The following is a 115343-nucleotide window of genomic DNA, read 5'->3' on the forward strand; positions in this document are numbered from 1 at the left end:
CGCAGGAAGCGTGCCAGCGTTGACGGGACCACCGCCTGCACCGGAGCCGCCCCATTCAGCGTCACCCCATTGTCCACGTGTTCGCAGTCACCGCGCACTGCACCGGAGCACTTCGATTAAGTTCAACGGTAGGGTTCAACGGTAGGGTTCACCTCGGTCCGGCGGATGACGTTGTGATGGCCTAGTTACTAACCACCGGACCTGTGGTGCAACCCGTGGTTCTCCCCTACACGGTGGTTCGAGCATGGAGCAATTCGCCAGGCTTGATCGGGCGAACATCGTGCGCGCCTACGGAAACCAAGGCAACTGTTCGACCTCCACCATCAACAAATTCAACTTCGTAGCCCTTTGCGTCCTTGTAGACATGAACCACCGTACCAACATCACCGCGTGTGAGTTTCTCGTGCGGAGGTTCAGAATCAAGTACAACCAGGGAGTGTTCAGCGATCATTGTTTATCATCCGGGTAGGCAGTGACCAATCGTGGCGGATCATTGTCCTCAACAATCCATACGGTGCGGACCAAGCCTGGATAGTGGTTGGGTCGTCCAACTGAACCAGAAGCCTTGTATTTTACACCAAACCGTGTCGTTTCGGTATCGAATCCGTCGCAGTTCATGGCGATTGCAAGCAAATCCGCAGCAAGATAGTGCCAGTCGTCGCGAGTGTACCCCAGTGAGTGAAACCAGATTGCCTTTGAACCACCGTCTGGGTGGCCGAGATTGAGCAAATAGTCGCGCACCTTTGCGTCGTCAACCACGGCTCGTTCGGCATCAGGTATCGGCATGTAACTAATTTGGGAGAACGCTAACGATCAGCCGGCGGCGACGGTTGATCTTTCACTTCAAAACGTCCGACTTCGCCGCTCGGTTGCATCGGATGGTTCCCCGCCGGTTTCCAGATCGGGCAGCCCGACGCAAGCATCCGAGCATTGGCATCGGCAGCTATTGCGCGGACATCACCGCCAAATCGGTCAGAGATTTCACGTCGCACTGCATGAATTTCGTCAACGATGGGGTCAGTTTTCGGTTTCTGGATCATTGCTAATCAGCTCCTCCGGAGTGCAAATGATGGGAATTGGAACGCCAAGGTCAACCAATACCTGATGGACACGCGGAAGTATCCTGGCGTTCGCGATGTGCTTGCAATTCCACGTCAGGAGGTATTGTATACGGTGATGAGCGACGGAGGCGATGTGAAGCGCATCAACAGCAGCTTTGGGCGGCAAGATTGCACGTGCCATGATTTCATCGGCAATTCGGTCAATTTCAGGATCGCCCGGTAGTCGAGGGATGCCAGCCAACACGCTCAATCGGTCTGCAGCAAGCGTTGAATCGCCAGCGGAAGCCTCGTCGATCACATATTGTGAAACGACGAGAGCGTAGTTCATGCGTTCAGTGTCCCACCACTGGTGGGTCAACAATTGGTGCGCGGCGGTTACAACCTCTTTCGCGGGTTTTTGCCGCAAATAGCTGATGACAGAAGTCTCAATGTAAACAGTGTCCATACCGCCATTGTAGCGATATTGAGTGAAGGTCGCAGCTGAATCCCCTCAGTCGGGGAACGGCGGCGATCAGCGGGCGGCGGAAGTTGACTCACTATTGTCGGAAACGTCTCCACCGCCGCTCCGTTGCATCGCATGGTTCGCCGCAACTCGTCGAGGTGGTAGATCAACATACGAACGTCCCGAAGAAGCCCGCGCGTTGCGTAATTCAGCAAAGATGCGATGAATGTCGTACCCAGCATCGGCCCCGAGTTGGTGGCGAATCGCCTTGATTTCTTCAATTGGGTTAGGTGTCGTCATAGGATTCCAGCAATTGTTCGGGTGTGCAGATGGTCGCAGGAGTAAACCCAGATTCACGGCAGATGTCACCGATCCGCCGTTGAAGGTGTGGATTAAGTATATGCTTGAAGTTCCAGGTGACCAAATAAGTCAATCCATGCACGGCCGCTAAGGCGATGTGGGCGGCGTCACGTGGTTCCGACTCAGGAACGGCCTTGCCGAGCATGAGAGCCTCCGCAAGTGATTCGGCATCTTCTCGTGGCGTGACGAGATCAATCCCGGCAATAATTGCCAAACGTTCGGCAGCGGCCATCGGATCGCCAGCACTGCATTCAGCGATTACGAGATCGGATATCTTTAGATCAAATCGGGCTGGAGCGTCAGCCCACCATTTGCGAGTGGACATCTGGCGAGCCAACATGATCGGGTCCGGATGGTCTCGCGATGCGATCGTGCCGACAACGGTTGTTTCCAAATAAGCAGTTTCCATTGCGGCATTATAAGCGATTCACGCTCCAAGTGCGAATCTCGAATCTCGGTCGGCGAACGGTAGACATCACGGGGGACGGACGAAAGACTTTCCACTTCTGCAAACCGCGCAAGCCGTCCTCCCGTGCACATACTCTTAGGTGGACTTATTAGATTTTGAAACGAAAATGGCTTCTCTCGATGTAATAAACGAGCTGAATCACGAGGATTCGCTCACTTGGTGTTAGTGGTCGTAACCAACAATTTGGACATCGTGGTTCGACAATACATACGAAAGAAGCCTCATGAATTCTACTACAATCTCAATGTCGAAATCAACTCTTTTAGATCAACAAAATCAAAACATCTCTGACGCCGTCAGAATCGTTAATGTCGCCTTCGATGTTGGCAGTGATTCGCTGGATTGGGCCATGGAATTGTCGGGTAAATCAATCAGTGGTCAGTGTGAAAACAACAGTTCCGACATACGCACAACGCTCGAAGATATCCGCAACGAAGTTAAGCAACACGGTGACTGTCAAATTCGTGTCCTCTGTGAGTCAACGGGCATCTATCATCGACGACTCCTGCAGCTGGCTGACGAACTCGGCATGCGAACCGCGTTGGTGCATGGCGAAGCCGTAGCCAAGTTCCGAACCATTCAATTTGCCGATCATGGCAAAACCGACCAACGCGATCCCAAAGCGGCGCTGACGGTTGCCAAATTCGGCAAGCTGATCAAAAACCGTAAGCTTGATAAGCATTACGCGCAGCTACGTGAACTTCATCGGTTGGTCCTCCGCTGTGAAGCCCGCATCAAGATCGCCAAGTGTGAACTGCATGCTGATTTGAGGAATTTGTTTGCTGATCTTCGATTGGACAAGTCGGTGCTGTACGGACCGACCGGCCGGGCGCTGATCGAACAGTTCGCCGGCAACCCGCACGCGATTCTTGCGGTGGGCGAGGAAGCCTTCTACGCACGAATGAAAGCTTGCAGCAAACACACCAAGAAGGCGACACTGAAAAAGCTGTGGCGAGCAGCCAACGATACAGCAAACACCCAAAAGGATGACTTGGCCGCCACACTTGCAGAAATCCGAGCCACCGCCGTGCAGCAACTTTACTCGGAAATCACGGCATTTTTGCTGCAGCAACAACAATTCGAAAGTCAAATGCAAGCGTTTTACCTGGAGCTTCAATCTTCCGATCCGCGGTTGCCTGCCCCACGCAAGGGAGTCGTCACGCTTCGGATGCTTTCGCGTTTGGTCGCCGAGATCGGACCGCCGGACGATTTCCGCACGCTCTCGCAGCTGATGCGTTATGCAGGATTGAACTTGTGCGAACGTCAAAGTGGCAAATGGCGAGGCCGGACGACGATCAGCCGTCGCGGCCGAAGTGAACTACGTTACGTACTGAACTTGATGGCGATTCCGCTGGTCGGTCGGCGGAAGCTTTTTGGCGACTACTACTGGAAGAAGAAGGACACCGACAAGATGCCGGGGCAGAAGGCGAATGTTAGCGTAATGCGAAAGATCTTGAAAATGTTTTACGGTTGGTACAAGAGCGGCGAGCCATTCGATCCGAGTCGCGTCTTTGTGATGGCAAGCGAGCACACCAAAGCGGCCTAGGCGAAACGAGCAGCAGCAATCACCTTTGGGATGACGAAACCTAGGGAGGAACCACTTCGAATCAGACGAATGAACCTTGGCGACCGGTGATGACCACCATGACATTATCAGTTGGCATCCGTCCAACATGATCGGTGCACATTGACCAGGCGAGTGAGCCTGTGTCCTGTCACACCGGTCGCTTTTATCCTTCAACATGGCCAATGAGTAAGATCAAGTGATTGCTCCGAAAGAGAGCCAAAATGCGAACTTTGCCAGTGTGGGATTTTGGTTCGATGTGTGAGCGGAAGCAATGAACCAGCGAAGTGCCAAACAGTACAAAGCAACACAAAGTTGCGCGCAAAAATGGGGGTAGTCAACTCCAAGGGTAAGCATGGTCGAAGCTTCAGCGGCTTAACGCGAGCTCGAAGAATCGGCTCGCTTGCCGCTAGAACGCTTGACAAGCAAGCGTAAAGCGATGTCATGGTTCGAACTGCACGATAACAAGTGAAAATAGCTCCTGCCAGCAATCATGGGACACCGGAGAGATGCCTCGAAAACCTCCTGCGCACGCTTCCGCCGGATGAGCCAAAAAACCTAGGTGCGCAAGAGCCTCAGCAAGCTTACACCTTCGCAAAAATCGGACAAGCGACGCAGACCTTGTGGATCGGAATGCAACGCTGCCACGACCTGTCCAACGCATGGAACACATTCGGACCAGGAGCCAAAAAAATTTCACCGGATTAGGATGTGGGGTACAACGAGCGCTCGCGGGCAGGGGTGGTTGGATACCGAAACACTGTGTTCGTCACAACTTAAAAACCGGACGACCTCATTTTTCGGGGGAGAAGGGAGCAAGAATCCATGAGCGAGACTTGTCTCCATACCAATGCACTCTGGGTGTGTGACGCTAACCTGCACGCCCCGCGAGCGACTGGGGTTTGCTTTTGCAAACCCCTATTGCACCACGATCGGCAAACTCTCGCTGTGACTATTGAACTCGGGAGCATACATGCACTCGATCATGGCGAGCCCGGTTTGATACTCGCCGCGCAGTTGCACTCGCGTGCTGTACTCAAAGACGTACGTTCCCTTCGGTAAGTAGTCGATGAAGAAATGCGTCGCCGTATCGCGAGTGGATTCATAATATCCGAGTCCATCTTGAAACTTATAGCGTGATAAGACGTTGACGGGTTCGGTGCCGCTACCACGATAGTCCTTCATGTGGACGTATTCCATATCACGATCCGTTCGCAACACCACCCGTACGACCAATTCGTCACCGACGTGAACCGGAGCCTCGACGGCCACCAGGGTCGGCCCGTCTGCCGTGTTCTTTTTCACAAACAAGGCCTTTTCGAGCTTGAGCGGTGTACCCTCGTGAGGAGTCACCTTGGCGATGTCTTCCATGTATTGCCAATGCAAACTCCCCCAGGCGACACCGTCATCCATTTTTCGCATCGTGATGTTGCCCATCTCAGGCTCGATCTCGGACTTGGTCAGTCGCCGTTGATAAAAACCGGTTCCCGCCTCTACCGATTCTGGCTCGATGGTTTTACCGCCGAGATCGACCTCCACGAGTTCGTCGGATGCCAACAAGTCGCTGCCGCGAAGCAAAAGCGAATAGACGGCATCGGCGGTCGCCTTGGTGGTCTTCCAATCGCGAGTCTGCTTCTGCTTGAGCAGCCACACCTTGCAATCTTCCACCGCTTCGCGATCGTCCATGACTTCATCAAATGCCTCGATCATCATCGCTTGCGTTTCGATGGGTGCCCGGTACCACCACCATGACAGTTCGTTTTCTCGCCAGTACATCCCCATCTCGTCGTTCGAAACCGATCGCTCCTTGATCGATCGCATGATGGCTTGAGCGGAAGAAAGGTCCCCAAAACGTTTCAGTGCAATCGCCAAGTGAGCTTGAGATTGACGATACGAAAGTTTCAACCCATGCCGCCGAGCCTGATCGACCCAATAGTCGACCGCCTCGCGATGCTCCGCTGCAATCGCCTGATCCTGCAAAAAGAAGCTGCGGCCATAAAGGTACATCGCAATCGTTGTCGAAAGATGATTCTGATCGCGATCTTGCGGCTTGATGTTTGCGTATCGCTCGGTCACCCAAGCATCGAGACGGGCCAGCGAACGAACAGCGGCAGCGGTGTCGATCTCAACACCCAGGTGCCGCATGCGGCCAAAGCCAGTGGTAATGTAAAGCGTGATGTAGTCGTTCCCCCGTCCACCGGGGAACCATGGCCATGCCCCGTCATCCTGTTGCATTTCCGTCAACTTCAATTGTGCACGATTGGTTTCCTCCGCAAGTCGATTCGGATCGAACAGAATCCCCACATTGCGTCTCGCTTGGCTTTCGCTGTCTGCCTCGCGAACCCAGGGGGTTTCCTCAAGCATCACCGACTTGAGTTCCTCGTTCTTTTCCAACGGGCTATCGAGCGCAGGCGTACCACGCCACTGCTCAAACACACGCTCGATCTTGGGGTCGCTGTTGGCGATGTGCTGCGCCAGTGCATTGGCGTACAAGCGGTTGAACGTTTGCTCGCTGCATTGATGCGGGTACTCCATCAAGTATGGCAACGCCATCACCGCATACCACGAAGGGTTCGACGCGACCTGCAACGTCAACGATTCATGGCGAAGCGTGTCGGAGTCAGCCGATTGAATCAGCTTTTCAAATTCAAACTCCTTCACCTGCTTGCCCCGAATCGGCAGCGGCAACGATTCGGTCACCAAGATCCGCTGTGACAGAACAGGCAAGTAGCCCTCTTCGCCATCGGACAATTTCCCCGTCGATCCTACCGCTTTGTAGGTCAAGAATCCGATCTCTTCGGGGACGTTGATCTCCCACGACAACGTTTGCGATTGGCCGCTTGAAAGATCAAACGATTGATCGATTTGAGTGTTGCCAAGTTCCTCGTTGACGGCGTCACCGCTTTTCGCCGCGGCGAACGACAGCCGAACTTGGCCGGTTTGAGCCGTTGCCGATTGGTTGACAACCTTCACCGTAAATTCGATCAAATCGCCTTCACGAACAAAACGCGGCGGGTTGGGTTGGACCATCAAGTCCTTGGCCGTTACGGTGCTTCCCTCGAGCAGTCCGCTGCGCATCTTTCGGTCATGGGCAAAACCAAGGAACTTCCATTGGGTTAATGCCTCGGGCATCGTGAATTCCATTCGCACCTTTCCGTCATCACAGGCGATCAGATGAGGATAGAAAAACGCGGTTTCCTTTAGATTTTTGCGAGCCGAAACGTTGTCGAGATCGACGTCCGGTGGACGGGAACCCCCTACGGATTCGACCTGTGCTTTGACAGACGGGTGCATCGCAAAAACGGCCGCCGGTAAGGCTTCTGCTTCTTCCATGGCAACGTCTTCCATGGCGCCGTCCATCGCGGGTGCCGCGGCGCCAAAAGCCATCCCCTCCATCCCTCCCATGCCACCGCCTCGCATCATCGCCCGACCGCGGAACTGATAGCCCAACAAGTTGTCCTTGATTTGACTCGGATAGTGCCGATACACCCAGGCAACGTCACGCCGTTCCACGTTCCACCGGCCAAAGAAAGGGTGCAACGATTGCTGCGAATTCTGGAAACTCGATCCCATCCGGCTGTGGTCTCGGTAGAAGCCGGAAAAATGCTGTTGCCAGCGGTGAATTTGAAATGCATCGAGTGAAGCGTCGTAAAGGGTTGCGACCATCTCTGCCACTGTCTCGCCAGCGTCCGGACCCGAAACGATCGCGGTCCAAGTTTCTTTCGCCGCGGGGTCCAGCTTCGAAGTAAAGTGCTCCCACTCGACCTTTAAATGCTTGTTGCTCCAAGGCACATCGATGGCTTGCGTGTTGAGATAAGCACGATTCTCACGGACCATGGTCGTGCGAACGGTGAAACCACCGCGCATCGACTCTTCAACCGGTTGCTCGATCATGACTTGTGTCTTGCCGGGATCGGTCCAGTAGCTTTGGAGCAGTTTGCCACGATGTTCAATTTCAACGAACGTTCGAGCAGAGTCGTAGCCACTCCCCCAGACAGCTCGCATCGTTTCTCCTGGCTCAAGTGAATCCTCTTGCACCCGGAACAGTTCTGGGACCTTCGTGTTGAACCGATCCGCCTCGACATCAACGACTTGGATCGGCAGTAGCGCCGTGACCTCCTTGCCATCGCGATCGCGAGTCACTAATTTTGCTCGGTAGATCCCCGGCTCCATCTCGACACTCAGCTTCGCGTTTCCCGCACCGTCCGTTTCAAACGGCTGTTCCAGCACCCGATCACCCAGTTCCCAACCACTCGGGTCCTCGCTCGCCTCGTCGTCCGAAATCCTGGCACGATACCAGTCCTGTCCGATCGATTTGCGAATCACCTCCAGCGGTTGTTTCAGCGAATAGATCGAGACGATTCCCACCGCCGATTGGCCTTCGCCATCGAGGGTCTTGGTCGTGATCGAAATCTCCACCGGGGCATCAGAATGGAGCCAATCGTCGGCCGACATGACCGCAGACAATGACACGTAGCCGGCGTGGACGATGTGTTGATCGGATCGTGTTTCACCGGACGAATCTGTCACGTCGGCATAAACGGTGTACTGAAAGGTTGGATCATTCTTTTCAGGAATCGAGAGATCCGGATTGGCCGGGAACTCAATCGAAAACACACCCTGGGCGTCGGTTCGTGTGGAACAATGAGCGATTTCTTGACTGCCGCCCGTTCGATCGGGCATCCACATTCGCTGCATCCAGAAGGACCACCAAATGGGATACCGCACTTCACGCACCACTCGATAAGTCACCTGAGCGTCGTCGATCGCAGCGCCGGTGTAAGCCGTTGCCTTGCCTTGCAACTTGACGATCTGGCCAAGCTTGGCCCCCTGTTTTGGCGAATCGATTTCAACCTGGAACTTAGGACGTTTGTACTCTTCGACACGAATCGACGTTTGTCCCGACGGTTCACCCTCCACTCGCAACGACATGCGTCCCATCAAACGGTCGCGTGGCGCCGTCACACTGCCGCTAAAGCTTCCGTAGTCGTTGGTGCGATGGACCACGCGTTCGATTTCCTTGTTGTTTGCATCAGCAAACACCACCACGACGTTTTGGCTCTCAAGGGTTTCGTAACGGTTGCTTTGCGAATTGACGCTCAGGCAGATTCCCTTGTAGCGGATCGTCTGTCCTGGGCGATACAGGGCACGATCGGTGAAAAACTGAGTGCTAAGCGTCGTCTTTTGCCGATCTGGCTGTAGATAGATGGACGGGGTTTCCGCTGCTGACAAGCCTTGGCCATTGGCAGACACGTGCAACAGCAAGCCGTTGAGCGGTTCACCACGGATCCGAAACAAACCGTTTGCATCGGTCTGAACCGTCCGCAAGAGCGTTTTGCTTCGATTCTGCATCGTCCATGAACGAACGTTTGCGTTCACAATCGGCTCACCCGTCTTCGCATCAAGCACAAAGCCTTCAAGCTCGCCCGATCCGTGCTCATTTCGCAAGACCAAAGCCAGGGAACTGACCCAAACCTCGGTAAAGCTTACCGAGTTGTCTGCTTCAGCAAAATCTTCTCGATGACTGGAGATTAAGAAATACGATCCCGGCTCCACGTCCTGGGGAACTGGCAATTCTTCAACCGCGGCTTGATAATCCTCGGTTTTTGGCAAATCAACCGACCAACTCTTGACCGGTGTGGATGTGAGCATAGTCTTGGGGTCCGACGGATGCGTCCGCCAGCGATCGGAACGGATGAAGGCTTCGAAATCGAACCGGACCAAACGAAAGTAGATCTTGTCCACGTTTTGGTAACGCACATCGATCGTCGGCCAAGGATCATTCCAAACGCGTTCGGTCAACACCGAAGCCGAAGGCGCCTCGATCTGTTGGATCAAGTTGAAACAATGTCGCCCGCCGATCGATTCGGGGAACCTCGCCAGTCCCTCCGCGGCAATCCTTCGAGCTTCGACGAAATCGTTTTCCCCATGAACCACGAGCGCGATTTCATGCAGGGCGCGAGCCGAGACCTCGTGCTCCGCGTGTTTGTCGGCAAACCGCTTTGCGGCCGCCTTGAAACGAGCCTGCGTTTCCTCGCCGAATGCTTGATTCTTTCCAAACACCAATCGCGAGAGATCCGCGTCGAGGTACGCCGACCTGTCATCATCGGCCGAGTGAAACGCTAGCAATTGTTGGTACAACCCAATGGCTTTCAGCGTTGCGGACTCGGTGTCACCCGAATCGGGTTTCCAACTCACAAACGCTTCCACCCGCGCAAAGATGGGACTGTCGGCTGACAAGTCAAATGCGTCCTGTGATTTTGCTCCAGCCTGTTCAGCCGATTGATAAAACTCCAACGCTTCGTAGACGATGAAATCCCAGAGGGTGGGACGGTATCGGTCCGGGACATTCCCCTTTTCGAGCAAATCGTCATACCGAGCAATCGGCGTGCTTTGGAGCCGTTCGCCATTTTCGAGTGCCTTGTCAAAGTGCCCCGAGACCTCTGCCAAAATCCGGGACAGGTCCCATGTGTTGATGTCGTCACTGACCGCAGCAGCCGTTTGCGTCCGTTGCATGAATCGCCAGCGGTTTTGCTGGAAATAATGCCAGTACCAATCGGCCAAAATGGCTTGCATGATCGGCTGCATCGGCTGTGGAGCCTCTTCGATTTCAGCCTCCAACCTTACGATTTTCTCTTCGGGGCGGTTGCCTTGAATCGTTCCTTCCAAAGCAATCTTCATTGCAATCGCTTTGACAGCTTCCGCGTATTTCTTATGGTCTTTTGCGTTACGAATGATAGGCTCCAATTCTTCAATCGCCGTTTTGGGCAGGCCGTTGCTGATCGCTTCTTGCACCGCGGTCCAGGAGGATTCTTCCGAGCCATTTCCGGGGTCTTCAGCGATCAACCATGGGCCGAGAAGCAGTACCAGGATGCTTGCGAGGCAGAATTTTCGAGTCGACACGTCAAAACCTTCCAGAGCGGACGAAAAGCGGACCACATAGCGCACGGCATTTTAGCATGCCGGCTAAGAAGCAGACGAAGTTCGCGGCGATTTCTTAGTGGGAAACTCGATGCTTTGCTGTGATTTCAATCATCGCGGGGTGAATCCGTCCATTGCTGGCAACCAGACAGGATTTCGAGAGCGGTAGCGGGCTCCCTGCGGAATCGGTGATGGTGCCACCTGCTTCTTCGACAAATAAACGTCCAGCTGCAAAATCCCAAGGGGCCAGGCTGTATTCAAAGAAACCATCAAAGTGGCCACAACCGACATAGCACAGGTCAATCGCCGCCGTACCCACACGCCGAATACCATGAATCTCGTGTTCAAAGAACTCACCAATCGCATCGAGCGTGCTTCGCATCATCGCTCCACGGTCATAATAAAACCCGCATCCAATCATCGATTGACCTAGCGAGGAGGCATCGGACACCGAAACGGGACGGGAATTGTGGAAAGCACCGCCACCTCGTGTCGACGTGAACCAATCGTCGGTCGCGGGGTTGAGCACCACACCCGCTATCGGTTGACCTTGAAAGTAGTAGGCAATCGAAACCGCGAAATGAGGCAATCGATGCGCAAAATTGTTTGTGCCGTCGAGCGGATCGATGACCCAAAGATGCTCGGCATCTGCTCGTCCAGCCGAAAGCGATTCCTCGCCGAGCAGTTCGTGATCCGGGTAGCGTTGACGCAGAAACGCAGCGATTCGATCCTCGCTTTCGACATCCGCATCACTAACCAAATCGTAGGTCTTGCCACTCCGTTCGATCTTATTGCGCATGGCGACGCCATCGCGGAAATATCGCATCAACACATCACCGCCGAGACGTGCCGCTTCCATCGCGGTTTGAAGAAACTCGTTGGGTTGCATCTTCAATGGCACGGTCACCCTCGTCATGGACTGCCTTGGACAGCGAGCCCGGCATCGACGGCGTGCTGTTGCGAGACGAATGCTTCGGTCTGCTTGGCGATCGCCCACTCCTCGTTGGTGGGGACGATCAGCGTGCAGACGGTTGCGTCCGAGGCGGAGAGGTCAATTTGTTCAGCTTTCGGCCGCGCCGACTGATTCGTTTCTGGGTCAATGGCGATGCCGAGAAAGCCGAGCGGCCTTGCCACTAACTCTCGAATAACCGCCGCGTTTTCGCCGACGCCCGCGGTAAAAACCAATGCGTCCAAACCACCGAGCACCGCGGCAAACGCGCCAACATACTTGATCAGCCGATGAACGTAGATGTCGATGGCAAGCGTGGCCAGTGCGTCGCCCTGTTCACGCCTCTGTAGAATGGCCCGCATGTCCGCTTCGCCGCACAACCCGATCAGCCCACTTTCCTTGTTCAACAGCCGATCGACCTGATCAATCGACATGCCAGCTTGCCGCATCAAGTGAAGTGGCACCGATGCATCGATGTCCCCGGTGCGAGTGGCCATGACGAGGCCCTCGAGCGGCGTCATTCCTAACGACACGTCGACCGCGCTGCCACCGAGTGATGCCGCGGCGCTGGCTCCGCCCCCCAAGTGCAAGGTGATGATCCTTTTTGCCGCAGGGTCGCCGCCAAGGTACTCCAGAGCCCTTTGCGCGACATACTGGTGCGAGGTGCCATGGAAACCGTAACGCCGGACATGAAAGTCGCGATAAATCTTTTCCGGAACCGCGTAGCGATAAGCCTTGGCAGGCAAGGTCGCAAAGTAGGCCGTATCAAACACCATCACCTGCGGGATCGGCATTTGTCGATCGGTGATCGCTTGAATTACGGAACGAGCAGGTGGGTTGTGTAGCGGAGCGAGCGAATCAAGCGTCGCCAAATCATCGAGGACTTTCCGAGTGACCAACGTGCAATCGGTAAAGAAATCGCTGCCATGAACCACTCGATGACCAATCGCATCGACATTGATCGCCGCGTGCTTTTCGAGCGTGAGGTTGGCCGCTGACAAATGGTCCGGGGCGTCGCCACCGCTTTGCCCGATGCGGTCGACCAAGCCGTCGCTCAGCCGTTGCCCCGACGTGGTGTCGATACAGGCAAACTTTAACGTGGTGCTACCGACATTGAAGACTAAGACATTCATGTTGCTTGTGCTTGAATCGCGGTAATCGCCACGGTGTTGACAATGTCCGCCACCGTGCATCCGCGTGAGAGGTCGTTGACAGGTTTGCGTAATCCTTGAAGTACCGGGCCGATCGCGACGGCACCGGCCGATCGCTGGACCGCTTTATAGGTATTGTTTCCCGTGTTGAGGTCGGGAAAGACGAATACGGTCGCGCGACCCGCTACCTCGCTATCAGGCAACTTCGTCGCCGCAACCATCGGATCGACCGCCGCGTCGTACTGGACCGGCCCTTCAACAGGCAAATCCGGCCGCTTCGCACGCAACATCGCTGTCGCTTCGCGTACTCGCTGAACATCCTCGCCGGTGCCACTTTCGCCCGTCGAGTAAGACAGCATTGCGACCCGCGGTTCAATACCAAATTGAGCCGCCGTCTCCGCACTGCTGCTGGCGATTTCCGCGAGTTGCTCGGCAGTCGGATTGGGGATCACAGCACAATCGCCGTAGACCAAAACACCATGCTTCAGGCACATCAAAAAGACGCTACTGACACAACTCACTCCGTCACGCGTTCGAATGAACTCAAACGCGGGTCGAATCGTGTTGGCCGTGGTGTGAATGGCGCCAGACACCATGCCGCCGGCAAGTCCTCGCAGCACCATCATGGTGCCAAAGTAACTGACTTCCAGCATTCGGTCGCGAGCCACATCGAGGGTGATGCCTTTGTTTTTCCGAAGCTCGTGGTACTCTTCGGCAAAAGACTCCCGCAGCGGTGAGTTGCGAGGATCGATGATCTCGACGGCGGAACCCGCCCCCGTCTTGGCTGGCAAAGTGACCCCTAACTTGCTTGCCGCGGCACGAATGTGCGCCGGATCGCCGAGTAGAGTAATGTCGGCAACGTCTCGCCGACGTAGCACATCGACCGCTTGCAGGATGCGTGGCTCGCTGCCTTCGGGCAGCACAATCCGTACCCGTTTTTCTCGTGCCCGTTGAATCAAAGAATACTCGAACAGCATCGGCGTGACTCGGTGAGCCATGGGGGCTTGCAGCCGAGCCGCCAAATCTTCGGTATCGATGTACTTTTCAAAAAGTCCGATCGCCGATTCAATCTTACGAGGGGAGTGTTCGCCGATCTCGGCTCGTACCATCGACGCTTGCTTCGCAGCCGTGAAGGTGTCGACCAGCGTCATCAAAACGGGCAAGCCACTGGTTTGTTTGATCAGCCGTTCGACCGATGGTGGCGGCAGCAGGTTACCCGTCAAAACAACGCATGCGGGTGAGGGGCCCTCCGCGTCGAGTCGTGCCAAGGCACACCCGATCAAAATATCGCTGCGGTCGCCAGGAGTGATCACCAAACTTGACGGATAAAGCCGTTCCAAGAAATCGGGAAGCATCATGGCTGCGACTTTAAGTCGCGTCACTTCACGATCAAACGTCGATTCATCACCGTTGTAAACCTCAGCCCCGAGACCCGTCTGGATCTCGCGGACCGTTGGCTGCCGCAACAGCGGTTCTTCGGGCAGCAGATACAGCGGCGACGTTGCCTTCAGCGGCGTGTCCGAGTAAGCCTCGCGAAATGTATCATCATCCTCCGGCTGGATTTGGTTGACGACGGTAGCGATGATTTGACCACCGCGATCGGTCAACGAATCATTGCCGATTCGAATCGACTGGATGCAATCCTCAATGGTTTTGTTGTAAGCCGAATAAATGGGCATCACGGCGCAGCCCAGGTTGACGGCGATATCGGCGTTCAGTTCAAACTCAATCTCTGGCACAAGCCCCTGAAAGCTCGTCCCTTCGACCACTGCAAAATCGGCATCTTGTTGCAGCGTTTTGAAGCGACCTTGGATCTGCTGGATCAATTCGTCGTAGCGATCTTCGGCGAGCATTCTACGAGCTTCGGCGCGTGTCACACCCGCCATCTGCTGGGCCGTTGCAGCCATGGGGTAGCGAGATCGCATCAACCGGATGCTTTGGTCCTCTTCAGCGCTGACGCGGACAACGGGCCGAAAGAAGACAACTCGCTCATACCGCCGCATCGCGAGTTCCATGACCCCCAACGCGATCATGCGTTTGCCGGTCGCGTTTTCATTCGTCGCTAAGTAGAGACTGTCGGACATTGCGATTTCTAAGTGTCAGCCAAGAAAGGAATCGGATCCTCTACAGAGCGACGTTGATATTGGAATTAAACTCTTGCGAAAGGCCTCATTCATGCCATAGGCGACCGTCCGCCTCCAAGAGGGTCAGCCCTCTTTCCCGATCAAGACGCACGGCGGACGCGATGGCGCCTGATCACGATGATACGCCATAAATGCGTCTGTACAAGGACGGCAATTTGTAGCACCTAAGGGGTCGAATAAACCTCAAACGTCTTTTCCGCAACCACGACGCCATCGAGTTCAACGAACATTCGCCATGCGCCAAGCTTGTCGCCAACCGGTTCCCAGACGGTGTCGCCAAGATAGAAATTCCAATCATTCTGTTTGACGTATAGGCTTCCACCAAACGGCGGACGCCGCTTCCCCTCGGAATCCAGAATGCCCGGGTGGTCGATACAGTATTCCAATCGCTGGTTCTTGGCCCCTTTGACGCGAATCACGAATCCGAATTCCACACCCAGCTTCGCTTCGACACGGGTCGTGCAGTGCAGGAAACGGGGCAATTCTTTCGACTCGGCGTCCCAATGAGCGTAGAGGCCGTAGCTGCGCATGCGAATTTCAGGTTTTCGTTTAGCCATTCGCCAAAATTTAGTGAATATCCGGTACGATGCACAGGGAACCCTGGGGCGTTCCACAAGCCCCTCTGCCCCCCCATTCGGAGCGACCAGGAGTTACACGGAATCGATCCTTCCTGAGCTTGATCAAGAAATGGCTAACACTCGCTCGGTCGTGATCAGCTCAACGCCGAGTGCGAACAACTAGCGAGGACGCCACTCGGGCCCTGCTGGAGGCTGAGATCACCGCATCAATCGCTCGGATACCGATTCTGATGCCAGACCAAAGTTTCATCAAGGTACGCTTTCTGTTCCCGCTGCAAACTCTCAAAGCCTTGATTCGACTTGGGCTGCCCCAGAGCGGTTCGCATTGCGTTGTGCATGAGGTATCGCCCCGCACCGTGGGTCATGTGAATCTCGTCGCGATACAGCTCGCTAATGCTGGCGAAGGGGGCGTCGCCTGATTTGATGTCTGCTGCAACCTTTGCCAGCAGCTCCGTAGCATACGTTTGACGAAAGGTTTGCTTCGGATAGCGTTTTTTTAGGCGATCGGTCAGCGCGTTGAGATAGGCGGTGCTGTGCTTCATCAAACCGTCAGCCTCGGTGTTATTGAATTCAAGCTCTCGAGTGCCTTGTTTCGCCCACCCACTGTGGAGGACGACCATCGCATTAGGTTGCATCTTGACCCACTCGCCAATCACTTTTTCGTCCTCATCGAGCGTCGATCCATAGTGCGGTTGAACAACGATGGCGTCATATTGTTTCTTGGCCAAAGCCTCTGGCCATAAGGTCGATTCCTTCACACAGGGGCTTTCGAAATGGTCGCGGATGTAGGGCAAACTCTTGCCACAATCGACATGGAATTGAACGTCGCCATCGAGCAGCGTTGGCCGCGTGTCCCAGGTCAACGAATTGCCAATCAGAAAGTAACTGTTTTGGTTCGCAACACGCTCGATGTCTTGCGGTGCCTTGTACAATTCCATGGTGCTGAGCGTCGGGCAAGCTCGGCTTTGCTTGATCCGGATTCGTACCGCCTCGGCGGTGATGGGAGCCACCCGCAGCACACGCCGAGGCCCAATCGTGGTTCCTGAGGCGATTTCTTGCCAAACATGGTCCAGCTCGGCATCCACGGCGAATTGCTGCACCCGTTGCCCAAGGGGAATGTATTCTTGGATCCGAATTCGATCAAACTCGGTTGGCTTCTCGAAGTGCAGGACCAATTCTGCGGTGGTGACTTGGTCATCGGCGGCCCAGTAGCTATTTCGATCTCCGTCGGTCAGCTTGGCGGCCCCAAAGGCATCGTCTTGGCCACGCACGTTTGTCGCCGTCACCGATGCGCCCAATGCCAAGTCGGCCTTGAAGGTTTGTTCTATCACACGCCCAAACTGCATCAACCGTTCAACGTCCTTCTCATGAAACCGGCCACGGCGGTCCGGTGGGATGTTCAGCAACAGATTTGCTCCGTTGCCGATGCTGCTGTAGTAAATATCGATCAGCCTTTCAAGCGATTTGACTTGATCATCTTCTTCAGCATGATAAAACCACCCCGGTCGGATCGAGACGTCCACCTCAGCGGGAAGCCAATGCGTGCCGTCAATTTGGCCTGTTTGCAACGCGGATCGATCGGCCCGTCCCGGCGAAAATTCGGCACGCCGAAGCATCGCCCAATTCGTTTCGCTGCCGGTTCCTGATTCATTGCCGACCCAACGGATATCGGGCCCCGCGTCACTGAACATCACCGCCATCGGTTGCAGTTCTCGCACGATGGCCCAGGTGTTGTCCCAGTCGTAATAGGTGTCGGAATCGATTTTGCGTTTCTCACGAGCTCCACCGTAGAAACCATCCCCCCCATTGGCTCCGTCAAACCAAACCTCAAACAACGGACCATAGTTTGTCATCAACTCGCGAAGCTGATTCCGATAGTAAGTGATGTATTCGGTCGATCCATACTCGGCGTGGTTCCGATCCCAGGGGGACAAATATAGGCCCATCCGAATTCCCTGCTGCCGGCACGCTTCGGCCAATTCATTGACAACGTCGCCCTGGCCCTGTTGGTAGGGCGATGCTTTGACGCTGTGTTCCGTGAACTGGCTCGGCCAGAGACAGAATCCATCGTGGTGTTTGGCCGTCAGAATCAACCCTTTCATGCCACACCTCTTGGCAACGCTCGCCCATTGGTTGGCGTCCGCATCCGACGGATTAAAAATTTCAGGGCTTTCGTCACCGTATCCCCATTCCAAACCGGTGAAGGTGTTGGTTGTGTAGTGGACGAACCCGTAATACTCCATTTCATGCCATCGCAACTGGCGCTCAGTTGGCACCGGCAGTAGCGGCTCGGGAGGTTCCGTCGCCAAGACGACCGGCGGCATCAAAACGAGGGAAACGAAGGCGAGGAATTCCAGTTTCATTTCGGATGCTCGTGAACGAAGGTGCTCGCAAAAGCGGCGGCAAGAGGGTGGGGGGATGGGAAGGTAGTTTGACACACCTTGACGACCGCAGCAACGACAATCGCTGGACCGATGCGACCGATTTGGTGGAACCAGGGAATTTTCTAGCTCCCTTGATCTCGCTCGGCCTCGTCCTTACCTTCACTCTCTGGCACAATGGATCTCCGAAAACAAACTTGTTTCATTTGATTTGCGTCCCAAACTGAAAGGCACCATGCGTACGATTCTAACGGCTAACCGGCAATCGATGGGCAAGTGGGTTGCCAAGCAGGCCGCCGATTGCATTCGTCAGGCGATCAAAGAGAACGGCAGCGCTTCGATTGTGGTCGCAACGGGATCGAGCCAATTTGAAGTTCTCGCAGCGCTCGTCAAACAACCAAGGATCGATTGGTCGAAAGTCGAAGGCTTCCATTTGGATGAGTATGTCGGCTTGTCGGACGACCACCCAGCGTCATTTTGCCGATACTTGCGAGAACGGTTTGTCACACAAGTTCCACTGGCTGATTTCCACTATTTGCGTGGCGATCAAGACCCGCAAGAAACGATCGAGCAAACGGGCAAGCAAATTCAACAGCGCAGCGTCGACGTTGCCCTGGTCGGTATCGGCGAAAACGCGCACTTGGCCTTCAACGATCCGCCAGCGGATTTCCAGGTCACCGATCCCTACATACTCGTGCAATTGGATCAGGCGTGCCGCCAACAACAGGTCGGCGAAGGTTGGTTTGACACGATCGACGATGTCCCCAACCAAGCGATCAGCATGTCCATCCAGCAAATCCTGAAGGCCAAGCAAATCTTTTGTTCCGTGCCGGATGAACGAAAAGCCAATGCGGTCCAACTCACACTGGAAGGACCCATCGAACCGAAAACGCCCGCAAGTATTCTGCGTTGGCACCACGGCACCACGTTCGTGAGCGATCGTGCCGCCGCCAGCCAACTGTCTCGATCAACGCTCGATTTGATGGAGCGAGTCAAATGACTGGCTGGGTTGACCTGCAAGTCAACGGCTATGCTGGCGTGGATTTCAACAGTGAAACGTTGAACGAAGCGGCAATGATCCGTGCCTGCCAGCGACTGCGGGCCGACGGTGTTGAGCAATGTCTGGTAACCATCATCACCGCACCGATCGCCGCGATGACCAAGCAAGTCGAGCGAATCGTGTCATGGATCGATTCCCAGGCTTTGATCCGTTCCGTTGTCGCAGGTTTGCATCTCGAGGGCCCCTTTCTCAGTCCGCATGATGGGTTTGTCGGAGCGCACCCAAAGGCGGCGGTGATTCCCGCAGATCTCGACACGACCAAGCAGTTGCTGGCATCCGGATGCGGCCACGTTCGATTACTAACCCTTGCACCTGAATGCGATCAGGACGCTGCCGTCACACGATTCTTGACGCGTCAAGGCGTGGTCGTCGCGGCGGGACACAGCGATGCATCCCTCGAACAATTGGATCGTTGCATCGACGCCGGGTTGAAGCTATTCACGCATCTTGGCAATGGTTGTCCCGCAGTCCAAGCACGCCATGACAACATCATCCAACGTGTGCTGAGCCGATCGGATCGATTGTGGATTAGCTTCATTGCCGATGGGCATCATGTCCCCTTGTTCGCATTAAAGAACTACTTGGCTTGCATCCCGAGCGACAAGATCATCATCGTCAGCGATGCGATCAGTGCCGCAGGGTTGGGACCAGGAAGCTATCCGCTCGCTGGGCAAACCGTCCATGTCGACGACGACGGAGCGGCGTGGGCCGAGTGCCGAACCCATTTTGCCGGATGTGCAACCCCCATGAAACGGATGCGACAGATCTTGCGGGACCATGCCGGGGTCAATGAAGCCACTCTTGACACATGGATGCGGACGAATCCGCTACGGTTGATGGATCAGTCGCCCGTTTCCACTCGGACGTAGAATCCGGCATCAAGATGCCGGCCCGCCGAATCGGATAGCGTCGATCGCTCTGCTGTCGTCACCAAGGCATCACGGCGGAACACGCTGCGTAGCCGATCCGATTTGCGCAAGTGATCGATCACGTCGCGCTCCGCGACTTGCGGTGAGTGCCCGGTCACTAAAAGCCGAAAGCACGCCGGGTCAATCAGGTGCAAGCAGTTGTCGATCAATGGCCAAAGGTCGCGTTCCAAACGCCATGTCTTCCCTTTGGGCGTGTGGCCGTAGGCCGGCGGATCGAGAACAAGGGTGTGGTATTGCCGCTGGCGACGAACTTCACGAGCAACCAATGCCCGGGCATCGTCCACCAGGTACCGAATCGGAGCAGCTTGCAATCCATTGAAGCGAGCGGCTTCTTTCGCCGCAGCGACGTTGGGCTTCGCGGCATCGACATGCACGACGTCATAGCGAGCCGACGACAAGGCGATCGTGCTGGCACCGGTATAGGCGAACAAGTTGAGCGCCAAAGGACGTTCCGGACCTTTCCATGAAACCGGCTTGAGCGAAAGCCAACGCCAATTGCCGGATTGCTCCGGAAAAACACCGATATGCCCAAACGGAGTCGGACGAACGGGCATCCGAAAATCGCCACAATCGATGTTGAGACCTTCTTGCCATGGCGATCGGTGAATCCACTGCTTACGAGATGAATCGTAAACCGAGTCGACGTTGTCCCAGCGACGTGGCTGCAGTCGACGAACGTTTTCCGCAGCGGGCGAGGGACGCTCAATCGTGTAGCCCGAGAGCGATTCGAGCTTCCGCCCGGCTCCGAAATCAATCAACTGATACACACGCGGTGCCCTTAGCGAATCGGATGGTCGTCTTCTTCCGACGTCGGCGAGGTCGCGATCGAAGTCGCGCCGTCGACCGGCTCCTCCGGCTCGACGGTCGGCGCGTCGTTGCTTCCGCCTCCGGTATCTTCGACAAAATGAGCCGCCACCGACTGTTTGTCATAGATCGGCCAACCGTCCTGGAAACGAATCTCCGCAGTATAGTCGACCGGTGGACGCTCGAAACTCTCCGAGGGCGAATGGTTGGCGGTCTTGTCGCCAAACCGGACAAATCGACTGCCGGCCAACTTCGTTCCTTCGCGAATCGATCCCGCTTGAAACGGCCCGACCCCCAAGACATACGTGTCGCGCGCGGTTGCCGTGGACTGCCGAACGCCCGATTGCCAAACGGCTTTGCGTGTTTCCCGGTCATAAGCGAAGGCGGCGATCTTTGCAGCCGCTTCGCGTGCATCTCGCCGAGCCACGGCAATCTCAGGGATCGAAGGCAAACTCGGTGAATTGGGAATCAGCGATGCTGCGGACGACAACGAATTGTTCTCGGGAATCCCAAACGTCACACGGTGGTCATCCGAGCCAAGCGTACCACAACGGGCCTCGATGATGATATCCGCATCCTGGCTGGTGTCCTGCAACAAGCACCCAGCACCCGCAATCTGTTGGCGCAGCGCACTCGTGACGTATTCGGAGTTGACGAACCCCAAAGTCTTCACCTGCCGCAGGTAGCTGGTGTCCAGATACACCTTGCGTCCGGTCAAAGGCCGAAAATCAATACTCGAAATGCTCCGATCGACCGCATTGCTGAGCACCAATTGCTCGGTCGCTTCACGTTCGCGTGTCGTCCCGCATCCCACACAAGTTGCCGACACAAGCAGCAAGCCGAGCAAGAGCCGAGTCATTCGAACGGAATGGGAACAGAAACGCAGCATCGATAGTTGGGGCAAGGATCGACCAAGGGCGGGGAAAACAGATTCACACCAGATCGTATAGTCCGATCGCATCTCAGCCAGCAAGCCCAAATCGCATGCTAGCAATCACGGCGACTCACCGGCTAGCTTGTCAATCCTGCCAACTCGGTCGCACGATGAACTCGGGCAATCCCAATCATGAACGCTGCGGTCCGTAGCGAAATATTGTGCTGCTGAGAGGTCTGCCAAACCGTTTCGAAGGCCTCATTCATCGTGTGGTCGAGTTCTTGGCGGACACGGTCGAGCGACCATCGATAGTGTTGTCGGTTCTGTACCCATTCGAAATAACTCACCGTCACGCCTCCCGCGTTGGCAAGAATGTCCGGCAAGATCGTGACCCCGCGATCTTGCAAAATGGAGTCCGCAGCGGGCATGACCGGCCCATTGGCCCCTTCAACGATCACCTTGGCATGAATGCCATCGACGTTCTGCTCGGTGATCACGCCACCGATCGCCGCGGGAATCAAGACGTCGACGTCCTTGAGCGCAAGCAAGGCATCACCGGGTAATCGCTCGCATTGTTCAAATCCCTCGAGCAATCCATTGGGGTGCTTCATCTTGTATCGCAAAACCTCGGGAATGTCCAATCCATCTGGGTGATAGTAGGTTCCCGAAATATCGCTGACCGCAACAACAGGAAATTGCGATTCATGCAGGAATTTGGCGGCATGCGTTCCCACGTTTCCGAATCCTTGAATGGCAAGGTTGGAATTTTCAGGCTTCATTCCGAGTCGGCGAACCAGTTTGAGCGTCAGGATACCGACCCCACGTCCCGTCGCCTCTTCGCGACCTCTCGCGCCATATTCTTCAACCGGTTTTCCGGTGATCACGGCAGGGTTGAAGCCATGGTATTTTTCCCACTGATTGCGAAACCATGCCATGACCTGATGATCCGTCCCCATGTCGGGCGCAGGGATGTCGGTATCAGGCCCCACAATGTCGTGGATTTGGTCCACAAAGGCTCGAGTTAACCGCTCAATCTCGCGTTTGGACAATTTCGACGGATCGACACCGATCCCACCCTTCGCTCCGCCATAGGGCAGATTGACCACAGCGGTTTTCCAGGTCATCAAACATGCGAGCGCTCGGACTTCGTCGAGATCCACTTGGGGATGAAACCTCAACCCACCCTTCATCGGCCCGCGAGCGTTGTCGTGCTGGACACGAAAACCAACGAAGTTTGCTAATTTGCCATCGTCCATCTCAATCGAGACTTGGACCTGTATTTCCCTTCCAGGCATCAGCAGCGCCTCACGCATCGCCGGTTCAATGTTCAGATGCTCTGCCGCCATATCAAAAAAGGTCTGTGTCGCTTCAAAGGCTCGCATCAGCCAACTTCTCCATCATAAGGTTCGAGCACTCGCTGCATTCTAGTGGATTTCAACCTGCTCTGCGGGCGCGTGAGTTGGACCGCTGAGAAGAATGAACTATGTTGATCTTTCGTATCCCGATTCATTCTTTCCCTCGTTTGCAGCTTCAACAAGGCCCCCCATGCTCGCCCCTGCTCGTTCGTCGACGACACCGACACTAACAATCCTTACTGCATTTGCGGTCCTCGCCATCGCGCTCCGTTCTTTTCCTGTCTCAGCCGTCGCCAATGAACTGGCCCCCGTTCCGCTGATCTTTGACACCGACATTGGCAATGATGTCGATGACGTCTTGGCACTCGGAGTGATCCATGCTTTGCAGTCACGTGGCGAATGCGAACTGATGGCGGTCACCATCACCAAGGATCACCCCCTGGCCGCGGCTTTCACCGATGCGGTCAATACATTCTATGGACGAGGCGATGTTCCGATCGGTGTTTGTCGCAGCGGCATGACACCCGAAGCCGGACGGTTTAATCCGCTTGCACAGATCGAGGACAACGACCAGCTTCGCTTTCCGCATGACCTGATGTCAGGCGAACAGGCCCCCGATGCCGTGACGGTGCTGCGTCAAAGCCTCGCAGAGGCAACCGATCATAGCGTGGTGATTGTACAAGTGGGGTTCTCCACCAACATGGCGAGTCTATTGCAGTCGCCTGCGGATGACGTTAGCCCGTTGACGGGAGTCGAATTGGTCAAGCAAAAAGTCCGTTTGTTATCGATGATGGCAGGAGCTTTCCAACAAATCGCTGGCAAGGGCGGAAAGCGTTACGATCACAAAGAATACAACATCATCAAAGACATTCCATCCGCCCAGCGAATTGCCTCCGAGTGGCCGACCCCAATCGTGTGGAGCGGATTTGAAATTGGAATCGCAATTCCCTATCCACACCAAAGCATCGAACAGGATTACCGCTATATCCTTCACCATCCGTTGCCAGAGGCCTACATCGCCTACAACCCACCGCCGCACAACCGTCCAACATGGGATCTGACCAGCGTCTTGGCGGCCATTCGCCCCCGTCGCGATTATTTTGGCTTGTCCAAGCCCGGCCGAGTGACCGTTGCGGACGACGGCCTGACGAGCTTTACCCCTGACCATGATGGGAAACATCAATACCTGAACGTTTCCACGCAGCAGATCACGAGAGTCACCGAGGTACTGGCTGCCTTGGCAAGTGAACCGCCCCACTCGATCCAACCCAGCTACGGAAAGCGATAGGCGGGGTTTTTCGGGTCGAAGTCCTTTTCACTTAGCCCGACATTCGTTTGAATGTCGTGATAGGTGTACGACTCCTGCAACGGTGGAGGCGTTCCCTCGGATGCTGGCCAGCCAAAACTCCGATAGCTGAGGATCAGTTGTCGCTGGGGATCGATCACGATTTCCGCGAGCGAGAAATTGTCCTCGTCAACCGAATTCGATGGCGGTGGCTTTGTTCGCCGAACCTGAATCAATTCCGCGGGGACCTCCTCAAGCAAGTAGTCACTCGTGATCGTGACTTCGATATCGGGATTGTCCAAGTCCTTCTGGCCGCGTTCGATCAATTTTTCAACCAACCGAACCAGCCCAATTTCATAGATCGGATAACGCTGGCCGCGCATCGCCAACATCCCCGTAGGGTCAAGCGACAACGTCAACATGCCGAGCAAGCCAGCTTCATGGACGACCAACAGCCCCTCGTGCATGTCCGCCGCCCAGATGACTTCTCGGCCACGTACCGATTCGGGCGCAGTGAAATTCAAATAGACTCGCATCGGCGCCGAATCGGCCTGATCGCGAAGTCGGGTCTGCACCTTCAACTCGATCTCGGTCATGCCACCAAGAACGCCGGTCGTGTCAACCTCTTGTTTGACAAAACGAGCGGTGTAGTCGTTCAAGTTTTCACTCATCGACTCGCGTGCTGCAACCGCCATTTCCAGCACTTCGGCGAGCGAAGAAGCACGTGTCCTGCTCGGCGCACCAGCGTCCGCTGACCGCAAATCGATCGACGCTGGCGTCGTTGTCTCGCTTGTCGCACGAGACGGCCGACGAAAACTACCAGCCATATAAGCGGCTGCGCCGAGTGCAATGGCGAGCGAAACGATTGTCCAATGTCTATTCAAGAGTCACGCCACGGAAAAGAACACGCCCGACTGAAGAGCCTGACACTCAAAAGTACGAAAGGTCAGCCTCGAAAGGCTGACCTACTTTGACTCGCGATCAACGCTTAGAACTGGTCGTTCTGTTGCATCTTCGCTTGTTGCGTTTGCCGCACCGCTGCGCCGATCGCCTGCAACAACCCCTCGGTCACCGTAATCCGTGAATCCTGTCCATTGGGAATGCTGTTGCTTACGATGCGAACGTTGCCTTGATCCGCCGCCGTCGCCAACGAATCGATCATCGCAGCGATGGTGCCGTTGGTTTCGATGGACTGAGCGTACTTCAAGATCGGCAGCAGTTTGACTGTCATCTGCCCCAGCGGTCGGACGCCACCGTTGTCGCTGGCCCCCGAATCGACCAATTGCTTCATCAAGGATTCACTGTTTTCACCAACCGCCACGTATACGGCCTTGGCACCGGTGCCAACATGAACACGCAGCGTCTCGCCAAACACCTTTCGAGCTTCATCCTCGCCTGCGGGGACATCGGCTTCAATTCGATGCAGGGAAACGCCCTTGTAAGTTTCTTGGTCGAACAAGAACCGTGGAGCCTTCGGTTCATTTTGCAGCTTGGCAGCCAAGTCCTTCACAATCTGAGCGGCTTCGTTGCCATCGGCAACAAAACTGCCAAAGACAAACTGAAAATCATCTTCGTTGGCCAACAAGAGCGTACCAAAATCGGCTTTGCCTTCCTTCACGCTGCTGGTCGCCAAGTCGACAATTCGGCCCACCAGGGCTTGCACTTCGACCTGTTGGTCCTCATTCAAATCATCCGATTCACTGATCGCGTTGTTGATCGCGGCAGTTGCCGTTTCAAGACTTGCGATGTACTGCTCGATCGCTTCGGGACCGATTGACATCGCAGCATGATAAAACGCAGCCGCATCGTCTCGAATCACGGAAGCAAATTGGGAAGGAATCGCTTTTTGACCGCCGTAGATGGCCGCCAATTGGCTGCCGTCAACCGCCGTAAACGCTCCGTCAATGTGAATCCCTTTTGCCGATTGATCGATATTCCATCCAATTTTCAATTCATTCGTATCTTGAATCAACTGCTCGATCTGTTTGATCGAGCTTTCCGCCATCGCCCGAGTTCCCTCGGCATCGGCTTGGTCTTGCTTTGCAATCGCTTGCTCAAACCCTTGCCGCAATTGTGCGATCAACATGTTGCGGGTTTCGGTCGGGACCTGTTGCATGCGAAGTCGAATCGCAAGGTCATAGCTGTTGCCCATGCCCTCCATGACGCTGCTCGGATCGGCCGGAGCCAAATCCAACAACTCACGGTTACGTGCCAACGCGGCCCAATTCCCAAGCTGGCGAATGTAAACCGTATTGGCTCCGACCGCGATCACTAAGGTCCCGTCGGAAAGCTCATCGGCGGGACCCGTTTGAGCTTCGAGTCGCTTCAGCACGGTTTTCACATCCGCAGTGGGAAGCAAGGCAATCGGTTCCGGCGAACCGTTGACAAGTGGAACCACGACCGCGATCGGTTGATTCATGTCGATGCCTTGCGTAAACGTACCGGCCATCATCGCGAACATGCCGCCAACCTGAGGCTGGCCGACCACGCCGGTGATGTAGTTCACGTCTTGCATCAACTTGTTGACCGATCCGATCGTCACAACGACCACGGGATCGGTTGCACTGGCTACCGCCGCACCACCCGATCTCGCTGGCAGTGAATCTTGAGCATCGAGAGGCGGCGTCCCAATGCCTTGAACGAGGCAGGCGAATGTCACCGCGACGCCCAATACAAAGTGACTGGAAACACGGTTGCGATTGAGAAGCATGTTTGAACCATCCTTAGGGAGATACGAGAAAAGCGTGAAGCCAATCGATCGGTAAACGACCTCAAGCTGCAGGCGTGTGTCTAGTTAAATTACCCGACAAAACCGAGAATAGTTTCACCGCGATGCAAGAAACCAACAACCCGTTGGATTTTGCCATCCGAGAGGGTCAGCTGTGGTCGCTGAAAGGCCCTGAGAAAGAAGGGAGTGATCGCACGATCACATCCAAGGGCAATGGTCGCTGTAAGAGTTTAGCGTTCTCGAAAAATGATCCGACCCTTTGTCAGGTCGTAAGGCGACAACTCGACCCGCACCTTATCACCCGGAACGATACGGATAAAGTGCTTCCGCATCCGGCCAGCAACGTGCGCCATCACCTCGCTACCGGTTTCTAATTGAACCCGAAAACGCGTGTTCGCGAGAGCCTGTGTTACCGTGCCTTCGACTTCGAAGGCCTCTTCTTTCTTTCCCAAGTTTCAAACCTGCAGGTGTTAAGTAAGTAAGCAAAAGATTAGAGCAACCCATTGCTGAAAAATCTAGTCCAGCACCGCCAAAATGGCTGCTTTCCCGGACATCCCTACAAGGCAACCGCATGTTTCATGCCACAAAACGCGATGGTTTGGGCTTTCCAACTGCGACCACTCGTCTTGCCCCGTCGCGGTGATTAACATTTGAAGGCATGGAAAAAACAAATGTAGCTATCGTTGGACTCGGGACCGTTGGCACCGGTGTTGCCCGCTTGCTTTTGGACCACGGAGATCGCACGGCGCGTCACGCTGGGCGGACGTTGTGGCTGAAAAAGGCGGTCGTTCGAGACCTGTCCAAACCGCGCGATGTTGATTTGCCATCCGGAATCGTGACCGATTCCATCGATGATGTGATCAACGACCCCGATATCCAGGTGGTCGCCCAGCTGATTGGTGGGCTGGAACCCGCCCGAACGATCATGTTGCGTTTGCTCGAATCGGGCAAGGATATCGTGACCGCCAATAAGGCCTTGTTGGCCGAACACGGCCCCGAGCTTTTTACCCGGGCGAGAGAACTGGGACGCAGTATCGCGTTCGAGGCCGCTGTCGCGGGGGGGATCCCGATCATTGCCAATCTGAGCCAATGTTTGTCGGCCAACCAGATTTGCAAACTCGAAGGGATTTTGAACGGCACCAGCAACTTCATCGTGACCCAGATGGACGAGAAAGGCGCCTCGTATGAAGATGTCGTTCGCCGTGCCCAACAACTGGGTTACGCAGAAGCCGACCCGACGATGGACGTCGATGGCACCGATGCGGCCCAAAAGCTATCGATTCTGGCCCATTTGGCTTTCGGCGCGACGGTGAATTGGGCAGACATCCCGCGAGTCGGCATTGATGGACTTGACCCCGATGACTTGCGTTTCAGCCGCCAACTGGGCTATCGCATCAAGCTGCTGGCCTTGGCCAACTTAGCGGATGACGGGCTGGAATTGTCGGTCGGCCCGACGTTGGTCCGAATTGGCACCCCCTTGGCCGAAGTCCGCGACGCCTACAATGCCATCCGAGTGATTGGGGATGCGGTCGGTCCCGTGTTCTACCATGGACTTGGCGCTGGTCAGATGCCGACCGCTTCGGCTGTGGCCGCGGACCTGATCGATACCGCCGTGGGGCGAACGAAGTTGACCTTCCAAACGCTGGAATATTTCTCGACCGATCAACCTCCACGGGTTAAGCAACGCGAAGCCGACACGCTGGTGGGAAGATGTTATTTCCGGCTCAATGTCGCGAACCATCCCGGCACCTTGGCGGCCATCACGGCGGTCCTAGCCAAGCACAAGATTTCGATCGCGTCGGTGATTCAACACGAACCCGAAAACGGCAACGCGGACGACAGCGGACCGCCATCCGGAACCGTCCCCTTGGTCATCATGACCCATGCGGCGGCAGAAGGTGCCGCGCGAACCGCAACCGAAGAGATCCAGTCGCTGTCGGCCGTTACCGGTCCGGTTGTAAGGCTTAGAGTGAAGGATTAAGGCCCGGTCTCAGATCGTTTGCTGGTTTGTGCGTCGATGGCAGTTTGGCGGTTTCCCCTACAGGATATTCGGGGCTACGATCCTATAGGTTCGGTCTCGCGCCGGACGCGTCCAAGAGATCGACAGCCAGGTCGGTGGCACCGTAGCCGACCGACGCCCATCCCCATTGTCACACCTGAGTCCCCGTTCGGTCGCTCATGATTCAAGTCCAGCATCTGACCAAGCACTACGAGGATCTGCATCGAGGCCTTTTCGCGGCCGTCGATGGAGTCTCCTTCACCGTCGGATCTGGGGAGATTTTTGGTCTGCTTGGCCCCAATGGTGCGGGCAAAACGACGGTCCTACGAATCCTCAGCACCGTGCTCACCCCGACATCCGGTATCGCCAACGTGGCAGGTTACGACGTCGGGATCGACCCAGCGGAAGTTCGACGGCGGATCGGTTTCGTCAGTAACAACACGGCCATGTACGACCGAATGACCGCATGGGAGATGGTGGAGTACTTTGGCCGCTTACACGGGATGCCCCGAGACGTTCTCGCCGAGCGTCTCGAAACACTTTTCTCCCAATTGCGCATGAACGACTTTCGCGACGTTCCCGGCGGCAAAATGTCGACGGGCATGAAACAAAAGGTCTCGATCGCACGCGCGATGGTCCACGATCCGCCCGTGTTGGTGTTCGACGAAGCCACACTTGGACTGGATGTGATGGTTGCGAGGAATCTATTGTCGGTCATCCGTGACCTGAGGGAATGTGGGAAATGCTTGATTTTTTCAACGCACATCATGAGCGAAGTCGAACGATTGTGCGACCGAATCGCGATCATGCACCGCGGAAAAATCCTCGATAGCGGCACGCTCGAAGCACTTCGCCAGCGGCATGGACAAGAAGATTTTGAAGAACTGTTTTTCGGCCTGCTAAGCGACCATGAACGGGGCGACTGCGAACGCGTTGACTGCGAACGGGACAACGATCAAACCTGTGGAGCGTCAGCATGAGCAACCCCCTCTACGACCCGCCGCAAACGGCGAAACAAAAACGACGTGCGGCCAAGCTTGCCGGTCGGCCACGTCTGTCGGCAATCTGGCTGATTTACGCCCGTGAGATGCGAGACCAACTTCGTGATCGCCGAACGTTGTTCACGATCGCGGTCTTACCGATCTTGCTGTATCCGATCGTTGGAACCCTACTGTTACAAATCGCGCAGTTCACTCAGCAGCATCCCACCAGTGTTTGCGTGGTGGGAACCGAGCACTTGCCCGATGTTCCCTCATTGGTATCCGAAGACGCCTTCGCAGCGGATCTCGCTCCGGATGCACAGCAACTGCGCGTGGTGACCTATCGATGGAAGGATGTGATCACCGACCATACGGTCGCCGAGCGCGCCAGCGATTGGGTTCGCAATGGATTGTTTGATTGTGTGGTCATGGTCCCCCCGGCCTTTGCCGAGCCAAAGCATCGACTCAGCGACCAAGACGCATCGATTCGGTTGCTGTACAACGTCGCGTCGGATCAATCGATGGTAGCACGTGACCGTGTGACGGGAGTGCTGAACACATGGCGTGGGGGGTGGATTCGTGATCGTTTAGCCAGCTCCGGCGTCGATCTTGACGCGATTGAACCCTTCCGGTTGTCCGACGTCGATATCGCACCCGAACGAACACGGGAAGCGGCGCTGTGGAGCAAATTGCTGCCGTTCATCATGTTGGTCTGGGCCATGACCGGTGCTTTCTATCCCGCGATCGACTTGGTCGCCGGTGAGAAAGAACGTGGAACACTCGAAACCTTGCTGTGCAGCCCTGCCCTGCGATCCGAAATTGTGATGGGCAAGTTGGCGACCGTCACGACGTTCAGCATGATGACGGCGATCTTGAATGCGAGCAGCATGCTCGTGACCAGCTCGTTTGTCTTTCGACAAATTGGAATCGGCAGCGTCGACAATACGATTGGCGCACCACCCATGGCTCCGATGCTCTGGTTACTCGTCGCCCTCGTCCCATTGTCGGCCCTATTTAGCGCTCTGGCACTCGCCGTTGCCGCGATGGCCCGTAGCAGTAAAGAGGGACAATACTACTTGATGCCGTTGATGATGGTCACGTTACCGCTGGTGATGTTGCCGATGTTGCCGGGCACCTCGTTGACAGCCGGGACCAGCTTGATTCCCGTAACCGGGATGTTCCTGCTGGTGCGCGCCTTGGTGGAAGGCCAATACGTCTTGGCGTTGTGGCATCTGCCGATCGTCGCGGTCGTCACCGGAGTCTGTTTATGGATGGCTGCAAAATGGGCACACAAACAATTTGAAGACGAGTCGGTGCTGTTTGGTGGCAACGACCAGTGGGAGCTACGTCATTGGGTGCGTCATCTATGGCGAGATCGGCAAACGGCGGCAACTCCAGGCCAAGCGATCGCATGTGGTGCGATCATCTTGGTTGCTTTGTTCTTCGGAAAGCTGGCGGTGACCGAGATGCCAACCACCTTTTCTGGTATCGCTCAATTGGTATTGATGCCGCAGATTGGCATGATTTTGGCTCCGACGCTCTTGATGGCAACGGTCTTGACCACGTCATTGAGAAAGAGTCTGCGGATTCGCATGCCTTACTGGCCGACGTTGCCCTTAGCCGTGCTGCTTGGCGCTTCACTACACCCCCTCTATGTCACGCTGGCGTCGTGGATCAACCAGATGTACCCGGTTAGCGAACAGGCGGCGGCCGCAATGAAGCCCTTTGCCGAGCAAATCACCACGGCGCCATGGCTATCGGTGGTCTTCCTGATGGCTTTGGTTCCTGCGGTCTGTGAAGAACTCGCGTTTCGCGGTTTCATTTTCGGTGGGCTGCAACGAGGAAAAAACGCTGTGCGTGCGGTCGTGGTCACCGCGATCCTGTTCGGCATCTCGCATGGAGTGCTGCAACAGTCGATTGCAGCAACGGTGATGGGGCTGCTGCTCGGTTTCATCGCGCTGAGAACCGGCAGTGTGCTGCCCGGAATCTTGCTGCACTTGACCAACAATGCCTTGTCGGTATCGATGGGGCGAATCGCCAACAGCCAATGGGGCGGAGCCTCGATGATGTTTCATACGACCGCCGAAGGCCCCCAGTATCAACCGTTGTGGCTGGTCGCCTGCGTCGCCATTGCGGGAATCTGTTTGTGGTGGTTCATCACGCTGAACACCCATCCCGCCGATGCGGAAGCCGACCATATCGAACTGGACAACACAATCGTTGATCCCGCGACTCGGTTGATGGCATCGACCTAGCGTTTTGTCAATCTTTAATTTTGGCTCCTCGGACGAATTAGTGGGTGAAAACCATCGAAAATGGGGCACAAGGGATCGGTGATTTGGAGTGCCTTTGCCGGTGCTCAAACACTCGCTCGGCGCTCCGCGGAAAGGGCTCATCCAAACCATTTGGCTCTCCCACGCAATGGGTGGGTAGCTTTTTGCCATCTTCATTCCGATCCCCCGGTTTTTTAAGGCATTTCAGGGCAGAAAGAAGGTGTTCAGCGTCATTCCATCTCGAAGCCCAAACAGAAATCCCGGAAAGACACGCTCGTTCGACCCTTTCCCAGCGAGAAACTCTGGCTCATCCGGCGGAAGCGTGCGCAGGAGGTTTTCGAGGCATCTCTCCGGTGTCCCATCATTGCTGGCAGGAGCTATTTTCACTTGTTATCGTGCAGTTGCCGGGAGAAACGGAGTGGAGCTCTGCAGAGGTGCAACTTGACAAGGGATATCCCGGTCGACGGTGCGCCAAGGGTGCTACCGGTTCCCGGCGGACGACCGTCCGTTGGGGACTCTTTTCGAAGAGATCATTGGACACCGGAGCCATACCTCCAAAAAACCTCGAGTCTGGGTTCCGCGTGCTTCCGTCGGATGAGCCGAAACATTTCCCTTCCTGGCCCAGTTATCTCTCGGTAGGTTGCTCCGCAGCAGAGCCTGCCTCCCGTTTGACTGGGCAATCCTCAATAGGAAGGAGAACAGACATCCAATTGTTTGCAGTGACATGTGGCAGGCGTACTTGAAAGTGATTGCCAAGAAGGGCCCTCACGCGATTCGTATCCTGGACCGTTTTCACGTCATGCATCGGCAGGTAAGTTTCTTGATGCTTGGTGTACGCGCGCGATGAGAAGCAAAATCGATCCGATGAAGGATTTAGCCAAGACGCTCCGCAAGAAACGCGAATTGCTGCTGAACTGGTTTCGAGCCGGAGGGACGTTGTCATCCGGCGTTGTAGAAGGCTTTAACAACAAGCTAAAACTGATTACCAGAAAATCCTACGGTTTTCGCACCCAAGAAGCTTACGAAACAGCGCTCTATCACAACCTTGCCGCGCTGCCTGAGCCAAAATTCACCCACAGATTCTTCTAAGGAAGCTTAATTTTAGGGTTCGAGGGACCGGAGGGCTCGCGCCCAATACCGCTAAAACTTGTAGCGGAACGGCGCGAGCCGTCCAGTCTCACCCTAGTTTTTAATCTGGACAACGCACTAGCGTTTAGGTCAGCACGGAGGTAGACGCCCCGGTTTCCGTGGCGGTCCTTTCTGCAGACTCAGGCATCCGGTCGATCGTCGAAGCGGCTTCGCGATTTGCCGTGACGCCCCGTCACCCATCACCCCAGGAAGAAAAGGGGCGCACCACAGAGAACACGCGGTCCAAGGAGAAAGCACGGAGGATCGGCTCGTTGTTCCTCTGTGCCTCTGTGTTTCAAGCGTCCGCGCAACCCGTCGACGGAAGGTGAACGTAGAGTGAAAGAAGTATCCATGTTGGCTCCTTAACATCGATCGACGACGTCCATGATCACGCGGTCGCGGCGGTTGACTTGAAATCGGTACACGCCCGAGCCCGCGACTGGCGCTCATCCGCAGACGAAACAACGCCATGCCCCGGGAAGGAGTGACAGGTGACAAGTTACGCAGCCGTTACACGCGTTTTCCCGCAATCCTGATCACCCCGTCCTGAGGCATGATGCGATCTTGACCGACTCAGGAGACAGCCAAGCGACCTCCTCTTGGTGCAGTTGCATCCGTCAATACGAAGCGTTTCAAGACCCGTCGCGGCAACGCCGCGTTAGCCGATTCGCTCCATTACCTTAGTAAGCGTATTTCGCAGCGCAGTCCCGCTTGCCCGAATGCCCTGAATTTCTTTTGGCCACAAATCGAGTTCAATACGACGCATCACACCAGTGCGTCCGATCACTGTCGGAACCGACAGCGAGACGTCGCGAATGCCGTAGCATCCGTCTTGGACGCTGCTCACCGGCAAAATGCAGCGGCGGTCCAGCGCGATGGCGTCAATGCAGTCGCGGATCGCGATCCCCACGGCAAAGCCAGCTCCACCTTTACGTTTGATCACTTCGGCGCCACTACCGCGTGTCCGAGTGAAAACTTGGTTGGCAACACCATGATTCCAGCCCGAGAACTTATCGAGGGGCAACCCGCCAATGGTTGCACTGCTCCAAATCGGCACCATCGTCTCGCCATGCTCGCCAAGGATCAACGCCTTCGTTTGGGTCGGCGGCGCATTGAGTTGCTGGGCGATCAAGGAACAAAAACGGATCGTGTCCAGCTGAGTCCCCAAACCAATCACTTGATTGACCGGCAAATCGAGCATCTTCGCGGCTACGTAGGTCAGAATGTCGACCGGATTGCTGACGACCAAAACGATTGCCGACGGCTTTGGACCCGCGGCCTTGACGTCTTTGAGAATTTGGACGAACAGGTCGGTGTTGCGGTTGATTAAATCCAACCGCGACTCGTCCGGCTTACGACGCAGTCCCGCAGTGATACAAATGACATCACTGTCGGGAATTTGCTCGTAACCGCCGCCAACGATGGTTTGATCGGCAACGCTCGGGCCACCATGCTGTAGATCGAGTGCTTGGCCAACCGCCAATTCTTGGTTGACATCCAACAACGCGATTTCACGGACTTGGCCGCCGCATTGAAGTGCATACGCAGCACACGAACCAACCAATCCGCCACCGCCAATAATCGCTACCTTCATAAGAAGTTCTTCCTGTTGTGGGCCGGGCCCCTGTATGCCTGAGCGACACCGGACCGACACGAATGACTCGTCCGATGTTTCTACTTCTGCATTTGACGGATGACTTCGTCGGTAATCAACTTCACCAACTTTTCTTCATCCATTCCGCCCGAAGCGGCGCTACCGTTGCTGCTCGTTGCCTTCGCCGGAGGTGCTGGGAATGCTCGGCGGTCCACCTCCGTTTCAGCCCAGGACGAGCGGAAGATATCGTTCGCACAAATGTCGCAGTTCTTATACTCGGGTGTATTGCGTGGATCGCTATATCCCCACTTCTGTTTCAGCTCCAACAATTCCTGTGATTTGTCTTGGCTGAGATACGATACATTTCCAAGCTGTTTGGCCAACATCAACATCCGGCAGTAGGCGTCCAGAATCTCTGTCCACCAATACGCTCGCTCGACCGATTCGCCGTAGCTAACCGTGCCATGGTTGGCCAAAACCATGACGTTTGTCTTGTCAACAAACGGCAGTATCGTATCGGCAAAGGCTTGGCCACCAGGGGTTTCGTATTGGGTGATCGGGACATCACCGAGAAAGACCTCGACCTCGGGTAAAACACATTGTGGGATCGCTTCACGAGCAATCGCGAATGCGGTTGCATGCGGCGGATGGCAATGCACGACGCTCTTGACGTCGGCCCGCTGTTTGTAGATTTCGAGATGCAACAATGCTTCACTGCTGCGCGGTTTGATGCCGGCGATTTGTTTGCCAGTCATGTCGACCAATGAAATGTCTTCGGGTTTCAAAAAACCTTTGCAGTGCATCGTCGGTGTACAAAGGACTTCATTTTCGCTCACGCGAACGGTGATGTTCCCATCATTGGCCGCCGCGAATTGGCGAGTGTAGATACGACGCCCGATGTCACAGATTTCTTGCTTGATTTTATGCAGATTTTGCATGATTCCCTTTCTTGATAATGAAACGAGTTTTATTCTAAGTCAATTTTATCGAGCAGCGCCACAATCGAGGCGTCGACCACCTTTACGTCCGGCACAAAGGGCTGAGCCGCTTCGGGGCCTTCGGCCAATGCGACCAAGTCACCGATCCCTGTACCACACAAATCCCATGCGACGATCGTCTCACCGCCGAGTGGATCGGTGTCAAGTTTGTCAATCGATTCAACCACTTCGACGCAGCGCAGTTGTGACGCGCCCATCGAAGGATGGAAACGCGAAAGCGTGACGGTACCGATCGTGCGAGCAATCTTCATGGTTTTTCCGTTGCCTTTCGAACCAAAATCCGTTGGGCGACATTCACCGCAGCGATCAAATTCAATTGCATCATGTCCAACACCCAAACGGAGGGCGAAAACTCTGCTGCGAATCGATCAACCGAATGGGTATCGGCCACCATCACGGCTCGCTGCTTCTCGCAGCACAACCGATAAACATCGGATGCTGGCGTATCGGTGACGACGATCCTTGCCGAACCGATCACGTTTCGGCGAGCAAGTTGTCCGGCAATCAGATCATCGCGACCGCCGTTCTGGCTGTCTGAAATTTCAAGTCCCGCCACGGTCGGCGAGACAGCTTGTTTGAGTTTGTCGCTACCAGCCACCAATGCGATGCCGAAACGAACCGCTTCGTCACGAGCCGCAGGAGTCACCACGGTCCGCTTTCCAATTCTAATTTCGCTCTTCCCGGCTGCGATGACTTGTTCGATCGAAGCCACGGTAACCAGACGATGATCGGTCAAATCCTCTGCATGTTCCGGTTGTGACTGTTCCGGTTGTGACGGTTCCGTTTGCAACCGCGCAATCACATCCCGTACGATGCTGGCCATCCAGGCGGCGTCGAGTTGCGATTCGTTGTTACGTTGAGTCATGTTTCGGTCAATCTTACTCATCAATGATCCCGACGACGCTCCATCGCGCCGGAGTATTCTGATGCTGGGTGACTTCCCGTGCGTAGGAGCCATCACTGGTTGCAATCACGCGATCGTTCTTTCGACACCCCAGCCCATCGACGGCAATCAGCGGTGGACCATCGGGTGTCCCGTCACTTCCGATTGGCTGAATCACCACCAACCGTTGCCCCGACAAGCTCGCGTGCTTGATCGTGGCGCGAGCGGACCCGAGAACAATCGCTGGTTGCATAGTTTATTTCTTTTCACTGATAGCGACTCGCAAAACGGAGGCATCTCCGTGTTCGCGTCAGCCTCTATACCACTCGCAACTCGCCGATCATGCTGCATCGGCGCTCTCGAGTGAAGGTGGTTGGAGTCGTTACGCCTTCGCCGGTTGGACCAGCGATCGAGAAGGACAGATAGCCTTCGCCACCAAGCCCGAGCCCTGCCATGCAAGGACCGTTCTTGATGTACAGCGTCGTATCGAGTTCGCGTCCCATCTTGGTCATGTTATGAACGTTTCGCGAATGGATGATTGCCGTATGACGGAACCCGTGCTCCGCCTCTTTGGCCATCGCGATCGCGTGATCGACATCCGTAGCGCGAACGAATGGCACGAAGGGCATCATTTGCTCGACCGATACAAAGGGATGATTCTCGTCGGTTTCGCCGAAGATCAGTTCACAATCGTCGGGCACCGAGACGCCGGCTGCCTGGGCCAGTACTTTGGCGTCTTTTCCGATGAAGTCCTTTGCGGCGACATCATGATGATCATCACCCACTTGAGCGATCGCTTTGCTCGTCAACGTTTGAATCTGTTCACGATTGAGCTGAACCGCACCGGCTCGTTTCATCGCCGTCATCATGTCATCAAATACGCTTTCGACGACGAACACTTCCTTTTCCGCGATGCAAAGCAAATTATTGTCGTAGGCTGCGCCTTGAATGATACAACGAGCTGCGTTGTCTAAATCGGCCGTCTCGTCAACAACCACGGGGGGATTTCCCGGTCCTGCAACGATCGCCCGTTTGCCACTGTTGAGTGCCGCACGACCTACGGCGGGTCCACCCGTGACACAGATCAAGGCAACATCGCGATGAGCGAACAACTGGTCCGCGCTTTCGAGTGTCGGCTCGGCAATGACACAAATCAGGTTGTCGATCCCAACCTCTTCGGCAATCGCTTGGTTGTAGCGCCGAACGCCCTCCGCTGCGACCTTTTTGCCCGACGGATGTGGATTCACCACGACCGCGTTTCCACCTGCAATCATGCTGACGGCATTACCGGTGATCGTCGGCAAACTATGAGTCGAAGGGGTGATCGCAGCGATCACGCCAAACGGCGATCGTTCGATGACAGCCAACCCATAGTCACCGCTGAAACACTTCGATTCCAAAAATTCGACACCGGGGGATCGTTCACCGAGGGTTTTCAGTTTTTCAATCTTGTGGACAGGGCGACCAATCTTGGTCTCCTCCATCTCCATCAAGCCGAGCTCTTCGCAATTGTCAATCGCGATCCGCCGAATGATGTCAATGATTCGACGACGGTCTTCCAAGGTTCGACTACGCAATTGCTCAAATGCTTTGCGCGCCGCAGCCACCGCGGAGGCCGCGTCGTAAAAGATGCCGTACTGGCCACCGCTGGCTTGTCCCGCCGTCCCGCTGGCACTGGGTAACGGGCAACCGCAATTGGGGTCCACGCCAGGTTTCGGCGGAATCGGTCCAACTTCAGCCAAGACCTGAGCGACGACACTTCGAATTAGGGATTCATCGAGTTGCATGGTTAATCATTTCGGTTGTAGACACTGTTTTTATCGATGTGAACCGTGTCGATGATGCCAATGATGACCGCATCGATCGGTAATGTTTTCGTTTCGGGCGTCAGTCGAGCACTGCTGCCCTGGGTGATCAAAACGTACTCGCCTTCGCCCGCACCAATCGTGTCGACGGCAACAAACGTGCGTCCGGTGGATTCAAGCGACTGACGTTTGGCATTTTCAAGACGATACGGTTCCACGACGAGCAACTTATGGCCCGTCATCGTTTGCACCTTTTGAGTGCTAACGACCGATCCGGTGACTCGTGCAATAAACATGTTTAGCCTACATCAGTTCTTAGGCAGGTTTCTGTAAACGTACGACAGCTTCTTCCGCGTGTGGCAGGGCGACACTTGCGGCTGCGCCGCCTTACGTTTGTTTTCATGACGGCGTTTGTTGCAGCACCGCAACGGTTTGCCGCGCGACCACAATCTCTTCGTTTGTCGGAATCACCCACAATTGTGTGCGACTGGAATCCGCGTGGAAGGTTGATTCTCCTTCGACCGCTTTGTTGGCGATCGGATCCATAACAATCCCGAACGCCTCGAGCCGAGCACAAACCGCCTCGCGAAGCTCGCTATCGTTTTCGCCAATGCCTGCCGTGAACACGATGGCATCCACGCCACCGAGTGCGACCATCATGCCGCCAAGATGCCGACGAATTTCTTCGACAAACACATCGAGTGCCAATCGCGAATTCGCATCCCCTGCTGCGGCCGCTTCCCGCAAATCACGGATATCACCGCTCCGACCACTCAACCCGAGCAGCCCACCTTGGCTGGCCAAATGTGCAAGCGTCTCGTCAAGCGTCATCCCGGTGCGCTGCATGATCAATGGCAAGGCGAAGGGATCGAAGTCGCCAACGCGATTGTTCTGAGGCAATCCGGTCTGTGGCGTCATCCCCATCGTCGTCATCACGCTTTGACCACTTTCGATCGCGGTCAACGAACTGCTTCCCCCGAGATGACAGGAAATCACCCGGGCGTCGCTACGACCGAGCAGTTCCGCACTTCGCGTGGCAATGTACCGATGGCTTGCGCCATGGAATCCCCATTTGCGTAGATGCAACTCGTCGGCCCATTTTCGCGGGATCGCGTACTCTTTCCTGGCAGCCGGAATCGTTTGATGGAAACTGGTCTCAAAAGCAGCCACCAACGGTAAATCGAAGCGGCTTCGCATCGCTTTCATCGCGGCGATGTAGGGTGGATTGTGTGCTGGCGCAGCAGCATTCATCTCAGCCATCGCGTCCAACACGTCATCGTCGACACGAAAAACGCCCGACAACCGGCCACCGTGGACCGCCTTGAACCCAATGGCCGCCACTTCGGACGCATCCGAAATCGCACCATGATCCGGATCCGTCAATTGCGTCAAACAAGCTTCGACGGCAACCCCGTGATCGGGAACCGACATCGTTCGCTCGTCCGACCAATCACCGATCGATGCCGTGCATTTGCTTTCGGCATCGCCGATCCGCTCGACGGCACCGCGCGCCAAACATCGCTCATCGGCCATGTCGTAGAGCCGATACTTAAAGCTAGTCGAACCGAGATTAGCTACCAGAACGAGCACGTGTGAATCGCTGTCAGTGAGGGTGATGGAATTCGCTACCGTTGTTGGATCCGCAGGAGCCGGGAGGTCCGTTTGCACGGCCGTCCGGTCTAGCCCAAAAAAGCCGGCGACAATCCTTCCGAAGGACGAGCGATGATGTGGCTACCCACAAGCTCGCCTACCTGAGCCGCTGCGTTCGCACCGGCTTCGACTGCGGCTCGAACGCTACCAACGTCTCCGCTGACAATCGTGGTGACGTAAGCGCCACCAATATCGACTCGCTTGACGATTTGTACATTTGCCGCCTTGGCCATCGCATCGGTTGCTTCGACGAGTGCCAACAATCCCTTGGTTTCAATCAAACCAATTGCATCGTTCATTGTATTTTTCTTTTGCTGTATGAAAGGTTTCTGTGTTTGTCTTTGTCGTCAGAAAGTCTGGACTACTTCTTTGCCGCCGCAGCGCCGACTCTCAACACCTTGCCGAGGTCTTCGTGTGGTCGTGGGATTACCTGGACCGACATCACTTCGCCAAGCCGACCTGCTGCTGCCGCACCGGCATCGGTTGCCGCTTTGACTGCTGCAACGTCGCCGGTAACGAACGCGCTGACCAAACCGCTACCAACTTTGTCCCAACCGAGGAACTGAACATTGGCGGCCTTCATCATTGCATCGGAAGCTTCCACGAGAGCGATAAAGCCCTTCGTTTCGATCATGCCGAGTGCTTCACTTACTTTTGCCATAGGAGCTATGCCTTAGGGAAAGAGGAAAAGGGGGGGGATCATCCATCAAGCCTTCGAGCCTGACGTACTTACTTTTTCTGGCATCCGCAGTCGTCCTTGCGAAGAAGAATTTCCATCGCAGCTTCAAGGTTGCATGCGTTGCCTTCGTCGGTGTCAATGTGCACTTCAAGTTTGGCGGCCTCGTCGGCCCGGACCAATACATCATCAAAAATGACGCTGCATTCTTTGCTCTTCACCACCAACTGCATCTTGTCACTGTTCTTGACACCGTAGTGATCCGCGTCCGCAAAATTCATGTGGACATGCCGCGCGGCGCGAATGACACCCTGATCGAGCTTCACCGTTCCCGCAGGACCAACCAAAACACAGCCCGGCGTGTCATGGACATGGCCGCTGTGACGAACCGGCGCGTCAATGCCGAGCGAAATCGAATCGGTCAACGCCAATTCGACTTGGCTAAACGGTCGCGTTGGACCGAGCACACGAACATTCGGTAACATCCGCCGCCGTGGGCCAACCACCATCACCGTTTGTTTGGCGGCGTAGAACCCGTCCTGATAAAGGTCCTTGTCAGGCTCCAATTTGCTGCCAGCGCCGAACAGCATTTCGACGTGTTCGTCGGTTAAATGAACGTGACGTGCCGAAATGCTGACACGCAAGTTTGGTTTGCCGTCCACCCAACCCGGTGGCTGGAACCCGGCAAGCGTCTTCGACGCCGATTGCGGTGCGGAGGAGGCTGCGAGCGAGCCGCGAATCGCACTTCGCACCAACCCTTCGATTTGACTACGTTCAATGGTAAAGGTCATTCTGTTTCTTTGCTCTCGTCTTGTTTGGTGCGACTGAAAGAACTGGGGGTTGATGCCAAGACTAATCCGACACCCTCGTTTTCCAATCGCTGTTTCCACTGAGAATTGATCCCAGAGTCGGTCACCACGGCGTTTACTTCACCCAAACCGCATATCCGACTCAAACTGACTTTCCCGAACTTGCTGCTGTCGGTGACCACAATCACTTGGTCGCCGGCCGTAATCATTGACTTTTCACTTTCCACTAACATCATGTCGCTGTTGAAGTAGCCTCGCTCGGTAATTCCTGCGACCGATAAAAACGCTTTTGCCACGTTCAACGTGTGGAGCACCTGTTCGGCCATCGGCCCGATGGCCACCGCCGTTCGCCCTCGAACGCTTCCGCCAACCATGATCAAATCAATCGACTCGCTCGAACTCAGCAAATGAGCAACCGGCAAGCTGTTGGTCACCACCTGCAACGGTCGCTTGACCAAGTGCCGCGCCAGCTCGTAGGTCGTGCTACCGCCGTCAAGTAAAATGGTGTCGTGGTCCTCCACCAACTCGGCTGCGATCCGTCCAATCGAACTCTTCGCGGCCCACATCGTGTCACGCCGGTCGCCGAACACCCGCATCGTGGACGGATTGCCTGTCCAAAAGACGCCACCGTGTGTCCGCCGCGCATCGCCTGAATGCTCCAATTGCTCCAGGTCCCGCCGGATCGTCGATTCACTCACCTCAAAGGACTCGGCCAATTCCCCCAACGCTGCGAAGCCGCGAGATTGAATAACACTACGAAGGCGATCGCGACGTGATTTCGTCTTCACCATCCAGGATACCCCGCCTCTTACCTAAAGCTCATAAACTCCAATAATGATAGTTTTCTCTCATTTTTGAAAGAAATCAATCACCTTTCTCGATTTTTGAGAGAAAAACTGCATCTATCCTTGCTTTAAAGGGGATTTTCCAGCAATTCACGGTCTCTGTCCTGTGTCATGCACCGACCCCTTCCTGCGTCATCGTGTCGCAGGAGAGGGGTTTGCCGCGATTGAGGCGGCATGCCACGCCTGCTTTGTGTCAGACTGTATTTCACTCGATTTTTTTTCGGGTTCAGATTTTTTTTCGGGTTCAATGGTTCCTAACGACATCCAATAGAACGGTTTCCTCAAATGGCTCGTTTTCATCCCAGGCTGCTATCCATCGCGTCGTTGCTGTTGGGACTTCTGCTCAGCGCATCGTCCGCTTCGTCACAGAATCGGATCAATGTGCTGCTGGTTACCAGCGATGATCTGGGGTTACAGCTTGGGTGTTACGGTGATCCGGTCGCGGTCACGCCCCATTTGGATGCACTCGCAGCGGACTCGACCCGATTCAACGTGGCCTATGTCGCCCAAGCATCCTGCAGCCCATCACGCAGTGCGATGTTCACTGGACTTTATCCGCATACCAACGGGCAATACGCGTTGACCAACAGCGGCTACTCACTGCACCGCCAATTTCGCGATGCAACCCTTCCGAATCGATTGGCCCAAGAGGGATACCGAACCGGCATCATTGGCAAGCTGCACGTTGCACCCGAGTCATCCTTCCACTGGTCGTTCCGAGGGAAAGCCAATACACGCGACGTCGCGAGCGTTGCCAACACAGCGGCCGAGTTCATTGGGGCATCGAGCCAACCGTTCTTTTTGATGATCAATTATTCGGACCCGCATTGGGAGCGGAATCAAGGCAAGGGCCCTTGGTTCTTTCAAGACCAGGTCGAAGGGCAGCCGGTGACAGTTTTGACCGGAAAGGACGTGCGGCCATTTCCCTTTCAAGGTTACCGTGCGCCGCAGCATCTCGACCGAATCGCTGGCTACTACAACGCGGTGCATCGGCTGGATGCGGGAATCGGGATGCTGATGGCGAAGCTCAAATCATCTGGCCACTCCGAAGACACGTTGGTTCTGTTTCTTGGTGATCATGGCCCGCCATTCGCCAGAGGGAAGACAACCTGCTACGAGGCGGGGTTGCGAGTCCCCTTCTTCGTCCGCTGGCCGGGTGTCAGCAAGCCGATCGTGAGCGATGCGATGGTTTCATCCGTCGATATCGTCCCCACCGTTCTCGACGCCGTGGGTGCCCCGCTGCCAACACCGATGCACGGGCATTCGCTTCGAAAACCTGTCGCGGGCGACACATCCGATTGGCGTCCCTACTTGGCAGCGGAGTTTCACTCGCACGGGCTGACGCCGTTTTTTCCCCGGCGGGCGATTCGTGACGACCGATACAAACTGATTCACAACCTACTGCCAGGCAATCCGCTACAGATTCGAATGGATGGTGATCCAGGAATGGACGAACCGCGAGACCCAAAATACATCGAGAGCGAATTCGAACGTGCCTATCAGAACTGGGCAGCCCCCCCACAGTGGGAGCTGTTTGATTTGGAATCCGACCCTTGGGAGCTGCACAATGTGGCTGGCGAGCCTTCGATGGCAGCCGTCCGCACTCGGTTAACCGCGGCGCTAGCCGAGTGGGAAAGCGAAACCGCCGACCCGTTACGGGATCCGCGGTTTGTCGAGGAAATGGCTGCAAGGGCAAAAGCGGGCCCAGCTTCTAAGAAGTAGCTCGCGGGGGCCGATCACTCGGTCGGTTTCAGGTCGTCGCCTTGCATTTGCATCGTGCGTTCCATGATCGCTTGTTGCAATTCGCCCATATTGGCTTGAACCCGTTGCATCCCGATTTGGGCACCTTTCGCAGAAAGAATCGGCAGTTTCTGGACCGCCTTCTTTCCCAACGGAGTGCGATAGAAATCGGTCAATTGCTTGAGCTCTTCTTCGGTGAACTCCGTTTTGTAGAGGTCAATCATTTCACCCTTGAGCGAATCGTAGGACAAGTGCTTATGTAGGAATCCCTTCATCACGTCCTTGAACATTTCAAGCTGAGGTTGTTGCTGGACCTGCATCTCCAGCATCTGATCGATTGTTTCCTGCGTCATTTCCTTCATGTTCATGGCTTCCAAGAACACTTCGGCTGCAGCCGTATGGGAATCCGAAGGCGGTTCTGCCGCAGGCGCCGCATCGGCAGCGACACCGGTTGCTGGCGGCGGAGTGGCAACATCGCCATCTTGTGCTTTGGCCGGCAGCCCGAATGCGACGGCGGCAAAAAAGACGAGGTAGAGGCGGGCTTTCATGGTGGGCTTTCTTGTACGATTGAAAATGGATTGCGTGCTGAGTGCCATCACGCCATCCCGCGATTGTACCGAGCCCGTCTGCTTTTGAAACGCATGCACCCCGATAAAATACAATGGACCGAACGGTCGTGCACGCCGCACCGCAACCCTTTAAGATAGACAAATGAAACACAGGTGCTCCATGGAACACGGGAAGCAACTTACCGAATCAAGTCAGCAGCCATGAGTTTCTCTGATCCTCTTTATCGTGATGAAAAACTGTTCCAGTCGATCTTCGAGGCTTTGCCGGCTGGATTGTTGATCGCCAACCGCAAGGGCCAGATTGTGATGGCCAATGCCGCTGTGGACGCCATGTTTGGCTACGATCCCGGCGAACTTGTCAACAAGCCGATCGAACATTTGATTCCATTGGAGAAACGTGCCTCGCATCAAGCACAGCGTGAACGCTACTTGGCGAGCCCCAAGCCACGTCCTATGGCAGCGAGACGTGATTTGTATGTCAACCGAAAAAATGGAGAGGTCTTTCCGGTCGACATCAGTCTGCATCCCGTCGAACTCGATGGCGAGCTGTTTGTCTTGGCGAACATTTTTGATGCAACGGAGCGACGCCGCCTCGAAGAAGAACGTTTGAATCGGGTGCAACAGGAGCTTCGACTGAGCGAGAGCCGGATGCGATTCTTAGTCGAGAACTTGCCCGCCGGCGCCGTTTATGTGGACCGTCAAACATTGTTCGTGAACCGTGCCGTCGAGTACTTGACAGGATACCAAGCAATCGAGATTGGAACCGTGGGGGATTGGTTTCGAGTGCTCTGTGGGCCAAATCATGCTGCCAGCTTGCAAAAGTACCAAGCGGTCAAAGAGGCTGGCTTTCGTGAGGAGTGCGTCCTTTCCATCGTCCGTAAAGATGGCGTCCAGCGAGAGTTGCGAATTGCCGGACACCGCTACGATCACCACGAAGTATGGCTCGTGACCGATATCACCGAATTGTATGACGCCCAGACCAAGCTGGTCCAAGCCGAACGGCTGGCCGCAATCGGCCAAATGGTAACGGGACTCGCGCACGAAAGCCGCAATGCACTTCAACGCGCACGCGGCTGCTTGGACCTGTTGGAATTGGACCTCGAAGACCAGAGCGAACAATTGGATTTGATTGCTCGAATTCGGCGTTCGCTAGGTGACCTTCAACACAACTACGAGGAAGTGCGTCAGTATGCCGCGCCGATCCTGCTGCGCCGTGATCGTGTTTTGATCTCCAAACTCGTGGAATCCGCTTTTGAGAATTTGCTATGTGAGTACCGAGGTGCCAAGCATCGGCTCCTCTTCGAACAACGTGATCATTCAGAGATGGTCTGTGACTCACATCGAATGAGTCAGGTGTTTCGGAATGTGATGGAAAACGCGATGGCAGCGGCGCCTGCGGGCGTGACCCTGCGCGTTTCCATTTCCGACATGGTCCTTGTGGGCAAATCGGTTCGATCGATTGAATTGTCGGACGATGGACCTGGCATGCCGCCATCGAGTGAAACCCGCTGCTTTGAACCGTTCTTCACCACCAAACAGTCGGGAACCGGTTTGGGGCTACCGATTTGCCAAAGAATTGTCAGCGTCCATGGAGGTACCATTTCGATTCGCAGCGAAGTCGATCGGGGGACCCGGGTGACCGTCGTTTTGCCCTTGCAACCCGTTGCCGTGGCAAGCCAATTGCCAGAAGCATGAGTGTGCGTATTCGCGCGCACTGAGTCTAAATGCGAGACATTTCGCACGCCGGCCGGTCGATCGGTCCTTAAATGCCGCTATTCTGGGTGTTAAGACGCTTTGGCACTCGGTCTGCTTGATCAGGTAGCGGATTTGCGGGTAAACATGCGCATCGAAGTGGAGCAAGGGCGATGGTGATGGAAAGATCAATCTCAATTCTATTGGTGGAAGACGATCACGATTTTCGAGATTCCTGCGCACGTTGGATGCAGCGGAAAGGGCACCACGTTGTTGCCGCCGCCAGTGGTGCGGAGGCCTTGGCGATTTGCCAACGACATGATTTTGACGTGGGGGTGTTTGACATGAACATGCCCGGCATGTCGGGGATCGAGTTGTTACAGCGTATTCGCGATGACAGTATCGACTTGGAGGTCGTGATCTTGACCGGGCAGGGGACCATCGAATCGGCGGTTCAAGCGATGAAGATGGGAGCAAGTGACTACTTGACCAAACCGTGCCCGCTCGGTGATTTAGAGCATCACTGCGAGCTAGCCCGCGAACGAAGCATGTTGCGCCGCGAGAACAAGCAGCTCAAGGCCATTTTGTCTCGCACTCAAACGACCGCGAAGCTGGTCGGTGATTCCGATGCGATGCAACGGGTGGGGAAGTGGATCGAGCGAATTGCGCCGACCGACAAGCCGGTGCTGATCAGTGGTGAGAGTGGTACGGGGAAAGAGGTGGTTGCCAAGGCCATTTGGCGGGCGAGTCATTTGGCCGATCAACCGTTTGTCACGATCAACTGCGCTGCGCTTCCCGAGACGTTGGTCGAGAGCGAGTTGTTCGGGCACCAAAAAGGGGCGTTCACAGGAGCGACCTCGGAGAAGCCTGGTTTGTTTGAAGTCGCCAATGGGGGGACGCTTCTCATCGACGAGCTTGGGGAGATGCCGTTATCGCTACAACCGAAGTTGTTGCGTGTCTTGGAAGACGGATCGATGCGTCGGATCGGCTCCCACAAAGAGCGAAAGGTCAACGTGCGGATCATTGCCGCAACCAACCGTGACTTGTCCGACGACGTCAAGAAGGGGACGTTCCGCGAAGACCTTTTTTATCGTGTCAACGTCTTGCCCGTCCATTTGCCGCCTCTTCGCGAGCGCCGCAGCGATGTGGATCAGTTGATCGATTACTTCTTGCCCGTTGAATGGTCGATCGATGCGGCGGCGCGTCAAGCGATGAATGAACATTCGTGGCCCGGAAATGTTCGTGAGTTGATCAATGTGATTCAGCGGGCAACCATTTTGGCCGACAATGATGAAATCACCCTCGACGATTTGCCTCGCGAACTTCTGCACCACGAGGGGAAAACGCACCCTACCGATTTGCCACACCGCTTGTCGGCCAGTGGCGGAACCAGTGATTGCCTGGACGACGTTGCCAAAGCTCATATCCTGTATATTCTAGAGCGAGAGAACGGAAACAAGGCCAAAAGTGCTCGCGTGTTGGGAATTCATCGGCGGAAATTGTACCGACTGCTGGAACGTTTCCATGTGCTTCACGGCGCGGATTCGCAACAAACCCATGGTGAATCCGTACCGGTTTCGGCCGAAATCCTCGACTGATGCTTCAATTCCAGGCGGACCCCTATGCGTTTGATTTCTCGGCCTCGACCCACGGTGGGTGTGCTCATCGTGGCGATCTTGATGATTGCGGGTGGAGGGGTGTCCTCTGTGGCGTTCGCTCAGTCGACCCATTTTGAAAAACCGCCGATCAGCTACCACGACGCCCCGGTCCATGATCGAGCCAGCCGATTAGCGGAGGGATTGAAGTCGAGCCAGAAATCACTTGTTTGGGACGAGGATCACGGCTACTTGAAATCGTTGTTGAGTGAATTGGAGGTTCCGATCAGCTCACAAACGTTGGTTTTTTCGAAAACCAGCTTACAACTGCAGCGGATTTCTCCGCGAACGCCTCGTGCGTTGTACTTCAATGACGACACCTACGTCGGTTGGTGCCAGCAGGGTGACGTCGTCGAAATCGCGGTGACGGATCCTCAGCAAGGAGCCATCTTCTACACGCTTGAACAGTCCCAGTCGGATGCGCCGAGATTGGTGCGTGATCGAGGGCAATGCTTGACCTGCCACTCCTCCAGCCGCACGCAAGATGTCCCTGGGTACTTGGTCCGCAGCATGTTCATTGACCCGCGCGGCTACCCCAAGTTTGGCAGCGGCACGTTCCTGACCGACTACACCAGCAAGTTCGAAGAAAGGTGGGGCGGGTGGTACGTCACGGGCACGCACGGCGAGATGCGACACATGGGAAACGAAATCGCCAGCGGCAAAGATGCCGACGCGAAAATCGATCGCGAAGCGGGGGCCAATTTGCAGGATTTATCGGACCGTTTCGACACGGATCGCTACTTGTCCCCCCATAGTGACATTGTGGCCTTGATGGTTTTGGAGCATCAGACGCAAATGCACAATGCGATCGCAGCGGCCAACTATGAAACGCGGATGGCGCTCGAACAAGCCAAGCAAATGAACGAACTGTTGGGGCGTCCCAAGGACTATGTCAGCGAATCGACGCAGCGGCGGCTGGACCGGGCGGCGGACAATGTGGTCAAGCATCTGTTGATGAGTGGCGAGTTTCCGTTGTCGAGCCGTGTTTCAGGGAGCAGTTCGTTTGCCGAGGAGTTTTCGAAGCGAGGGAAACGAGACACGCAAGGCCGGTCGTTACGCGATTTCGATTTATCGACCCGTTTGTTCCGATACCCATGCAGCTTCCTCATTGACAGTGAAGCCTTCGATGGACTGCCTTCTGAGGTCCGGTCCCGTGTCGTGCAGAAATTGCTCGATGTGCTGAAGCAGCGGAATCGCGACCAAGATTATGAACATCTGACGGCGGAGCTGCGCCAACAGATTTTGGAAATTCTCCGCGACGTCAAGCCGCAGTTGTTTGCGGCCGAGTCGTCATAATCCCTTTGGGTTGAGGTTTCGACAGCTGCGGACCTGTCGTTTGGCTCCGGCTCTTGGTATCGTGAGTCGCGTTGTTCACTTCTCGCTTCCCTCTGCCAGCGCGCCGTCCTTGTCTGAACCACTGCAAGCCGAATCGATTCTTGGCTGCGATGGCAGCATTGCCCGAAGATTAACTAATTTTCAGCCACGCCCTCAGCAATTGGCCATGGCCCGCGAAGTCGAAACGGCGCTGCGATCGGAGCAGCACCTTGTGGCGGAAGCGGGAACGGGCACGGGAAAGAGCTTTGCGTATTTGGTCCCTGCCATCTTGCATGCCACCGAAAACCAGGGGCTCGAGCCAGAAGAGCTCAACCAAGAGGAGGGTGACGAGGACGGGCGCAAACGGCGAATCGTGATCTCGACCCATACCATCAGCTTGCAAGAACAGCTGATTCACAAGGACATCCCGCTACTGAATAGTGTGATTGCTCGTGAGTTCTCGGCCGTGTTGGTCAAAGGCCGTAGCAATTATTTGTCCCTTCGACGAATGAACCGCGCCTTGACGAAGATGACCACGATGTTGGGGAACGACATTCAGTACCAACAATTGCAATCGATTTCTAAGTGGGCCAACAAGACCCATGATGGATCGTTGGCGACGTTGTCCACCAAACCGGATACGGCCGTTTGGGATGAAGTCAAGAGCGATACGGGAAACTGCTTGGGACGCAAATGCCCGCATTTCAAAAATTGCTTTTACTTCAAGGCCCGGCGCCGAGCCAATCATGCGGAGTTGCTGGTCGTCAATCACGCCATGTTTTTCAGCGACTTGGCACTTCGCCAGCATGACGTCTCGATTTTGCCTGACTACGATGCGGTCATCCTCGACGAGTGCCATACGATGGAAGCGGTCGCTGGCGATCATTTAGGCATTCGGTTGTCCAGTGGCCAGTACGATTATTTGTTCAACAAACTGTACAACGATCAAAACCAGAAGGGCTTACTCGTCGACAAGGATTTGCGAGGGTTGCAGAAGCAGGTGGATCGCTGTCGATTTGCAGCATCCAACTTGTTTGCCGACGTCTTAGATTGGTGGGAAACCTCTGGCACGCGTAATGGCCGCGTGCGACACCCCGACGTGGTCGACAATTCGTTGAGTGAGCCGATGGAAACCCTTGCCAAAGCGCTGCACCTGCAAGCGGAAGGGCAGAAAGATGAATCCGACCAAAAGGATTTCGAATCCGCTCGTGATCGGCTGCTGACACTCTCGGGCGGTCTACGACAATGGCTGAAACAAGAAATCAAGGGAGCCGTCTACTGGATCGAACGAACGGGATCTCGCCGAGGTACGGATCGCGTGACACTGGCAGCGTCACCGATTGACGTCGGCGCTACGCTGCGTGAGCAACTGTTCCAGAACGACCAGATTCGTAGCGTCGTGATGACCAGCGCCACCTTGGCGACCGGGAAGGATGATCGCTTCCAATTCTATCGCTCTCGTATTGGACTGACCGGTGGCTTGTCGATTCGAGTCGGCAGCCCCTTTGATTATGCGAAGCAGGCGAAATTGGTGGTGGTACGCAACCTGCCAGACCCGTCGAAGGAGCGTGCCTCTTTCGAGAAAGCGATCCCCGAACAGATCAAACGTTTCGTTGGGCACTCCGAAGGTCATGCGTTTGTGTTGTTTACCAGCTACGACCTGCTGCGACGGTGCGCATCGGCGTTGGCATCCTGGTTGGCCAAGCACGAATTGCAGTTGTACAGCCAGGCGGGGACGCAAAACCGTACCCAACTGCTGGACGCCTTCCGTCGCAATCCAAACGGGGTTCTGTTCGGGACCGACAGTTTCTGGCAAGGTGTCGATGTTCCGGGCGACGCACTCACCAACGTGATCATCACCAAACTGCCGTTCGCGGTTCCCGATCATCCTCTGCTCGAGGCGAAATTGGAAGCGATTCGCTCCGCTGGCGGCAACCCCTTCAATGATTACCAACTGCCCGAGGCCATCATCAAGTTCCGACAGGGTTTTGGTCGATTGATTCGCACCCGCCAGGACAGCGGAATGGTCGTGGTGTTAGATCCGAGGATCGAGAGCAAGGCCTATGGGCGAGCGTTTTTGCGGGCGTTGCCGGACGTGCCGGTGCAGTACGTGTCACCAATCCCGAAATCCCGATAACGCCCGCTCCTGGTAACGTCTTGCCAGTGGCGAAAGCAGGCGTCACTTGCCCAATCCGCTGCCGGGTCGGTACGATTGGCACATGACCACAATTCACTCCTTGCCAACCACTCGCTACGCGCTCCGTGTTCCCTTCGGCGTGATCTTGCCGATCGTCGCTTGCGTGCTGACTTGCCATTCGCCGCTGTTTTCCCAGGAATTGCAATTGCAATTGGCTGGATCAACGTCCCCCTCAAGCGAAACCGTTGATGCCAAGACGATTGAAGCGGGACTTCAGGAGGTTGCAGAGAACGGGGCTCTCGATGAAACCCTCAAGGCATCGCTCCAGGACCTCTACCATCAGGCTCAGCAAAACCTACAAGCAACGCAGAGCAGCCGGCAAAATGCCGATCGGTTTGAGCTGAACGCCTCGACCGCTGCGGACCGCATTCGCGAGGCAACGGCGGAGATCCAAAAACAGCCAACCGCGGCCAAGGTCGACGTTTCCCCCGAAACAACCGTCGAAACGATCAAACAGGAATTGGCGGCGACCAAGGCAAAAGGGACAGAAGCCTCCGAGCAATTCCAACAACTTTCGACACAAAGCGCGGAACGGCAAAAGCGGCTTGCCGAAATCCCCGCGGAACAAACCAAAGTCGAAAAGGAACTCGAAACGACACGCGACCAATTGGCTCGAGAAGTTCCAGCAAATGAGACTCCAGTGCAAACTCGCGCACGGATGACGCAGCTCCGATCGCGTCGCGAATCGCTCGAAGCGAAGTTGAATGAATTACAAAAGGAGCTGAAAGCCTACGCGGTGACGACCGATCTGCTTCCGCTGCAAACGCAGATCGCCCAACGTCAAGTCCAGAAGCTGAACGCGCAATCCGAACAGCTACAATCGATCCTATCCGAGCGGCAGCGTGACCTTGCGGCCGACCGGGTCGACAACCTCCGCAAAGACCTTGCGCTCGTACCGGCACTCCTCAAACCAATGGCTCGCGAGAACATCGAGATTGCCGAACGGCTGCACTGGCTCGTTACGGAGTCAGCCAAAGCAGCCCAATTGATGAGCGAATCACAGGAATGGTTCGAAGAGGTCAAGAGTGCCAAAGAGAAATCGAAAGAACGGCTTGAAAAAGTCGGATTGACCGATGCACTTGGCTTGATGTTACGGAACAAACGAGACGAATTCGAAAGCTTGAAAACAGAGTTTCGCCCCCACGCCGACCTGCGTCAAAGAATCGAGAAGTATCAAATCAGCGTCTTTGAACTCGAGGACCAACTTCAAGACGTTCAAACGGCAATCAAGCAATGGAATGACACGCCTGACGCTTCGCGTCGTGATGCGGAACAACGGAGACTCCTCGAAGAACGCGAACAACTGCTTTCAGAGGCCTTGCAAGCACAAAAATCGCTATTGCAGACGATGCTTAGCGCAGACACGAATCGACGTGAACTGCGACTGGTGATTGACGAGTACATCGAATTGGTCGATCAGAACGTTTTCTGGATTCGCAGCGCGCCCGCTTTTTCTCTCGGCGAACTCAAGAACGTCTTGCCAGCGACGGTGTGGCTCATGAATGCGAGTCATTGGCAAAGTGTCGGTGACCAACTACCCCGTGGCCTGATGACACGCCCCATCGCGTCGTGGGGTGGCTGCTTGGTTGTGTTGGCTCTTTTTCTGTATCGCCCCCGGCTACGGAAGACGCTGGTCATCCTGGCGAAAGAAGCAACGCGTTTTGATACCACCTTTGTTGTGACGGCAAAGGCGCTGCTGATCACAGCCATGCTCGCCATTGCCTGGCCCGCCCTGTTTGGGCTGATCGGCTGGCTGTTGCTCGCGAATCCAAGTAGTGATCCGTTCGTACTCGGTGTGGGAGAGGCGTTCGTGATTACGGCGATTTACATCGCTTCGCGAGAGCTGATGAAGGAGGTTTGTCGCGTCGATGGACTCGCGGAAATCCACTTTGGTTGGGATGAAGCCATTCGAACCATGCTAAGGTTTCATCTGCGGTGGTACACCGCGGTCGGTGGCATCTTGATTTTCTTAATAGCAACACTGAATGCGTACGGTGATCCGACTGTTCGCGAAACGATGTTGCGATTGATATCGATCGCATTGTTTATCATGAGTGCCCTGTTTCACTCGATCGTTTTTTCGGTTCGTAGCCCGATCTTTGTTCAAACGCGGCGTGACATTCCTGAGTCCAAGAGTTACCGATGGCGGCGCGTGATTTGGGGCGTGACCACGGGGCTGCCGCTGTTGTTTGCCGTGATGTCGTTTAGCGGTTTTTTGGACACAGCCTTTACGCTGGGGAAACTGCTGCAATTCTCGATGCTGCTGTTAGTTTCGCTGCTGTTAGTGATGGCTCTGACCTTTCGCGTCCTCAGTCTGCATTACCGCGACGTTTCCCGCCGCCAGGCGATTCAACGTCGAGACAAGAAACTGTCCGCAGCAAGCTCAGCTCACTCCGATGGTCTTGCTGGCGACGTCAGCATTGAGCTTCAGGAAGAACAAACTGCCGATTTACCCAAACTGGACCGAGACACACGGCAATTGGTTTACGTGATCACCGCTGCGGCAGCGCTGTTTGGGCTTTCTTACCTTTGGAGCGATGTGCTGCCCGCGATCAAGATTTTTGACCGAATCGAGCTGTGGAACATCAGCATCGGCGAGACGGTCGAGCCGGTAACGCTGCGTGACATTCTGTACATCATTGGCACCATCGTCGCCGCACTCTTTGCTGTGCGGAATCTACCGAGCTTATTGGAGCTCTTTATTCTTCGTCGGACGTCGTTCGACAGCGGTGCCCGCTATGCGTTGACCACCATTTTGCGTTACGCGTTGATCGTGACTGCTGCCATCATCGTCTTGAACTTACTCAGTGTTCCCTGGACTCAACTCGGCTGGCTGCTCGCAGCCGCTTCGGTCGGCCTGGGGTTCGGACTCCAAGAGATTGTGGCCAACTTTGTTTCGGGAATCATTTTGCTTCTGGAACGGCCAGTCCGCGTGGGGGACGTCGTCACGATCGACGGCACCACCGGGATTGTGTCTCGGATCCAAATGCGAGCCACCACCGTCACCAGTTGGGATCGCAAAGAGTTGGTTGTCCCGAACAAGGATTTGATCACGGAAAAACTACTCAATTGGTCGCTGTCGAATGTGGTCAATCGACTGACCCTTCAGATTGGCGTCGACTACGACAGCGATCTCGAACAGGTCCAGGCGATCTTGCAACGCGTCGTCACCGAACATCCCGATGTCATGGATGACCCTCCACCGCTGATCAACTTTGATACGTTTGGCGACAGTTCGCTGAATTTCACGATTCGATTTTTCTTGGCGAATTTGGATCGCCGTATCGGAGTCACTCATGAAATCAACATCGCAATCATGCGGGCATTCCGCGAAGCGGGGATTAGCATCCCGTTCCCACAACACGATGTCCATATGAAACCGTAAAGCGGCGATTGGACCCCAGAAGTGTCAAAATCTCTGGCATTTCCTGCTGTGAAACCCAATCGGGGTAGAGCCGGTCGGGCAAGATAGCGTATTTCAAACTTCGCCGCTTTGCGCATTGGCGTGGTTTCGAGTCTCCACGCAGTCCCTGCGGCACGATTGGTCCATTCATCAGCCGTAGGCAAGTGGTCGCAGATGCTACATCGAAACAACCTCCATTGCAGACTTACCCGTTGTGGTGGTCGTTTGACGTCCGCCTCGATCGTTTCTCTCGCTCGGTTGCTTGCGGCCGTGCTTCTTGTGGCCTTGGTTTTCGGCATGGTCGACTCGAATCGATCTGTGGCCCAAAACGCCTTTGAATCGCGATCGTATCCCACGAGGGTCTATCCCTCCTCCCAATCCGCGACGTCGCAACCCGCCGTTTCCTACGCGCCGGATTACCGCCCCTCTACCACCTACCCATCTCCCCCCCGCCAGGCGGTAACGCAACCGGCGTACTATCCGATCGAACGATCTCGAGATGCAACCTACCCTCCACGTGATCGCGTCAGCGAAGTCGGTTCAGGTGACGACCGTCGGTTCACGCAAGTTGCAACCCTCGCCGATCCTCGCGGGGATTGGACAACGACCACAGCGATAGGCGAGGCCCCACCCTCACCCTATCGTTCGACACAGATTGCTGCGGCTCGTCAAAATGCGGCCTACCTGCGGAAGATGGCCCAATCCACTTCACCGGTCGCCGCCAAATTCGCTACCGAGAACGCGGACTTTGCGGACCAATGGGCAGAACTTGCGGAGACCTATCAGCAACTCGCGATTCGTATTGACGAAACCGATGCAACCCGAGTCACCACCGCTCGCGACTATGAAGACGTCCAGTCCAAACTGCGTCTCTATGGCCTGACTCCAACCGTGGGACTGCTGCTGCAACACAAAAAGGAGCAGCTCGATCAATGGCAAGCCCACCATTCTTCGTCGCTTTTTGCTAGCCAAGAGCTTGCCGAGTCGCGTCAGCATCAATTGGAACTCGAAATGGTTCCATACGACGGATCGGACGCCATTGGCCAAGCCAACGAAATCCTCGTGAATGCGGCAGTCGACTCCACCCTGGCGAATACGACTTCGCTGGTGACACAGCTTCAGGATCTGCTTCGCCAGCGCGCGTACTGGCTAGGCTTGCTGACTCAGGGGTACAGCGACTATCGACTCAAGCTAGGAGAGCTGGATTCGGCAACCACCGCGTTTACAAGTCTGTCGAACGACTATCGAAAACTGATCGATCGCCATGTTACATGGATCCGCAGCGATGACCCGTTGAGCCTACGAGATGTACGCCATTTAAAAGGAGGTATGTCTGCCCTCTTTCATTCCGATCGCAGCTCAGACTTTGGCTACTCGATCCAACGCAACTGGAAGTCGGATCCGCTCAGCGGAATCGGTTTGATCGCCCTCATCATCACCATTGGGCTAGCGCGGTGGCGATGCAAATCATGGCTGGTCGGTATTGGAAATCGGAAGACCTTGCGAGACACCACGACGAACCTGCGCAAGGTGGCCGCAGGTCTATTGACCGTATCGGTCGCCACGGCGCTACCAGGCATGCTGTATGCGATCGCAAGGTGGTTGGGAAACGGTGTTGTTTCCGAGTCGACCCTACATGCTTCAAGCAGTCTCTATGCGGCCAGCCTCGTCACCCTCTTGGTTGAATTGCCCCGGCAACTCCTGCGTAACCACGGTTTCATCGACAAGCACGTCGACATTGAATTGCCACGCCGCACCAACGCGGTACGGTACATGACGGTGATTGGTTTTGGCTTGGCTTTAGCTGCCTACCTGATCACGCTATCGGGCTTGATCGACCATGGGATGTGGCGAGCGTCGGTATCCCGTTTTGGCTTCCTCGCTGCCATGCTGCTGGTCGTGTGGACCGCTCACCTTTCGCTACGACCTTCCGGTGGTTTCTTGGAACCCCTGGTTGCCAAGCTTGGTGGACGTGTGATCTATCGTATCCGGTTGGTGATCTACTTGGTGGGGATTGGTTTTCCATTCGCGTTGATGACCCTCTCCGCACTGGGCTACACCTTCACGGCCAACGAACTCGTGAATCGGGCGATCATCACGCTTGCGAGCGTAGGGATCGCCTTGACATTGTGGGAGCCCGTCAAGATTCTGTCCTCGTCCGCTTGGCAGCTGCTGACCGGATCACAACCCATTCGGCAGTTCGATGAATACGGGGAGATTCAATCCGAATCGGTATCGGGCACACTTGCCGAACACTCCTTAGAGCTCAAGCATCACTTAGCGTTTCTCTGCCAATGTACGCTCGTGGTCGGTGCGATGGTCTGTTTTGGTTGGCTGTGGATCGATGTCTTTCCGAACGTCCGCATGGGCAACCCCGTCGTTTGGACGGTTCAGGACACGGTCATGGTGTCTGCGGTTGACGCAACCGGACATTCGATCACACGTAGCGTAGTGGAAACCACACCGATCACGGCAATGCATCTGCTGCTGGCGGCAGCGACCCTGTTTGTAGCGTTCCAACTCGCCAAGCTGTTGCCGGCGATGTTTGACGCATTGGTCTTACAACGAGTTTCCTTTGACGAGGGAATGGAGCACTTTACGCTTGTGCTCGGACGCTGTCTGTTGTTCGGCGTAGGATGTTTGGTGGCTTGCAAGTGGATCGGAATCCAATGGAAATCGATCGAATGGTTGGCGGTAGGATTGACGGTGGGATTAGGATTTGGCTTGCAAGACATGGTGCGAAATCTATTTGGAGGTTTTATAGTCCTGTTTGAAAAACCAGCACGTCTTGGCGATTTGATCACGGTTGGAAAAGTGACGGGACGCGTCGCATCCCAGAAGTTTCGGACGACGGTATTGTCGGACGAAAATGGACGTGAAGTGATTGTTCCCAACAAAAATTTTGTCAATGAGGATGTGGTCCATTGGATGGGCGCGGGACGGTTGAACGTCATCCCGATCGAAGTCGCCATCAATCGCAGCGTCCGACCCGCGGACATTTGCCGAACCCTCCAAGAATTGGTCATCGAGCAACCCGATGTGTTACTGACGCCGTCGCCTCATGCCACCTTGGTTTGTGTCGGAAAACGTTCTCAGCGAATCGAAGTCCGAGCGTGGATCGAAGAGGGACAGGATCCATCAAGGTTTCGCGATGCGTTGCTGAGACTTGTCAAAGACTTCCTGAGGGAGAAAGAGCTGTTGGTCGCCAACCAGCCTTCGCAGCCAGCCATGGAAGAAAAGACAAGTGGCTTGTATCCATCGAAACACCAAACCGTCCGCCGGCGTTCCGCTTAAGAACCTTTCCGAAAAGGGGTCTGACCCTCTCTTGGTCTGAGCGTATCGGTAGCGAATCCATTCGAAAACAACGAGTTCTTGAGCAATCGAAACGTCGGACGACAAAGGGTCAGACCCCTTTTCGGATAGGTTCTAAGACAGCGGGTCGGTTCCTTAGCCGACGGCAATCACCGCGAAGATCCAGGCGACAGCGATGATGCCAAATGCCGCAAAGCCGGCGGCGAACTGAACGTCGTCTCTTGCGAGGTAACGATCGGGCAACCGACAACCGATCCAGCCAATCATCACTCCGGCAACGAAGCCGCTGACATGGGCCATCACATCGGTCCGCTCTCCTCCGGTGCCCAACATCGCGAGCATCAACACACCTCCAACCAATGGGCTCCATCGTTTCATAGCCTTTTCGCGTAGCAGCGTCCGTGGCCGCAGCGCGTGGGCGACCATGATGCCCAGTGCCGCAAAGACGGCCGTTGACGCACCGATCGATACATGGTCTGCATCTCGGACAAACGCGTTGATCAGATTGCCGAGTGCTCCGGCGACAACGATGGTCAACCATGCAACTCCGCCACCTAGAATTCGGCCAGCTAGCAATCCGAAGACGCAGCCAAATACCAAGTTGGATCCCAGATGGACGCCGTCGACGTGCAAGGTCAGTGCGGTAAGGGTTCGCCACCATTGGCCGGCGACAACGTCGCCAGCGCGCATTTCACCGACCGCAGACCAATCGATTCCGTACGCCGAGACGTCCGCTAGGATGAAGACCGAGACGATTCCCAGAGAGTAACCGAGCAGGCCAAGGAGCGAACCTGAGAAGAGGGGAATCCGCCCCAGACTCGGTGACCGATCTGCCATCTCTTCTTGGCGGTACGCCTGCAACTCGGCAACGACGCGATCGTAGTCTTCCGCTCGCACGGCAATTTGCCAATGCCCATCCTGGTGAAAGGTGCGCGCGGGTATTCCTGCCGAATCGAGCACCAAACGTGATTCCATGCACGACCGACGGTCACGAAAACGAAGGAAGGTCGCATGCGGCGGCAAAGACGGATTCATGTCAAAGGGGTGGTTAACCGTTTAGGGAAGCGATTCGCCTAGCAGCTTGGGCCAAGAAAGTCGCAAATCATCACGATGCTTGTCGATTGCATGGTTAAGTTTAGCAACGATTCGATCATTTTGAGCTTCGATGAATCGCTCAACGATCAATTCCTGCATCACCTCGCCCCACGCCTCTGCCGCATCCCCCCCGATGTGACTGACTCGTTCGACTTCAAAACTCGCCATTTTCAGCTCCGCCGTGTCGACGCGTGGATCGATGACCAGCGCCGGCGGCACTTCAAGGTAGTCCGCATGGAATCCGATGGTCGCCCCCAACCGCAACCGGACTCGCATCTTCCCCGACACCGTAACGCTGTACCATTTGACGCCATAATTCCAACGCTGGATACGAGCGTTGAACGTCATCAAGACTTCACTCGTCGACTCAATGTGCCAGAGTTCCTGTTGGGTTCGTGTAACCGAATGGACTGTCGTTTTTGCCGCGTGAGGGGAACCGGACGGTGGTAACATGATTTCGTATCGGACCCAACGGCCATGCTCTTGTTCTCGATAGCGGCGATGCGTCTTGATTTTGAACCCGTCGAGCCGAGTGTGGACACCCGCCCATACTTTTCGGGTCTCGCCCCAGCCTTTGTCACCTTCATACTTCGGCGGGAGCTCACGCATCGCCATCGTCGCCAGCCATTGAACCGAATCACGAGCTTGAGACTCACGAATCAACAGAGGGTTGTCCGCTGCTTTCGAGACGACCACCATGAGGAGTGACCCCAACAGAGAAGCCGACAAGACAACACGCGGGCCCTGCGATCGGGTTCGCTGGGCACACTTCCCAACGACGATCGACAGACGACGCAGAAGGAAACACCCTCTTGCCCCGTCACCATCACGGCTCCGGCAGGGGGCTTCTATGAATCGTTCGTGAAGCAAGCCAAAACCCCAAGGGTGAATGGGAAATCGCTGGTGTTACAGCAGAGGTTGAAGACGCCCCTATCGTAACCGAGTAGGGCTGGGCGGGCACAGACGAAAAGCGGCTTGCCGCCGGACAGCTGCGTCATCGCAGAGAAGAAATCGTGCAATGTACCGCGAGCAGGGACCTTGCCACATTTCGAACCAAGGGAGGCATTTGCTCCCAAAACGATGTGCTGGGCCGTAGTTTCGCCGCCAAGCATCCTACCGCGGCCTCGGGCAGTCGAGCCACTCGAACCCTCGTTCTAGGTGGCCCCTTGCCGATCGCGGTAACATTCCGTAACGATTGGGGGCAGCGAGTTTGCCCTGGCGATTCGACTTTCGCGGTTTTTGGGGCGGAGACGCACGATCAGTTTGAACCCATTCTCTTGAAAGAGCAGGATCATGAACAAAGAAATCGAAGCTGCATTCAACGATCATTTGAACGCAGAACTCTATTCGTCTTACCTTTACCTATCGATGAGCAACTATTTTGCGGATCAGAACCTAGAGGGTATGTCGAACTGGATGACGATTCAGGCCGACGAAGAACGCTTGCATGGCATGAAGTTCGTGGACTTCATCAATGAGCGAAGTGGCCGGGTCATTTTGCAACAAATCGATGCACCGAAGATTGAGTGGGCATGCCCGCTGGAGGCTTTTCAGGATTCTTATGACCATGAATGTCTGATCAGTCGCAAGATCAACGCATTGGTCGACTTGGCAGTCAAACACAGCGACCACGCCGCCATCGCCTTTCTACAGTGGTTCGTGACCGAGCAGGTTGAAGAAGAAGCCGCTGCTATCTCGATCGTTGAGAAGCTGAAAAAGATTGGCGACCAGCCGATGGGGTTGTTTATGATCGACGAACAATTGAGCGGCCGAACCCTCGAGGCTCCCGAAGCAACCTAGCCACCAAAAACGGGACGCGTTGGGACGGGATGAAATCGCGGCCAAGGAACTTCAGGGGGCTTCGCGGTCCCTTGTTCGTCGACCGAGGCATCAAACGGATCGACGGTCAATGCTCCTCCTCCGAATGTGTCACAGCCCCAAGGCGTGTCGGAACTTGATGGGCGGAGGAATTCGCCGGAATAAGAATCGTCATGGACCAGCATCTCCGTCTCTCCGCCCTGGACGGATGACAGCAATCCCGGTGGTGAGACGTGATGCGGACCGCCGCCACGTCGCCAATGCCCCAAGGGCCCGCCGCGGTCGGTCGGGTCAGCAATTCGCTCGCTGGGAATGTTGAGCGCTACGCAGCCAGCCTGGCCGGCGATCAGACCGACAACGGCGACAAGAAAACAGGTGCGGAGATGGGTTCGACCCAGCATGACGGGACCGCTGCGTTCGTTCGAGGAATGCCCCCCTCGAAATGCGAACGATGGTTCGCTTTGTCCTTCATCGGCCAGAAAAAAAGGCATCTTTAGAAAAAGATGCCCAATCCTCAAACTCGCAACGAAGCGGAAGCGAAAACTCCAGCGGTTCGCCTAGCTGGCTTTGGCCTTGGTTCGGGCTTCACGGAGGCCCCGACTTAGAATATCGCGAAGCATAGGAGAGTAATCCTCGTACTTCGCTTCGTCCGGCGCTCCGCTGCTGAATTGATAGATCGCATCGCGAGGCTTTACACCTAGAGCGATCAGCGTGCTACAAACCGTGCCGTAATCGTGGTTGCGCACCACCATGCTCGGACGCCCTGGACCGACCGGCGCCCGTGCGAATACCTTGCTAGCAACCGCCAAGAACTTAACAGGCGAATCCAGGGTTTGAAGGGTCAACAACCGCCGTGCCATCCGAACCCGCTGATCCTCGGGATCGTTTAAGTTGCGAGCCCCAATGATATTGAGCCCATCACGAAGTTCGACCACTTCTTGACGTTCGTCCGCGTGGATCGCATAGCCGTTCGCAGCATCTGCGATCAGGATGTTGCATCCTTCATACCGCGTTTTTGCAAATTCAGCATGTGCCTTGTCGAGTGCTTTGTTCGCCGAGGTGCATCGCAGCAAGTCCATTGCGAGCAATCCGCGAGAACGTTGGCCAAAAAGCGGCATCGTCGTCGCTCGGTTACACAAGCCGACAAAAACCCCGTTCTGGTTGACGCCCAGCCAGGTTCCGCCTGCTTTTTGATCGATACCACACAACACCCGGGGCTTGCCAGATTGGATGGAGGGCGACAGACTTGAGCGGCTGTAGTATTCTTCGCGATTGGCAGCAACCAAAATAGGACTTTCAGGCACCAAGCGATACTGAACGGCCAATAAGCACATTTCGCAGCTTTCTTTTCAAAGATCGGTTGAGTGAATTTTCTCCGGCTCAGGCGGGTCGGTAGGCCGCTTGACATCAAGTCATTGGCCCGCTTTGACCGCCTCAACATGCAACAATGTATCTACGCGACGCCTCCCTCTACACCCCCCGGTAGGGTGTAAGGTTCAAAAATCGGGCAATTACCGAGCTTTCACGCCACTTGAGGCAACTCTGGGCAATCTTTGGCAATTGATTTGGACGATAAAACGTCAAGATCGATTCCCTTAGCACCAAGACACTGAAAGCATGAACACACCCGGTATGGATGCACCGCAGAAGAGTCCCTATTCGAAAGCGGTGCTTGCAATTCAAGCAACCGTCAGCGTGACGCTCGCACGTCAACGGGTACCGCTGAGCCGAATTGTCGACCTTGTCCCCGGGTCCATGCTCACTTTCGATTCCCATTGCGACGAACCGTTGATTTTGGAAGTTGGCGGTCAAGGGATCGCCAAAGGGGAGACCGTGAAGATTGGCGACAAGTTCGGACTGAGAATTCGAGAGATCCTCGCCCAACCGTCCGAACACTAGCCAGCGTCGCTCCAACGGCGGCGACGCTCGTACTTGCCCGTCCCGCCTGTCCGAACCGCTGGGAGCGATACAAGGCCTACGCTACACGCGCCCCGCTCACCGTCTGCCGTCGGGTTGGCCCCACTCAGTTGTCTTTGTACCAACTCGAGTAAAAGACATAGTTTTTGGCGATTTTCTCAATCATCTCTTTCGCCTGCTCGGGATCGACGTCTTTGATTCGTTTTGCGGGGGTCCCCGCGTAAAGACTTCCCGGTTCGATTCTGGTTCCTTGCAGCACCACGGACCCCGCACCGATGATCGATCCTTCCCCGACATGCACATGATCGAGAACCACCGATCCGATGCCGATCAAGCAGTTCTTTTCGATTTTCGCACCATGCACACAAACGTTGTGACCGATGGAAACGTTGTCGTCGATTTCGATGACCGATTTCTGATACAGCGTATGCAGCACCGAGCCGTCTTGAATGTTGACGCGATTCCCGATCCGAATCGAGTTCACATCGCCTCGGACGACGGAGCCAAACCAAACCGAGCACTCGTCGCCCATGACAACGTCACCCACCACGACGGCGGTATCGGCAACAAAGCAATTGTTGCCAAATTGGGGCGTGATGCCACGGACTGTTTTAATGATACCCATTGCTTTGAATGAAATTCGAGAGTGATTGGTGTTAGACAACAGATTATAGCAACCAAAGCAGCGGGTTGTCGCTACAGCGTCGCTTGGATCGGTTCACGACGGCACAACGGTTTCGTCAGCAGCAGTTGAGAGACGCCGATTTGGCGTTCTTGAAAACCGGCTTCGCAGTAGCACAAATAGTAGTGCCACATCCGCAGGAATCGCTCGTCGAATCCAAGCTGTTTGACCTGCTCGATGTTATTCCAAAAGTTGCTTCGCCACTGCGCTAGCGTCGCGGCATAGTGGGGGCCAAAATCCTCTGCATGAAAGAATCGAAAATCGGTTGTTTTGCCCAAGCAGGCAGCGATGGCGCTGATGCTCGGCAAGAAACCCCCCGGAAAAATATATCGCTGGATAAAGTCAACCGATTTGCGATACCGACCGTAGCGATGATCGGGAAGCGTGATCGCTTGCAGCAGCATCATGCCGTCCGGTTTAAGTCGTTGCGAACATTGCTCGAAGTAGCTAGGCAAATACTTCTCACCAACGGCCTCGATCATCTCAATCGAAACCAGCTTGTCGTATTGGCCGGTCAATTCCCGATAGTCTTGCTTCAGCAGGGTGATCCGGTCGAGCAGCGAAGCCGCGCGGAATCGCTTTTCGGCGTAGGCATGTTGTTGGTCTGAAATCGTCGTCGTCGTGATCCGACACCCATATTGTCTTGCGGCGTACTCGGCAAACCCGCCCCACCCAGTACCGATTTCTAAGACGTGATCGTTCGGTTTGAGTTGCAGTTTCCGACAAACGATATCGTACTTTTCGATCGACGCCTCGAGCAAAGTGGAACGGGGCGTCGGGAAGATCCCACTGCTGTAGGTCATCGTCGGATCGAGCATCAAGGCGAAGAATTCGTTGCTCAAATCGTAATGCGCTGCGATGTTCCGTTTGCTGCCCGACCGCGTGTTGCGACGCAATCCGTTGCCAAGGGCACGAAACGGACGAAGCACCCGGGAGATGCCCTTTTCGAGATTCGAAACCGTATCGGCATTGCGAGCCATGACCCTCATGACCGTGGTCAAATCGGGCGAATCCCAATCGCCGCGCAAATAGGATTCTGCCGCTCCCAACGCACCGCCCAGTACGGCAGAACGATAGAACCGCCGATCGGAAACGGTGATCGTCCCCGCCAAATGAGTGTCAGCAATGTGCCCAAACTCAAATCCGCCACTGCGATCTTCGATGGTCAATTGGCCTTCCTGGATTCTTGCCATTCGACGAAGCACCGCTCGTCGAAACAAACAACTGGCATCGATCAACTGTTGTGGTTTGGTTGCGGTCAGCCGATCTCGCTTGGAGGCATGTCGGAGGCATTCCTCGTTTTGGAAACGGGGGAAGTCGGCGACGTCAGTTTGTCGGGATGAGGATAAAACGGGCATTTTTTCCACCACAGGATTAAAGCTTGATAGTAAATCGCCGCACCAATGCGGGCAGTCATCAGAAAATAACGCCATGTCATGCGACGCAATTCGGTTTGGGTCAAATCTCGCCGACGCAGCGTCATCACGGCCTCAAACACGCTTCGCGATTTTTCATGATTCGTCAAGGCGATGGTCGATGTCTCGCCCGGCGCAGTCAACCGCCATTGGTACTGCATGTCCATCGCCATGAAAGGCGACACGTGAAACTCTTTGCGATGAGAAAAACGCAGTTCGGCCCCCGAAGAACACCGATTGCCATCCCACAGCACATAGCAATGGCGTTCTTTCCACGGCGTGTTACTCACCTCGGCCACGATCGATTCGAGTTGAGTACCGGACTCGTCAAAAACGTAGAACAAGTTTAAGGGACTAAAGTAATAGCCAAAGTATCGCAGTTGCGTCAGCATCCGAATCGGGCCGCTTGGTCGCGCCCCTGTCTCTGCTTCGACAATCTGACGCACCTCAGATTCAAGGGACTGCAACGAGTCGAAAAGATGATCCCCTCGCCACAGCGACCGAATCGCGTACTTCGACTGGCGAATCAATCGATCACGGCCCACCAACGACGGCAACTCGCTCAAATCCAAATAGACCATAAACAGCCGATACTCGAATCGATGGCTTACTGGACTGTGTCGGCAATGGGTGACCTTTCCTTCGTAGATGCAGCTCTGCATGACTCAAGTTCCAATCCAAAATATTTTGCGACGGCCAAGGCACTGTTGACTCCGTCTTCATGAAAACCATAACCCCAATAGGCACCGCAGAAGTGGGTTCGGTGATTGCCGCTGACTTCAGCAAACCGCTGTTGAGCTCGAATCGAGGAAGCCGCATAAGCGGGATGCGAGTATTCAAACGTCCGTAGGATCTTCTGCTCGGCGATCGGTTCGGTTGGATTCAGCGTCAACAGAATTGGCAGCGGCGAGTGGTGTCGTTGCAGCCGGCTGAGATCATAGGTTACCGACGCTCCGCGGGCAGGGCCGATGGGAATGTGGTAGTTCCAGCTTGCCCAGGCACGTTTTCGATCCGGCATCAAGCGATCGTCGGTATGCAGTACCGCTTGGTTGCTCTGATAAGGAAACTCCCGCAATATTTCCTGCTCGGCGGCAGTCGGATTCGAAATCAGCTTGAGCGTTTGATCGGCGTGGGTTGCAAAAACAACTTGATCAAACGATTCGGCCTGACCTTGCTGTGTGGTCACCACAACACGGTCTGGCTGGCGTTCCACCGCCGTGACAGGACAACTTAACTTTAGTCGGTCACGAAGCGGGTCAAGCAAGGCATCGACATAGACCCTCGCCCCGCCAGCAATCGTTCGCCACTGCGGTCGATCACGGATCTGCATCAGCCCATGGTTCGCGAAGAATCCGACCATAAAATCAGCGGGAAAGCTCCGAATCGAGTCCGGTGGACAAGACCAGATCGCCGCGGCCATCGGGAGCAAGTATCGGTCGACAAAATCGTTCCCCACACCGCACTGTTCCAGGAACGCACCCACGCTTCGGCCGTCTTTCAATTCACCGCTTGCCGCCGCTGCATTCCCCCGCTGGTTAAAACGGCGAATGTCCCATAGCAACCTTAAGAACGACGGACGAAACAAATTGGTTCGTTGTGCAAAGAGCCCGTTCAGCGAACTGCCTTGATACTCAGTTTGAGTGTTTGAACAACGTACGCTGAAGCTCATGTCGCTCGCCTGAGACGATACACCGAGGATTCGAAGCAACTGGCAGAAATTCGGATAGGTCCGTTCATTAAAGACCATGAACCCCGTATCTACCGAAAAAGGACGGCCTTGAACGGAGACATCCACGGTATTGGAGTGCCCTCCAGCGTAGCCATTTGCTTCAAAGACCGTCACGTCGTGCCGACTCGACAAGATTCTCGCCGTCAAGCTGCCACTAATCCCAGTTCCAATGATTGCGATATGCATCGGCTGATCCCTGGCGTGTGTCACGCCAGCTCCGATGCAACGTGTTTAGGTGGCCGAGGGAAAAATGCACTCGTGATCTTCACGTATTGTTCGTAGCCTTCAACTCGGCTTCGCAGCGAACTCTCCAGCAAACGAACTCCGGACACACGGATCAAAAGCACCGACATGATTATCGGGCTAAGAATCGTCCACCACCACGAGTCAGGTTCGACAGCCACAAAATAAAAACCCCACCAAACGAGAAAATCGCCAAAGTAGTTCGGGTGACGCGTGTATCGCCACAAGCCAAGATTCATCACTTTCCCTCGATTGAGAGCATCTGCCTTGAACCGAGCAAGTTGCAGATCGCCTACCGCTTCAAAGAAAATTCCCACACCCCAGAGAGCGAAGCCGAGAATCACAAGGGGACTCCAAGCAACGTTTTTTCCGATCGCGACTTGAATCGGAAGCGAAATGAACCACATCAAAAGTGCCTGGAGCCCAAACACCGTCACCAGACTAACCCAGCCAAACTGGTTGCCATGCTTTTCCCGCATCGCGGCGTACCGATGGTCCTCCGGTTTGCCCCAATTCCTCCAGGCCAAGTAGCTTGCCAACCGAAAGCCCCAAACGGTCACCATCGCGGCTAAACAGGTCACCCGCATCGAAGCAGGGCCTGTCTGCGACAGCGAGAGCCAGGCGATGACCACAAACCCGAGTCCCCAGAACACATCGACGACATTCACGTTGCGTCGCAGTAAGCTGAACACCCACAAAGCGATCGCAATAACGGCTACCGCCCCAAAGTTCGTTAAAAAGTAGTTCATCGCAATGGCTAGCGGTTCGGATTCACTCAGAAGGGGTTTTCAACTTCATATGATCTTACAGCCCAGGAAAGTGGTGGTCTTCCTTCAAACAAAGAATTTCAGGTTTCTGAGTGAGAAGCTGGCCTCCCCCGCATGGTCGCCTGACGAATCGATGGGGGTTTGGAGACCGATAGAAAGGATCAACAATTCGAAAGTGGTCGTAGGGCTGTAGTCCAACCACGCAGTTGCAACCAAAGAGTAGACGAAATGAGTCTCATTGATCTGGCGGAATCAGGCATCCTTCCCGACGTACTCGTTCGTGCGGGCATTCGACATTTACTGGGAAAACGGCTGAATTCGAATGCCCCACCGCTCTCACCAAACTTGTCCGATTTCTGCGAGATGCTTCGTGAAAGCCCACTCGCCGTTGCAACGGATCAAGCAAATGAACAGCATTACGAGGTGCCCGCTGATTTCTACCTGAAGGTTCTTGGGCCTCGTTTGAAGTACAGTTCCTGCTTTTTTGAAAGCGATTCGACGACGCTTGCGGAAGCGGAAGAAGCGATGTTGAGCCTGACCTGCGAACGAGCGGAGCTTGAGGATGGCATGCGCATCTTAGAACTCGGGTGTGGTTGGGGATCCTTGACACTTTGGATGGCGGAAAAGTACCCTCAGGCGCAGATCACCGCAGTTTCCAATTCAGCAAGCCAGCGCCGATTCATCGAGCAGCGTGCTGCCGAAGCGGGTTGGAATCACGTGCGAGTGATCACCGCAGACATGCGAGATTTTCGGTTGCAGGAGGCCTTTGATCGTGTCGTCTCGGTCGAGATGTTTGAGCACATGCGAAACTATGAGTTGCTCTTTCAACGCGTCGCAAATTGGCTCAGCCCAAAGGGCAAAGCACTCGTTCATGTCTTCTGCCACTGCGAAACGCCCTATTTGTTCGAGACCGAGGGGGCCTCGAATTGGATGGGGCGACACTTCTTTACCGGAGGTATGATGCCGTCGGAGAACCTCTTCGAACAATTCGACGACGCCCTCACCATTGAGCAGCAGTGGCGAGTCAGCGGAATGCACTACTACCGAACCTGCGAAGCGTGGCTCTCCAATCTGGATCAAAACCGCGCTGAACTGTTGAGACGGTTGGGCGAGGAGATGACGCCTGTCGCAGCCAAACGTAACCTGCAGCGGTGGCGAATGTTCTTCATGGCCTGCGCCGAGCTGTTTCGCTATCACGGAGGCAACGAGTGGTTCGTAGCCCACTATCGATTCACCCCAACGGCTGCAGCTCTCCTCGATCAACGGATCCCTGAATTGCATCATTCGAAGCCATCATGACCCGGGCATTCCTCCTCTCACTTTTTGGCGCGATTTTGGTCGTAATGATCGCGGTCACTTTCTATGCTTCGCTTGACCGCAGCGTTTTCAAGGCCGGCTCGGAACTCTTGTCTGACCGCTGGTTCGTCGCGACCTTGTTTGACGCCTACTGCGGTTTCCTTACATTCTACGTTTGGGTGGCGTACAAGGAACGAACCCTGCTCGGAAAGGGCCTCTGGTTCATTCTGATCTTGATGTTGGGCAACATCGCGATGTCGATCTACTTGCTGATTCAACTAGCGAAACTCGACCGCAATGCCGGAATCACCTCGATTTTGCTGCGAAACGATGAGACGACTCGGCCTATTGGAGCCGATCGAGCCGCACATCCGTGAAAAACGCATAGGGTGGATCGACCGCATCGTTATCCGCATCGTGCACCACCAAGCGAATCGATGTGCCCGTCCCAATACGGCTCAGTGGAATGGAGCCGATAAACTTCGTTTCAAGAAAGACATACCAATCAGAGAGTTGCCGCTCGAGGTAAACGACGTGGGAGCGTTCGCTGAATCCTCTCGGCAATTGAAGCTGTGAAACGCTGGAAAGCGGATCAAAATCCCCGGATTTCACCCCCAACTCCAGCGTCTTGTCTGTCACTCGCAGAGTGCCACGTGGGTCAGCTTGGATCGTTGGGTCAAAGGCGAAATCGATATCGACCGTTCCACCACCGCGTTGCTTCAGCACGAACAGACTGATCCTCGGATGATCCGACGGAGGAACTCGACGCGTTAATCCACTGCGCCGCGACGTCGATGCGATCGCAGTCGCTGAATCGGGGGAAACGACCGTATTCCAGGCGCCGACCATCGAGCCGTCCGTATCCCAACCGCTTAGCGATTCGCCGTCGAAAAGCGGTTCACTGTCAACCACTCGCAGGTAGTCCCGCGGCCCACGCGTTGGAGCGGACCACCAAGCATAGCCAATGATCGTACCGAGCATCGCAAGGATCGCCACCGCGACGATCCAAAGAGTTCGTATCGCTCGCTTCCTGTTGGCAGGAACCGCAGCCGAATCCGATCGCATCAGTTCAACCGTTTGAGTGACCGAATCCGCAATCGAATCTGCGTCGGAACGAGAAACCGGACTGAATCCATGCGTGGACACGTCGGCGCCCGACGCGATCGGCGGTGCGGATACCGTAGTTTGAGGCGAAGTGACGGACTCCGCTTCAACGAGCTGATCAATCCACCGAATCAACGCTTCATAGCTTTGAGGACGCTGATTCGGATCGGGATCCATCATCGCTTGCAGCAATTGCAGTTGAGCATCCGGCAGCAGGACCGGAAGTGCCGAAGCATCAATGACCAACGGCTCTTGTTTCTCGCGGCTCAGCGCAGCGACACTTCGTCCGCTAAAAGGCGCCGACCCAAAAAGCAGATGCCAAGCCGTTGCTCCGAGAGCATAGATGTCGGTGCGAAAATCAACCCCCTCGCCACCAAATTGCTCCGGCGACATGTAGGCAGGGCTGCCCATGATTTTGTCGACGGTTGTCAGCTTCAAGTCGTCGGCTTGAGGGGTGGCAAATAAAGCCAATCCAAAATCGGTTATTTTAACCATCTCGCTGCCCTGCGGCAGCGTCGAGCCTTCGGGGGGCGTGACCAAAATCAGATTGGCCGGCTTGATGTCGCGATGGATCAAGTCATGCCTCCGGGCGTGCAGCAGGCCTGACGCGACTTGCCGCACAATCAGCCACACGTTTTCTGGTGGCATGATCCCATCCTCGCGAAGTGCCTGCTCGCAACTTCGGCCTTCGACAAACTCCATCGCAAAGTGATAGCGGCCTTGATGTTTGCCGAAGTTCAAGGCTTGCACGATGTTGGGGTGTTGCAGTCGGGCTAACGCTCTTGCTTCACGTTCGAACCGAGCTGCAGCGGTAGGGTTGCTGACATTGCTGACCAGAATCGTTTTCAAGGCAACCTGGCGGTCCAAGTCGATCTGTCGGGCCCGATAAACCACCCCCATTCCGCCACGGCCGACAAGGTCGAGGATCTCGTAGCTGGGAACGACTCGCGTCGGAAACTGCAGTGATTCCACAATGTCTACGTCGGTCGGCGAAAGTAAACCTCGCCTCAAGGCAATCTGAGCAATCAGGGCATATTGATCCACCGCGACGCTTCGAAGCGCCTCGACATCGGTGACCGACAACAATTGCAGCTCGAGACAGAGATCGAGAAACCGATTCGCTTCGTCCTGTTTGCTCGTCATGTGGGGGCGTCAATGGCTGATTATTCTTCCAGCAGGTCGAGTTGGCGCAAGACGGAATCAACCGTAGGCCGGTCAGCGATCGATTCGCCCACGTAGGCGAACCGGACTCGGCCTTCACGATCCACAATGTACGTTGATGGCTTGGCTAATTGGGCGCGGATCCCCAATTGGTCCACCCCCGACAAATTGATGTCCAGCAGCAACGGATAAGGAACCTGTTCATTCTCGATCGGCCCTTTCTTGATGCTTTGGTCCAGGTCGGTCAGGTGGGTTGCCTCGTCGTCGGATTCAACTGGAAACACAGCAACAAGCTGAGCGTCGTAGGCCTCCAACTCATCGTAACGGCGTGCCCAACGGGAAGTTTGCGACGCACAGTAAAAACAAACGCCGTTATTCCATCCACGCGTGATTACAAGTACCAAGTATTTTCGCGTCATCAAATCGGATAACGTGACCTCGGCGCCTTCCGGGTCGGTAAACCGAAGCGAGGAGAAATCGTCGATCGTGATCGGCTGCGACTGCGTGACCTCGGTGAACTCAATCCCATCATCGGGGACGCGGCTACAACCGGTTCCGAGAGAAAACAAACACAAAATCACCAATAAACGAACATTTAGCACGATCAAGGACTCCGTAGCGTTAAAGCTAGATTGTAGCGACCTAGCCAGTGCTGTGTTGGCAGCCGCGGGCCACGGACCTGCCCGGGGGGTGGGCCCGTTCGGGAGACGCTCGGTCGGCGAACGACGCAAAACACGCTGGGACCGCGTTCGACCGTCACTGCTTGTCCGTTTCTTGAATCGAGGGTTCCTCCGTTGGTTCTTCTGCGGCTTCCGCGGCGTTGCCCGATTCAATGCGTCCGCCGATACTCAGCACGCTTAGTTCGTCATTCAACCGCTTCCTTAACTCGTCTTCGCCAGGAAATCCGAGGTGGACCGACTCGATGATTCCAGTCTTTCCCACCACGACCGTTTGCGGAATGGCATCGGCTCGATACGCATCCGAGATTTTTCCTTTGGGGTCAAACACAACATTGATATCCCATTCTTGCTCTTCTAAAAAACCCTTGACCAAGGATTCATCCTCGCCGACGTTCACTGCCAAGAAGACAACATCCTTGTCTGCATACTCGTCGCTGACCTGCTTGAGGATCGGCATCGCAGCTGCGCAGGGAACACACCATGTCGCCCAGAAATCGAGCACGACCACTTTGTTCTTCAGTGCATCCAAGCTGACCACGTCACCCGCAAGAGTGGATGCTTCGAAATCGGGCGCCATTTCTCCAAGCAGCGGGTGCGAGTTGACCGCCCCGGCAATCGATTGCATGTAGTCTTCGAGCGACTCATACTCCACCGCATCCTTGCCAGCATGAAAGGAGAACAGGCTTTCTTCGACTTCGCCCGTGACGCGCCAGGACAGAAAATCAAATTGCAACTGGTAGGCGAAGCCTTGCGGCACACGAACTTGGTTCGTCGCTCGTAACATGGCTGTCAAATCAACCAACAAACGAATTGGCTTTGGAACCTTCTCTTCACTGACCCAGAAATCCCAAGTCACCGCATCGTTCTGTTCACCACGGAGGTGGATCGCCGGCACGCGACCACGGAATTTTTCACGGTCGACAATCGACACCGACTTCATTCCGCCGAGAAAGCTCAATGACGGATCGACCCCAGCAAAGGTCAATGCCATCACCGGTTCGGGATAAGGCCCCATTGGAAGCGGCAAGTTCAGGACAGCGTCTTGCAGATCAAGTGGTTCGGAGATTTGGTAGTAAGCTTTGGGCGAAAGGGCGACGACCATCTTCTTGCCGTCACAATAGATTCGCGTCCTTTGTTCCGGTTCTTTCAAGTAAATCGTGAACTGATCGGGGTGCTTTGATGCAATTTGGTAGGTCGATTTCTTCGTTTCGACAATTTGCCCGGCTAGCACGGAATCGGTCGACAACTCGACCGTCGCTCGCGAAACATCGGCATCGGCAATCGATGCAAAAAGCGGTTGCAGCACATCACGAACGTCGTCGGAAAGGACGAAACGTTCTTTCTCCGCCCCCTGAGCCGGTGGCTTGCTCGCTTCTTCTCGCTCTGCAGTTACCGCTTCGGGCTTCGCCGATTGCTCCTCGGCAGCCCTCACCACAAAACCGCTACTGACAACCAACAGAAACAACACACGAAATAACATGCTAAAACCGAGCTCCGAGTTTTCACGAAAAGGCGAGTCATTGCAACCGTCGGCCAGGACCGGTGTTGGCCTTCCCCCATAGCCAGGCGGCGTTGAAAGACCAGACGAGGACTAGACCATGAACACCGCTGCGGCCCCGAGGCCAAGACCGAGCAGGAATCCGAATGCATCGGGAACCAACATGTGTGGCCATTTGGCCTCCGTCGTCCCAAAGAACAGACGGGGCTCTTGCTGATGCAGATAAAACCAGAAATAGAAGCCCACCAACAGCCCGACGCTGGATCGGACAAGGATCTTGACGTCCAACTCCTCTTGGAAATCGCCGACCAGTCCCATGATGCGATCGCCAAAGCCATACGCATAGCTGAACAAGACGATGTACCAGCAAGCTGGTTTTGCAATAAAGCAGGCAACACAGGTTGCGATCGACAAAACGGTCATCGCAACCACGACCGCCGCAGCGATTCCTAAGCCGCCCGCCGCTTCCTCGGGCATTTCTTCGCCAAGTGCGGGAATGATCGCCATCAATCCAAAAAGGGCCAACGTCAAAATAGCGAACAGTGCGGCCCACAGCCCGTTGATCACTCCCAAGAACGTGAGCGTGCCGGGCCGTTTACCGGGTCTTGCCGCTTGGGCCGAGTCGCCTGCATCGGTCGACCCGTACTGCTGCAGCAGTTTGCCACCGGTCGAAGGAGCCGAGGGCGCCGCGGATCCGGGCCGAGACACGGCCGCGACCGGTTGCAAATCACTCTCGGTCAATTCGTCGAACATACCAGCGTCAAAGCCACCAAATCCGCCGGCACCCGGCTGCGCTGCCGCGGTCCTCGTCACCCGAGGCCGAGTGGTGGCTACTGCCGAAGGGGGGGGTGCTGCGGAACCGGTCAACGCTGCCGACGCAGCGTCGCCCCCCGGAGCACGAAGTTGTTTCCCACAAGGGCATTTGACGATTTTGCCAGCCGCAGCGTCGGGAACATTCAGGACCGTCGAACAGCCGGGACACTTGATCTTCATGGGGCCAGGTCAGGTTCAGAAACGCAAAACAGAATAGGGATAAAGGGGGAGGCCGCCATCCTACACGAATCGCCGCTTCGATGCCCATCGAATTCAATACAAACAGCCACCTTTTCTCGCCAATCATGGCATTCATGACGATCTTACCGCTTTGTCGAAGACTGCTACCGCAATCTACCCCTTGGTGGGTATTCTAGGAGCATGTTCGCCCAAACTAGCCCATGGACGCTTTCGCCAGCAACGCTGCTCTGGTTGGTGTTCTCGTTTTTTGCCGCCGTTTTATTGTTTTCGACGCTGAATCACCGACGGACCGCCTTGACCAGCGCCTTGAAGGCGTTTGTGCGCCGTCACGACGAATCGGCCGTCCCGGAGGTCCGGGGCAGTTCCAAGGTTGCGGAAGAAGCGGTCGCCGATGACGATCGTGACGTGACCGGCGGCGACGCGGTCCCAACCGAATGATCCCCTAATCAAACGATTCATGAGTAAACGAGTTTTCATTCACACCGTCGGCTGCCAGATGAACGTACTGGACAGCGAAATGGTGATTGCCGACCTAAAACGCCACGGCTACACCGTCGTCGATTCGCCCAAACAGGCCGATTGTGTACTCTACAACACGTGCAGTGTTCGCGAACACGCCGAGGAAAAGGTCTACAGCGCGCTGGGCAAGTTGCGGCAAATGAAGGAGCTGGACCCCGGAAAGACGATTGGCGTGATGGGCTGTATGGCTCAGAAGGATCAGGAGATCGTTTTCAAGCGGGCCCCCTACGTCGATTTGGTGGTTGGCCCAGGCCAATTGCACACCCTGCCTGACTTGCTGGCAAAGATTGAAGCGGGTGAGGGACGTCAAATGGCAGTCTCACTCTCTCGCACCGATGGGTCTCAAGCATCGATCGCTCGCAGCCACGAAACCTTTGACCCCTTGCGTGATCCGTCGATGCGGCCAACGCCCTTCCAAGCTTACCTGCGAATTCAAATCGGTTGCGACAAGTTTTGCACTTACTGCGTCGTCCCCAACACGCGCGGTCCTGAGCAAGGTCGTCCACCTTCCCAGATCCTCTCCGAGGCTCGCGTGCTTGCCGAGCAAGGATGTCGCGAGATCACGTTGCTAGGGCAAACGGTCAATAGCTATCGTTTCAAAGACGATGAGCAGGCGACCGACTTGGCATCACTGCTCGAGGAACTGCATGAAGTCGATGGGATCGATCGAATCAAGTTTGTGACGAACTATCCCAAAGACATGACCGAGCGGTTGTTGACCACGGTGCGTGATCTGCCAAAGTGTGCACCTTATCTGCATGTGCCTGCACAAAGCGGCAGCGATGAAGTCCTCAAACGGATGAAACGGGGCTACACGGTCAGCGACTACATGGAGATGTTCGAGCGGATCGAGCGGATCTTGCCCGAAGCATCGGTGAGCAGCGACTTTATTGTGGGTTTCTGTGGCGAAACGGAGGAAGACTTCCAAAAGTCCGTTCGCTTGATCGAGCGTTGCCGGTTCAAAAACAGCTTCATTTTTCAGTACAGTGTTCGACCCGGCACGACGGCATCCAAGCGACTCGAGGACGACGTGCCTCGCGAAGTCAAACTGCGCCGCAACAACGATTTGCTTGAGGTTCAAGATCGGCTTGCCAAAGAAGACAACTTGAAACGGGTCAACAGTGTGGTCGAGGTTCTGGTCGAAGGGCCGAGCAAGGTAGGGTTCAAAGCCGACGCCGAGGCTCAAGTGGTTCAGATGATCGGCCGAACCGATTGCGACCGGATTGTGGTCTTCGACGGCAACCGTCGACAAGCGGGTCAGTTTGTCAATGTCAAGGTTGACGACGCCAGCTGTCACACACTGATTGGACGCATTCAAACGGTCGATGTCGTTTCCATCGCTGCGCCAGCGTTTAGTTCCTAGCGAAGCACCCATGGGGGTTTGCCTTCATGGCATTTCTACCTCACGTTCGCACATTCCTTGCAAAGGTCGCTCCACTGACTACAACAACGTCCTCTACCGAAGACATCCGGATCCAGACGCTTGACAATGGAATTGTCGTCGCCGTCCAGTCCATGCCATGGTTACGCACCGCCGCGTTCTCACTCTGTTTGCGAGCTGGCGTGAATGCCGAATCCCTCTCCAACTCGGGCTTGGCATCGATGGTTTGCGAGATGGTCGAACGAGGCGCGGGGCCGTATAGCAGCCGCGACCTTGTTGCCGCAGCCGACAACCTCGGCATGGATCGATCCTCCAACGTGGCGACATCGTCGGTGTCGTTTGGAGCCGCGATGCCGGCAGAATCACTGAAAGAGGCGATCAAGATTTACGCCGACATTGTCCGCCGCCCCCACTTGCCAAGCGACCAACTTGACGACGCTCGGATGATGGCAATGCACGAGCTTCGCGCCATCGAAGACGAACCGACACAACGTGTGATGCTGAGGCTTCGTGAATTGCAATACGGCCAACGTTTGGGCCGCAGCCAACATGGCAAGCAGGAAAGCTTGATGGCGATCACCGCCGAGGATGTTCGTGAATTCTACACGCGACACTATCACGCTGGGGGCGCCATTCTAACGGTCGCTGGCAAGCTTGACCCTGAAACGGTCTTTGAATGGGCAGCGGAATGCTTCGGTGATTGGAAGGTGGACGAGGTTGTCCCCTCCGCTGAGATGTCCGGTGCAGCCGCGTACGAGCACATCGCGTCTCCATCGAGCCAAACGCACATCGGGTTTTCCTTTGATTCGATTCCGTTTGGCCACGAAGATTACTTCAAGATGCGTGCGGCAATCGGCATCCTTAGCGACGGGATGAGCAGCCGCTTGTTCGATCGTGTTCGTGAGCAACGCGGATTGTGCTACACCGTTTCGGCAGGCTGCCAATCGCTGCAAAAGGTTGGTGCGGTGTTCGGCTACGCGGGCACCACTCCCGAACGAGCCCAGCAAACACTTGACGTCACGCTGGGGGAATTCACCCGGCTTACCGATGACCTGTCCGTCGATGAACTCGACCGTTGGAAGGTTCGCATCGAAAGCAACTTGATCATGGAACAAGAATCGAGTGCATCACGGTCCGCTTCGATGGCATCGGATTACTTCCAGGTGGGGCGGGTCCTCAGCACCGTTGAGCTCGAGCAGGTTATCGAGTCGTTGACGCTGGACCAGATCGCAGACTACTGGAAGGCTCATCCACCGTCCGATTATCGGATCGTCACGCTTGGCCCCGAACCGTTGAATCCGAACCGTTGAATCCGAACCGTTAACACTCAACCTTGAAGCCCTGCTTTCCATGACCCACTTCCAAACTTACACGTTGTCCAATGGACTACGCGTTGCCGCAGAGATCGATCATCGTTGTTACTCTGCGGCGATGGGCTACTTTGTCCGCGCCGGTGCGAAAGACGAAACCGATCGCGAATCGGGTCTCAGCCATTTCCTTGAACACATGATGTTCAAAGGAACGGATCGCCGAACGGCCGCAGATGTGAATCGCGAACTCGATGAACTCGGTGGAAACAGCAACGCCTACACCAGCGAAGAGCAAACGGTCTATTACGCCACGGTGCTTCCCAAATTCCAAGATCGGCTCGTCGACTTGCTAACCGACATGCTGAGCCCGAAATTGGATGAACATGAATTTGAAACCGAGCGGAAAGTAATCTTGGAAGAGATTGCCAAGTACGAGGATCAACCTCCTTTCGGTGCGTTCGAACGCGTGATGGAGATTTACTATGGGCCGCGAGGCTTGGGGAGACGCGTCCTCGGGACCAAAGAATCGATCGAAGCGACGGACGCGACTTCGATGAGAAACTACTTCCATCGCCGTTATCGCCCCGAGCAAATGGTCTTTGCCGCGACGGGGAACGTCGATTTTGAGCGATTGATTGAGACCCTCGAACGTCAAACCGCTTCGTGGCATCAACGGCCCCTGCCCGAGCCGCCAACCGCAGACGATATGCAATCCCTGCCTGCGGGAATTGCACTCGATTCGCACTTGGAAATCGAAGATGCAGCTCAAGCCTACTGCGTTCGAATCAGTCGCGGTCCAAGCATGGCGAGCGAAGATCGTTACGCGACTCGCATTCTCGCATCGATTTTGGGTGACGAAGGAGGCAGCCGCTTGTTTTGGGAATTGATCGATACCGGTCGAGCGGAAACCGCAACGGTTTGGCCACAAGAGTTCGCTGACAGTGGTGCGTGGTTCAGTTACTTGGTTTGCGAACGCTCCGAATTGGAATCGAACAGCAAGCTGATGCAGGAACTGCTGATGCGGACCGCCGACGAAGGGGTCACGGCCGAAGAGCTCCAGCAAGCGACCAATAAGGCCACCGCGGCCTGCATCATGCAGAGCGAGCGGCCGAGCAACCGGCTGTTTAGTGTTGGCAGCCGCTGGCTAACCTATGGCCAATACGTCAGCACGGATGACTTGCTCAACCAATTCCGCGCCATCGACTTGACCGCCGTCTCCAAGGCCGCCAATGCGTATTTGAATGAATCGTCAACCGAAGTGGTTGCAGCGGCTTCGCAGGTCCAGCAACTTTCCTAAGTCCGAGCATCGGTGGTCAGGAAAATGTCTTCTTTTCCTGAATTTGTTGTCACGCACCCCCGGATCGTATCGACTTATTGGCAAACAGCCCCGCTTCACTTGCCTTTCCTCGAGTCTGCCATGCTTTCCTCGACCTCTGACGATGACCACCTTCGACTCGTTCAACAAGCGATTGCCGGCGACCAGGAAGCGTTTGGCCGTTTGGTTCAGGATTACGCCGGGATGGTCACCGGCATAGCCTACAGCGTGTTGGGGGATTTTGACCGTAGCGAGGATGCTGGCCAAGAAGCCTTCTTGGAAGCTTGGAAAAAACTAGATTCGCTGAAAGACCCAAATCGTTTTGGAAGTTGGGTTTGCGCGATCGCGCGGCACCGTGCGCTCGACTTAGCCCGCACGCTCGGTCGACGTGACGCGCGGACGCAGTCGGTTGGATACGATGTTTCCGTGGATCGTCACGCCGGGGCTGAAGAAATCGCAGCGAGCGAAGAGGAAAAGGCCTTGGTATGGAGCAGTCTTGATTCGCTGCCCGAAAAATACCGCGAAGTCATGGTGCTCTATTACCGTGGTGATTCCTCGGTGGCGAGAGTAGCCGAGACACTGGGCGAGAACGAACCCACGATTCGCCAGCGTCTTGTTCGGGGCCGAGAAATGCTCAAGAGCGAGGTGGAGCGGATTGTCGAGCGGACGCTATCGGGAACGGCACCCAAAGCAATCTTCACCGCCGCGGTGCTGGGAAGTTTACCGGGCAACGCGCATGCCGCCGTTGCGGGGATGGCTGCAGCAACGGCAAAGACGGCTTCGAGTTCGCTGGGCGGCGCAGCAGCAACGTCGAGCGGCGTTGCCATCGGCGGCGCCGCACTCGGCACGATGGGCGGACTTCTCGGTGGCTTACTTGGTGGTGGCATCGGAGCCTGGATGGGATATCGCAATTCGCCCTACGCAAGCCAAAAACGACTCATCACCCGTTATGTGTTTGCTTTCGCGGCGGTGATGCTTTGCTTTCTCGTTTCGCTATCGTTGCTGATACGAAAGCAAACGTCGGATGCACCGTTTCAGGGGAGCACCTACGCGATTGCCTTGATGAGCTTGATTTTTGGTTTCCAATTTCTGATGCTTGGCAGCGCGCTGTGGATGGGGCGGAGGTACAAGCAACTGGCGCAATCAGCCAAGCAGGCGGGGGACGCGGTGGATCCATCGGTGGCTGTGAAGCGAGGTCGATTCATCCATCAAGAGGTCCGCTGGACAAGCCAAGCGAGGTTCTTGGGACGCCCCTGGGTCGACGTTCAACGTGCAAAAACCGATTGTGACGGAAGCGTTGAAACGCCGCTCACCGCGACCGGCTGGATCGCGATCGGTGATCGGGCCAACGGAGTGCTTCTTGGTGTCGGCAATCTCGCCCGAGGGATGATCGCCGTTGGGGCCGTCAGCTTTGGTGGAATTGCAATCGGTGGCGTCGGAGTCGGCTTAATCAGCGTTGCAGGTTTATCCATCGGCGTGATTGGAATTGGCGGTCTTGCATTGTCCGTGATTGCGATTGCAGGCGTTGCGATTGGATTGTATGCCTACGGTGGACTGGCGGTTGGCAAGATTGCTCTTGGCGGAGCTGCATTCGGTCTCGACGGCGCACGCGGCGGCTTTGCCTGGTCGCGAGTTTACGCCGAGGGGGGTGAGGTGATTGGTGGTGCTGGCGCGGACAAGGAAATGCTGGCGGCTGCGTTCCAGCAACACGGGTTCGTCCAACTCGCCGAGGGAGGCATCAGCGGTGGGGTCATGCAATTTGGATTCGTGCTGATCGCAATCGTTTTTCTTAGCTTCATCGTCAGCGTGGTTGCTTCGAAACGACTCGGCTATCGCCATGAGATGGACGACAAGGCGATGCGCCGCAACGACGCAGGAGCATTTTTCGGATCGTTGCTGGGGTGTACCGTGTGGGTCACGACGCTCGGCTATTCCCAGGGGCACTGGGCGACGTTCGCGTTGTCGGTCACTGTCTACGTGATCGCCGCCGGGGTATGTGCTGCCAGCTATTTCGAGACGCGTAACACCCATCGTTACTGGCTAGCTTACGGGGTCAGCTTGATCGCGATGGAAGTCGCGACGAGTTTGTGCTTGCTGTTCGCCTGGCGATTCCTAGGGATGAGGACTTGGGAATCCCTTCATTTGGTTACCCTCTTCATCGTGCTGCAACTCGTCTTCCTCGCCCACGCAGCCATTGCTGCGATGACCACCCAATCAACTCTGCTGAAGCGCGGCAGCTAATTGTTCGTAGGTGCGTTTGGCATCGATCTTGCTGCCGCGATTGTCCAAGGCGATTTGATAGAGGTGTTGTCCGCATTCGGTCGGGTAGTTGCCGGTCACACACGCTCGGCAGAGACTGCTTTCCTCCAAACCAATCGCTCGGGCAATCGCGCTGACGGGCAAATACCTCAACGTATCGGCGCCCAGGTCGTCCGCCAATTTTTGTTGAGCTTCATCCGTCAAATTGCCGCTGACACCAAAGTATTTTGGCGCGATCAACTGGTCGATCGTACTCATGTCGATCCCGTAGAAGCATGGCGCGACGATGGGCGGACAGGCGACACGAACGTGAATCTCCTTCGCCCCACCGACTTCACGGATCCGATCCAACAACACATTCATGGTCGTGCTGCGGACAATCGAATCTTCGACCAAGATCACGCGTTTGCCTTCGAGCACTTCTCGAAGCGGCGTGTACTTGGTCGCCGCTTTCGCTTTCCTCGCTCGCCCCCCTTCGATGAAGGTTCGGCCAGCGTAGCGATTTCGAATCAATCCTTCGCGACAAGGGATCGACAATTTGTACGCCATCGCGTCGGCTGCCGCTTTGCTGGTGTCGGGAACCGGAACGATGATCGTATCTTCATCATCAAGCGGGACACGACCAAGCTCTCGTTCCGCACGAGCGAGCTCTTCACCCAAGTGAGTGCGGCTAAGGTAAACGCTGCGGTCATCGAGCGTGCTGGCGACGTTCGCGAAGTAAATCCATTCAAAGAAGCAATGGGCTGGCGATTTTGTTTGGGCAAACTGTTCCAGCCGAAAACCATCTTCCGGATCAATGATGATGGCATGTCCGGGCGGCAACGATTTGATTTGGTCGTCCGAAAAACCGAGATTCAACAAGGCGACGCTTTCGCTCGCAGCGGCGAACAGTGGACCGTCGTTGACATAGCACATCGGCTTGATCCCCAAGGGGTCTCGGGCAACGATCATTTCGCCTTCGGCGGTCAGCAGCGCGATGCTGTACGCTCCGTCGAACCCAGCCGTGGTTTGACGCAGCACATCGATCCAATCAATTCGACCAGGTGATTGACTGAGCAACCGACCGAACTCATGAAGAATGATCTCGGTATCGGTGTCGAGCGTCAGATGGTGGTCCCCATCGGCCAACAGCCGTTCTTTGAGCAGTCCGTAGTTAGCCAATTGGCCATTAAAACCAAAGCTAAACCACTTTCGTTTGTGTATGTGTTTTCGTTCGAAGGGTTGAGCGTAACTACGGTCGTCTTGGCCGCAGGTGGCGTAGCGAACATGGCCAATCGCAGCTCGACCGGCCAATTGCCGCATCAACGATTCACATTTGGCGCGGTGGTTGAGCCGGAAAACTTCGGTGACGGTCCCCACATCTTTGAGCGTCCGCAGCAGTGAGGGTCGGTCGGGGTCAAAAGTAGTCATGCCGGCGGCCAATTGACCGCGATTTTGGATATCCAACAACATCCGTGGCAGCAGCCGCGAAATGTGCCGAGGTCCGTCAGACGTACACATTTGGCTTCGGCCGCGACCAGAAAGATGGTAAATCGCAGCAACACCACATTCGTGATGCAATTCGCTCATATCGGGGGATTCGCGTTTTTTGGTTGCAAAAAGATCAAGAAAGCTGCCTGAAATGTACGCGGGGCTTCCAAGGTCGTCGATTCCCCACCACAATTCGCTGTTGACCCTTTCGACTCCGTTTCCCCGCAAATACGCTGCCAGAGCTCGTCTGAAAAACTGCAAAATTTGGCTCGACAAGCAGCATGATGGACCCCTTCACGATGCCTTCATCCGACCCCAGCTTGATTCAACATCGCAAAGCCGCCATCGATCGCGCCCGCAGCGTCGTGGTCAAAGTCGGCACCAGCGTTCTGACCGCCCAAGACGGCAGCCTCGACCGAGAACGCATCGATTTGCTCTCCGCGCAGCTTTGCCGTATCGCGGATTCGGGACGCCAAGTGGTAATGGTCAGTAGCGGAGCGGTCGGCGCCGGTATTGGCAAATTAGGGCTTTCTCATCGACCGACGGGATTGGCTCAATTACAAGCCTGCGCGGCGATTGGTCAAACCCACTTGATCCAGGCCTATGAATCTGGGTTGACGCCGCGAGGTCGGCATGCGGCACAGGTCTTGTTGACCGCCACCGACCTGCGTCGTCGGAGTGGCTATTTGCACGTTCGCAACGCGCTAACTCAAATCCACGAATTCGGGGCCATCGCGGTGATCAACGAAAACGATTCGGTCGCCGTCGCGGAATTGATGACGACGTTTGGCGACAACGACCGACTCGCCGCTCACGTCGCGGGACTGCTCAGCGACACGTTGATGATCATCTTGTCAGACGTGGACGGATTGTACGACGGTCCGCCCGACGACCCCAACAGCCAGCGCATCGAGTTGGTGGAATCACTGAGCGAATCGATTTTGGCCTTGGCGGAAGACCATCGCGGCGGCATGAGCAAAGGAGGGATGGCCAGCAAATTGGAGGCGGTCACCATCGCAACGTCGCATGGGCACACCGCCATCATCGGACCGGGCCGGGACGATGCGGTGCTCGATAAGATTTTTGCGTGCAAGCCCATCGGAACACTGTTCTTGCCCACCGAGAAATCCATCCGCGGCCGCCGTCGCTGGATCGGCAGCTCCGCCCCGGTTGCCGGAACCTTGCATCTCGACCGCGGAGCCGCCACGGCGGTACGCGAAAATGGCAGCAGTTTGTTGGCGGTCGGGATTACCTCCGTCACGGGCTCGTTTCAACAAGGCGCGGTCGTGTCGCTCGTCGATCCGGCGAATGTTGAAATCGCTCGTGGCCTATGCAACTACACTTCGACCGAGGTCAGCCGGATCCTAGGCCAAACCAGTGACCACATTGAGGAAGTCCTGGGAAAATGCCCCTACGAGAATGTGGTGCATCGCAACAACTTGGTCTTAAGCGGAATGGGTGACTAGCGGTTGTTCGGCTCTCGGAGCAATCCTCGAATGTACTCCGGAAAACCTCGCATCTCGCTCGGCGACTCGCCAGGGCCGATCACGAGCGGACCGTGTTGGACTTTGGGGCACAAGCCGTGGCTACCGCGAACGAGCGAGGGATCGAGCGGAATCACATCCATCGCATAGCGCAATCCCAACTTCTTTCGTACCAACTTGCGCATCGCGCGTAGCTTGCTCGTCATGAACAATTCACACGGGTCGTAACCCGGCTTGCGATGAATGTCGACCGTACGCGCAAAATCGGGGGCAAGCGAATCGTCAAACCAATAATAGTATGCAAACCAAGCATTCGGTTTGGCTAATGCAATCAATTCACCACTTCGCGGATGATCCAATTCGATCTGCTCAGGCCGAACGACTTGATCGACTCCATCGATCGACTTCAACATCGCCTCCACTTCGAAGACCTTCTCCGGCTGGCGAACGTAAACGTGAGCAAGTTGGTGGTCGCAGACGGCAAAAGCCTCGCACTCACCGGGCATCAGCATTTCTCCAAACGGCCCGTTCCGAACGGTCAGCCATCCGGCTTCCCGAAGGCTGCGATTGATCAGGATCGGCTGATCGACCGGAACAAGCCCATATTCGGAAACCACCACCACGCGTGCGTCGATCGCATGGGCAGCATCAATCACCTTCTTGGCGCAGTCGTCCACTTCACGTACTCGATCGAGACTGGGCTTCGCCAATCGCTGGAAGTCGTAATCGAGGTGAGGCAGATAGACGAACGAAAGCGTTGGTTGCTTCTCACGCAGCACGATTGCTGCGGCGTCGGCAATCCACTGGGAACAGGCCAGCCCTGCGCCCGGCCCCCAAAACGAAAAGAAAGGAAATTTGCCAAGCCGGGCAGTCAAGTTGCAATCGGTATGATCGAGAATGTCGAACACTTTTGATCCATCACAACCGTAATGCGGCTTCGGCGTCGCGCTGTATTGAACGCCCGAGGATTGATTGAACCACCAAAACAATTTTGCAGTCTCAATACCCTCGTAAAGTTTTGTACCTTGAATCAAGGAATTGGCTTGTTGCCAAAAACGCACTTCTTGGGTGTCGCGATAATACCAACCGTTCCCAACGATCCCGTGATCACGAGGCGACAAACCGGTCAGCATGGTTGCTTGACACGTCGCCGTCACCGCGGGCAACGGGCTTTTCCAAGGCGAAGCCTTCCCCACGGCCGCCAGGTTCGGAGCTGCGTGAAGCAGCGAGGGAGTCATCCCGACGACGTTGATCACGCAAACCCGATTCACCGCTACTTCACCCGTACTAACTTGCCGCTTTGGTACTTCTTCCAATACGAATCAAGCTGCCGCTTGACGATCCCGCTGAGCAGGAAAACACCGAGCAAGTTCGGAAAGCTCATGCCCAGAATCATCAGGTCACTGAAAGCCAAAATGTTGCCTCGCGTGACAATCGACCCAAGCACCGTGAACGCCAAGAACAACCCTTTGTAGATCAGCGAGGTGCGAACACCGAATAATTCGACCCAGCACCGCTCGCCATAATACGACCAACTGATGCACGTCGAGTAGGCAAACAAAACCACGGCAACATAAAGGATATAGCGAAACCAATCATGGCCACCATTCACGAAGGCAAACAAGGTCACTTTGGCTCCTTGGTCGTTCGCGATCGCGTCGGCCATTTCGGGCGCCTCGTAGGCTCCCGTGACAACGACCACAAGCGATGTGATGGTGCAGACAACAACGGTATCGATAAAGGGCTCCAAGAGCGCGACGATCCCCTCGCTGACCGGCTCATCGGTTTTGGCAGCCGAGTGGGCGATCGCGGCGGACCCAACACCCGCTTCGTTACTGAACACGGCACGCTTGATTCCGATCACAAGGACGCCGAGAAAGCCACCATACATTGCCCGAGGTGAAAAGGCCTCGCTGACAATCGTCGCAACCGCGGTGGGGATTTCTGTCACATTGTGCAGCAAGATATAGAGGGCTGCGAGGACATAAGCGACACACATGAACGGAACAATTTTCCCCGCGACGGCACCAATGCTCTTGATCCCGCCGATGATCACGACCCCGACGCCAACCGCCATCGCCAAACCGTAGATCCATGGCATGGTTTGCAGAAAGGAAACGTCGTCACGAATCGCTTCAAGCGATTGGCCGACCTGAAAAGCATTCCCACCGCCGAAACTGGCTCCAATGCACAGCACCATAAACAACGCGGCCAGCACACGTCCGAGGGGTTCAAGCCCAATGTCTTTGAGCCCGCTGCGCAAGTAACGCATGGGACCGCCGAGCACATGGCCGTCCTTATCGCTCACCCGGTAAAGCTGTCCAAGCGTGCATTCGGTGAATTTGGCGGTCATCCCCAACAAACCCACCATGATGATCCAAAGCGTGGCGCCGGGGCCGCCGGTCCCGATGGCAATCGCGACACCCGCAATGTTGCCGAGCCCGACGGTTGCCGAAAGTGCGGCTGCCAGGGCCTGGAAATGGGTCACTTCGCCGGGCTCGTCAGGCGAGTCGTAGACACCGCGAGTCAGGTCAATGGCGTGCCGAAATCCACGAAAATTGATAAATCCCATTCGCAGCGTCAAAAACAGGCCACCTGCCAACAGCCAAACCACCACAAAGGGAATACTGGTCCCCAGCCATTGACTTGTTCCAAAATCAAAAAACAGAACCGCTGCGACATTGTCGACGATGTACTTACCGAACGCCGCATCGATGTGCTGCATCCAATTCATCTCGGCGGCCGCAGACGAACCCTCGTCCGAAACAACCTCGTCCGAAACAACCTCGTCCGAAACAACCTCGTCCGAAACAACCTCGTCCGAAACAACCTCGTCCGAAACAACCTCGTCCAGCGACGGTTCCGCCGGCAACTCAAACACCTCGGACGATTCATCCGGCGAATCGACTTGACCGTAGGCCGTTGTTGGGGCCAAGAGCGTCGACAAGCCAATCAAGAAACCGGCAACCACCAGCAAGACGCTGCCGCTGGACGGATACCGACTTGAAAACGCGGGTTTTTCAGGCTCTTTCATGTCAATCTTTAGATGGGGCGGAGGATTTTCGCATACAACGACACCGACAAGAGCGTCCAAACGATCGTTGGTTGACAGACCAGACGACCTGTTTCACAGGAAGCTGACCGATATCGTAGCAGATTCGCGCTCCATTGGCCCAGAACCGCCGCACTGAGCATCAAAAGAATGTCCGACGAACTCCCACCACGACGAGAAAACGACGCTTAGCATCGCGTGAACAACAAGTGACGACTTTGGTAGATGGGGATGAAATGCTCGCTGCAGAGTAAAACCAAGTGATATCTAACTTCCCCTGATTTCACTCGGAGCAACGAGCAATGTCGAAAATAACCTATCACGTCGGACTGGACTATCACCAACACAGCTCGTTTCTGGCCTTCGCCGAGAAGGGGCTACCTACCGCTCAAAGTCAGGGTCCCCGGCAGCCATCGCGTCCGCCTCGGCGAGCGCAGCTTCGTAATCGTCAAGCGCTTGTTGGTCTGCGTCACCGACAACGTTCGTTGGGCCAGAGCCACCGCAACCGACGAAGAAAAGGCAACCAACGAGTATCCAGTATTTCATTATTCTGTCCTTGTCGTATCCATTGTTGTTGAAGTTGAAATCACGCTGGGCGAAAGCCGCTCCAGCGTTTGATAGAGGGTCACTAGCAAAGTAGCGACTAGAAAGAAGCCTCGACCGTTTCCTTGGCCGCTCGAGATCCCAGCGAGCCCCACAAACCATAGGGACTTTTGCTGCCCGGCGTAGGCGAACCGGCACGGTGCGATACCTGTGGCGCTTGACTGTTCCCAGCTTCAATGGAATCGGTAATGAACTTGACCGCACCGTCACCCATCAAAACGTGAACCCCGCCTTGGTGCCGACTCGACGGTGGTGCAACGACGTCACGGTGATCTCGACCGTCGGAGCAAAGCTCTCGGTTTGGCGCAAGAACCGTGTGCATCTGGGAGTAGGGTGGCATGTAGTCATGCCAGCGGAAACCGCGTCCCCAACCCGCATTCTTGGTCAAACCGTTTGGGTCCCAATACAGTGGGCGGGTCGAGTCGACATAGGGCTCTGCGTAGGACGGGTTCAATCGGCATTGGTTCTTTTCGTTCGGTGCCGCGTGGGCTCCCGTGTTCGTCGGAACCGTGGTCCGTTTATCATTTTCGCCGAGGTCGGTGGCAATCTCACCACACATGATCGTGTTCGACAATCCATCAAAGACATCGCGAAATCTCATCTGGCGCCCGTTGACAAACATCCCACGCTGAGACCCGTTGGATGCGGTGGCATGTGCGTTGTCGACCGAGTACGGGAACGTCACACTCGGGTCGGATCCGAACTCGTCGACGTTGAGGTACATGTCGCGCGAGTGGACTGCTGAATCACCCTCGCATGCGGCGTAGTTGGTTCGGCCAAGAGCAGGCAGCCCGACGCCGGGGTCACTGGGGCATCGCAGCGTGGGCATCTCGGTTCCCCATGGCGGATACTGAACTCGGTCGGGATGAGGCCCCATCGACTGCCAGGGTGGTGTTTTGGTGCTGCCGTTCGCATTGTAGCCGAGCGGGTTGGAGATTTGCTCCCACAATGCTTGTTGCTCGAAGAAAGGTGTCAGCCCGACGAGAAACGAAAGACGCATGTTGCTCGAAATTTCACGTCCAGGGTTCGTATCCCAGGGGTCTCGGCCCTCGGGGATGTACGTGCCTGTAGCCTGCATGGGCAACGCACTGAATGCAGAGTGGTAATTATGGATTGCCAACCCAATTTGCTTGACGTTATTGCTGCAACTCATGCGGCGAGCGGCCTCGCGAGCCGCCTGCACCGCTGGCAGTAGCAACCCAACCAAGACACCGATGATCGCGATGACCACCAGCAATTCGACCAGCGTAAACGCGCTGCGTCTATTGCCAATCTTGTTTGTACACATGTGAGAAATCTCCGGAAGGAAGAAGGAATTGGCCTTTGCAAAGATGCAAAGTCTATACGACTCCTTTTTTACCTGATATCCAGGCGTCGAGGGGCGTTTTCTTTAAGCGTCGTTGGACAATATTTAGAAAAACACTTCGATCTCGATCGAAAACCTAATGAGGTGCACAGGTGTCGACACTCCAGCTGAGTGGATCCCGCCTGGACTGATCTGGGGCAACCTGCGGAGACTGCTCCAGCAGTCTCCTTCGGGGGCGAAGGTTGGTTTGCGTTTCCAACCCCAGATGCACTCGCACCATCCGCGGCTAAACGGCGAAATCCACTACCCTAAAATGTAATGCTGACGGTCTACTAGGGCATGAAACGTCCAACGGCTACTCACTGCATCGGTTAACCTCCGCAGACGGTCGGCCGCCGGGCATGTCGAGTCGAGGGTGCGCTTCCAACATCGCGTTGACGTCAGCAAACGTTTTTAGAATTTCGCAATAGTCAGGGTCGGCTGTCGATTTGAAAATGGCTTTCCCACATCGCTCGGTTCCGCCAGCGGATTGGGCCAACGGCGCGAGCAGGAAATCGTTCAACTCGGGGTGGGTGATTCGTGTCCATGAATGGCGGGGGACGGCCATGGGGCGATGCCAACCAACGTTGGCCTGCTGCTGTTGCGGACCTTGGTACTTTGGGGCAACGGTGTCGTGACACGGTGTGCAACGTCGCTTGCCCACATCGGCCAGCACGGCATCCAAATCCTCCGGATAGATGTGTCGACAACCGATCGCATCTGGGTATGCCGTTTCGCTCGTCCCGTAGTAGGGTACATTCAGATCGATCCAGGCGTAGACACGGCGTCGCTCCCGGTCGCTCATCTCGAACTTTGCCTTGGTAGTGGTCGTCGACTTGTTGGAAAAACCAGGGTTGGTACACACATGATTGGTGCGGACGATTTCTGCCAGTCGGCTGCGATAGCTCCCCCAGCGTCGTGGCGTTACTTCGCGAATATTCCATTCTTGACCGTTGTACGTCGGAATCCAGTTGACATAGGGGGTACCTTCCCGCCCCTGATGCTCACGGGCGAGCATTTCATACGACACATTGAAGAAGTCCGTTTGATCGCCCGTCAAGTCCAAGCCGCCCTCGCTATCGATCGGGTTGTGACATTGGATGCAATGTTCATTCCAGATCGGCTGAACAAACCGAGCGTAGTCGAAACCAGGCGAATCTGGATCGGCGGTGTCCCACTCGGGCGGATACAATTCAAGTGGCACTGATTCGAGGTTCGACATCCCGATCTGCGGCACCGACGCGCTAAGTCGATCCGCGTGACAACCCACGCATCCCTGACGCTCACCTGGCATCAGGTGCGTGAAGCTACGCATCCGCTGCACCGCACGACCCTCTGCATCCAACGCGATGAAGTAAAGCGGAACCCCCGAGGGTACCTTAAACAGGGCACTGCCATCCTCGCCAATCGGGACATCGCCGAGTACATCCTTGCCCGCATAGGTTGCCCCACACGAGATGACCGGGAACTGAAACCCGAATGCTCGCCGGTCCGGATCGATCCGCAGCGGCTTCGACATTTCGCGGACCACGCGGACCTGTTTGATTTCGCCCCGTTTTACATCCGCTGACAAACCATGGTAAACGTCCTGCATGCCGATAATCGCTGCGTTGCCAAGCGCCGGGTCACGCAGTTGGGGTGGAATGATCGGTGGGCGAACGCGCGGAGACAATGGTTGTGCGAAAAAGTACTGGAGCTCTGAGTCCGGCATTGCGATCGCTGTCGATTGGCATCGTCCGTTGAGGGTGCGTACCAGCAATGGGCCGCGCGCGGATACCAAGAACCGATCCGAATCCAACGGCATGGGGCAGCTGTACGGTTTTGAACCGCTGGTGTTGCCGTTCCCTTGGTCAACGTTTGCGATCGGAGTATCGGGCGTCAAGTTGACGATCGCATCTTGTGCGTTAGCCCCCTTGCGGTTGTCGATAAGACCAATCGCGCCACGTGTCGGACCATTGTGACCGGTCATCGTGCAAAGGATCTGTTGGCTTCCCGGGACCGAACGAGCGTCCATGAAGCTGCCGGGCGAAAGTACCCGATTGCCAAAGTAACCAGCCATTCCGGTACCGTCGGGCGATATCGTCCAGAGGCTCTGAATGGGAATTGCGGGACGATCGACGTATTCCCAGCGACTGTAAATGATTCGACCGTCGTTGAGCACGTAGGGAGTGAAGTCATTCAGATAGTTGGCCGACAGCTTCACGACGTTCGAACCGTCGGCTTCCATCCGGTGCAGAATTCCGACCGGTGCATGCCAGCAGTAGGCGAATTGAGGTTCGCGACTCGACAAGAAGGCGATCCCCCCATCAGGCAGCCAGCAAGCGTTGTAGTCGTGCCACGGTCCATCGGTGAGTTGGACGAGGCCGCTTCCATCAACATTGATGACATAGACATGGTAGCCCGGGCGATCTCCTCGACGCATGCTGAACAGCACGCGAGTGGCGTCATAGGAAAGATCGCAGTCGAGGATCTGGCCGTCGGGTGTTCCCAAAACCTCAACGGAAGCGTCGTCCGCGCGCCCGTCCGGGTGGTGCGGGTCGATGAGGTAGAGTCCGCCGCCGTTGCGTTGTGCTTCGTAGTGGTACGTGTAGACGTGCGAAGCGGCGATTTCGTGGCGTCTGATGACCAGCAGTTTCTCGACATCAAACAACAGCACCGAACGTTGCAGATCGACTAGCGCTTGCAGCTTTGGATTCGGATGGAGCACGCGTCCAAGGGCGGAGTCGCCGTTCGTGAAATTCTCCTTTTCAAGTCGCTCCAGTTGTGCGAGGTGCTGCTCTGCTAGCAGGTAACGATCACCGTGCAGATGCCTCAATCGCTCAATGAGCGCCCGCAGGTCTGCGACGTTGGGTTGGTCGATTCCCAAACCAGCCAGAAACGCGGGAAGTGAACGAGGCAAGTCCATGCTTTGCATGCCAAAGAGTTTGACGAGCTCCTCGTCGCTGGGAAGAGTGTCGAAAACCGCGATCTCAGCCGCACCGGCGTTGCCAGGACGCTGAGCACTGGTGAATTCCAGTCGGACCGAACGCAGTCGTCTGGGACGATCCAACGTGATCCGCTGCGGACCGTGCTTCATCTCAAACTGCCCCACAACGCTGGGAGTACTTTCGTCGTCAAGATACAGCTCGTAACCTTTCCAGCACTCATGCATTAGGAACGAGGTGCGTCCGAAATAGATGATCTCGGCGACCGTTTGTGGTTGATCCCAGCGAAGTGTGAACCAACCCTTGCCACCCGAGTCGCCTTGCCGCACTGCCCAACTGCGACCTCGATCATCGGCCCCCAATTTGCTTGGGACATCACCATCGACCGCAAATTTCGCAAGGTAGGCCTCGCTGTATTCGTTCGATGCTGACACCGAAGCCAATCGTGCGAGATTGGTCGGCTTGGCACAAACCGCGGTCGTCATCGTGACCACCATGCTGACTGTGCAACAACGAATCCAACACCTTCGATTGACCATCATGCCCTCTCATTGCAAGGGTGCTCAGCACCGCCGTTGCCTGGAACTCTGCCTTCTGTGATACTTGTTCACCGACTGAATAGTGTAACCTGAATTGACGGCCTGGGCGATGCGTGGACAAGTTGAATCAATCGGAGAGATCGAATCGTGAATAACTATCAAAAGTTGCAGAATGGAAGTGATGTGCGTGGTGTGGCGATCGAAGGTGTCGAGGGCGAGCCGGTCACTTTGAACGAACAGATTGCACGCACGATCGGGTATGCCTTTGCCCAGTGGTTAGAAACCCGGCTAGGAAAATCGGAACTCCGTGTTGCGGTCGGTCACGACTCGCGTCTTTCCTCTGACGTGCTCAAGACAGCAGTCTTCCAAGGTTTAGAAAAAGGCGGCTGCTTCGTATTCGATTGCGGGCTGGCCTCGACGCCGGCCATGTACATGTCGACGGTATTTGAGCACCATGGCTACGACGGCTCGATCATGTTGACGGCCAGCCACCTGCCGTTCAACCGAAACGGAATGAAGTTCTTCGTTCGAGAAGGCGGACTTGATAAGCCGAGCATCAAAGAAATCCTGACCCTTGCAGCCGAGGCGGGAACACTTCCAGGAGTCGAGCTTTCGAATACGACGAAGACTTCGCTGATCGACGACTATGCGGCCCATCTCGTAAGAATCATCCGCGCGGGAGCGGGAGCGGACCAGCCGCTGACTGGGCTGAAAATCGTGGTTGATGCAGGAAACGGTGCCGGAGGATTTTTCGTTGAAAAGGTGCTTCGACCTCTCGGCGCGGATACCACGGGAAGCCGGTTTCTTGAGCCCGACGGCTCGTTCCCCAACCATATTCCAAACCCGGAAGACAAAGTTGCGATGGACGCGATTATCGATGCCGTCAAAAAGAACCAAGCCGACTTCGGTATCATTTTCGATACCGACGTTGATCGCGCCGGTGCGGTCGATCGGAATGGCAAACCGATTAACCGAAACCGCTTCATTGCGCTGATGGCTACAATCGTCCTCGAACAGCATCCTGGTTCGACCATCGTCACCGACTCGGTCACATCGACAGGGTTGAAATGGTGGATTGAGGAAAAGCTCGGCGGCATTCATCATCGCTTCCAACGCGGTTACAAGAACGTGATCAACGAAGCGATTCGGCTGAACGCATCCGGTTCGCCAGCTTTCCTGGCTTTGGAAACCTCCGGCCACGGCGCACTGAAGGAAAACTACTTCCTCGATGATGGCGCCTACCAAATTGCCAAAATCCTGATCAAGATCGCCCAGCTCAGGGCTTCCGGCGAAGGAACGGTGGATGAGTTGATTTCCGAACTCCCGGAACCGGTCGAAACACTCGAGTTTCGTCCGATGATTCTGGTCGACGATTTCTCGGCCTATGCGGATAAAGTACTCGACGCGTTCAAGCGGTTCGTGGAACAAGAAGCGGGATGGTCGTTTACTCCGAATAGCTATGAAGGCGTCCACGTCACTTCTGAGGATGGCTGGATTTTGATGCGTAAATCACTCCACGATCCGCAGATCCCGATCAACATTGAAAGCGATGTCTCGGGTGGCGTTGCTGTTATGGCCAAACGTGTTTGCAGCTTCCTTGCCGATTTCGCTGATCTTCAGCTGCCCGCACGAACACCTTGAGCCGATGAAGTCTGGGCCTGGATGATCGTTAAGTCGTACGAACGATCGCGAACGCGTCGCGATTCAATGCGGCAGCGCGCAATGGGTTGCTGGGCAAGGGAAGATTCCCTACAACGCTTCGCGTTCTGCTGCAACGATCGCCAAATAGTTGGCCAACTCTTTTGGCTGATCAAGTCGCCTCAAGTTTTCGGCCAACAGGACGTTGTCTGCAACCCTCAATAATCGCTCGTGCTTGACACGCAAATACTGCTCATCGGGCGAGGATTCCTCACGAGATTTCAGTTCTAAGTACCGCGAGTATTCGGGGTGCTGTTCGATGGCGCCGACAAATCGGTCTTGCAGGGTCGTGACCAATTCAATCGACTTTGGATTCATGACGTTGGCAAGCTCAGGCCAACGTGTTCTCACGCCACTCGCAATTCGTTTTCGTATTTGTTCGGCTTCACTTTCTGGTCGCCCACGCCCACGACGCCGTTGCGGACGACTCGCGCGCCACGCATCGACCAGTCGATTGTCACCTTCTAAGCCCAATTGCTTTGATAGATCGTCCAGCACCCGCCGCTGTACGGGCGAAGCATATTGAAGTACGACACGATACGGTTCATCATTTTTCAGCAGTGAGGTGTTGTCGTCGTCATCAGCAGCGAAACGGCTAACCACGGCAAGGTATTCACCTGAGGTTTTGACGGGTAAATCAATCGTGTCGGCCATCAGGATCGTATAAGCATGCGCTTCCTCAAAGGACACCTTGCCGTCATCGTCGTAGTCGGGACGTTCGATCGGCTGATTCGCACGATCCACACCCGACATCGCAGCCCAAAAGTAGGTACTGTATTCGGCGTAGTTCGTCTCGTCGGCCTCGGCGGTGCAACCAGCGGCGGGGCGATCATGCACAGTCGCATAGAAGCCAACTCGCCGCTGAGGCGAGAGCCCCTTTTCGGGGTCACCCCCGCGAAACATCACGTGCGAAAAGCCGCCGGTGTAACACTGAACCATCACCATCACAACGCTGATTTCGTCAGGCAAGTCATCTAATAGCGTTGCAAACTCTTGCATTTGCAGAGATGAATTGTCCCACATCGCAATCGACGTGTTGTAGCTGCGTTCACGTTGTCGACTCCGCTGACCGTGTGCGGTCACATAAATCATCAGCCGGTCACCTGGGCCTATTTGACCTTTTATCGCGTTGAACCAGCGTCGAATGGGATCCGGTTTCGACGGACCGCGGACATTGGCAAGTTCGTGATTTCGATAGCTCAACCCGAGGTCTTGCTGAGAACCAAAAAACTCTGCCATCAAACGGTTGGATCTCGGTATCGATTCCGCGTCGATGACTTGAAGATCAGGCTGCGGGTTGTCTCCGTCGGAAAAAAACGTGTCATCGCGAAAGGGCTCCATCTGTTGCTTCTCCATCGTCCGTCGAAACAGCAGCACATTCTTTTCCAACGAAGCCTGATTGCCTGATGGCGAGAAGCCGCCGCCAATCGTCAGGAAAAAGTCTCGCGCATCCAGATTGGAGGGGCCAGCGAAAACGAGGATCCAGACCAGTAGGAAGAAAGGAAAGAGAAGTCTTGCCATGGTTCGATTCCTTGTTCGCTTCATTGGTGCCGGCTTTTGTGTTTAACATGAATAATGCAATGCGCGGAATGACCCTGGTGGGTCGAACCCCGGAAACACCAAAAGAGACCGCGTGATTTGGCTCCAGTTCCGCAAATTCTCACGGACGCAGCATGGCAGGATTAGTCATCCTGGTTAGAGAACGATTCCGCATCCTTGAACGGATTTCGTTCGGGCGGCTCGTCGTGGTTGACATTCTTCAACACGTGCTGGACGACGACGTTGAGTAGCGGAACCCGGTGTCTGATCCAGACATGGGTGGCTTCGGGTTTGCATCCCAGTCGACTCTTGGCGTCTAACGCGGTTCGCCCAAACGAGATCGCTTTGCATCGCCACTGGATCGCTTGTTCGATCACCGCTAACAACAAGCGGTGATAGACAGGCAGTCGAGCGTTGGCTTCGTAGTCGAGACCAAGGTAGAATCCAATCGCTGTTTCTCGGTCGCGAACAATCGTCACGAATCCGATCAACGATGCATCTTCACGAATTCCAATCGTAACGAAATCTTCGGCCAGAGATTCAGCCATCCGCGGGAGCGTTGTGACGCTCAATTCAAACAAGCAGACGGCAGCCCTCGATGCGACGGCTTTGTACAGTTCCAAAATCCGGTCGGCTTCGCCGCGAACGTTTTCGATCGGCGACACGGTTAGGGAGCCGCAATCAAAGGGTTTTCTAACTTTTTTGGCTGCAGCACGGTAACGCTTGGTCAAGCTACCGAGATAATCGTCCATCGACTGCCATCGCGGATCAACCGTAAGAACCATGTTGGGCTCGGTTTCGAGCGATCGATAGCGAAACGGTTTTAAGGCAACCGCATTCAACGGGTCCGTATCAAACAGATCTTTGACGATCACGTAGTCGACTTGCCCGTGTAACCGATCGGCGCGTCTAATGCGATACAGACACTCTGCTATACCTTGCCAAACCCGCTCCTGATCCTGGCCGGGTGCGATCGCAACGCCGTGCGGCCCCCATGTATGGACATTGCCGCACATCATGATTCTGCGTTTGAGGAGCGAAAGCGATTTCCGCTTCCATTCGTCTGGCAATCCCTTCTTGTTTGCGAGCTTCACACCTAGGAATTGGTCGCCAGCCACGTCAAACGACTGAGTCGCGATCACGGCGACCGGTTCGTCGCGGTCATAGACAAGGGCAAAGTCACGAAGGATCTTCGCAGCAAATTCTTCCTGAGCTGATTGCAAGTATCGGCGACTCAAAAAGAGGGATGCCTCCGCCACCACCGAGTCCCAGTCCGCTGCGTTCAAGAATTCGATCCTGCCGGCGATTGCAAAATGAAAGCCCGAGGGGCGCCGCGTGACACGAGAATCGAATGCTTCCATCTGCATAAGGCGAACCGAAATCTTGGTGAGTGCAAGCGAACAGTAGCAAGGGGCCTGCGGAAACAGACGACCAACAGTCTAGAGCATTTTCCGAAGGGATGTGCCATTCGAAAACGTCACTTGAAACGGGTCCATGACCGTAGCGACGGATCGGAGAATGGGGAATCGGTCTGACGAGGAGCGCGTCAAAGTGCTACGATCGGTTTCCTCGCCGCTGGACGACCGCAGCACTCAGGTCTTGCAAGATCGCAACCGTTTCGTCCCAGCCGATGCAAGCGTCCGTGACGCTTTTGCCTCGGACAAGGTTCCCGTCACTCAAATCCTGGCGACCCTCGACCAAATTGCTTTCGATCATCACCCCGATGATCCGTTCGTCGCCGTCGCTCACTTGGCTACAGATGTCACGACAGACGTATCGTTGTCGGGTATGCTTTTTGCGACTATTCGCGTGACTGGTGTCAATCATGAACTGGGGGGGAAGGTTTGCTTTTTGCAGCAACTCGGAAGCCGTGTCGATGCTGGCTGCATCGTAATTCGGGTGTGCTCCGCCCCGCATGATGACGTGACAATCACGGTTGCCTGTGGTCGCAAAGATCGCAGATCGGCCCTCTTTGGTTACGGATAAAAAATGATGGGGATGCTGTGCGGAGCAGATTGCATCGACCGCAATTTGTACATTCCCACTCGTTCCGTTCTTGAACCCAACGGGACAGGACAATCCGGATGCCAATTCACGGTGGCCTTGGCTTTCGGTGGTTCGTGCACCGATCGCCCCCCAACCGACAAGGTCAGCGATGTATTGCGGGCTGATCAAGTCGAGAAATTCGGTGCCGGTAGGCAAACCCATCGCGTTGATGTCACGAAGCAATCCGCGAGCCGTACGAAGCCCTCGGTTGATTTCAAAGCTGTCATTGAGCCCTGGGTCGTTGATCAGGCCCTTCCAACCCACGGTCGTGCGAGGTTTTTCGAAGTAAACTCGCATGATGACGAGCAATTGACCCTGGTGCTTTTGCTGCTCTGCAGCGAGCAAGGCGGCATATTCCATGGCTGCGCCGGGGTCATGGATGGAGCAAGGACCGACGACGACCACGAGCCGGTCGTCTGCTCCGCGAAGCACACGCTTGATCCCTTCACGAGCGTTAAAAACGGTCCTGGCCACCTTGGGTTCGACCGGAATCTCCGCCATCAGATCTTGCGGCGGCATCAGCGTCGTCATCGCATCGATTCGAAGATCGTCGGTCGCTGGAATCTGGGCTTCTTGAGTCATCAAATCGTCTCGGTGGCATCGGAATCAATTCTTCTCTCATGACTATCGTTGATCGACGCAAAAGATCAATCGGGCATCCCGATCCAATTTCGGCAAGAGGGGCATTTCTTGCAATGATTCACGGCATGTTAGGTGCAATCCCCCTGATTTCGCCAAGCGCCTCGAACATGGCGATCACGTTTTGCGGGGGAACTTCAGGCAAAATATTGTGAACCGTGTTGAAGACAAAGCCGCCGCCCGGGGCGAAGATCTCTACTTGCTCTCGTACGTGGGACTTGACCTGCTCGGGGGTGGCATTGTTCAGAACTTGTCGCGTATCACAACCGCCGCCCCAAAAGGTGATTTCTCGACCAAACTCTCGCTTCAATTCGGTTGGATCCATGTCGGCGCACGCGGTTTGCACCGGATTTAACACCTCGAATCCAGCATCGATCAGATCGCCTATCAGTGGACGAATCCCCCCGCAGCAGTGCAGGAAGGTGTGCATGGAGCTGTGTTGTTTCACATAATCGCACAGCAACTTATGCCGAGGCTTGAAGAGCGTGCGATAGGTTTCCGGCCGCATAAACGGGCCCGAGTCCATCCCCAAATCGTCACCGAAGCGACAGATGTCGGCAACGTCACCCAGGTAGTGGCACACTTTCTCTAAGAATGCCAGATGCCGCGGAATCAGTTCGTCCAACAGCCGCGCCACGTTGTCGGGTTCAGCAACAAGATCCATCAAAAAGTTGTCCATTCGGCGTAGAAAGGTCCCCCATTCGAACAGGTTGCAGCCAACGACGATCATCAACGCGCGGTCACTCGTGCTTCGAAGCTCGATCGCACGACCTCGCAGCGTCTGCCAAAATCCCTCGTCGTTAAGGTGATCCCAAGGGCTGTGTGCGAAGGCGGCCCACAAAACCTTGCCCATTGCATCGTCCAAGCCACTCAAATCGTCTGGGTATTGATCGGGGAACGGAAAAAACGTTTGATCAAAAAAGGTACCGCCCTCTGGCATTTTTGCGATCGGCATCCCGTCCTTGGATTTTGCGATCCATGAACCGTCCTCCTGTCGCTCAGGTCGGAACCAAGTGGGATAATGAGCGGTGCTACCATCCGCCAAGGTGTAGGGATACCAATCGGATGGAGCGGTATTGAACACTCGGCCAATATCCAGCACATCGACGCCAAAATGGTCGAGCACCTGCGGGTCAGGCTGAGCCAGTTGTTGGACGACGTCATAGACTTTCGCTGGGCCGACATCCAAATCGAGATGCCCAACCAGGGCGTTGTAAGCGATCGCCGAAATTCCACTCGATGGAGTGCTCCCCAAATCGACGGGAACCTGATCCGGTTCCTGATGTCGAATTGCCGATAGTACGCGTTGACGTGAATTCATCATGAGTTTCTCTTCATCCTATTCGTTGCTGACACCGTTTTCGTTTCCCAGACGCATCCAGGCAATCGGTTCGGTCTGACCGTAAGCTGACGAGGCGAAAAGCGAGAGCGTTGCTAGAGGGAATACTACGTGTTGAATTTTCGCCAGCAAGCAGACCGCGCCGAGAATGCTGATAATGAGAATGATGATCCGTCTCATGAAACAGGTCTTCTTTGCATGAAAAATGCGTTCGTGATGCAACGGCGTTCGACTTCCAATCAGATCGTATCAGAATCACTTGCTCGAGGACGCCACGTCGGAAAGAACACGCAGGTATTTCGTGAGATTTGAATTCGATCTCCCCGTTAAAATTAGAAAATGCGAAAAAATACTTTGGTCAGCAACGCGGGATGAAGCTCGAGTCGTGCTACAATCAATGGCGTTTCTAGCTTGGATCGGTTCTAAGCGCACCCCCAATCATGCATCATCGACTCGTGCTTCGGCACACCTTGTCGAGGCAATCGACTCGAAGGGTGGAAGAAGCCATAGCAGGCGGACCAGAGCTAATGCGAATCATTTGGATCACTGCGGTTATTTCCTTTCTTATCCTTTCGTTGGCGCCCGCTGACGAGCCTCTCTTCTCAGGACCTCAGGTCGGTGAAGCCTTTGTCCCCTTCGAGGCCCCAGCTGCGTTTGGTTCCGACGAGGACGTCGAGGTGCTCGCCGACGTTGAGGACTCGCCGCTGTTGTTGGTGTTTGTGCATCAAGTGACTCGACCGTCGATTGCCACCGTTCGGTTAGTGATGAACTACGCTGCTACGAAAAAAGAGCAAGGATTGAAATCACGGCTTGTCTTCCTCGGGGAAGACCCGACCGAGACCGAAGCGTTTTTGCGGCGAGCACGTAGCGCACTTCCTCAGGGTGTGACCCCACGAATCTCGCTCGAAGGCATTGAGGGTCCGGGATCCTATGGGCTCAATCGCAAAATGACCTTAACCGTGCTTGTGGGCACAAAGGGGAACGTGACCGCAAACTTTCCGCTTGTGCAGCCAAGTCTCCAGACGGACGCACCCAAAATTGGCCATGCGATCGTGAAAGTGCTCGGTGGACAGAACGCACCGACGCTTGCGGAAATGGGATTCCAAGAACGGTCCGTTGCGATGCGAGCCGCGGACCGGCAACCCGATCGAGAACAAACGTATCGTCGCATGATGTCGCCTGTGATACAGAAAAACGCGACCCCGGAGGAAGTTGCCGCCGCTGCGAAAATCGTGGAAGATTTCGCTGCGAATAACGCTTGGTTCAAGGAACGCGTCCATCAAGCGTCGAGCACCATCGTAGGCAGCGGCAAACTCTCGAACTACGGAACGACCGAGGCGCAGGCGTTGCTCAGGAAATGGTCGAAGGCATTCGCTTCCTCAAGCGTCGAATCAACCGATAGAAGCCAATCGACCGATGCGTCTAACGATCCGCCTGGCGACTCCAAAACGAAAGTCGAGTCGAAATGAGAGGGTTCCTCTATTGCATAACCATCCTGCTTTGCGGCTACATGGCCAGCGCGGCGGAGGTTGATTTCGGTACAGCCGTTGATTTCGATACTGAAATCGTACCGATCCTCTCCAAGGCGGGGTGCAACACGGCCAGTTGCCATGGTAGTGCAGCAGGCCAGGGGGGATTCCGTCTTTCGCTGTTTGGCGGTGATCCCGATTTCGATTATCGCACGATCGTGAATGAATTGGAGGGACGTCGGGTCAACCCGGTTGAACCGACCGAGAGTCTCGTGCTTGCGAAACCGAGTGGGCGATTGGAGCACGGAGGGGGGGAAGTGTTACAACTTGATGGTGCAGCAGCGCATACCCTCGCCGACTGGATCGCGTCAGGCACACCTCGACTGCGACTGCGGCAAGTGGTTCAGTTATTGGTGACACCGAATGCCTTTGTCGCCGAAAAGGTCCCTGCCAGCTTTCCACTAAACGTGACGGCCGTATTCAGCGATGGCGTGGAACGAGACGTCACCCGCGAATCGGCCTATGTCAGCCAGAACGAGTCCGCGCTGCAGGTTGACCCCGTCGGAAATGCAACCATCACGCTACCCGGTCGGCACGGGGCCGTCATTCGGTTCGCCAGCTTCGTCAAGACCGTCTCCGTCACGACACCGCTCGGTACGGAGCTCCCTTCTTTTCCCAGCTGGGCACAAAGAAACTGGGTTGACGAAGAGATCAACTCAACACTGCTTTCCTTACGGCTCTCACCCGCAATGCCGTCCGACGATGCTACTTTTTTGCGTCGTCTGTCACTCGATCTTACCGGTCGGTTGCCGCTGCCGGCGGAAGTGGAACCGTTTGTCGCCGACGAGAACGATTCGAAACGATCTGCGTTGGTTGATCGCCTGCTTCAATCGGAAGCGTTCACCGATTACTGGACCCATCGACTTGCGATCCAACTTCGTTTTCGAAAGCCAGCCACTGACGATGTGGCGGCAAAGGTCTTCTACCGTTGGTTGAAGGATCAAGTCGCCAACGATGTGGGGTGGAACGAGATCGCTGTCTCGTTGATCCTTGCCGAAGGAGACACTCACAGCCATGGCGCGGCCACGGTACACCGTCTCGTCGCGAACGCTCGTGACGAAGCCGAATACATGAGTGAAGTCTTGATGGGGGTTCGTCTTCAATGCGCCAATTGCCACAATCACCCACTCGATCAATGGACGCAGGATGACTTTCACGGGCTGGCGGCAATTTTCGCAGGGTTGGAACGCGGGCAAGTGGTTCGCTTCACTGGCCGCGGCGAAGTCATGCATCCTCGCACCGGTCACGCCGCGGTCCCCCGGATTCCTGGCGAGCGGTTCCTGCAGGGCGAACTCGATCAACGACCGCAATTCGCCGAATGGCTGACTCAGCAAAACAACCCCTACTTTGCCAAAGCGATGGTTGGTCGAATCTGGGAAGCCCTGATGGGCCGGGGATTGGTGAGTCCTGTTGACGATCTTCGATCGACCAATCCGGCTTCACACCCCCAACTGCTTCATCGGCTCACTGATTTTTTCATCAAAAACGGCTACAGAATCCGGCCACTGATCCGACGGATCTGCCATTCTGCCGCTTATGAGCGATCGTCAAGACGCCCCGCCGACAGCCCGCCGGACGACCGGTTCTATTCCTACGCCATGACGAAACAACTCACCGCCGAAGTGCTGGCGGATGCCATCAGCGACGTGACAGGTGTCGCCGATGATTTTGATGGTGTGAGTCGCGCGATCAATGTGGTCGATCGAACGCATTCCTCATCGAAACTGGTGTTTCTAGGTCAATGCTTGCCCGGTGAAGGATGTTCCACCGCCGTCAGCGGCGGTCGTGGGATCGCATCAAAGTTACACTTGATGAATGGCGAACTGCTCAATGAAAAGATCCAACACGACGATGGACGATTGAGTCGCTTGTGGACCGAGGCGACGGAGACAAACGAGATGGTCAGCGAGTTTTACCTGCGAGCTCTCGGCCGACCGCCCTCCTCGGACGAGTTGGCTCAGTGGTGCGAACGCCTTGACGCAACCGAAGACGCATACGAGAAGGCAGCACGCTTAGAGGATTTCCTTTGGGCACTATTGAATTGCCATGAATTCACAACCAACCAATAGGCGGACGATGGTCAGAGCGAAAGCGAGCCTTGGACGGCGAGATGTTTTGCACGTTGGCGGGCTGTCCGCTTTGGGCCTCGGTTTGAATCGCTACTTCAACCGAGCCGCGGCGGCCGTGGCGTCTGCAAAAGCTAAATCCTGCATTTTGATTTGGCTCGATGGTGGCCCCAGTCATCTCGAAACACTTGATCCCAAGCCGAACGCCAGCAAGGAAGTTCGTGGACCTTTCGGGGCGATTGCCTCGTCGATCGCTGGTATTCAGCTTAGCGAACTGATGCCGCAAACAGCGGCCTTGATGCAACACGCCGCAATCATCCGATCCATGACCTCACCACTGGGCGAACATAACTTTGGTACTCACTATCTGCTGACGGGCTACAAGCCGACACCCGCACTGAATTATCCTGCCATGGGTTCGGTCGTATCCCACCTCAATCAAAATCCAGGTGACATCCCCTCCCACGTCGCCATTCCGAATATGCGAGTGGGGGGTGGAAATTTCAGTGCGCCGGGATACCTTCCACCGAGTGTCGCTCCGTTTGAAGTCGGAGGGGATCCGGCAAAGCCCGATTTTCGTGTCCAAGATCTCGATCCGTTTCCCGGCATCGTCGACGAACGAATTCATCGTCGGCGAGCCTATCTGCATTCACTCGATGGGATTCAAAGCTCGACCGATGCCAAGGGGCCAAGCGATCCCGCGTTCGAGCAAGCCTATCGGCTGATGACGTCGACTGCTGCAAAGCATGCCTTCGATTTGTCAGCCGAGTCGGCCGAGACGCAGCGCCGTTATGGCGGGAAGTCGATTGGACAATGTTGTCTCCTTGCACGCCGACTCGTTGAAGCGGGCGTGCCATTCGTCACGGTCAACAATCGAGGCTGGGATACACACGAGGATTTGGTGACCCGGCTGAAGGAGGGTTATACGGGGGCCAAAGTTCCCGTGGGACTGATCCCATCACTCGATAGCGCCTTTGCCTCTCTGATCACCGATCTGCATGACCGAGGCATGCTAGCGGAAACCTTGGTCGTGGTCATGGGTGAATTCGGCCGCACGCCGAAGTTGAACACGCGCGGCGGACGTGACCACTGGCCTCGAGTGTTCAGCGTGATGTTGGCGGGTGGTGGTGTTCCAGGTGGACAAATCATCGGGGCAAGTGACGAGCGAGGCGAAAGTCCTCGCGACCGGGCGATTACGCCAGCCGATTTGGCAGCATCGATCTATCTGCTGCTGGGGATCGATCCTGAAACGACGTTACTCACTCCTGACGGGCGACCCGTGAAAGTGAGTCTGGATGGAAAGCCTATAAACGAGATTGTCGGATGAGATGTTCTCCGATCAAGCAACGCGCACTTCGGCGAGCATCGCGTTACGTCTCCCTTCTTATCACGCTGATCACGTCATCGCTTTCACAAGCTCAGCCCCCCATCACTGCATTGGAGTTCGCGCCGTCTGATGACGCGGTCGTCGTTGGATCTCAAGCGGGGCTTGAAGTCCGCCAATGGCCCTCCTTGGCAGAGAGCCAGAAAAACGCGATGGGGATCACGCAGATTCATGACTTGAAGTTCTCACCCAATGGTCAGTATCTATTGATCGTTGGTGGCTCACCCAGCGAGTTTGGAGAATGGCAAATCGTTTTGTGGCCGGAGCTCACCAAGGTTGCCTCGAGTACCGCTCATGACGACGTGATTTATTCTGCGGTTTGGATCAGGCAAGATCGGTTCGTGACGGGAGCCGCTGACAACCAACTCATCGAGTGGCAGTGGTCCGATGGGGCAGTCACACAACGGCGCCGACTCATCGGTCATTCCAGACGCGTATTGAGTGTTGAGTATCTTGCAGACAGCAAAGGGATTGTATCGGCAGGCGTGGATCAAAGCCTGCGACTTTGGACCGTTTTCGAAACGGCTGCGATTGACGCTGCGCGGAACAACGAAGCACCGCCCATCACGCTTCCCATCAGGACTCTCGACAACCACACTGGAATCGTTCGTGACCTTGCCACGCGACCGGGCGACCATGCGATTCCCTACTTGGCATCCGCCAGCGTCGACAAAACCGTGCGGCTGTGGCAACCGTCGATCGGTCGGCTTGTACGCTTTGCTCGCCTACCCGCCGAGCCGCTTTCGATTGCCTGGTCTCACGATGGCGAACGACTGGCGGTCGCTTGTGTCGATGGGAAACTTCGTCTGCTCAACCCAAATACGGTTGAAATCGAACAAGAGTTGGAGGCGATCAACGGCTGGGCCTACGAGGTGCTTGCGGCCCCGGATGGCAGCTTTCTTGTCGGCGGCACGGCTGGTGAGTTGATTCGAGTGCTCCCCAAATCAGAGCGATAGAGGACTCGACCCAGGCAGCGAGCGGAGGACAACGAAAAAACCTCGACGCAGAATCAAGAGCATTCCGCGTCGAGGTCCAGGGGCAAAGAATTCATCAGGGACAGAATTACAACTGCTCTCCCGCATCCTCCGGTTCATCCAGTCGATCCATTTCCCACTGCTGAGTTGTTCCATCGGCAAAGTGCAACAACGCACCTGCCTCATTTTCACTCAGGTTGTATATTCCGGTTTCCATAATGGGCCAATCCTTATCCGTTGGGCCCCAAGCAGCGCGTTGACTGTCGCGATCGATCGTTCCCTGAACTTCAAACGACGTGTCCGTGGCGGTGTTTTGGAAAGTTCCCGCAATGATTCCTTCTTTGCTGATCGCCAACTGAAGGAAAAGCGTCGCGTCTTCCACTGAACCTTCTTTCTGAGTCAACGCAAAGACTCCGAGCGGCAACCACTCGACGTCATCCGGCTGGACATCAGGCACAGCCGCAGCAATCGTCTGTGCCTGCTCGGCATATTCCTCCGTCGTGGCGACGACCTCGTTGTTGTAATAGACGTTGTCTCCTTCGTAGTACAGCGTGTCCCCATAGTCGTAGTAGATTGGTGGCTGATTGAAGCTTCCCACCAACCAACCGGTCACGGCGCCCGCCGTTGCCCATCCCCACCAATTGCAATTGTGGTTGTGCCAGCCCCAGTGATAGTGCGGATACCGCCCCCAGTAGCCTCCGCCGTAGTGCGGTAAGTGGACAGGTCGTGGGGGACGATAGCCGGGAGGACGATAGCCCGGTGGTCGCTGCCCTGGAGGACGATAGCCCGGTGGACGGGCGCCCGGTGGGCGATGAATCGGCCGATTGCCAGCCAACGGTGGACGGACAGCAGGCCGGTCGACGGGAAGGGTGGTCGGTCGATCACCGATTCCAGGTCGATCACCGATTCCAGGTCGATTGCCAGGACTTGCTCCAGGACGAGTCGCGGGGAGCGTTGCGGGACGATCGCCAAGGTCGGTGCCTGGGCGAGTTCCGGGACGTGTACCAGGGGCCGGTTGAGTCGAGGGGCGATTCTGCAGGAAGTCGCCTGCGGCGCCCCCGCCACCCGGACGCGTCGTGGGAAGGGTCGACGGTCGGTCGAGATTGAGGAAGTCATTCAACTGCCCCTGAGACGGTCGCGACGGAAACCCGCTCGAGGGCCGACTCGGCAATCCCGTCGAGGGTCTACCCGTGGAGGGCAGCCCGGTGGAGGGCCGCGATGGAAGTCCGGTCGAAGGTCTTCCGGTCGAGGGAAGCCCCGTCGAAGGTCGATTCGGTAATCCCGTCGAGGGTCTCCCCGTGGAGGGCAGCCCGGTGGAGGGCAGCCCGGTGGAGGGCCGCGAGGGAAGTCCGGTCGAAGGTCTTCCGGTCGAGGGAAGCCCCGTGGAGGGCCGCGAGGGAAGTCCGGTCGAAGGTCTTCCGGTCGAGGGAAGTCCCGTCGAAGGTCGACTGATTGAAGGCGAGGGCCGACTCATGGAAGGGGATGGCCGACTGATGGAAGGGGATGGCCGACTCATGGAAGGAGAGCGTCCAGTTGAGGGTCGGCTCATGCCTCCGCCTCCACGACTGACGCCTCCTCCTCCGCGACCTCGCGCGTCGGATTCGTTGCAAACCCACATGCCAGTACTCAGCATACAAACAAGGCCAAAACTTATTTTCGTAAAGCGTTTCATTTTTTTAACTCAGTCAGCGTCAGATTGTGCGGAAGTGGATCTATTTGCGTCGAACGATAACTTCGTCGAGATTAGGAAGAATCTCCCCGGCGACCACCTGGTTGATCTTCTGCCAGGAATAGTTCCCATCTTCGGTCGGCCGAAAAACGCTCGTGAAGGACCCCGTCGCGCCATCCGCTAGCGTTGCCACCGATTGAACGATCCAGCGGTCGCCCCGCTGGTTCCATGTGCCGCGAATGAAACCGCCGTTGGAATCAAACAGCCAACTCCGAACCTCCTTCTCCTTTGGATCCCAACCGATGATCTGTAGACCGGTCGACTCGACTTCCTGCTGATTGACGACCGTATACGTACGACTGAGATAGTTTTGGTTTTTCGTCCACTGGCAATTCAATTCGATCGTCACGCCATCGTCCCCTGCATCCACCCAGGACCCAACGAGCCACTCTAGATTCTTGAGCTGCTCGTAATGGGACGACTGTACCAAGATCTCGTCTTCGGTGACACGATCGATCAGCCAGACACCGTCTCGTTTGACGTACACAATGCTGTAGTTTGTTTCAATGAGATCGCCTTCGCTGCGTGTGACCGTTGCCGTTCCGTGTTCTACTGCGACGTTTGGCGAAACAAAGTCGATCGACTCAGTGGTCGCGGTCAACTTCGGAGCGTTCCCGTCTGCAAAAACGGACGTAAACTCTTCCGTCATCGCTTCACGCCCTACGACTTGGTCGCCACTGGTTCGGCTGATGTAAACACCGTCCGGCGACCAATGAGACACCAACTTTGCAACATCACGCGAATTATAGGCGGACAGGTAAGATTGAGCGGCTGCGGCAATCTCTGCCCTCGCGTTATCCGCTCCGTCCTCCGGTTTCGCTGTGACATCTTGGCTCGTCGCGACGAGGCCTGCTACAGCAAGCCAAACAAAGGCAACGGCTCTGACAGTAGTGTGCTTCATGGAATTTCCCCGGGTTGAATGGCGTGCGAGTAGCGATCCCCACATTATAGCCAAGAGATTGTGACGACGGACTGCTCCAGTTGTCACGCTGGCAAAAATTGACAGCGAGCTACGTTTGAAAGTGCAATACCGAGTCCGGCCATATCAATCCAGCGTTGGGCTACTACCAAGATGTCCTGACATCGCTGAGCAATAATTCCCCGATGACCGTCTGGAGCTTTACTTCTTCGATCACCGCATACGGAGGTGATTTCACACTGGGTGGACCTGGTGGCTCCGGAAATAGCCTACTCGTCTACATCGACGACTCGCCTACCGTGACCGGATCCATTTCCAATAGCTACAATGGCGGATTTTGGGGGTTCATCTCGGACACCACCATTCCCATCGACAACCCGGCCGTCGCCATCGGCAGCAGCACCAGAGCGGCGAGGGTCGCCGTCACCGCCACCCCGCCTGCGAACGACAGGCACATCAGCATGCTGACCCATGCAAAGCGTCTGAAACGTGTTCCCGGAGTGGGGGCTTATGCGATCATCGCCATTGGATTCGTCTCAGGGCGTTCCACAGGACAAGTCAAAACCCGCCACAGCGTGAGTGGCGGGAAATGCTCAACAACTCGGCGGACCGACACGCCGGGCATTGCCGCGAGAATCGATTCTACCGCGAATTCCACCGCAGGGGTAGGTTGGCCTGCCCCACGCAGTACGGCCTGTTGCGGCCAACGTTCACTTTCCGGGGGACGTTCGGCCTAATCCGTCGCCTGCGTCGCGGGTTGCCGCTTCGGGGCGAACCAGGGATAAATCGCAGGAATGACGAGCCCCGTAAGCAGCGTGCTGGTGACAAGACCACCGATGACAACCGTTGCAAGCGGCCTTTGAAGCTCCGCTCCGTCGCTTGTCGATAGCGCCATGGGAACAAACCCCAAACTGGCAACTAACGCCGTCATCAATACTGGACGCATCCGGTTTAAAGCGGTTCGCTCGGTCACCTCCTTCATGGACAACCCAGCGGAACGTGCTTGCTCGGCCGCGCTGACCCAAACCAACCCATTGAGGACCGCGACGCCGAATAGCGCGATGAAGCCAACGCCCGCAGAAATACTGAACGGCATGCCTCGAATGGCCAGCGCAAAGATCCCACCACTTGCGGCCATCGGGACCGCTAAGAAGATCAACATCGCCAACGAAACGCTCCGGAAGGTCGTGTGCAGCAACAAGAAGATCAACAGCAGCACCAACGGCGTGATCAACATCAAACGGCGACTGGCCGATTGAAGGTTCTCAAAGTCGCCGCCCCAGCGAATCTCGTAGGCTGGCGGCAGCTTCACTTTTTTGGCCACCACGCGTTTGGCTTCACTGACAAAGCTGGCCACGTCGCGACCTCGAACATTAGCGGCAATAAAGGTTCGCCGGCGGACATTATCATGTTCCACCGAAGGGGGGGTTTCTTCGAGCGAAAGATCCGCCAATTCCCCCAACGGGACGATCCGACCGCCCGCTTCATCGACAGGCAATTGCTTTAACAGCGACATGTCCTTTCGCCAACTTTCCGGGATGCGAACAAGGATCGGATAGCGAGCTCGTCCGTCGATGATCGTACCCACCGGTCGCCCACCCAGCGCCTCGATCGCGCCAAGCACTTTGGAAGCATCGATGCCGTACTGTGCGAGTGCTTCGCGGCGTGGGCGAATCGACAGCATTTGCAGGTTGGCTTGATAGTCAGCACGCACGTCGGCCGAGCCATCGATTGATTGCAAAACACCTTCGATCTCTTTGGACTTTCTCGCCAGCACCTCCAAATCGTCGCCATACAGTAATACCGCCACATCACTTTTGACGCCAGCCACCAGCTCGTCGACCCGCATCTCGATGGGCTGGGTGAATCCAAACGCCACCCCGGCCACGCGGCGATTCAATTGCGTATCCATTTCCGCAATCAAGTCATCACGTGTCACGCCTATTCGCCATTGGTCTTGCGATTCCAAAATCACCCAAACATCGGTTTGGTGCACGCCCATCACATCGTTGGCGATTTCCGGCCGTCCCGTTTTGCAGAAAACCGTTTTGACTTCCGGAAACTCCATCAGGGTTTTTTCAATCTCCGTGCTCATTTCCGTTGCGCCTTCGATCGTCGCACTCGGCAAACGCTGCGCTTCGACCAGCAGGTCGCCTTCCTCCAATCGCGGCATGAACTCGGCCCCGAGTTGCATCGAAACGGGAATGCTGATTGCAAACACGGTCACGGCCAACAGCGCGATCATCGCTGGCGCGGCAATCGCACGATGGACCAACGGTCTGTAGATCCATTTGATCCAACGAACAAAGAAAACATCCTTGTCGGTCAAATTTCGTGGTAGCGCGAGGGACGCCAAAGCGGGCATGAGCGTCATCGACAAAATCAACGAACCGAACAGTGCAAACAATACCGTCAACGCCATCGGGCGGAACAGTTTGCCTTCGGTTCCTTCGAGCAGCAGCACCGGAATGTAAACGACCGCGATAATCAATTCACCGAACAAGGTAGGCTTGCGTACTTCAATGCAGGCATCACGAATGACATCGATTCGTGGTTTTCCTTCTGAGTTATGCGACAACCGATGCATGCAGTTCTCGACCATGATCACCGACGAATCGACAATCAACCCAAAGTCGATCGCACCAAGGCTCATCAAACTGGCCGAAATCGCGGTCGCATACATTAAGTTTGCTGCGAACAACATGGATAACGGGATGGCCAATGCAACAATCACTCCGGCACGGACGCTACCGAGCATCAACAGCAGCACGATCACGACCAAAACGCCACCTTCGATCAAATTTTTCATGACCGTGTGCAGCGTACGGCCGATCAGCGCCGACCGGTCATAGGTGATTTCCAGCCAAACCCCGGGAGCGAGCGTTCCTTGGATTTCGTCGATTCGCTCTTTCACCCGACCGACGACCTCACGAGAATTCTCGCCAATCAGCATCATCACCAATCCGGTGACGGCCTCGCCACGTCCATCGCGGGTGACGGCGCCCTGGCGGGTGAGGGGTGCGGTCACCACTTCGGCGATGTCCGCCAACAGGATCGGTGCGGCCCGCTCATCACGCCGAATCACGATGTTTTGAATATCTTCGATCCCCTTCAGCAAGGCTTCACCACGGATGAAACGCTGCTCGTCGTGGTGGACCACATAACCGCCCCCCGTGGAACCGTTATTTTCCTGGACGCGATCAAACAGATCGCTCAACGTGACGTTGTTACTGGCCAACTGATCGGGATCGGGGCGAATTTCGAAGGACTTGTAGAATCCGCCATGGGTGTTGATCTCTGTCACACCCCGTACTTCACGAAGCTTCGGCGCGATCTCCCACTCCAGCATCGTACGCAGTTGCATCGGTGTGTAGTCATCACCACGAACCTCAAATTGCAGGATCTCACCGAGCGCGGTGGTGAGCGGCCCGAGTTCAGGCGTTCCGTAACCCGGCGGTATCGCGGCTGCGGCCGTTGGCAACCGTTCGGTCACCACTTGCCGCGCAAAGTAGACGTCCGTTCCTTCGTTAAAGACGATCGTTACGACCGAGATGCCAAACTTCGAAACACTGCGAACTTCTTCCACGTTGGGCAATCCGCCCATCGTCGATTCCACCGGATAGGTGATGTACTGTTCGACTTCGACCGGCGACAAGGAACCGGCGTCCGTGATCACGGCGACTTGCACATTGGTCATGTCGGGAACCGCATCGATCGGCAGCTCCATGGCGCTGCGAATCCCGGCAACCGCCATCAGAAAGGTGCAGGCGAGAACGATAAAGCGGTTTTCGAGGCAAAATTCAATTAGTTTTTGAAGCACAACTATTCCCCTTCGCTCGCGAGCAACAGTTCGCTTTTCAGTGTAAAGACGCCTGACACCACAATCGAATCACCCACCTCCAAGCCGCGGACGATTTCGGTCATGCCGTCTTCCTTGGCTCCGATCGTGACGTCCACACGGTGAAATTGATGTTCGTTGTCGGCCAGGAACACAAACGACTGGTTTTCATGCACGACGACGGCTTGTTCAGGCACGGCGATGCATGGACGCGGCGGCCCCGTAGGGACTTTCATCCGAAGAAACAGCCCAGGCCGAAGTCGACCGTCCGTTGAACGGACTCGGGCAACAAGAGGAGCCGCACCGGTCGCCGTGTCAACACGTCGTCCAACAATGACGATTTCTCCATCGAGCGTTTCATCCTCGATCGCAGGCATCGTGACTCGAACCTGTTGTCCAGGCGATACACGGATCGCGTCCCAGTCTCGCTGTCGTATGTCGGCGATCGCCCACAGCGTGGAGGTGTCCGCAATGGTAAAGATTGAATCGCCAGCTCGAACGCGTTCGGTGGCAGCGGACAAACGCTCTTCCACGGTACCATCGATCGGGGAGACCAAATCGACATTGGAAATCGTGTCGCTATGGATCTGGTCGAACGTCTGCTCCGTGGCGCGCGGGGCAGCGGGTCCAAGCAGGGCGTTGAGTCGCTGAAGGCTGATGTCCACTTCCCGTTTTGCCGAGGCAAAGTCGGCCTCGGAGCGTTTGCATTTCTGCTGCACGTCAAACAACGCGGAATCGGCGATCGAAGCCAAGGCTGCTTCAGCCGCTTGCTGTTCGCCTTCACGCTCGCTTTGAATTCGGCCCGCAATCGCGCCGCGGACCGCCGCTTCCCGCGAACTCTTGGCGACCTCTTTCGCCAAAAGTTGTCGTGTGTAGGCAGCAACCAGCGTGCGGCGATACTCGCCTAATGACGCATCTTGCAATTCCGATTCAATCTGTTCCGGCGACTTCTGGTTGCGGATCATTTCCACCAACTGCTCGACCCCTTCTCGAATGGCCTCGTTTCGTCCCAATTCCGTTTGGGCCAAGCTCAGATCGGCAAGCCTTGATTGCACTTGGCTGCGAGCCTGCCCGACTTCGGGACTGACCACGGTCGCGACGACTTGCCCTCGCGTCACGCTGGTACCTGGGTGAGCTAGGATTTCCGTCAAGATGCCGTCGCATGCTGTTTTGATCGCCACGTGCCGATCTTGGTCATAATCCAGTCTTCCCGGCAAGGTGCGGGTAGGTTGCATCGCGTGCAGCGTGACTGGCTGGACCTCGATCCCAGCGGAAGCTAATTTTTCGGCTGTCAGTTCCAGCAGATCGGTTTGTGGTTGCTCGGCGGGTCCAAGCACTTTTTGCGAAACCGTTTCGTCGACCGGCAGAATTGACCAGAAATACCATGCCGCGGCAGCGACGATCGCGCACAGGCCGAATGCGTATTGAGTTCGTTTCATCATGAGAGAAATCACTGCGAGAAACCGACCGTGTGCCAAGCGTGGCGCAGCAGGCGATTGCGTTTGTGTTGGTTAAGAAGGCGACAAAAAACGACAAAGCGTGTTGCAAACGCCTAACACAAAGAGACGCAAACCAACGTCGAGAGAGGGACGCTTGGGAAGGAGTGCGAAAAAGTTCGCGGGCGAAGCGGATCCCAGCAAACCGAATCGTCCACAGACGTGTCCATGACGAAATGGGATCGGTTTGCGGCACAGTCCAACGCAACTCGGTCACAGGCATCGGGGGCAACCACCGCACCGTCCCTTAATCCCCAAGAACCCAACGCCGAAATCGCCACGCGGCTATCTTGGCCACGGTCGCCATGATCGGATTCATGCGAAGGCAGGTCCCATGGCATCAACCAATGCCAATGGATCGAATCCGCGGAACTGGGCTGACCGACATGTTGGTCCGCCAAATGCTGCTGCAAGGACGATAAGGGTAATCCTTGGTGATGATGGGCCACCGGCGTGGGAAATTGACACACGCCAAGCCATACCAACAACAGCCATCGCAAGGAGCGACCCATCCGCCGGCTGTGGTATCGGTTCATGTGGCTTTTTGATTCAGGAGGCGAATGTGTCAAGGCTCGTCACCCATGCGGTGTCTCAGCATCGAACGAGTACTGCCGCGAGATTGCACATCATCCGTTTGGGTGCAGTGACAGCCCAGCCGGCAACACCAATGAAGGCAGCCTTAGCATGCTAACTCGCAGTCGGGAGTGCGTCAATTCGTCGCGGTTTTCAAGTGGCTGTGGCTTCCAGCCGCAGCAAGGCAGTGCCGACTGCGGCTGGAAGCCACAGCCACGACCCAATCACACCGCGTAATAAACAGGTGAGTTGCGCTGGGCTCGTAACCGCCGAGACATTCGGATGCGGAACGGAGCGTTGGGTGGAACACCGTAGCCCACCTCCTTGCTAGAATGACGGTACGTAAGGGAGAACCGCCATTTTGGCCTGCAGTTCTC

At 55.7% G+C, this 115343-nt stretch carries 91 protein-coding genes and 1 pseudogene; 32 read left to right on the plus strand and 60 right to left on the minus strand.

The genetic code is table 11. The features are described from left to right. Nucleotides 1-226: 226 nt before the first annotated feature. The 6 genes from Poly41_RS08035 to Poly41_RS08060 all read right to left on the minus strand — a co-directional run bounded on the left by Poly41_RS08035 (nucleotide 227) and on the right by Poly41_RS08060 (nucleotide 2272). Nucleotides 227-451 (minus strand): DUF4926 domain-containing protein, encoded by a 225-nt coding sequence (locus tag Poly41_RS08035; RefSeq protein ID WP_146525386.1) that lies wholly within the window; start codon nucleotides 449-451, stop codon nucleotides 227-229. Continuing rightward, nucleotides 448-786 (minus strand): DUF6883 domain-containing protein, encoded by a 339-nt coding sequence (locus Poly41_RS08040; protein WP_146525387.1) that lies wholly within the window; start codon nucleotides 784-786, stop codon nucleotides 448-450. Before Poly41_RS08040 ends, Poly41_RS08035 begins: the two co-directional genes overlap by 4 nt. Nucleotides 787-806: 20 nt before the next feature. Beyond that, complete coding sequence (locus tag Poly41_RS08045) at nucleotides 807-1040, minus strand: hypothetical protein (RefSeq protein ID WP_146525388.1); 234 nt, start codon at nucleotides 1038-1040, stop codon at nucleotides 807-809. Beyond that, nucleotides 1018-1506 (minus strand): type II toxin-antitoxin system VapC family toxin, encoded by a 489-nt coding sequence (locus tag Poly41_RS08050; protein WP_146525389.1) that lies wholly within the window; start codon nucleotides 1504-1506, stop codon nucleotides 1018-1020. The genes Poly41_RS08045 and Poly41_RS08050 overlap by 23 nt, the downstream gene beginning before the upstream one ends. Nucleotides 1507-1572: 66 nt before the next feature. Then, nucleotides 1573-1803, minus strand: coding sequence for a hypothetical protein (locus Poly41_RS08055; protein ID WP_146525390.1), 231 nt, complete (start codon nucleotides 1801-1803; stop codon nucleotides 1573-1575). Next, nucleotides 1790-2272 carry a type II toxin-antitoxin system VapC family toxin gene (locus Poly41_RS08060; RefSeq protein WP_146525391.1) on the minus strand — a complete coding sequence of 161 codons (483 nt, stop codon included), beginning with the start codon at nucleotides 2270-2272 and terminating at the stop codon, nucleotides 1790-1792. The genes Poly41_RS08055 and Poly41_RS08060 overlap by 14 nt, the downstream gene beginning before the upstream one ends. Before the next feature lie 304 nt (nucleotides 2273-2576). On the opposite strand from Poly41_RS08060, the gene Poly41_RS08065 reads away from it, so the two are divergent. Beyond that, a complete protein-coding gene (locus Poly41_RS08065) occupies nucleotides 2577-3878 on the plus strand; it encodes a transposase (RefSeq protein WP_197231149.1) in 1302 nt (433 codons plus the stop codon). 936 nt (nucleotides 3879-4814) lie between these two features. Here Poly41_RS08065 and Poly41_RS08070 read toward each other — a convergent pair. The 6 genes from Poly41_RS08070 to Poly41_RS08095 all read right to left on the minus strand — a co-directional run bounded on the left by Poly41_RS08070 (nucleotide 4815) and on the right by Poly41_RS08095 (nucleotide 18002). Then, the gene (locus Poly41_RS08070) at nucleotides 4815-10799 is read right to left on the minus strand and encodes an alpha-2-macroglobulin family protein (protein ID WP_231615509.1); all 5985 of its coding nucleotides are present in this window, start codon (nucleotides 10797-10799) and stop codon (nucleotides 4815-4817) included. Between the two features lie 94 nt (nucleotides 10800-10893). Next, nucleotides 10894-11706 carry an inositol monophosphatase family protein gene (locus Poly41_RS08075; RefSeq protein ID WP_146525770.1) on the minus strand — a complete coding sequence of 271 codons (813 nt, stop codon included), beginning with the start codon at nucleotides 11704-11706 and terminating at the stop codon, nucleotides 10894-10896. Between the two features lie 23 nt (nucleotides 11707-11729). After that, the gene (locus Poly41_RS08080) at nucleotides 11730-12899 is read right to left on the minus strand and encodes an acetate/propionate family kinase (RefSeq protein WP_146525393.1); all 1170 of its coding nucleotides are present in this window, start codon (nucleotides 12897-12899) and stop codon (nucleotides 11730-11732) included. Continuing rightward, the gene (gene pta, locus Poly41_RS08085) at nucleotides 12896-15001 is read right to left on the minus strand and encodes a phosphate acetyltransferase (RefSeq protein WP_146525394.1); all 2106 of its coding nucleotides are present in this window, start codon (nucleotides 14999-15001) and stop codon (nucleotides 12896-12898) included. The genes Poly41_RS08080 and pta overlap by 4 nt, the downstream gene beginning before the upstream one ends. A gap of 224 nt (nucleotides 15002-15225) precedes the next feature. Beyond that, nucleotides 15226-15618 carry a DUF3859 domain-containing protein gene (locus tag Poly41_RS08090; RefSeq protein WP_146525395.1) on the minus strand — a complete coding sequence of 131 codons (393 nt, stop codon included), beginning with the start codon at nucleotides 15616-15618 and terminating at the stop codon, nucleotides 15226-15228. Between the two features lie 227 nt (nucleotides 15619-15845). Continuing rightward, nucleotides 15846-18002, minus strand: coding sequence for an alpha-L-fucosidase (locus tag Poly41_RS08095; RefSeq protein ID WP_146525396.1), 2157 nt, complete (start codon nucleotides 18000-18002; stop codon nucleotides 15846-15848). A 253-nt stretch (nucleotides 18003-18255) separates the two neighbouring features. Between Poly41_RS08095 and Poly41_RS08100 the strand changes: the two genes are divergently transcribed. Both Poly41_RS08100 and Poly41_RS08105 read left to right on the plus strand, forming a co-directional pair. Then, a complete protein-coding gene (locus Poly41_RS08100) occupies nucleotides 18256-19020 on the plus strand; it encodes a glucosamine-6-phosphate deaminase (protein WP_231615510.1) in 765 nt (254 codons plus the stop codon). Further along, the gene (locus Poly41_RS08105; RefSeq protein ID WP_146525397.1) at nucleotides 19017-19949 is read left to right on the plus strand and encodes an N-acetylglucosamine-6-phosphate deacetylase; all 933 of its coding nucleotides are present in this window, start codon (nucleotides 19017-19019) and stop codon (nucleotides 19947-19949) included. The genes Poly41_RS08100 and Poly41_RS08105 overlap by 4 nt, the downstream gene beginning before the upstream one ends. Here the strand turns inward: Poly41_RS08105 and Poly41_RS08110 are convergent. From Poly41_RS08110 to Poly41_RS08120, 3 genes are all read right to left on the minus strand, one after another. Then, the gene (locus tag Poly41_RS08110; protein WP_146525398.1) at nucleotides 19922-20776 is read right to left on the minus strand and encodes a class I SAM-dependent methyltransferase; all 855 of its coding nucleotides are present in this window, start codon (nucleotides 20774-20776) and stop codon (nucleotides 19922-19924) included. The two genes, Poly41_RS08105 and Poly41_RS08110, sit on opposite strands and share 28 nt — an antisense overlap. Before the next feature lie 11 nt (nucleotides 20777-20787). Beyond that, on the minus strand, nucleotides 20788-21672 hold the full coding sequence (locus tag Poly41_RS08115) for a DUF6655 family protein (protein ID WP_197231150.1): 885 nt from the start codon (nucleotides 21670-21672) through the stop codon (nucleotides 20788-20790). A 152-nt stretch (nucleotides 21673-21824) separates the two neighbouring features. Then, on the minus strand, nucleotides 21825-23069 hold the full coding sequence (locus Poly41_RS08120; protein ID WP_146525399.1) for a Glu/Leu/Phe/Val family dehydrogenase: 1245 nt from the start codon (nucleotides 23067-23069) through the stop codon (nucleotides 21825-21827). Between the two features lie 163 nt (nucleotides 23070-23232). Here Poly41_RS08120 and Poly41_RS08125 point away from each other — a divergent pair, with 163 nt between their 5' ends. Next, nucleotides 23233-24330 (plus strand): nucleoside hydrolase, encoded by a 1098-nt coding sequence (locus Poly41_RS08125; protein ID WP_146525400.1) that lies wholly within the window; start codon nucleotides 23233-23235, stop codon nucleotides 24328-24330. Here Poly41_RS08125 and Poly41_RS08130 read toward each other — a convergent pair. The 3 genes from Poly41_RS08130 to infA form a co-directional block, all read right to left on the minus strand. Then, nucleotides 24315-25211 carry a DUF1571 domain-containing protein gene (locus tag Poly41_RS08130; protein WP_146525401.1) on the minus strand — a complete coding sequence of 299 codons (897 nt, stop codon included), beginning with the start codon at nucleotides 25209-25211 and terminating at the stop codon, nucleotides 24315-24317. The genes Poly41_RS08125 and Poly41_RS08130 overlap by 16 nt on opposite strands. A gap of 104 nt (nucleotides 25212-25315) precedes the next feature. Next, entirely contained in the window at nucleotides 25316-27037 is a 1722-nt protein-coding gene (locus Poly41_RS08135) for a hypothetical protein (RefSeq protein ID WP_231615511.1), read from the minus strand. A 248-nt stretch (nucleotides 27038-27285) separates the two neighbouring features. Further along, nucleotides 27286-27507 carry a translation initiation factor IF-1 gene (infA, locus tag Poly41_RS08140; RefSeq protein WP_146525402.1) on the minus strand — a complete coding sequence of 74 codons (222 nt, stop codon included), beginning with the start codon at nucleotides 27505-27507 and terminating at the stop codon, nucleotides 27286-27288. A 206-nt stretch (nucleotides 27508-27713) separates the two neighbouring features. Here infA and Poly41_RS08145 point away from each other — a divergent pair, with 206 nt between their 5' ends. The 5 genes and pseudogenes from Poly41_RS08145 to Poly41_RS08165 all read left to right on the plus strand — a co-directional run bounded on the left by Poly41_RS08145 (nucleotide 27714) and on the right by Poly41_RS08165 (nucleotide 33396). Further along, on the plus strand, nucleotides 27714-29036 hold the full coding sequence (locus Poly41_RS08145) for a homoserine dehydrogenase (RefSeq protein ID WP_146525403.1): 1323 nt from the start codon (nucleotides 27714-27716) through the stop codon (nucleotides 29034-29036). Nucleotides 29037-29233: 197 nt separating this feature from the next. Continuing rightward, complete coding sequence (locus Poly41_RS08150) at nucleotides 29234-30034, plus strand: ATP-binding cassette domain-containing protein (RefSeq protein WP_146525404.1); 801 nt, start codon at nucleotides 29234-29236, stop codon at nucleotides 30032-30034. Then, nucleotides 30031-32289 carry an ABC transporter permease subunit/CPBP intramembrane protease gene (locus Poly41_RS08155; RefSeq protein ID WP_146525405.1) on the plus strand — a complete coding sequence of 753 codons (2259 nt, stop codon included), beginning with the start codon at nucleotides 30031-30033 and terminating at the stop codon, nucleotides 32287-32289. Before Poly41_RS08150 ends, Poly41_RS08155 begins: the two co-directional genes overlap by 4 nt. A gap of 658 nt (nucleotides 32290-32947) precedes the next feature. Beyond that, nucleotides 32948-33090 (plus strand): annotated as a pseudogene (locus tag Poly41_RS35630) (ISL3 family transposase); the annotation flags it as partial. Beyond that, nucleotides 33034-33396: a transposase gene (locus Poly41_RS08165; RefSeq protein ID WP_390621408.1), complete on the plus strand. Its 363-nt coding sequence runs from the start codon at nucleotides 33034-33036 to the stop codon at nucleotides 33394-33396. The pseudogene Poly41_RS35630 and the gene Poly41_RS08165, both read left to right, overlap by 57 nt. A 697-nt stretch (nucleotides 33397-34093) precedes the next feature. Here Poly41_RS08165 and Poly41_RS08170 read toward each other — a convergent pair. The 12 genes from Poly41_RS08170 to Poly41_RS08225 all read right to left on the minus strand — a co-directional run bounded on the left by Poly41_RS08170 (nucleotide 34094) and on the right by Poly41_RS08225 (nucleotide 42638). Continuing rightward, the gene (locus Poly41_RS08170) at nucleotides 34094-35029 is read right to left on the minus strand and encodes a lactate/malate dehydrogenase family protein (RefSeq protein WP_146525408.1); all 936 of its coding nucleotides are present in this window, start codon (nucleotides 35027-35029) and stop codon (nucleotides 34094-34096) included. Nucleotides 35030-35109: 80 nt separating this feature from the next. Then, nucleotides 35110-35967 (minus strand): class II aldolase/adducin family protein, encoded by an 858-nt coding sequence (locus tag Poly41_RS08175; RefSeq protein WP_146525409.1) that lies wholly within the window; start codon nucleotides 35965-35967, stop codon nucleotides 35110-35112. 29 nt (nucleotides 35968-35996) lie between these two features. Next, nucleotides 35997-36278, minus strand: coding sequence for a EutN/CcmL family microcompartment protein (locus Poly41_RS08180; protein ID WP_146525410.1), 282 nt, complete (start codon nucleotides 36276-36278; stop codon nucleotides 35997-35999). Further along, entirely contained in the window at nucleotides 36275-36913 is a 639-nt protein-coding gene (locus tag Poly41_RS08185; protein WP_146525411.1) for a hypothetical protein, read from the minus strand. The genes Poly41_RS08180 and Poly41_RS08185 overlap by 4 nt, the downstream gene beginning before the upstream one ends. Then, nucleotides 36906-37163, minus strand: a complete 258-nt coding sequence (locus tag Poly41_RS08190; RefSeq protein ID WP_146525412.1) for a EutN/CcmL family microcompartment protein — start codon at nucleotides 37161-37163, stop codon at nucleotides 36906-36908. The genes Poly41_RS08185 and Poly41_RS08190 overlap by 8 nt, the downstream gene beginning before the upstream one ends. Nucleotides 37164-37227: 64 nt before the next feature. After that, on the minus strand, nucleotides 37228-38697 hold the full coding sequence (locus Poly41_RS08195; protein ID WP_146525413.1) for an aldehyde dehydrogenase family protein: 1470 nt from the start codon (nucleotides 38695-38697) through the stop codon (nucleotides 37228-37230). Nucleotides 38698-38699: 2 nt separating this feature from the next. Then, a complete protein-coding gene (locus Poly41_RS08200) occupies nucleotides 38700-39011 on the minus strand; it encodes a EutN/CcmL family microcompartment protein (RefSeq protein ID WP_146525414.1) in 312 nt (103 codons plus the stop codon). 103 nt (nucleotides 39012-39114) lie between these two features. Beyond that, entirely contained in the window at nucleotides 39115-40305 is a 1191-nt protein-coding gene (locus Poly41_RS08205; protein ID WP_146525777.1) for an acetate/propionate family kinase, read from the minus strand. A gap of 89 nt (nucleotides 40306-40394) precedes the next feature. Continuing rightward, nucleotides 40395-40664: a BMC domain-containing protein gene (locus Poly41_RS08210; RefSeq protein ID WP_146525415.1), complete on the minus strand. Its 270-nt coding sequence runs from the start codon at nucleotides 40662-40664 to the stop codon at nucleotides 40395-40397. A gap of 62 nt (nucleotides 40665-40726) precedes the next feature. Continuing rightward, complete coding sequence (locus tag Poly41_RS08215; RefSeq protein WP_146525416.1) at nucleotides 40727-41026, minus strand: BMC domain-containing protein; 300 nt, start codon at nucleotides 41024-41026, stop codon at nucleotides 40727-40729. A 68-nt stretch (nucleotides 41027-41094) separates the two neighbouring features. Beyond that, entirely contained in the window at nucleotides 41095-41832 is a 738-nt protein-coding gene (pduL, locus tag Poly41_RS08220; RefSeq protein ID WP_146525417.1) for a phosphate propanoyltransferase, read from the minus strand. Beyond that, nucleotides 41829-42638: a DeoR/GlpR family DNA-binding transcription regulator gene (locus Poly41_RS08225; RefSeq protein WP_146525778.1), complete on the minus strand. Its 810-nt coding sequence runs from the start codon at nucleotides 42636-42638 to the stop codon at nucleotides 41829-41831. Before Poly41_RS08225 ends, pduL begins: the two co-directional genes overlap by 4 nt. 342 nt (nucleotides 42639-42980) lie before the next feature. Between Poly41_RS08225 and Poly41_RS08230 the strand changes: the two genes are divergently transcribed. Further along, the gene (locus tag Poly41_RS08230) at nucleotides 42981-44417 is read left to right on the plus strand and encodes a sulfatase family protein (RefSeq protein WP_146525418.1); all 1437 of its coding nucleotides are present in this window, start codon (nucleotides 42981-42983) and stop codon (nucleotides 44415-44417) included. A 14-nt stretch (nucleotides 44418-44431) separates the two neighbouring features. Here Poly41_RS08230 and Poly41_RS08235 read toward each other — a convergent pair whose 3' ends face one another. Further along, nucleotides 44432-44983 (minus strand): DUF2059 domain-containing protein, encoded by a 552-nt coding sequence (locus Poly41_RS08235; RefSeq protein ID WP_197231151.1) that lies wholly within the window; start codon nucleotides 44981-44983, stop codon nucleotides 44432-44434. A 222-nt stretch (nucleotides 44984-45205) separates the two neighbouring features. Here Poly41_RS08235 and Poly41_RS08240 point away from each other — a divergent pair, with 222 nt between their 5' ends. The 6 genes from Poly41_RS08240 (at nucleotide 45206) to Poly41_RS08265 (ending at nucleotide 58559) form a co-directional block, all read left to right on the plus strand. Further along, complete coding sequence (locus Poly41_RS08240; RefSeq protein ID WP_146525420.1) at nucleotides 45206-46699, plus strand: PAS domain S-box protein; 1494 nt, start codon at nucleotides 45206-45208, stop codon at nucleotides 46697-46699. Between the two features lie 170 nt (nucleotides 46700-46869). Further along, on the plus strand, nucleotides 46870-48294 hold the full coding sequence (locus tag Poly41_RS08245; RefSeq protein WP_231615512.1) for a sigma-54-dependent transcriptional regulator: 1425 nt from the start codon (nucleotides 46870-46872) through the stop codon (nucleotides 48292-48294). Between the two features lie 24 nt (nucleotides 48295-48318). Next, nucleotides 48319-49647: a hypothetical protein gene (locus tag Poly41_RS08250; protein ID WP_231615513.1), complete on the plus strand. Its 1329-nt coding sequence runs from the start codon at nucleotides 48319-48321 to the stop codon at nucleotides 49645-49647. A 109-nt stretch (nucleotides 49648-49756) separates the two neighbouring features. After that, entirely contained in the window at nucleotides 49757-51802 is a 2046-nt protein-coding gene (locus Poly41_RS08255) for an ATP-dependent DNA helicase (RefSeq protein ID WP_146525421.1), read from the plus strand. A gap of 82 nt (nucleotides 51803-51884) precedes the next feature. Continuing rightward, nucleotides 51885-55247, plus strand: coding sequence for a mechanosensitive ion channel domain-containing protein (locus tag Poly41_RS08260; RefSeq protein ID WP_146525422.1), 3363 nt, complete (start codon nucleotides 51885-51887; stop codon nucleotides 55245-55247). 192 nt (nucleotides 55248-55439) lie between these two features. Continuing rightward, nucleotides 55440-58559 carry a mechanosensitive ion channel domain-containing protein gene (locus Poly41_RS08265; RefSeq protein ID WP_231615514.1) on the plus strand — a complete coding sequence of 1040 codons (3120 nt, stop codon included), beginning with the start codon at nucleotides 55440-55442 and terminating at the stop codon, nucleotides 58557-58559. 153 nt (nucleotides 58560-58712) lie between these two features. Here the strand turns inward: Poly41_RS08265 and Poly41_RS08270 are convergent, their stop codons facing one another. Both Poly41_RS08270 and Poly41_RS08275 read right to left on the minus strand, forming a co-directional pair. After that, nucleotides 58713-59612 carry a rhomboid family intramembrane serine protease gene (locus Poly41_RS08270; protein ID WP_146525423.1) on the minus strand — a complete coding sequence of 300 codons (900 nt, stop codon included), beginning with the start codon at nucleotides 59610-59612 and terminating at the stop codon, nucleotides 58713-58715. A gap of 21 nt (nucleotides 59613-59633) precedes the next feature. Further along, nucleotides 59634-60371, minus strand: coding sequence for a hypothetical protein (locus Poly41_RS08275; protein ID WP_146525424.1), 738 nt, complete (start codon nucleotides 60369-60371; stop codon nucleotides 59634-59636). 594 nt (nucleotides 60372-60965) lie between these two features. Here Poly41_RS08275 and Poly41_RS08280 point away from each other — a divergent pair. Beyond that, entirely contained in the window at nucleotides 60966-61472 is a 507-nt protein-coding gene (locus Poly41_RS08280) for a ferritin (protein WP_197231153.1), read from the plus strand. Here the strand turns inward: Poly41_RS08280 and Poly41_RS08285 are convergent. Continuing rightward, entirely contained in the window at nucleotides 61469-61981 is a 513-nt protein-coding gene (locus Poly41_RS08285) for a hypothetical protein (RefSeq protein WP_146525426.1), read from the minus strand. The genes Poly41_RS08280 and Poly41_RS08285 overlap by 4 nt on opposite strands. 66 nt (nucleotides 61982-62047) lie before the next feature. Beyond that, nucleotides 62048-62824, minus strand: coding sequence for an NRDE family protein (locus tag Poly41_RS08290; protein WP_146525427.1), 777 nt, complete (start codon nucleotides 62822-62824; stop codon nucleotides 62048-62050). A gap of 283 nt (nucleotides 62825-63107) precedes the next feature. On the opposite strand from Poly41_RS08290, the gene Poly41_RS08295 reads away from it, so the two are divergent. Continuing rightward, nucleotides 63108-63389 carry a FliM/FliN family flagellar motor switch protein gene (locus Poly41_RS08295; RefSeq protein WP_146525428.1) on the plus strand — a complete coding sequence of 94 codons (282 nt, stop codon included), beginning with the start codon at nucleotides 63108-63110 and terminating at the stop codon, nucleotides 63387-63389. A gap of 124 nt (nucleotides 63390-63513) precedes the next feature. On the opposite strand, the gene Poly41_RS08300 is transcribed toward Poly41_RS08295, so the two are convergent. The 5 genes from Poly41_RS08300 to Poly41_RS08320 form a co-directional block, all read right to left on the minus strand. Next, the gene (locus Poly41_RS08300; RefSeq protein ID WP_146525429.1) at nucleotides 63514-64032 is read right to left on the minus strand and encodes a gamma carbonic anhydrase family protein; all 519 of its coding nucleotides are present in this window, start codon (nucleotides 64030-64032) and stop codon (nucleotides 63514-63516) included. Between the two features lie 71 nt (nucleotides 64033-64103). Further along, complete coding sequence (locus Poly41_RS08305) at nucleotides 64104-65282, minus strand: SAM-dependent methyltransferase (protein ID WP_197231154.1); 1179 nt, start codon at nucleotides 65280-65282, stop codon at nucleotides 64104-64106. 65 nt (nucleotides 65283-65347) lie between these two features. Next, on the minus strand, nucleotides 65348-66166 hold the full coding sequence (locus tag Poly41_RS08310; RefSeq protein WP_146525431.1) for a DUF1365 domain-containing protein: 819 nt from the start codon (nucleotides 66164-66166) through the stop codon (nucleotides 65348-65350). Then, nucleotides 66112-67419, minus strand: a complete 1308-nt coding sequence (locus Poly41_RS08315) for an NAD(P)/FAD-dependent oxidoreductase (protein ID WP_146525432.1) — start codon at nucleotides 67417-67419, stop codon at nucleotides 66112-66114. Before Poly41_RS08315 ends, Poly41_RS08310 begins: the two co-directional genes overlap by 55 nt. A 20-nt stretch (nucleotides 67420-67439) precedes the next feature. After that, nucleotides 67440-68225, minus strand: coding sequence for a DUF1295 domain-containing protein (locus Poly41_RS08320; RefSeq protein WP_146525433.1), 786 nt, complete (start codon nucleotides 68223-68225; stop codon nucleotides 67440-67442). 246 nt (nucleotides 68226-68471) lie between these two features. Here Poly41_RS08320 and Poly41_RS08325 point away from each other — a divergent pair, with 246 nt between their 5' ends. Continuing rightward, on the plus strand, nucleotides 68472-69542 hold the full coding sequence (locus tag Poly41_RS08325) for an SAM-dependent methyltransferase (RefSeq protein WP_146525434.1): 1071 nt from the start codon (nucleotides 68472-68474) through the stop codon (nucleotides 69540-69542). Continuing rightward, nucleotides 69539-69916 (plus strand): DUF1475 family protein, encoded by a 378-nt coding sequence (locus Poly41_RS08330; protein ID WP_146525435.1) that lies wholly within the window; start codon nucleotides 69539-69541, stop codon nucleotides 69914-69916. The genes Poly41_RS08325 and Poly41_RS08330 overlap by 4 nt, the downstream gene beginning before the upstream one ends. Here Poly41_RS08330 and Poly41_RS08335 read toward each other — a convergent pair. The 4 genes from Poly41_RS08335 to Poly41_RS08350 form a co-directional block, all read right to left on the minus strand. After that, complete coding sequence (locus Poly41_RS08335) at nucleotides 69885-71786, minus strand: serine/threonine-protein kinase (RefSeq protein WP_146525436.1); 1902 nt, start codon at nucleotides 71784-71786, stop codon at nucleotides 69885-69887. The two genes, Poly41_RS08330 and Poly41_RS08335, sit on opposite strands and share 32 nt — an antisense overlap. A 20-nt stretch (nucleotides 71787-71806) precedes the next feature. After that, the gene (locus tag Poly41_RS08340; RefSeq protein ID WP_146525437.1) at nucleotides 71807-72406 is read right to left on the minus strand and encodes a peroxiredoxin family protein; all 600 of its coding nucleotides are present in this window, start codon (nucleotides 72404-72406) and stop codon (nucleotides 71807-71809) included. A 154-nt stretch (nucleotides 72407-72560) separates the two neighbouring features. Further along, a complete protein-coding gene (locus tag Poly41_RS08345) occupies nucleotides 72561-73964 on the minus strand; it encodes a redoxin domain-containing protein (RefSeq protein WP_146525438.1) in 1404 nt (467 codons plus the stop codon). 111 nt (nucleotides 73965-74075) lie between these two features. Continuing rightward, entirely contained in the window at nucleotides 74076-74975 is a 900-nt protein-coding gene (locus tag Poly41_RS08350) for a zinc ribbon domain-containing protein (protein ID WP_146525439.1), read from the minus strand. A gap of 201 nt (nucleotides 74976-75176) precedes the next feature. On the opposite strand from Poly41_RS08350, the gene Poly41_RS08355 reads away from it, so the two are divergent. From Poly41_RS08355 to Poly41_RS08375, 5 genes are all read left to right on the plus strand, one after another. Continuing rightward, nucleotides 75177-75434, plus strand: coding sequence for a hypothetical protein (locus Poly41_RS08355; RefSeq protein WP_146525440.1), 258 nt, complete (start codon nucleotides 75177-75179; stop codon nucleotides 75432-75434). 19 nt (nucleotides 75435-75453) lie between these two features. After that, nucleotides 75454-76878 carry a tRNA (N6-isopentenyl adenosine(37)-C2)-methylthiotransferase MiaB gene (miaB, locus tag Poly41_RS08360; RefSeq protein ID WP_146525441.1) on the plus strand — a complete coding sequence of 475 codons (1425 nt, stop codon included), beginning with the start codon at nucleotides 75454-75456 and terminating at the stop codon, nucleotides 76876-76878. Between the two features lie 26 nt (nucleotides 76879-76904). Beyond that, nucleotides 76905-78206: a M16 family metallopeptidase gene (locus tag Poly41_RS08365; protein WP_146525442.1), complete on the plus strand. Its 1302-nt coding sequence runs from the start codon at nucleotides 76905-76907 to the stop codon at nucleotides 78204-78206. Between the two features lie 40 nt (nucleotides 78207-78246). Beyond that, nucleotides 78247-79503 carry a M16 family metallopeptidase gene (locus Poly41_RS08370; protein WP_146525443.1) on the plus strand — a complete coding sequence of 419 codons (1257 nt, stop codon included), beginning with the start codon at nucleotides 78247-78249 and terminating at the stop codon, nucleotides 79501-79503. A 120-nt stretch (nucleotides 79504-79623) separates the two neighbouring features. Continuing rightward, nucleotides 79624-81762 carry an RNA polymerase sigma factor gene (locus Poly41_RS08375; protein WP_197231155.1) on the plus strand — a complete coding sequence of 713 codons (2139 nt, stop codon included), beginning with the start codon at nucleotides 79624-79626 and terminating at the stop codon, nucleotides 81760-81762. On the opposite strand, the gene Poly41_RS08380 is transcribed toward Poly41_RS08375, so the two are convergent. Next, nucleotides 81736-83349, minus strand: a complete 1614-nt coding sequence (locus tag Poly41_RS08380) for an amidophosphoribosyltransferase (protein WP_146525786.1) — start codon at nucleotides 83347-83349, stop codon at nucleotides 81736-81738. The two genes, Poly41_RS08375 and Poly41_RS08380, sit on opposite strands and share 27 nt — an antisense overlap. 200 nt (nucleotides 83350-83549) lie before the next feature. On the opposite strand from Poly41_RS08380, the gene proB reads away from it, so the two are divergent. Beyond that, nucleotides 83550-84716: a glutamate 5-kinase gene (gene proB / locus Poly41_RS08385; protein WP_146525445.1), complete on the plus strand. Its 1167-nt coding sequence runs from the start codon at nucleotides 83550-83552 to the stop codon at nucleotides 84714-84716. On the opposite strand, the gene Poly41_RS08390 is transcribed toward proB, so the two are convergent. From Poly41_RS08390 to Poly41_RS08405, 5 genes are all read right to left on the minus strand, one after another. Next, on the minus strand, nucleotides 84713-86005 hold the full coding sequence (locus tag Poly41_RS08390; RefSeq protein ID WP_146525446.1) for an alkaline phosphatase family protein: 1293 nt from the start codon (nucleotides 86003-86005) through the stop codon (nucleotides 84713-84715). The two genes, proB and Poly41_RS08390, sit on opposite strands and share 4 nt — an antisense overlap. A gap of 2 nt (nucleotides 86006-86007) precedes the next feature. Further along, nucleotides 86008-87768: an alanine/glycine:cation symporter family protein gene (locus Poly41_RS08395; protein WP_231615515.1), complete on the minus strand. Its 1761-nt coding sequence runs from the start codon at nucleotides 87766-87768 to the stop codon at nucleotides 86008-86010. Between the two features lie 399 nt (nucleotides 87769-88167). Beyond that, the gene (locus Poly41_RS33880) at nucleotides 88168-88332 is read right to left on the minus strand and encodes a hypothetical protein (RefSeq protein ID WP_197231156.1); all 165 of its coding nucleotides are present in this window, start codon (nucleotides 88330-88332) and stop codon (nucleotides 88168-88170) included. A 97-nt stretch (nucleotides 88333-88429) separates the two neighbouring features. Beyond that, the gene (locus Poly41_RS08400) at nucleotides 88430-89677 is read right to left on the minus strand and encodes a DUF1559 family PulG-like putative transporter (RefSeq protein WP_146525447.1); all 1248 of its coding nucleotides are present in this window, start codon (nucleotides 89675-89677) and stop codon (nucleotides 88430-88432) included. Nucleotides 89678-90050: 373 nt separating this feature from the next. Beyond that, complete coding sequence (locus Poly41_RS08405; protein WP_146525448.1) at nucleotides 90051-93200, minus strand: HzsA-related protein; 3150 nt, start codon at nucleotides 93198-93200, stop codon at nucleotides 90051-90053. A 144-nt stretch (nucleotides 93201-93344) separates the two neighbouring features. On the opposite strand from Poly41_RS08405, the gene Poly41_RS08410 reads away from it, so the two are divergent. Further along, complete coding sequence (locus Poly41_RS08410) at nucleotides 93345-94838, plus strand: phosphohexomutase domain-containing protein (protein WP_197231158.1); 1494 nt, start codon at nucleotides 93345-93347, stop codon at nucleotides 94836-94838. 108 nt (nucleotides 94839-94946) lie between these two features. Here the strand turns inward: Poly41_RS08410 and Poly41_RS08415 are convergent, their stop codons facing one another. From Poly41_RS08415 to Poly41_RS08435, 5 genes are all read right to left on the minus strand, one after another. Beyond that, the gene (locus Poly41_RS08415; protein WP_146525450.1) at nucleotides 94947-96416 is read right to left on the minus strand and encodes a caspase family protein; all 1470 of its coding nucleotides are present in this window, start codon (nucleotides 96414-96416) and stop codon (nucleotides 94947-94949) included. A 161-nt stretch (nucleotides 96417-96577) separates the two neighbouring features. Next, a complete protein-coding gene (locus Poly41_RS08420; RefSeq protein WP_146525451.1) occupies nucleotides 96578-97801 on the minus strand; it encodes a GNAT family N-acetyltransferase in 1224 nt (407 codons plus the stop codon). A 187-nt stretch (nucleotides 97802-97988) separates the two neighbouring features. After that, nucleotides 97989-99044, minus strand: a complete 1056-nt coding sequence (locus Poly41_RS08425; protein ID WP_315853731.1) for a 3-deoxy-7-phosphoheptulonate synthase — start codon at nucleotides 99042-99044, stop codon at nucleotides 97989-97991. Nucleotides 99045-99180: 136 nt separating this feature from the next. Next, on the minus strand, nucleotides 99181-100443 hold the full coding sequence (locus Poly41_RS08430) for a uroporphyrinogen decarboxylase family protein (RefSeq protein WP_197231159.1): 1263 nt from the start codon (nucleotides 100441-100443) through the stop codon (nucleotides 99181-99183). Nucleotides 100444-100458: 15 nt separating this feature from the next. After that, nucleotides 100459-100638 carry a hypothetical protein gene (locus Poly41_RS08435; protein ID WP_146525453.1) on the minus strand — a complete coding sequence of 60 codons (180 nt, stop codon included), beginning with the start codon at nucleotides 100636-100638 and terminating at the stop codon, nucleotides 100459-100461. A gap of 260 nt (nucleotides 100639-100898) precedes the next feature. Here Poly41_RS08435 and Poly41_RS08440 point away from each other — a divergent pair, with 260 nt between their 5' ends. From Poly41_RS08440 to Poly41_RS08455, 4 genes are read left to right on the plus strand one after another with little or no spacing between them, the layout of a single operon-like run. After that, nucleotides 100899-101927, plus strand: a complete 1029-nt coding sequence (locus Poly41_RS08440; protein WP_146525454.1) for a hypothetical protein — start codon at nucleotides 100899-100901, stop codon at nucleotides 101925-101927. Beyond that, nucleotides 101924-104056, plus strand: coding sequence for a DUF1549 domain-containing protein (locus Poly41_RS08445; RefSeq protein WP_146525455.1), 2133 nt, complete (start codon nucleotides 101924-101926; stop codon nucleotides 104054-104056). Before Poly41_RS08440 ends, Poly41_RS08445 begins: the two co-directional genes overlap by 4 nt. Then, nucleotides 104034-105380 carry a DUF1501 domain-containing protein gene (locus Poly41_RS08450; protein ID WP_146525456.1) on the plus strand — a complete coding sequence of 449 codons (1347 nt, stop codon included), beginning with the start codon at nucleotides 104034-104036 and terminating at the stop codon, nucleotides 105378-105380. The genes Poly41_RS08445 and Poly41_RS08450 overlap by 23 nt, the downstream gene beginning before the upstream one ends. Next, nucleotides 105377-106393, plus strand: a complete 1017-nt coding sequence (locus tag Poly41_RS08455; protein WP_146525457.1) for a WD40 repeat domain-containing protein — start codon at nucleotides 105377-105379, stop codon at nucleotides 106391-106393. The genes Poly41_RS08450 and Poly41_RS08455 overlap by 4 nt, the downstream gene beginning before the upstream one ends. 106 nt (nucleotides 106394-106499) lie before the next feature. Here the strand turns inward: Poly41_RS08455 and Poly41_RS08460 are convergent, their stop codons facing one another. Together Poly41_RS08460 and Poly41_RS08465 are read right to left on the minus strand one after the other, a co-directional pair. Beyond that, entirely contained in the window at nucleotides 106500-107531 is a 1032-nt protein-coding gene (locus tag Poly41_RS08460; protein WP_146525458.1) for a hypothetical protein, read from the minus strand. A gap of 592 nt (nucleotides 107532-108123) precedes the next feature. Continuing rightward, a complete protein-coding gene (locus tag Poly41_RS08465) occupies nucleotides 108124-109041 on the minus strand; it encodes a YybH family protein (RefSeq protein WP_197231160.1) in 918 nt (305 codons plus the stop codon). Nucleotides 109042-109244: 203 nt separating this feature from the next. Here Poly41_RS08465 and Poly41_RS08470 point away from each other — a divergent pair, with 203 nt between their 5' ends. After that, complete coding sequence (locus Poly41_RS08470; protein ID WP_146525460.1) at nucleotides 109245-109796, plus strand: hypothetical protein; 552 nt, start codon at nucleotides 109245-109247, stop codon at nucleotides 109794-109796. On the opposite strand, the gene Poly41_RS08475 is transcribed toward Poly41_RS08470, so the two are convergent. The 3 genes from Poly41_RS08475 to Poly41_RS08485 form a co-directional block, all read right to left on the minus strand. Further along, nucleotides 109793-112885, minus strand: a complete 3093-nt coding sequence (locus tag Poly41_RS08475; protein WP_146525461.1) for an efflux RND transporter permease subunit — start codon at nucleotides 112883-112885, stop codon at nucleotides 109793-109795. The genes Poly41_RS08470 and Poly41_RS08475 overlap by 4 nt on opposite strands. After that, nucleotides 112882-114339, minus strand: a complete 1458-nt coding sequence (locus Poly41_RS08480) for an efflux RND transporter periplasmic adaptor subunit (protein WP_146525462.1) — start codon at nucleotides 114337-114339, stop codon at nucleotides 112882-112884. The genes Poly41_RS08475 and Poly41_RS08480 overlap by 4 nt, the downstream gene beginning before the upstream one ends. Before the next feature lie 110 nt (nucleotides 114340-114449). After that, nucleotides 114450-114929 carry a hypothetical protein gene (locus tag Poly41_RS08485; protein ID WP_146525463.1) on the minus strand — a complete coding sequence of 160 codons (480 nt, stop codon included), beginning with the start codon at nucleotides 114927-114929 and terminating at the stop codon, nucleotides 114450-114452. Nucleotides 114930-115343 lie beyond the last annotated feature (414 nt).

The organism is Novipirellula artificiosorum, from assembly GCF_007860135.1.
Taxonomy (GTDB): domain Bacteria; phylum Planctomycetota; class Planctomycetia; order Pirellulales; family Pirellulaceae; genus Novipirellula_A; species Novipirellula_A artificiosorum.

Coding starts and splice junctions, on each gene's coding strand:
- Poly41_RS08485 (WP_146525463.1), bottom strand. CDS start 114,929: ATGAACCGATACCACAGCCGGCGGATGGGTCGCTCCTTGCGATGGCTG.
- Poly41_RS08080 (WP_146525393.1), bottom strand. CDS start 12,899: ATGAATGTCTTAGTCTTCAATGTCGGTAGCACCACGTTAAAGTTTGCC.
- Poly41_RS08145 (WP_146525403.1), top strand. CDS start 27,714: ATGGAAAAAACAAATGTAGCTATCGTTGGACTCGGGACCGTTGGCACC.
- Poly41_RS08275 (WP_146525424.1), bottom strand. CDS start 60,371: ATGGTGGTCGTCTCGAAAGCAGCGGACAACCCTCTGTTGATTCGTGAG.
- Poly41_RS08380 (WP_146525786.1), bottom strand. CDS start 83,349: ATGAGCGAATTGCATCACGAATGTGGTGTTGCTGCGATTTACCATCTT.
- Poly41_RS08135 (WP_231615511.1), bottom strand. CDS start 27,037: ATGCTTCTCAATCGCAACCGTGTTTCCAGTCACTTTGTATTGGGCGTC.
- Poly41_RS08065 (WP_197231149.1), top strand. CDS start 2,577: ATGTCGAAATCAACTCTTTTAGATCAACAAAATCAAAACATCTCTGAC.
- Poly41_RS08450 (WP_146525456.1), top strand. CDS start 104,034: ATGAATTCACAACCAACCAATAGGCGGACGATGGTCAGAGCGAAAGCG.
- Poly41_RS08170 (WP_146525408.1), bottom strand. CDS start 35,029: ATGAAGGTAGCGATTATTGGCGGTGGCGGATTGGTTGGTTCGTGTGCT.
- Poly41_RS08400 (WP_146525447.1), bottom strand. CDS start 89,677: ATGTGTACAAACAAGATTGGCAATAGACGCAGCGCGTTTACGCTGGTC.
- Poly41_RS08200 (WP_146525414.1), bottom strand. CDS start 39,011: ATGTTTATTGCACGAGTCACCGGATCGGTCGTTAGCACTCAAAAGGTG.
- Poly41_RS08315 (WP_146525432.1), bottom strand. CDS start 67,419: ATGCATATCGCAATCATTGGAACTGGGATTAGTGGCAGCTTGACGGCG.
- Poly41_RS08375 (WP_197231155.1), top strand. CDS start 79,624: ATGCTTTCCTCGACCTCTGACGATGACCACCTTCGACTCGTTCAACAA.
- Poly41_RS08265 (WP_231615514.1), top strand. CDS start 55,440: ATGCTACATCGAAACAACCTCCATTGCAGACTTACCCGTTGTGGTGGT.
- proB (WP_146525445.1), top strand. CDS start 83,550: ATGCCTTCATCCGACCCCAGCTTGATTCAACATCGCAAAGCCGCCATC.
- Poly41_RS08075 (WP_146525770.1), bottom strand. CDS start 11,706: ATGCAACCCAACGAGTTTCTTCAAACCGCGATGGAAGCGGCACGTCTC.
- Poly41_RS08470 (WP_146525460.1), top strand. CDS start 109,245: ATGACCGTCTGGAGCTTTACTTCTTCGATCACCGCATACGGAGGTGAT.
- Poly41_RS08175 (WP_146525409.1), bottom strand. CDS start 35,967: ATGCAAAATCTGCATAAAATCAAGCAAGAAATCTGTGACATCGGGCGT.
- Poly41_RS08335 (WP_146525436.1), bottom strand. CDS start 71,786: ATGACGAGCAAACAGGACGAAGCGAATCGGTTTCTCGATCTCTGTCTC.
- Poly41_RS33880 (WP_197231156.1), bottom strand. CDS start 88,332: ATGAAATACTGGATACTCGTTGGTTGCCTTTTCTTCGTCGGTTGCGGT.
- Poly41_RS08430 (WP_197231159.1), bottom strand. CDS start 100,443: ATGATGAATTCACGTCAACGCGTACTATCGGCAATTCGACATCAGGAA.
- pta (WP_146525394.1), bottom strand. CDS start 15,001: ATGTCCGACAGTCTCTACTTAGCGACGAATGAAAACGCGACCGGCAAA.
- Poly41_RS08480 (WP_146525462.1), bottom strand. CDS start 114,339: ATGATGAAACGAACTCAATACGCATTCGGCCTGTGCGCGATCGTCGCT.
- Poly41_RS08185 (WP_146525411.1), bottom strand. CDS start 36,913: ATGAGTAAGATTGACCGAAACATGACTCAACGTAACAACGAATCGCAA.
- Poly41_RS08045 (WP_146525388.1), bottom strand. CDS start 1,040: ATGATCCAGAAACCGAAAACTGACCCCATCGTTGACGAAATTCATGCA.
- Poly41_RS08325 (WP_146525434.1), top strand. CDS start 68,472: ATGAGTCTCATTGATCTGGCGGAATCAGGCATCCTTCCCGACGTACTC.
- Poly41_RS08260 (WP_146525422.1), top strand. CDS start 51,885: ATGACCACAATTCACTCCTTGCCAACCACTCGCTACGCGCTCCGTGTT.
- Poly41_RS08445 (WP_146525455.1), top strand. CDS start 101,924: ATGAGAGGGTTCCTCTATTGCATAACCATCCTGCTTTGCGGCTACATG.
- Poly41_RS08330 (WP_146525435.1), top strand. CDS start 69,539: ATGACCCGGGCATTCCTCCTCTCACTTTTTGGCGCGATTTTGGTCGTA.
- Poly41_RS08050 (WP_146525389.1), bottom strand. CDS start 1,506: ATGGACACTGTTTACATTGAGACTTCTGTCATCAGCTATTTGCGGCAA.
- Poly41_RS08395 (WP_231615515.1), bottom strand. CDS start 87,768: ATGAAAGAGCCTGAAAAACCCGCGTTTTCAAGTCGGTATCCGTCCAGC.
- Poly41_RS08435 (WP_146525453.1), bottom strand. CDS start 100,638: ATGAGACGGATCATCATTCTCATTATCAGCATTCTCGGCGCGGTCTGC.
- Poly41_RS08355 (WP_146525440.1), top strand. CDS start 75,177: ATGTTCGCCCAAACTAGCCCATGGACGCTTTCGCCAGCAACGCTGCTC.
- Poly41_RS08105 (WP_146525397.1), top strand. CDS start 19,017: ATGACTGGCTGGGTTGACCTGCAAGTCAACGGCTATGCTGGCGTGGAT.
- Poly41_RS08245 (WP_231615512.1), top strand. CDS start 46,870: ATGGTGATGGAAAGATCAATCTCAATTCTATTGGTGGAAGACGATCAC.
- Poly41_RS08250 (WP_231615513.1), top strand. CDS start 48,319: ATGCGTTTGATTTCTCGGCCTCGACCCACGGTGGGTGTGCTCATCGTG.
- Poly41_RS08350 (WP_146525439.1), bottom strand. CDS start 74,975: ATGAAGATCAAGTGTCCCGGCTGTTCGACGGTCCTGAATGTTCCCGAC.
- Poly41_RS08310 (WP_146525431.1), bottom strand. CDS start 66,166: ATGCAGAGCTGCATCTACGAAGGAAAGGTCACCCATTGCCGACACAGT.
- Poly41_RS08440 (WP_146525454.1), top strand. CDS start 100,899: ATGCATCATCGACTCGTGCTTCGGCACACCTTGTCGAGGCAATCGACT.
- Poly41_RS08305 (WP_197231154.1), bottom strand. CDS start 65,282: ATGGCAAGAATCCAGGAAGGCCAATTGACCATCGAAGATCGCAGTGGC.
- Poly41_RS08290 (WP_146525427.1), bottom strand. CDS start 62,824: ATGTGCTTATTGGCCGTTCAGTATCGCTTGGTGCCTGAAAGTCCTATT.
- Poly41_RS08295 (WP_146525428.1), top strand. CDS start 63,108: ATGAACACACCCGGTATGGATGCACCGCAGAAGAGTCCCTATTCGAAA.
- Poly41_RS08115 (WP_197231150.1), bottom strand. CDS start 21,672: ATGACTCGGCTCTTGCTCGGCTTGCTGCTTGTGTCGGCAACTTGTGTG.
- Poly41_RS08345 (WP_146525438.1), bottom strand. CDS start 73,964: ATGTTATTTCGTGTGTTGTTTCTGTTGGTTGTCAGTAGCGGTTTTGTG.
- Poly41_RS08215 (WP_146525416.1), bottom strand. CDS start 41,026: ATGGCAAAAGTAAGTGAAGCACTCGGCATGATCGAAACGAAGGGCTTT.
- Poly41_RS08190 (WP_146525412.1), bottom strand. CDS start 37,163: ATGCAACCAGCGATTGTTCTCGGGTCCGCTCGCGCCACGATCAAGCAC.
- Poly41_RS08125 (WP_146525400.1), top strand. CDS start 23,233: ATGCTCGCCCCTGCTCGTTCGTCGACGACACCGACACTAACAATCCTT.
- Poly41_RS08240 (WP_146525420.1), top strand. CDS start 45,206: ATGAGTTTCTCTGATCCTCTTTATCGTGATGAAAAACTGTTCCAGTCG.
- pduL (WP_146525417.1), bottom strand. CDS start 41,832: ATGACCTTTACCATTGAACGTAGTCAAATCGAAGGGTTGGTGCGAAGT.
- Poly41_RS08055 (WP_146525390.1), bottom strand. CDS start 1,803: ATGACGACACCTAACCCAATTGAAGAAATCAAGGCGATTCGCCACCAA.
- Poly41_RS08420 (WP_146525451.1), bottom strand. CDS start 97,801: ATGCAGATGGAAGCATTCGATTCTCGTGTCACGCGGCGCCCCTCGGGC.
- Poly41_RS08155 (WP_146525405.1), top strand. CDS start 30,031: ATGAGCAACCCCCTCTACGACCCGCCGCAAACGGCGAAACAAAAACGA.
- Poly41_RS08060 (WP_146525391.1), bottom strand. CDS start 2,272: ATGGAAACTGCTTATTTGGAAACAACCGTTGTCGGCACGATCGCATCG.
- Poly41_RS08280 (WP_197231153.1), top strand. CDS start 60,966: ATGAACAAAGAAATCGAAGCTGCATTCAACGATCATTTGAACGCAGAA.
- Poly41_RS08370 (WP_146525443.1), top strand. CDS start 78,247: ATGACCCACTTCCAAACTTACACGTTGTCCAATGGACTACGCGTTGCC.
- Poly41_RS08300 (WP_146525429.1), bottom strand. CDS start 64,032: ATGGGTATCATTAAAACAGTCCGTGGCATCACGCCCCAATTTGGCAAC.
- Poly41_RS08365 (WP_146525442.1), top strand. CDS start 76,905: ATGGCATTTCTACCTCACGTTCGCACATTCCTTGCAAAGGTCGCTCCA.
- Poly41_RS08405 (WP_146525448.1), bottom strand. CDS start 93,200: ATGATGGTCAATCGAAGGTGTTGGATTCGTTGTTGCACAGTCAGCATG.
- Poly41_RS08035 (WP_146525386.1), bottom strand. CDS start 451: ATGATCGCTGAACACTCCCTGGTTGTACTTGATTCTGAACCTCCGCAC.
- Poly41_RS08210 (WP_146525415.1), bottom strand. CDS start 40,664: ATGAACGATGCAATTGGTTTGATTGAAACCAAGGGATTGTTGGCACTC.
- Poly41_RS08455 (WP_146525457.1), top strand. CDS start 105,377: ATGAGATGTTCTCCGATCAAGCAACGCGCACTTCGGCGAGCATCGCGT.
- Poly41_RS08270 (WP_146525423.1), bottom strand. CDS start 59,612: ATGAATCCGTCTTTGCCGCCGCATGCGACCTTCCTTCGTTTTCGTGAC.
- Poly41_RS08100 (WP_231615510.1), top strand. CDS start 18,256: ATGCGTACGATTCTAACGGCTAACCGGCAATCGATGGGCAAGTGGGTT.
- Poly41_RS08415 (WP_146525450.1), bottom strand. CDS start 96,416: ATGGCAAGACTTCTCTTTCCTTTCTTCCTACTGGTCTGGATCCTCGTT.
- Poly41_RS08320 (WP_146525433.1), bottom strand. CDS start 68,225: ATGAACTACTTTTTAACGAACTTTGGGGCGGTAGCCGTTATTGCGATC.
- Poly41_RS08285 (WP_146525426.1), bottom strand. CDS start 61,981: ATGCCTTTTTTTCTGGCCGATGAAGGACAAAGCGAACCATCGTTCGCA.
- Poly41_RS08235 (WP_197231151.1), bottom strand. CDS start 44,983: ATGAAAGCCCGCCTCTACCTCGTCTTTTTTGCCGCCGTCGCATTCGGG.
- Poly41_RS08090 (WP_146525395.1), bottom strand. CDS start 15,618: ATGGCTAAACGAAAACCTGAAATTCGCATGCGCAGCTACGGCCTCTAC.
- Poly41_RS08150 (WP_146525404.1), top strand. CDS start 29,234: ATGATTCAAGTCCAGCATCTGACCAAGCACTACGAGGATCTGCATCGA.
- Poly41_RS08195 (WP_146525413.1), bottom strand. CDS start 38,697: ATGCAACTCGATGAATCCCTAATTCGAAGTGTCGTCGCTCAGGTCTTG.
- Poly41_RS08230 (WP_146525418.1), top strand. CDS start 42,981: ATGGCTCGTTTTCATCCCAGGCTGCTATCCATCGCGTCGTTGCTGTTG.
- Poly41_RS08120 (WP_146525399.1), bottom strand. CDS start 23,069: ATGCGAGCCTTTGAAGCGACACAGACCTTTTTTGATATGGCGGCAGAG.
- miaB (WP_146525441.1), top strand. CDS start 75,454: ATGAGTAAACGAGTTTTCATTCACACCGTCGGCTGCCAGATGAACGTA.
- Poly41_RS08180 (WP_146525410.1), bottom strand. CDS start 36,278: ATGAAGATTGCTCGCACGATCGGTACCGTCACGCTTTCGCGTTTCCAT.
- Poly41_RS08040 (WP_146525387.1), bottom strand. CDS start 786: ATGCCGATACCTGATGCCGAACGAGCCGTGGTTGACGACGCAAAGGTG.
- Poly41_RS08465 (WP_197231160.1), bottom strand. CDS start 109,041: ATGAAGCACACTACTGTCAGAGCCGTTGCCTTTGTTTGGCTTGCTGTA.
- Poly41_RS08095 (WP_146525396.1), bottom strand. CDS start 18,002: ATGAAACTGGAATTCCTCGCCTTCGTTTCCCTCGTTTTGATGCCGCCG.